We start from the raw sequence: 115,343 nt of genomic DNA, 5'->3' as shown, positions 1-115,343 counted from the left end.
CGCGCCGATCGCGTCTTTCGCACAATCGGAACAGCCGGTCACGCGCGCCAAGGTCGAGGCAGAAGTGCTGCAACTCGAACAGAATGGCTACAACCCGGCCGCCGCACTGGATGCCCAGTATCCCGCTGATATTCAGGCTGCCGAAACGCGTGTTGCCGCGCAGCACGCGACTGGCCAGCACACGTCGGGATATGGGTCGCCGATGGCCGGATCGTCGCAATCCGGTCCCGGCCAACATCCAATGGTGGTCAATCCAGACGGTCAGTGAAGAGTTGCCTTCGCTCACCGCGGCGATCGTCATCTTGACCGGCATTACCGGTGCGACCCTGAGCAACGTAGTCCTGGATGCCGTTGGTGTGCGGCGTAACGACGTGCGCGGCTTTGTGATGAGTGTTGCTTCCCACGCCATAAGTACCGCCCGGGCGTTTCGGATCAGTGAAGACGCCGGCGCATACTCGGGACTGGGAATGGCGATGAACGGCACTATGTCGGCGTTTGTCCGCCCGGTGCTTCTGCCCTTCCTCGGTGGCTGGTTGACTTGACCGTCACTGGCAACGCCGGTGATGCTGTGTCCGAGCGGACTCTTGCTTCCGACGCCGATAGCCGGCGGCCCTCGTGCCATCCGATTCGCGGTCTGTCGGAGGCCCCTGTAGGTGTCGTTCGCCCAATCACAAGCGGCCATTGGCCTCCAGCGCATGAGCGCTTATCTGCGACCGACATCTTTGCTCTTGACGCCTTGACGCAATTTGCCGTCGGATCTTGTCGACGCGCAACATGAGTCCCGCCGCGTAATAGATGTCGCAAAAGTCCTGCCAGGAAGGCGCAATGCGCTGAGAAACCGGCATGCACCCGCGACGCCAACTGCTATTCTTCATATGCGGCGACTCACGCCTCTCCGGCCGGCTCTGCGGGGTCGTCGGTAACCATTCCGCACGCACGCGGAAAGGGGGCTGTATGTCACATCCGGAACAACCTCGGCCCGCGCGACGCACACCGGGTCGACGGCAGTCGAGCGGACCCCTCTGGCTCTCCATCGGTATTTCGCTGGCTGGACTGTCCCTCACACCTGTGGCGTTCGCGGCGGGTAGCCTGCCGCAAGGCGGCCGTTACGTCGCCGGCACCGGCGCGATAGCGGGCGCGGGCAACAGCCTCGTGATCACGCAATCCGGTTCCACACGTGGTGTGATCGACTGGAACAGCTTCTCGATCGGCGGAAGCAATAGCGTGACGTTCAATAACGGCGGTGGTGCGACGCTGAACCGCGTGACGGGAGGCTCGCTCTCCGCGATCTTCGGCAAGCTCAGTGCCACGGGCAGCGTGTATCTGGTCAATCCGCAAGGTGTCGTCGTGGGTCCATCCGGCGTGGTGACGACGGGCGGACGCTTCGTCGCATCGACGCTGGACACGGACAACTGTGCGTTCATGAATGGCGGCGCGCTCACCCTGTCGGGGAACTCGGACGCGGTAGTCGTGAATCTCGGGAAAATCAGTTCCAGCGGCGGCGACGTGTTCCTGATCGCGCGGACCGTAATCAACGGCGGCACCGTCAATGCGCCTGACGGTACGGCGGAATTCGCGGCCGGGTCGAAGGTGCTGCTGCAGGACTCGTCGAGCGGCCAACAGGTATTCGTCCAGGCGGGCAGCGCGGGCAACGTGGTCGATTCGGGTACCACGCGCGCCGCGCAGATCAGCCTGCAAGCCGCGGACGGCAACGTTTATGCACTCGCGGGCGGCGGCGCGCGCATCCGTGCGACGGGCAGTGCGACTCGCGACGGGCATGTGTGGCTCGTGGCGGAGGACGGCACGGTGTCGCAACGAGGCGCAATCGTAGCGAAGAACCCGGACGGCAGTGGAGGCACGGTCGATACCGAGGCAGCGCAACTGTCGTTCCAGCGCGGCGCCGCCGTGCACGCCGGTCGATGGAACATCGCAACGCCATCGCTTACCGTGGATGCATCAGTGGCGCGTGCGCTCCAACGCAGCCTGAATGCGGGGAGCACCGTCGAACTCTCTACCACCGGCGCCAACGGTGCGGCCGGTGACCTGCTGATCGCATCCGATATCGACTGGCGCGGTGCGTCGGCGCTGACGCTCGCGGCTTACCACAACGTCGCGCTTTCTCCGGGCGCGACGATCCGCGACACAGGTTCTGGCAACCTTACGCTGCGCGCGGACGCGACGAGCATCGATAACGGCGGCAGCGTGACGAACGGCGGCACGATCGACTGGTCGAAGAGCACCGGGACGGTCAGCGCGCTATACGACATGAACGGCACCTACACGCCGGGGACACTGCTCGCCAACACGACCTGGACGGCGCCGTCCGACAGCGGACTGATCACTCAGATTACCGGCTACCAGCTCGTCAATTCACTTGCGGATCTGGAAAACATTTCGCTCGATCTCGCCAGCAACTATGCGCTCGGCAAGGACATCGACATCAGCACGCCACGTTGCTGCGGCACAGGCGTCTATGTGCCGATCGGAACTGGCGCCGCGCCGTTCGCCGGACAGTTCGACGGCTTGGGCCACACGATCTCGAATCTGAATGCGTGGCAGAGTGTTCCCGCCACGGGCGATCCGGCGAATCCCGAGGCAGCCAGTGGTCTATTCGGTGTGGTCGGCGCGACGGGCGTCGTTCGCAACGTCAGCGTGAGCGGCTTCGTGAGCATCAGCGGCTATGGCTCCTTCGGCATCCTGGCCGGCGTCAACGACGGCCAGATCGTGCGCGCCCAGACGAGTGGCAGCCTTTCCTTATCTGAACCTTTCGTTTCGATCGATGCGATGAGCGGCGGTCTGGTGGGCTCGAATTACGGCACGATCACACGCTCGTCCAGCGACGCGGCGATGGTGAGCGAGGGCGTGTTGGGCGGCCTCGTCGGATACAACTTCAGCACCGGCGTGATCCGGCAGTCGTACGAATCGCAAAGCCCGGACATCCCGCCGTCGTTTGGACCGGGCACCGTGAATTCCGCGGCTCACGGTCTGGGCGCCGGCGGTCTGGTCGGCACAAACGACGGTCTGATCACGCAGTCATATGCGACCGGCTCCGTTACGTATGCGCCCGACTACTGCGGTGGTGGTGGCGGCTTCCCCTGCTTTGGCACGGGGAGCGCGGCGCTCGTTCAAAGCAACACCGGCACGATCCAGCAATCTTTCGCAACCGGCACAGTCACCCAAATGGTCCTGGCCGGTCGTGGCCCCCCGCCGTTCGGCCTGGCGCTAAGCAACACCGGCACGATCGCCAACGACGTCTACTGGGACACGCAGACAACCGGGGCCACGGTCGGCGTGGGCACGGGTACTCCGGTGCCGATCGCGAATGGACTCACCACCGCGCAGATGAGCATGCCATCTAGTTTCGGCCCGACGTTCGACTTCAGCTCAACCGGCGTCTGGGCACTCCCGGCCGGCGCGACCCATCCGGTACTGCGTTGGCAACTCGGTCCTTGAGGGGAACGATCATCGCAGGGGAAAAACAACCGAAGGGCATGGCTTCACGGAGTGACCCGAGGTACGCAGAGGTAGCCTTGGCTGAGGCGCTTAAGTCCAAGGGCTTATGCGACCGTTGTATCGCTTCTGGACTGGAGCCACGCGCAGGCTAGCGCGGCTCTCGGTTAGCGGGTTCTCGCTAGTGCGCAGAACCGGTAGTCGGCCAATTACGGACGGTGGCCCGCATTTCCATGTGGACGCTCGAACGTCCTATCCACCTCAGATAACCGACCGTCGCGCATGAGCATGTTTGTGTGCGCAGCCCGAACTTCGGCCACCGTCAGTTCAGGCGCTTGCAGATGCGGAAAGTGGCCGAGTCTAGGGGGAACCGAAAGCTTCAGACCGTTACGGTTGGCGTACTCAACGCCCATTTCCTTCTTGATATAGATATCCTGCTCGCCCCACACCACCTTCACGGGGACCTTCAGCTTGGCCATATTGGCTTCGAAGTAGTCCTGGTCGCGGGTGAAGCACGAGTAGTAATGGAAAAACGCGTCTGCCGACGTGACATCACCGCCCCAACCTTTCGCCATATCGTCCTCGAACTCCTTGGGCAACGCGTAGCGCTCCTCCGCCGACATGCCGCGGAAGAATGTGTTTGCCAGGATTTCGTCACGGTTCTTGTTCATCGCGGCACGGACGGCGTCGGACGAAGGCTTTGACTTCAGGCCCTGCAGGCTATCGTACATGTACTGTGGGCGGTTGAATGGGGCAAAGTCACCCACAATGATCTCCCTGGCAATATCGGGTTGCTCCAATGCCGCCAGCAGCGCAGGCAAGCTCCGATATCGGTCGTATAGATCACCAGCTTCGAACTATCGATGCCTGCCGCCCGGACATAGTCTGCCAGCACTTGGGCGTAATCCTTCGGCGCGTAGGGCGAGGATGACGTCGGCACAATTCTGGATGCGGAAACGCCCACAGCTACGGCGGGAAATACTGTCGCCTTCATTACGAATTTGAACATGATAGTGACTCTCCGGTTTAGTGAGAATTTGCGCCAAGTAATTGCGCTTCGTCGTTTCCGAATTCCATGTGGCGCCGAAGCGGCGGCGCAGCAGCCCAGTGCGCTCCAGCGCTTTCTACTGGGGACAAGGCGACCATGATCGGGGTTTGCTGGCGTGGCCAGAAGTGGCAAGAAGGCTCCGCTACATCGCCCCCCGTCGTCACGCCCCTCCCTCTCGCCCAGGTCTTCCTTTGTATCCCAACGTATCTGCAAACAGACTGGATACGCGCGCTTACACACATCCAACTCCCGGACACAAACGCGATACGTTCAGGCGGTCAAATACGCCCGACGCGAGCCGAACGCCGGGCCGCGAACCGCACGTATGACTTCGTGAAGCTGTACGTCGCAGACTTCACTCGCAACGCAACACGCTGATCAAGGCAGGAGATCGATTCCATGTCGAAAGACACCCCACAATCCGCATCGCGTCGACACTTCGTCGGTGTGGCCGCCGCGGCGCTCGCCGCAGGCTCGCTGAGCCGCCTCGCATTCGCAGATACGAACCCGGAAGTTGGCAAAATCGTGGAACCCGCGAACGGCGACAGGTCCGCAATTCGTCCGTTCCACGTTCATGTTCCGGACTCTCAGCTCGCCGACATGCGGCGTCGCATCAAGGCCACGCGATGGCCGGATCGCGAGACGGTATCCGACGAATCGCAGGGTATTCAGCTCGCCACCATTCAGGGGCTCGCGCAATACTGGGCGACCGGCTATGACTGGCGCAAATGCGAGGCGCGGCTGAATTCGTATCCGCAGTTTGTCACCGAGATCGATGGACTCGATATCCATTTCATCCATGTGCGATCGAAGCACGACAACGCGATGCCATTGATCGTGACGCACGGCTGGCCCGGCTCGGTGATCGAACAGTTCAAGATCATCGATCCGCTCGTCAATCCGACTGCGTATGGTGCGCCGGCTTCGGACGCCTTTCATCTCGTGATTCCATCATTGCCCGGTTATGGTTTTTCAGCGAGACCAACCACAACGGGCTGGGGTCCGGAGCGCACCGCCCGCGCGTGGGTCACGTTGATGAAGCGGCTCGGATATCAGCGTTTTGCATCCCAGGGAGGCGATCTCGGCGGCATTGTGACGAACATCATGGCTAAACAGGCGCCGCCCGAACTGATGGGGATTCACGTGAACTTCCCTGCTTCCGTTCCCGCAGAGGTTCTGAAGTCGCTGGCCGCGGGCGACGCGATGCCTGCCGGCTTATCGGACGAGGAGCAGCACGCGTATGAACAGTTGAGCGCCAACTTCAAGAAGAAGCGCGGTTACGCGTTCGAAATGGGCACACGCCCGCAGACGCTGTACGGACTCGCCGACTCGCCGGTCGCGCTGGCGTCGTGGCTGCTCGATCATGGCGATGGCTACGGCCAGCCCGCTGCGGCGTTGAGCGCGGCAGTGCTCGGTCATCCCGTCAACGGTCATGCCGCAGGTGCGCTCACGCGCGACGACGTGCTCGACGACATCACACTCTATTGGCTCACCAATACGGGGGTTTCGGCGGCTCGCTTCTATTGGGAATCGCACGCGAACTTCTTCCTCGCGGCCGACGTCAATGTGCCCGCCGCTGTGAGCGCGTTTCCGGGAGAGAACTATCAGGCGCCGAAGAGTTGGACCGAAAAGGCATATCACAACCTGATTTACTTCAACAAGCCCGAAACTGGCGGGCACTTCGCCGCGTGGGAAGAACCGATGATTTTCGCGAACGAAGTGCGCACGGGGTTAAGGTCCTTGCGCGCCCAGGTTTGAAGCGCTCTGACGAATGCGCCGGCGGCTCAGCGGTCGCTAGCAGCATCGCCTCAATAGTCCGCTCGCCCTGCGGATGAAACCGCCGCGCCGGGAGTGCGCGGCGGTTCCAGGTTGTGGTGCCCAGCGTACCTCGTGCAGAACACGATCAGAAAGGCCACCATCCCTTACCGCCGCTGCGATCGTCATCGCTGTCCGGCCTGTCGTGGTCATGATCGTGATCGTGGGATTCCCGCTTGAAATCGAACAGATCGAACAGGTCACCGATCGCAGGCGCATTCACCGGCACGTATGGGTTATGGCTGCGTTGGATCGGATTTGGCAGGTTGTCACGACTACGACCGGTGATCGGCGGCAATCCCCAGTTGCGCTCAATGAATTTGACGAGTGAAGCGTGATCGGAGTAGCTGTGGGAAATGCGTCCTCCGGTCGAGTATTTCGATACTGCGATCATCGGGATGCGCGAACCATCGCCAAAATAGTCGATGGGTTGAACATAGCCTGAATCGTAGTAGCCGCCGCCCTCGTCGGTGGTGATCAGGATCGCCGTCGTGGCCCATAGCTTCGGGTCGCTCTTTACCGCATCGACCAGTTTCCTCACGAACGCCTCGTAAAGTCCAAACTTCGACGATGTCGGATGTCCATCAAGCAAGCCGCCCGGCTTTACAAACGATACAGCTGGCAGATTGCCCGCGCCGATGTCCGCATACAGATCCGGCAAATCTGCAAGATGCGTGTCCCGCACCTGCTGGTTCGTCATGATCGACGTCTCGTACAGGAACGGATTGCAGATGTTGCAGTAGACGCTTTTCGTCGGATCCTTGATGAAGCTCTGCCAGCCTTCCCCGTAATACTTCCAGGGGATGTTGCGATCAAGCAGAGTGTCCCCGATGGTGCGCACCGGTGACGGCGGGATCGTGAAAGGCGACTTCGACCTGTCGAGTACCGTGCCGTCGCCGTTATATCCAGGGTTGTAATTGTTCAGCAGGTAATAGTGCTTTGGCGCGCAGTTCGCCTTGGGGTCGTAGGGCAACGATTCGAGGTATTGAAGGATTGGGCCGACGCCCGGCTGGCCCGGGTCCGAACAGTTGCTATAGCTGCCGCCTGAGTAGCCATCCTGGGTGTACCAGTTGTTGGTGCCGGCCAACGGATCGGGATTTTCAATCTGATCCAAAGGTGGCGTTGCCGCGTTGCCGTTGCCGTCGGTGTAGTAGTACGCATCAGCGGCGCCGATCATGATGCTGTTGGCCCCCGTACCGCCCATCACCGGTTGGTGATAGTTGTCGCTCATCGCGTACTGCCGCGCCAGTTGCGTGAAGTACGGCATGTCGCCATTGTTCACGTTGTAAAAGCCGAGCGCATTCGAGCCTTCACCGGTGGTCTGATCGCTAAAAGGCGTCGGTCGCGGCTTACCGTTGCTGCCCGCGCCGATGGTAGTCTCGACCCACGCAAACAGGTCGCCCAGACAGCCACTCGGATTCTCGCGGCTCGCATGCGCGACGGCACAGTCCGCTTGCTGCCAGGCTTGATAGAAGCGGTGCACCGGACCACCCATGTACGCATCATAGAGCGGAGGCTGCAACAGGTACGGACCGTTCAGCAACGCATTGTAGTTGGCCACACGCGAATCCTCTGCATGCGCCGGCAGCCCTGTCGCGCCCGTCAACAGTTGATCGATGTCGGACGCTTCGAGCGCCGTCCCCTCGGCCTGCGCGGCCGCATCGTGAGTCGCGAATGGTGGCGGGCTCGCATCGCTCGCCGCAGTCGCCGCCCCGCCGGTGTTGGGCGCCGGCAGCGTCCCGTACGGCGTTTTATTCGACGGGGCCAGCGCGAATTTGGCCGGTCCAATCAGTTGCGCCTGATATTGCTGCGCCTTCGCGAAGTTTGGCCCAGGGGAGCCATCCGCATTGACGATGCCGCGCGACAGCAGGTTCCACACTGATTGGCCTTGCGCGGGTTGATAGGTGCCGAAAACGTGATCAAACGTTCGGTTTTCGCCGACAACAATGATCACATGCTTGATCGGCGTCAGTGTTGGGGACGTTCTATCGTTGCCTGCCGCAGATACGCCGGCGGGCAATGTAGCGAACGCTAACGCGGCCACTCCCGCGAATGCTGCGATCGAAAGTCGTACGCATGCCTTATTGCATCGTTGTGACACTTGGGGCCTCACCATTTGCCGTCTCCTTACCGTTGATTACAACGGTAAGACCTTAGGGCCGTTCCATGAAGCTGGAGAGTCGTTGGCATTACAGACGGCTGTCGTCGTGCGCGCGAACCCGTTGGACAAAGGTCCAGACGACCTTGCAACAAACACGGAGGGCGGAGTCTCTTCGATGCTTTCCGCCGTGTCCACGCCTTCGACGCACGACCCCTGACGCGTCACTAGTCGCGCCGGCAAGTTACGCGGCACCCACGACTGTCCCGAGTGCTTCCGAGAACCTGCCATCCCCGAATCACATCTCTGTCACATACTCTTTGTAGGATTCGGTTGTCCACTTATCTAGATAACCGCATATGAGCTTGTACGCTGTCAGTCGAGAGCAGGGCGAATCCTTGTATGCCCAGATCGCACGACAACTGGAACAGGAAATCGCCAATGTCTACGCACCTGGCGACTACCTGCCATCCGAGGGCGAGCTCGCGTCACGTTTTGGGGTGAACCGGCACACGCTCCGTCGTGCCATCGACGAGTTGGTCGAGGCCGGTCTGGTGGAGCGCCGCCATGGCCGCGGCATCCTCGTGCTCGATAACCAGATCGACTACCAGATCGGCAAAACCACCCGCTTTACCGAAACCCTGAACGCTCAGGGTTTGCTGGCCGGAAACCGCATCCTGCGCAAGCAGACCTTGCCTGCCAGTGTGCGCGTTGCCGAACGCCTGGCCATCCTGGAAGGCGAGCCCGTGCATTGGCTGGAAACGTTACGAAGCGTGGACGGCAAGCCGATGTGCCTCATTTCGCATTTCTTGCCAGCACAACCCTTCCCCGATCTGCTGGTCCGTTATCAAGGCGACTCCCTTCACGCTTTTCTGAATGCAGAGTATGGCTGCCAACTCCGTCGCGTCGATAGCGCCGTCACGGCAGTGCTACCCCAAGGTGACGATGCGCGAATCCTTGGCATGCCGCAAAACCGGCCAGTGTTGCGGGTCAAGAGCGTCAACGTGGATGAGCGCGACAACAAGCCGGTCGAGTATGTGATTACCCGGTTCCGCGCAGACCGCGTCCAGTTGCGCATTCCGCTGCTGTAAGGGGTCTGGGGTCATCCCTGAGCCAAAGGTCGCGGCCGTCGGGCCGCATGAATCGGCTAAGAAATCTAACTGCTTTATCAAGTTTCTAGAGCTATATGTATATTCAGAAGGACAACTCATGAACGCGATAGCGTCGCAGCCCGTTCGCGGGGACTGGATGCGCTACTGGACGAACGTGCCGGCACAGCGCATTCGCGAACTCGCGCGTCACCTCAGTGAGCAATTTCAGGTGGAAGACCTGGAAATCCCGCAATCCGGCCTCGCCTTGGTACCGCTCGCCGACGCTGCGATGGGCGAGACCTATTACCTCGGCGAGATTCCGGTCGCCAAGGCGCATGTGCGCCTGACCGACCCACAAGGCGGCACCGCCGAAGGCGCGGCGATCGTCATGGATGACCGCACGAGCCTGATTCGGGCACTCGCGATTCTAGACGCGGTAACGGCTGCCGCCTGGCCTGGACATGATGCGGCCGTGGAACTTCTTCGTGAAGGCAAACAGATCGTCGAAGCAACCGCGGCCGATCGCAAGAAGCTGCTGGCGGCAACGCGCGTGGACTTCGCGTTGCTCGCCGCGCAGGAGGACGATGATGAATGAGCTGCAGACGCATATCGTCTCGCATCCGGCCGACTGGACACCACTGGTTCAGCAGCGCGCATTTCGCCGCATCCTGGATGCGTTTTCCTATCCTGGCCGAGTCAGCGAACTCGAGACGCAGGCCACGCATGTACTGCCACTCGTGCTTGCGACGCTGGCCGACCCCGCAACCACGCTGGCCGATCCCTGCGAGATGCTCGGCGCGGCAGACCGTCAGCGCCTCGGCGCGAAGTCCACTAGTGCGGATCGGGCCCAATTCGTCGTGATGCCGGGCAGTCAACTACCCGCTGTAGAGCCTGCTTTCGGCACGCTCGACAGCCCGGAAAGCGGCGCAACACTCGTACTGGTGGTCGATGAGATCAAGCAAGGTGGCGAGCTCGTCCTCAGCGGTCCAGGCATTCAAAGCAGCGTTTCTCTGCACGTGTCGGGAGTCGACCCGCAGTGGTGGAAGTTGCGCCGGCAATGGAACAGCGGCTTCCCGCTTGGCGTCGATCTGGTACTGCTGGACGAGCGCAGCGTAGTCGCACTGCCCCGCACGACCAAAGTTGCCATCGAAGGAGGCCGGTAATGGGTTATGTGGCTATCAGGGGCGGCGGCCGGGCAATCGAGGGCGCAGAGCGTGTCGTCGACGCGTTGCGTACGACCGAGGGCGAGCACGGCACGCCGCTGACCCTGCAGACGATCGAACATCAGCTTCGTTCGCTGACCTCGCGAGTGGTTTCGGAAGGGGGGTTGTATCACCCGCGCCTCGCCGCGCTCGCTATCAAGCAGATGCAGGGCGATACGCTCGAGGCAGCGTTCGCACTGCGAGCCTATCGTTCGACCAAGCCTCGACTGCTCGAAGCGCCCGTACAACACACGGGCGAAATGCGCGTGATCCGCCGTATCTCCAGCGCGTTCAAGGACATTCCTGGCGGTCAGATGCTCGGTCCGACCAACGACTACGCGCTGCGCCTGATGCGCCTCGACCTCGCCAACGAATCACCCGAAGCGTTCCGCTCGGTTGCACGCACGTTTCTCGACTCGATCGACGAAAGCGATCTGCCCGACACCTTCCCGAAGGTCGTGGATGCACTGCGCGCCGAAGGACTGCTCCCGGCGCTCCAGCCGTCACGCACAGAGCCTTTCGATGTCACGCGCGATCCGCTGATCTTCCCGGTTCCGCGTTCCGCCGCCCTCGCGACGATGGCGCGCGCCGAAACCGGCTCGCTGCTCGCGATCGCTTACTCGAACATGCGCGGCTATGGCGATGTCCACCCGACTGTGGCCGAACTGCGTGTCGGCTATGTGCCGGTGCGGCTTCCCCATCCGGTCACGGGCGAACTCGTCGAGGCCGGCGAGGTGCTCATGACCGAGTGCGAGATGGTCGCGATGTACGAAGACGACGACGGCGGCGGCCCTCCCGTCTTCACCCTCGGCTATGGCGCGTGTTTCGGCCACAACGAAGTCAAGGCGATCTCGATGGCCGTGCTTGACCGTTCGCTGCAGAACGGCATGCGAAACGGTCCGACCAATCCGTCGGAGGACCCGGAGTTCGTGTTGCTGCATATCGACGGCGTGGATTCGATGGGTTTCGCGAGCCACTACAAGATGCCGCATTACGTCACGTTCCAGTCGGACATGGACCGGCTGCGCACGACCCAGCAAAAGGCTGCGGACAAGCAGACGGAACAGGATGCACAAGGAGTCGAGCTATGAACGACCTCTACGAACTGCCGCTCGACGAAGCAGGTTACAACTTTGGCTTTCTCGATGAATACGCGAAGCGCGAGATCCGCCGCGCGGTGATTAAAGCGATTTGCGTTCCCGGCTACCAGACGCCGTACGCCTCTCGTGAAATGCCGATGGGCCGTGGTTTCGGCACGGGCGGTCTGCAGCTCACGCTGTCCCTCGTCGGTCCGGACGACACGCTCAAGGTGATCGACCAGGGCTCCGACGACTCGGTCAATGCGGTCAATCTGCGTCACTTCGTCGAACTCACCTGCGAGGGTGTTCAGACTACCGAGCACACCAGTGAAGCCACGCTGATCCAGTCGCGCCACCGGATTCCCGAAATCGCGTTGACCGAAGAGCAGATTCTCGTCCTGCAGGTGCCGTATCCCGATCCGCTGGTCGTCGTGGAACCGTCCGAGGCGCGCCGCAAGACCATGCATGGCGAAGGTGACTACTCGCGTCTGCTGACCAAGCTGTACGAAGACATCGTGCAGTTCGATGAAATCACTATCTCGCATCGCTATCCGACGCGGATCAACGGTCACTACGTGATCGACCCGAGTCCGATTCCGCGCTACGACGTGCCGCAGCTGCATATGTCGGCCGCGCTCGTGCTGCTTGGTGCGGGACGCGAAAAGAAGATTTATGCGGTGCCGCCCTATACCCGCGCGGACCCGCTCGCGTTCGACGACGTGCCGTTCCGCACCGAGGACTTCCACGACGAGCACGGCAATCGCCGCGCCTGCGTGCGCTGCGGCTCGATCGACAGTTTTCTCGACGAGATCATCGGCGAGGACGGCGACAAGTCGTACCAATGTTCGGATTCGGACTACTGCAACGACTATCGCAACGGCCGCACTCAGCAGAAGGCCAACGCAACGAACGAAGGAACAGTCCAGTGAGCCCCATTCTTCAAGTGCGCGGCTTGACCAAGATTCACGGCACAGGGTGCGAGCGCTGCATCGAAAGCACCGGCCCGGAACAGGACACCAACATCTGCCCGCATTGCGGTTCGGTGGTGGCTGCCCACGACGTCAGCTTCGACCTGCGGCCCGGCGAGATTCTCGGGATCATGGGTGAGTCGGGGTCGGGCAAGTCGACCGTCGTCAAAACGTTGTACTTCGATGAAAAGCCAACCGCGGGCACCGCGCGCTTCTTCGATGAAGACAATGACTGCGACCTGTTCGCAGCGAATGCCGCAGCACAGCGCTGGCTGCGCAATCATCGCTTCGGCATGGTGTACCAGAACCCGCACCTCGGCTTGAACTTCAACGTGTCGGCCGGCGGCAACATCGCCGAGCGCCTGTTGATGAACGACGTGACGCTGTTCGGCGAGATCCGGGAACGCGCACGCGACCTGCTCTCGCGCACCGAGGTATTGCCCGAACGTATGGACGAGTCGCCGAAGAAGTTTTCGGGCGGCATGCAACAGCGCGTGCAGATCGCGAAGGCACTCGCGACCCGTCCGCCGCTGCTGTTCCTCGATGAAGTTACGACCGGCCTCGACCTGTCGGTGCAGGCGCGCATCCTCGATCTGATCCTCGAGATCCAGCAGGAACTCGGCACGGCGATGATCGCCGTCACGCACGATCTCGGCGTGATCCGCTTATTGGCGGGCCGCACGATCGTGATGAAGTACGGCCGCATCATCGAGTCGGGCCTGACCGACCAGATTCTCGAAGACCCGCAGCATGCGTACACGCAGCGGCTTGTGGCCTCCGCTCTCTGAGGTAAACCAATGTCCGCGATCCTGACCGTTAAAAATCTGAGCAAGCACTTTGCGCTGCACGATCAGCGCAAGACCATCCCGTCCTGCGCGAACGTCTCGTTTGCCGTCGAGCCGGGCCGCCTGTCCGCGCTGATCGGCCCGACCGGTGCCGGCAAATCGTCGGTGCTCAAATGCATCTACCGTACTTACCTCGCGAGCGCCGGAAGCCTGCTGTTCCGCACCGCAGCCGGTGAGGCGGTCGATCTCGCGCAGGCGTCCGAGCACGAAGTGCTCGCGCTGCGCAAAGACGAGATTGGCTTCGTCACGCAATTCCTGCACTGCCTGCCGCGCAAGGCCGCCGTCGATATCGTGGCCGAGCCGCTGCTCGTGCGCGGCACCGCGCGTGCCGAAGCGCGCGACAACGCGCGCGGAATGCTCGATGCGCTGAACGTGCCCGAGCGTCTTTGGGAAGTGCCCCCTGCGACCTTCTCGGGTGGTGAAAAGCAGCGCGTCAACCTGGCGCGGGGCCTCGTCGCTCGCCCGCGCCTGTTACTCCTCGACGAACCGACCGCAAGCCTCGATCCGCGCACCACCGACAAGGTTGTGGAGATCCTGCAAGGGATCAAGGCCGAAGGTGTGGCGATGCTCGCCATCTTCCACCACCTGGACCTGGTAGAGCGCCTTGCCGACCAGGTGATCGAACTGGCACCGCCGGTTGTCCACTCCCCTCTTTCGGAAGCGATCACGCAATGAGCCGCCAACTCCTGACGAACGCAACCGTCGTTCTCGCTGACGAAGTGCGTGAAAGACTCGCCGTACTCATCGAGGACGGCAAAATCGCGGCGCTCGACCCAGAACATACCGCCGGAGCGACCGTGGTCGACCTGCAGGAACATACGCTGATCCCAGGTATGATCGACCTGCACTGCGACTCGCTTGAAAAAGAGGTGGAGCCTCGTCCCGGCGTGTATTTCCCGATCGACTTCGCTTGCGCGCAGGCAGACAAGCGCAATGCGTCTGCGGGCATCACCACGGTATTTCATGCGCTGTCTTTCGCGAACCGCGAGTTCGGCGTACGCAACAACGAAACGGCAGCCGAGCTCGGCCGCTCGATCCACGCCTGGCAAGCGCATGCGCTAATCGATAACAGATTCCATGCACGCTTCGAGGTGACCGACGTCACCGCCCCTCCAGTTCTGTCGTCGCTGATGGACGAAGGCGTGATCGACCTGATCTCGTTCATGGATCACAGCCCGGGCCAGGGTCAGTTTCGCGACGTGGAGTCGTTCCGCAAATACCTTGCGAACGCCTACAAAGCCGACGATGCCACGCTCGACGAGATCATGAAGCAGAAGGCAGAGGCAGCCAGAGGCGCGATCGAACGCATGCAGCAGCTGGCTGCGCTGGCGCGCGCCAAGGGTGTCGCAATTGCAAGCCACGACGACGATTCGGCCGCCAAGGTCGACGTGGTACGCGATCTCGGTGCGACGATCTCGGAGTTCCCGATCAACCTCGAAACGGCTCAGGCCGCGCGCAGCAATGGCATTGCCACGCTGTTCGGCGCGCCGAACATTCTGCGCGGCAAGTCGCAGTCGGGCAACATGCGTGCGCTCGATGCCGTGCTGGCAGGCGTCGCTGACTGCCTGTGCGGCGACTACTCGCCTGCCTCGTTGCTGCCAGCCACGTTCAAGCTGCCCGAGGTCGCGGACGTTTCGCTCGCGCACGCCGTCGCGCTCGTGACGCGCAATCCCGCACGGGCAGCCGGGCTAAACGACCGCGGCGACATCGCGGTCGGACAGCGCGCCGATCTGGTCGCAGTCCAGCGGATAGGTGGGTTGCCGCATGCCGACCAAATGTGGTCTCGCGGCAAGCTCGTGCTCGGCGCGAGCCGCGTGCATCACTGAGGCCGCTTCCATGTCAGGCAATCTGATCTACGTAAGCGGTCCTTCCGGCAGCGGCAAGGATAGCCTGCTGCGCTATGCGCGCGAGCAGTTGTCCGGCCACGTGGGGATCTGCTTTGCTCATCGCTACATCACGCGCGCAGCGGACCCCGGTAGCGAGAATCACGTCGCGCTGAGTCCCGAAGAGTTCGCGGCGCGCAGCAGCGCGGACCTGTTCGCGCTGAACTGGGCGAGCAATGGACTGCAATACGGTATCGGGGCCGAGATCGACCATTGGCTGGATAAAGGGTTGACCGTCGTGATGAACGGGTCGCGCGAATATCTGCCGCATGCACGCACGCGCTACCCCCACCTCGTGCCGGTGGAAATTGCAGTGCCGCAAGCGGTACTGCGTGAACGCCTTCTGGCGCGCGGTCGCGAAACGGTCGAGCAGGTGGAGCAGCGCCTGCGGCGCAACCATTTGCTCGAGCAGCGTGCCGGCAAAGTGGAGATCATCCGCAACGACGGCGATCTCGGACAGGCGGGAGAGGCACTGGTTTCGCTGATTCTCCGCTGCGCGGAGCCATCATGATGCGCGTTACCTTCCTCGGCACCGGCGCGGCAGGCGGCGTACCGCTCTACGGCTGCAACTGCCCCGCATGTACACGAGCGCGAGCCTTACCCGCTTGCGTTCGTCGCCCCTGCAGCGCATTGATCGAAACGGACACGACCCGCGTTCTGCTCGACGCCGGACTGGTGGACCTATCCGAGCGTTTTCCCGCTGGAAGTTTCGACGCGATCGTACTCACGCACTTCCATCCAGACCACGTGCAAGGGTTGTTCCATCTGCGCTGGGGCATCGGGAAATCCATCCCCACATGGGCCCCGCCAGACAGCAACGGTTGCGCCGATCTGTATCGCAACCCGGGCCTGCTCGCATTTAATCAGGCAGAGAAATTCGGCACGTTCGATGTCGGTGACCTGCGTTTTACGGCGCTGCCGCTGATCCATTCCAAACCAACGTTCGGCTATGCAATCGAAGGGCCAGAGGGCGAACGCTTCGCCTATCTGACTGACACGATCGGGTTGCCGCCTTCCACGCTGGAGTGGCTGCAGAGATGGGAAGCACTTTCGCTGGCTCTCGACTGTTCTTTCCCGCCAACGGATCAGCCGACCAACCACAACGACTGGAATACCGCATGTGCGCTGGTCAAGCAGCTGAGGCCAGTACGTACATGGATGACGCATGCATCCCATACGTTCGATACGTGGCTACTTGAGCAATCAGAAAACGTCATGCCAGAAGGTGTTTTGATCGCGCGGGACGGCATGGCTCACGTGCTTCCCCTTGATTTTCGGACTGCCCAGACGTCCGAGGGGGCCGCCATGGCCAGGTAATCCGCGCGGCATGAATCGCATGTGTCTTCAAGATGTCACTTTACTTAGTACGACGAACATCGCAACGAATCAGGATAGGAACATATCGACATGACTTCCCGAACCACCATCAAGACCGACGCCTTAACCCGGCTCGATCACATGCCGTGGACCCGCTTCCACACCTTGCTGACGGTCGCGCTGGGAGTGGGCTGGACGCTCGACTCTTTTGAAACCAATATCATCGGTAGCGTGTTCGGCACGATCAAGGCGCTTTGGCACCTCGACGCGGCCCAAAGCTCACTGGCCGTAAGCGTGTGGGTGCTCGGCATTCTGGTCGGCGCGGTCGCGTTCGGCTACCTGGCGGATCGCTTCGGCCGCAAACGCCTGTTCCTGGCTACGCTCCTCTGGTATGCCGCGTTCAGCGTGGCAACCATCTTCGCGTGGGATTACCACTCCTTCCTCGTGTTCCGCGCGCTGACCGCGCTCGCCGTGGGCGGCGAATACTCAGCCGTGACGGCCACCATGGGTGAATTCATTCCGCGCCGTAATCGCGGACGTACCGACGCGCTGATCCTGTCGGGTTTTCCCCTCGGTGCCGTGCTGTCCGCCGTTGTTTCGTACTACGCGCTGAATCTCCTGCCGCCCGACATCGCGTGGCGCGTAGGTTTCGGCCTGGGTACCACGATGGCCCTGATTTTCTTCTGGATTCGCCGCGTGATTCCCGAATCGCCGCGCTGGCTTCTGCAGCAAGGGCGCGTGACCGAAGCTGAAGCAATCGTCGATGAAATTGCCGCGTATGCAAAGCGCGCCGGGATCAGCGCGGCTACCGAAGCGCAGAAGCGCTATCAGCCCACCGCGATCGTCCCCGCACACCCGACGTTCTGGCGCAATGTGGGTGAGCTGGTTGGCCGCTATCGCGGACCGTGCGGCCTTGCCAGTGCGCTGAACTTCTCGCAGGCAGTCGTGGTGTATGGCGTACTGTCGTTGATGGGGCTCGTCATTCTGCCGTACATGAAAGTGCCTGCTGCTGCGATGCCGATCTACTACATTTACGGCAACGTAGCGGCTTTGCTCGGCGGCTTGCTGGCATCGCGTGTGCTCGAGTCGTGGGGGCGTCGCTCGTCGCTGTTCACGAGCTACACGTTCACCGTGCTCGCTATCCTGGTGGTGTACTTTGCGCAAACGCTGCCTTCCATGGTGGTCGGCTACTGCCTGATCCAGTTTGGCGTCACGTGGGGTTACATCTCGGCTTACGTGGTTTCGTCTGAAATCCTGCCGACGCGGTTGCGCGCCTCGGGTTTGGGCGTGTCCGTTGCTTTCGGTCGAGTGGGCGCAATGATCACGCCGCTACTGCTGACCAGCGCCTTCAGCACGACGGGCACAACTTCCGCACCGTTGCTCGTGCTGCTGGCGCTTGCGCTGCCCGGTCCCGTTGCCGCCGCGATCTGGTGGGTCAAGGGACGCGAAACCCGGCATATTTCGCTGGAGGAAGGCAGCGATGATGCGTTGACGGAAGCCACACCGCAGCAAAATTACCGAACGCGCGAAGCATAGACGCGTGGAAAGTCAAAGGGCTGCAGAGAAATCTCTGCAGTCTTTTTTCATTCTGGTTTCGGAATGGCCACCGTCGAGTCGTGGATTCAACTGGTCGACTGCTTCACCTACCCACACAAATGACTCGCGAGGCGCCCCCGATGGAGATTGCTCGACCAGCGGCTCCCGGCCTTCGCGAGCGGGTCGATTTCCTTGATTGACGTTTCCCAACCCGCGCGGTGGCGTCATTGAAAAAGCCACACCTCTCGGCGATGGCACTGCCCCCTCGTCCGCGCTGAGTGGCATCACCTCGGGGAGCGCCTGCTTTCTGGGGAGCAACAGTTCCCTTATGGCAGTAACTCGACCTGGGGTGGCCGAGCAAATCCGTCGAATGTGCAGCCCGAGTGCACGGCATGCCCAAGGGCATCAGTACAGATTTCATTTGCAAATCCGTTTTGCAGCGCGCCGCGCGCCAGACCATATCTGTTTGCAAACATGGAATTGCGGGGAAACACGAATATTCATACAAAACAGTCACTTAGCGAGCTGCGTCGGGACGGGTATTGTTTGCACACATCCATCTATCGCGGTCTTTTTCAATCAACGAGCGCTGATCGGTGTCGGGTTTGATTTGCCATAAATTGTCACTTAGAATTTTCCGCAAGGCCTCCTTAGGAACCGATGACATGCCTTCGAACAACGGAAAACCGGTGTCGTCGTTCGTTCCTCGGGGAATGCCCGGCCTCTGGGTCGTCCTGTTCGTCATCTGGATGGTCGCGAATGCATCGCTCGCAGTCGAACCCGCTCTTGTCGGTCTCGTCATTACCTTCGTCGTCGCGCGTGTCTTCGTATCGTCGAGCGAAGCATGGCAGCGCCTACGTCTAACGCCAGCCGCGCCGTATCACTTCGCCGCGTATAGCGTGACTTTCATCGTCGAGCTCGTACGCGCCAATCTGAATGTGATGGCGCTGGTGTACTCGCCGCGTATCGACATCAAGCCCGGCATCGTCAAGGTTCGCACCCGCCTCCAAACACCGCTCGGCCGTCTCGCGCTCGCCAATTCGATTGCGCTCACGCCGGGCTCGCTCGTGATGGATATTCGGGACGACATACTTTTCATTCACTGGCTCGACGTGAAGACGACCGATATCGACGAAGCGACCAACGCACTCGTCACACCGTTCGAAAAGCATCTGGAGAAAGTCTTTGGCTGAGATCATGCTCCGGATCGCCGGCGTGCTGATCTTGTTCGCGATCCTGTTCGGCGTGATCCGTCTCGTGATCGGCAGAACCGTCGTCGACCGCATCGTCGCGATCGACGTGCTGACGGTCATCTCGCTGTCGCTGATCGCGCTGTATGCGCAGTTCTCCGGTCGTTTCGTCTATATCGACGTCGCGCTCGTGTACGCACTGCTCAGCTTTCTCGCGGTGCTCGCGATTGCGCGCTTTCTTGAAAGGGGGCTGTGAGCGATGCTCGAACTGCTCCTGCTGCTGATGTGCGCGAGCATCCTCGTGAGCGGGGTGCTGGCCGTCTGCCTGAAAAATCTGCTGGCCGCGATGGTGAGCTCCGGACTCGCGAGCCTGTTCGCGGCGGTCGCCTTCCTGCTGCTCGGCGCGCCGGACGTCGCGATGGCCGAAGCGGCGATCGGCTCGGGACTCACGACCTTCGTCTTTCTGTACGCGATCCGCAAAACCGGCTATCAGAAGGGCTAGCGCATGTTCGAACTGACCGGCAGCGTGTTCATCTTGTTGGGCGCCGTCTTTCTGTTCTCCGCCGGCCTCGGGCTGCTGCGCATGCCGGATGCGTATACGCGCATTCAGGCCGGCACCAAGGCGTCGACGCTCGGCAACATGCTCGTGCTGATCGGCCTCGCGTTCTACCACCCGAGCTGGACCTTCCGTCTGATCCTGCTGATCTACTTCGTGCTCGTGACCAACCCGCTGTCCTCGCATGCGTTATCGCGCGCCGCCTGGCTGATCCGCACGCCGATGACCCCGTCCACGATCACCGACGCGCTCGCCGACGAAGAAGCGCGCACCGCCGGGAAGGCCGAATCATGATGCGTCGCGTGCTCGCGCTGCTGACGGTGCTGCTGTTCGCGGTCGTGTTCTGGCGAATTGTCGGCGGCTATACGGAGTTGCAGGGGCTGCGCCCGCTCGCCTGGTACTACGTCGTCAGAGGGCCGCTCGAACTCGGCGCTCCGAACATCGTGACCGGCATCCTGATCACGTTTCGCGGCTTCGACACGCTCGGCGAAGTCGCGGTGCTGTTCATGGTCGCGGCGAGCGTCGGCGTGCTGCTGAAAGAGGAAAGCGCAACGTCCACCGCTGTGGCGGACGAAGCCGCGCTTGCGCGGCGGCCCGCCGGCGAGATCGTACATACCGGCAAACAGGTGCTGCTGCCGATGATCTTCACCTTCGGCGGCTACGTGATCGTCAACGGCCATCTGTCGGCGGGCGGCGGCTTCCAGGGCGGCGCGATCGTCGCATCCGCGGTGATGCTGATGCTGCTCGCGCGGCCCCGCTCGACGCTGAACCTCGCGCTGCTGAGCGTCGTCGAATCGCTCGCGGGCGTGCTCTACGTGTGCATCGGCATTCTGGGCCTCGTGCTCGCGGGCGGTTTTCTCGACGCGCGCTTTCTGCCGCGCGGCGAATTCGGCACGTTCTTCAGCGCCGGCGCGATCCCACTGATTTCCACGCTGCTCGGTGTCAAGGTCGGCGCGGAGCTCAGCGTCATCATCGACCGGTTCAGAAGCTGAACGAAAAGGAGAGCGCATGAGCACGGGCATCCCGGTTTCGAAGATCCTGCTGGTCACGGGGTTCTGCCTTTCCTTGATCGGCCTGTGGGGCATGCTGACCCAGCGCAACATCCTGCGCATCATCATCGGCTTCGCGGTGATCGACACGGGCCTGCACATCGTGATGGTCGCGACCGGCTACGTCACGGGCGGCACCGCGCCGATCATCGATGCGGCGCTCAGCAAATCCGCCGCCGCGCACCGCGCGATCGATCCGATTCCGTCGGCGCTCGTCGTCACCGCGATCGTGATAGGGCTATCGGTCACCGCCATCATGCTGTCGTTCGCAATCCGTCTTTACGCCGCGAAAAAGACGCTCTCCATCGACGCCTTCACCGAGTCGAAATGGTAGCCGCGCTGTTTCATCCGTTGCAGATCTTCATTCTCGGGCTCGGCGGCGGCTTCGTCATTCCGCTGCTGTATCGGCTCGGCAAGCCGTGGCTCACGCTCGGTTTCTTCATCGCGCTGTGCGGGATCGTGCTGGTCTCCGGCGTGTCGTTTTACGGCCTGCTCGACGGCGGCGACACGATCGAGGTGCTGACCGCGGGCGCGCTGCCGCCGGTGTCGATCAATCTGCGCTTCGGCCTGTGGGAAGGCCTTTTCACGTTCAGCGTCAACGTGGTCGCGCTGCTCGGCGCATTGCATCTGTGGGACCGTCTGCGCGGCAACTACGCGGCCTTGCTGCTGTACCTGATTCTGGTGATGGGCATCGACGGCATGGTGATGACCCGCGACCTGTTCAACCTGTTCGTGTTTCTCGAGATCGTGTCGATCGCGACATACGGCCTGTTCGGGCTCGAGCGCACACCCGCCGCGCTCGCCGCCGCGTTCAAGTACATCCTCTCGACCGTGATCGCGTCGACCCTGTTCCTGCTCGGCGCGGTGCTGCTTTACTACGTGAGCGGCACGCTGAACATCGACGAATTGCTGTCGCTGCGCGAGCAGATCGGCGGCCCGATCGGCACGGCCGCGATTCTGCTCGTGTTCGCGAGTCTAGTGATCGAACTGAAGCCGTTTCCGGCCAACGGCTGGGGGCTCGACGTCTACGAGACCGCGCCGAGCGGCGTCGCCGCGATGGTATCGGTCGGCGTATCGGCGGGCGTGTTCTTCGCGCTGCTGAAATTGCTGCCGCTATTCGATGGCCAACTCACGCTGCTCGCCGTGTCGGGCGGCGTGACGTTTCTGTTCTCGAACCTGCTCGCGATCAAGCAGACGAAACCGCAGCGCGTGCTCGGCTATTCGTCGATCGGGCAAATGGCGCTACTGATGCTGTCGCTAGCGTTGCTGCGCCAGGTCGGCGCGGACGCATCGATCCCGCTCGTCGTCGGCGGCCTCTTCATCAACCATCTGTTCGCGAAGGCGGGGCTGTTCTGGCTGACCGGCGCACTGCGGCGGCACGGCGACGACGCACGCGCGATCCTGTCGCGCAGCCCATTGCTGATAGGCCTGCTCGGCCTCTTCCTGGTCGCGATTGCGGGGCTGCCGCCGTTCCCCGGCTTCTGGGCGAAGTGGGAACTCGTGATGCGCCTGACCGCCGCCGGCAAGCCGTACTGGATCGTGCTGATCCTGACCGGCTCGCTGCTCGAAGCGGGTTATATGTTCCACTGGTTCGTGCGCGCGCTGGCGCCGTCCGACGTCGAGGCCAAAGCCCGGCCGAACCTCGCCGCGCTGCTGCCGCTGTTCGGCGTCGCCGTGCTGCTGATCGCGGCGGCCTATATGGCGGCCGTGTTCTCGGGCGTCGCGTCGGCGTGGATCTTCTCGCCGCTCACGGCAGGCGCGCTGTTCTATGCGGCCGATCGTCTGCCGGGGCGCGTGAAAGGCGTGCTCGCGGTGATCGCGATTGGACTGATCGGCAGTCTGCTTTGCGAGGGCGCGGGCCGTATCGCCGGCCTGTTCGCCTGGCTGCTGCTCGCGGGCAGCCTCGTGATCGCCGCGGCAAGTCTCTATCGCGACGATGTGCGCCCCGGCTTCTATCCGATGCTCGTCGTGCTGTCGCTGTCGATTCCGGCGCTGCTGCGCTCATCGACGTCGCTCGAATTCTTCTATAGCTGGGAAATCATCACGCTGTCGTCGTGCTTCCTGATCGCGAAGTGCCGGCGCGCGGGCCCGCATGTGCTGACCTTCCTGCTGTTTTCGTTGCTGGCGGCGTACTTCCTGCTGGCGGGTTTCGCCAACGTCGCGGCGATCGACGACACCATCGCACTATCGGCGCTGATCCATTCGGGGCCGGAAGCGAACCACGCGTTCGTGCTGCTCGCGGCCGGCTTCCTGATCAAGGCGGGTGCGATCGGCGTGCACGTATGGCTGCCGGGCGCCTACACCGAAGCGGAAGACGACGTGACCGCGATGCTGTCGGCGGTGGTCAGCAAGGTCGCGATGTTCGGCCTGCTGATCGGCACCTATCTGACAATACGCTCGGAGGTCGGCCTCGAACTCGCGCACGTGATGACATGGATCGGCATGCTGACGGCGCTGTTCGGCGCGCTGATGGCATTGCGGCAGAACGACTTCAAACGCATGCTCGCGCTGTCGAGCATGAGCCAGACCGGCTATATCGTCACCGCGATCGGCCTGATGAGCCATCTCGGCTGGGTCACCGCGCTGTACCTGGTCGCCAATCACATGTTCGTGAAGGGCATCCTGTTCCTCGCGCTCGCGGGTGTGATCTTGCGCACCGGCACGCGCAACTTCGCCGATGTGGGCGGCCTCGCGCGCGAGATGCCGCTGACGTTCGCAATGGTCGTGATCGCGCTCGTGTCGATGTCGGGCCTGCCGCCGCTGATGGGCTTCGGCGGCAAGTGGCTATTGCTGAGCGCGACGACCGACAAGGGCTGGTACGGGCTCGCCGTGTGCGGACTGCTCGCGACCTGCGCCGGTTTTCTGTACATGCTGCGCCTCTTGAACGGCGTCTTCCTCAAGCCGCGCCCGCCGCAGCGGCCGCAGGTGCGCGAAGCGCCGGTGATGCTGCTGGTGCCCCAGTTCCTGTTCGTGGTCGGTATCGCGATCCTGTCGTTCTTTCCGAAGGTGTTGCTCGAACCGATATCCGCCGCGATCGATCCACAGTTCGCGGCGACACTGGTATGGGGCGGCATGTCGCTCGAAAGCATCTACGGGTTCTGGAATCCGACACCGGTCGTGATCGTCGTGCTGATCGTCACCGCGATCGTATTCGGACTCGGTGCGCTGTACTACCGCAGCCGTCGCGGCAACGCGCGCAACGCCCCGGACTTTTACCACTTCTACCGGCCGATGCTGAGCCGCACGGTGCCGCCGGTCGCGCAGATTTTCTGGCGCGGCCTATCGCACTTCGCGCTCGCGGCGGCGGCACGGATACGACGCGTCTATACCGGCGACGGGCAGACCTACGCGCTCTACGTGCTGCTGTATTTTCTCGTGATCTATTTCGCGAGCACGGGATTGAGTTCAGCGGGGACACCATAACGGTGCGGGTGGTCCTGGCGCGGCGGCACGGAGCCGCCGCCGCGCATCAGGTGCCGCGCGATCTAGTCGTGCACCGCGTCGGCAAACTCGACGATCAGCGAACGAAATATTCTTCCGCCACCCAGCCGTCCTTGGTCAAGCGCACACCCTCGCGCAGTTGCATGGTGCCGGCGCCTTCGATCACGCGCGCCACCATCGGGAATACTCGCTGGAACTCGGAAGTCCTGGCAAAAGGCGCCGGGTCGATCTTATAGGTGTAGAGCACCGAGGTCCTGGTCTCGCCGTCGCGGGTCAGCGGCGGCTCCCGGCCCACCACCTTGTCCAGGCTCAGCGTGGCCACGCACAAGTCGGCGTCGTGCGTGACGCGCCTCGTAGCCGTTGCAACCACGACGGGCTTGTGCAGGAAGAACTTCTTCCCTTCATCGGTCAGTTCGTACTTGCGCCCCGGCGCCGACACCTTGGCGCCATCATTGTCCGTGCGCTCGACGGTCATGTCGGTGCCTTTGACCACACCGAGTTTTTCCAGCACAGGCAATTGGACGGCGTCGCGTGAGTTCGAAGTCTTATCCTGGTCGGCCACGTAAATCGGCCAGTCGTATTTCGCGAGGCACAGGTTGCCGCGCTCACCCAGGTAGCTGCTGATGGTCTTGGTGAAGTTCTCCATGCTGGGTTCGCTGAGGTTCTGTTTGCTTTGGCAAGCGCCGAGCAGCATCAACGTGAACAGGGAAACCGCAATACCCGCGCTACGCGCTGTAGTTGAAATTCGCTTCATCGTCAAAAACAATTGGTCCAAGGTTGAGGAATCAGTTTACGCAAGTGCCGCTGGTCGGCTGCGTTGCGGGCGGTTTGTAGCCGTCGCTCAGGATGTTCAGGAAGCAGATCAGGTCCTGCATATCGTGCTCGGTCATGATGGGCGTGCTGCCCTGCGCCCGCGGCTGTGTGCCACTGCCCAAGGTATTGCTGCCGCCGTCGCCGGTGCCCATCGGGATTTCCTCGTCGACATTGCCCTGGAAGGCCGCCGGCAGGTCGTTGAACTTTTGCACCGTGGCGCCCGACGCGTACTGCGGGAACAGCGCATAGCTCGGATTTGTGATGGGCGCGCCGGTGCCCCCGGTGGCTGGGTACCAGTATTCCGGGTTGGTGTCTCGCGTGTTGTAGAAATGCACGACCTGGACCAGCGAATGCAGGACCCCGTTATGGAAGAACGCGCCGCGGGTCGCCACGTTGCGCAGTGTGGGTACCTTGAACATGCCGCAGTAGGGATCGGGCGTCGCAATACCTGCCGTGCCCGGCTGATGGTCGGTCCTTAGCGGCCCGCACAGGCCCATGTCGTAGTAGGTCGGATCCTGGTTGGCCGGGATCGGCGACGGATTGTTCGGGATCGAAGTATCGTTGCGCGGCAGACCAATCGCCTGATAGGTAAAGTCCGTCATCAGGCCCTGGTTGCCGTCGAAGTTGGCTCCGGCATAGTGGCAGGCCGAGCAGTTGCCGATGGTGCCGCTGTTGAAGATCAACAGGCCGCGGGTTTCGGCCGCCGTCAAAGTTCCACCGATCTTGTTATGCACGTAGAGATCGTACTTGCTCGTGTACGGGTGGAAGCTGATGTCTTCATGTTCATAGGCCTCGATCGCTTTGCCGACATCGGCGAAGGCGGAGTCGGGGTTGCTGAACACATCGGCGCCGAAGGCCTGCTTGAACAGGTCCACGTAAGAGGCGTTCTGCACCGCCTGTACCACGGCCGTTTTCGAGGAGTTCATCTCGACCGGATTGAGGAGCGGCATTGCGACCTGGTCGGCCAGCGTTGCGGCGCGGCCATCCCACATGAAGCCGCCTCCGGGTGCGTTGGAGGTGACGTTATCCGGATTCGCCGCTACGTCGTTATAAGGCGGTGTCGCGTCCTTGTAGCGCAACGAGGGCACGGCGCGTGCGCCAGATTGCGTCGGATCGGAGCCCAGTTGCACGGACAGGCTGTTCGGCGGCCCATAGGCATAGGCAGGGTCATGGCAAGTCGCGCACGCCATGTTCTTGTTGCCGGACAGGTTCGAGTCGAAGAACAGTTTCTGACCGGCCTGAGCGGCAAGGCTCAATGTGCTCGCATCGGAAGAACTCGTGCTCCCCGTAGTCGCCCCTGACGTTGTATTCGGTGCTGAAGCGTCGCCGCTGCCGTTTCCGCAGGCGGCCAGGCTCAGCGTGATGGCCCCGCACGCGACCGCGCGAAAGACTGTCTTACGCATCGTATTGTTCTCTTGAACTTATAACGGACAGGGGAGCGGACGAAACCGCTCCCCTGTGCCGCGTTATCTACCGCCTGATCGGGTAGTTTTAAGCATCACCACACGCTTACTTCAGCGACCAGATGTTTTTCTGCGTTGCGTCCGGTCCCGTCTGCGTCGTCAGCGCGGTCGTGCTGATCAGGTTGCCGCTGTTGTCCTTGACGCCCGTAATGTCCGCCGGATTCAGCTTCTGCACGTGGCCAGCCGGGATCACGTAGGCGTGGTTGATCGGACGAACGGAGTCGAAGTGCGTATCGGCGCTGCCCGTGAACTCGGGAAGGTTCGCGATGTTCTGCAGAATGAACGCTTCCGTGTACTTCGCGCGGTTCACATACGAGGCATCGACCGCCGGATCGGCGACCTGGAACATGTCCTGCAGCGTGCGCACCAGCGAGAAGTGGCTGTACGCGTCGCTGTCGACGATGCCCTTGGCCGCCGTACCGACGTCTTGCTGGTTGGTGATAACGCCGAAGATCGAGTTGCCGTGGCCGATGTTGCCGCTTGCGTAGCCGCTCGGCGCCGTCGGCTTGGTCACAGCGCCGTTGCTGATCACCAGCGGTGCTGCACCGGAGGTCTTGCCACCTGCGTTCCAGCCACAGCAGGACGTGGACGAACCTTCACCTTCGTCGAACATCACGACGATCGCAACGCGCTTCTGCGGGTTCTTCCAGAGCGCCGAGTTCTTTATCGCGGTGACGACATTGTTCAGATAGATGTCGGCCCGCGTGATGCTGGCGTTCTGACCGTTGTTGCTGTTCGCGCCGCCGTTACAGGTCTCCGTGTCCGTACCGACACCGTGCATGTCGTCGCACTGGTCGGGCACGATGAAGTTGATGTTGCCGACGTCACCCTTGGCCAGGTCGAGGCTGAACTGGTCGTAGATCCACTTCGACGTGTCGTAGGTGCCACCGTTGGCGCTCGAGTACGGAGACGTGCTTTTCCAGTCGGCTTCGTTGTACTGCGTGCCGAAGATCGTGCGGTTGTCGGCGTAGAACTCCGGCAGGCTGCGCGCGTCCTGGAAAGCGATCGACGGACCGTGTTTGACCTTGTACAGACCGCCCGGCATCGGGTAGGCCTGGCTATCCTGGATAACCGTGCCGTCGATGGCGGTGCCGCTGTACGCCTTCGAGACGCTTTGCGCAACGCTGTCGGCGCGCACGTCCTGACCAGGGTTCATGGATTCGCTGTAGGTACGCGCGGTCAAACCGGCCTTCGACAGCAACGTGAACAGGTTGTCGCCGGGCACGTTGTGAACCGTACCGGAGGTCGGGTTGACGCTACAGGCAGCGCCGCTGGTCGTGCTGAAACCGGCGAGGTGGGCGCTGTCCTGCGGTGGAAGCACGCCGGTAGCCGGAAGCAGTTGACCGTCGGAAGAAGTGCCGCCGTTAAAGGCAACGTCCTTGATGGCATAGGCACCAGTGGCACCGCAGCCCCACCAGTTGTCGTCGGTAATGCCGTAGTCGTCGGCGCCGCCCATAGCCGTGTAGTTCGGCTCCGACGGATTACCGGTCGAGTAGTAGGTCGTCAGCTGGTTGTACGTGCTGAGCAGCTTGTTGATCGCCGGAGCCCGCGAGTTGTTGAGAATCGCGTCCGTCGACTTGTTCTCTTCGACGATGATGAAGACATTGTCGTAGGCCGGGATGCCCTCGATGTTGAAAGCGGCCTGCTGTGCCTGCGCGAACGTGATCCGCTGTTGGCTCTCGAGCGGCGTGACGATGTTCGCCGCGGTGGCGCTCGTCCCAACCAGACGGGGATCGCCGCCCTTGACAGCGAGGTTGTCCGGGTACATATCGCCACGATCGAGCTTCGTGGTGGCGTAGGTGTAGCGGTTGGTCAGTGCGTTGTCTTCGAACAGCACGGCGTACTGCTCGGCGCCGGACAGCGTGTTGACGTCGGCCAGGGCGTCGGTGCCGGAAACCGTCACCGCGGCGTTGTTGAACGACGGACCTGACAGACGGGTCGACAGATTAGCCTTCTCGGTCGCGTACTTGGTGCCGTTGGCTTCGACGAGGCGCTGCACTTCGCTCGACATTGGGCTGATCACGACTTTGCCGGCGCCCTGGTCGGCGATCTGGTCGGCCGAAGCGCGCAAGATCAGGTGGCTCGCCACCTTCGCGCCCGATGCCGTGTTGGTGGCCGAGGTCGTGATGTCGGCGACGAGCGGACCAGAGGCGGTCGTGGTCAACGAGAAATGGCCGTTGGCGTCGGTTTTCGCCGAGGCTTCGCCGTTGTCGAGCACACCGTTGCCATTGGCATCGACGAACACGGTGGCACCGGCGTAGTAGCCGGCCTTCAGGTTCGGGTTACCGGTCGCGCTGCCCGGGACGAAAGCAGCTGCGGCGACCACGCCCGAGTAGGTCGTGGCAGAGGGGCTGTCCGAATTTCCGCCGCAAGCTGCGAGCACGCAGGCAGCGGCAACGGAAGTTAGACAAAGCGCTGGACGCATTTTGTGATGCGATGACATTTGGAGGACCCTGTGTGAATTGTTTCGGCAACCGCTTCTTTTATCGGGGGCAAGACTCAGTAAAACGAGCGAATAATATGTAGGGTTTGTGTAAAAAGTATGTCTGCTCACGATAAGGATTAGCGTGGCAACCTGACTTGGTTCAGTTCACATCTTTTTTGAAAAGACGCAATGCACGGGGAAGCAGCACAAAGTACTCCCGATTCGCCTCGCGTGAGGCGAACCAATGCATACAGGTTTGAAAAAACGATGCCCTTTCAGGAAAGACGCCCTCGCAGGAAGAGGGACGACAGGCGCGATAAGAGTAACGAAAAGAAATATTTCGTTTTCTTACTATCGATGAATTAAGTTATCGACGAGTACAAATAAACAAATACCAGGACCAATAACGACGCCGGCTATTTAAGTGATGACTCACTTGCTCGTCGAATCGACCGTCATTTGCGAACCGCTATTTCGCGCGGGACGCTGCACGACACGAACGAGCCCGCTGCTGCCGCCGCCGCAGAAGAACAGATCCGCGCCGTTCGATTCGAGTCCGGAGATACCCGCGCCGGCAGGCATCTCGACGCTCTCGAGCACCTCGCCCGTGCGCGGATCGATATGCCGCAGATCGCTCTCGTCTCCTTCCCACGTGCCATGCCATAGCTCGCCGTCGACCCACGTAATGCCGGTCACGAAGCGATTCGATTCGATCGTGCGCAACACCGCGCCAGTGTCCGGATCGATCTGATAGATTTTCCGTTCGGGATACTGACCGACCCACAGCGAACCTTCGGCCCAAGTCAGCCCGGAGTGGCCGCCGTCGCCGGGCGCCGCGATCGTCGACAGCACACGGCCGCTCTGCGGATCGATCTTCTGGATGCGGCCATTCGCGATCTGGAACAGGTGCTCGCCGTCGAAGGCCGTGCCCGCGTCGGCGGGAACCGCGATCGAACGCAGCGTCTCGCCGCTAGCCGGATCGAACGCGTCGAGTCGTTCGCCGGTCGCGATCCACACCTGCCGGCCGTCGTAAGTGACTCCATGCACTTTATCGACGCCCGTAAAGGGCCCATATTCGCGGACGATTCTGGCGGCAGAGTGGTTCATGATGACCATCCTAATCACGAAGGGAACGGGGAAGGGAGTAACAGAGCCGTCGCGAATCCGGCGAGCGGCGGCGTCATCCAGCGGCGCGCGCGCCCCTCGCCCACCGGCTGCACCTTGCCGGCCTCGGCGAGCGAGTCGAGCGAGCGCTGCACGGTGCGCTGACTCGCGCCGAGCACGAGGGCAAGCGCGGAACTCGACCACGATTCGCCATCCGACAGAAACGCGAGCAGCGCCGCATGCTCGCCTTCGACTGGCGGCGCCAGCACGACGACCTCGCGCGCTTGCCGCGGGGCGAGCGCGAAGCCGCGCGTCGTCGCGCTGACGCTCGCGAGCGTGCCGAGCGCCGCGCGCAGCCGGCCGATCTCGACGCGCAGCCGCGCGCGATGCGATTCGTCGGCGCGTTTGGCGCGGAACGCGCGTGCGACGAGCGCGTCGCGCGGCACGTCGTCGGGCCATGCCTCGCCGAGCATGCGGGCAAGCGCGAACAACACTGGTCGGCTCGCCAGTGCAATCGCCGCGTTGGCGTCGCGGATCGCGTAGCGGCAAGCATCGACGATGAGCGGACCGCCTGCCTGGGTCGAGGTCAGCAGCTTCTCGATTTCATCGAGCAGGATCGGTTCTTCTTCGCCACGCGCGATCATGCGCGCCGCCGGCTCGCTCAGTGCGGCCGAAGCGCTTTCGACTTCCGCGATCAACGCCGGGATGCCGGCCTCGCGTGCCGCGCGTGCGGCCCGCGCCAGCGCGGCACGGGCGGCGCCGCTGCGCAAACGCCGCAGCGCGACCCCCGCGACCACCAGCTCATGCGCGGCACGCAACGCGGGCGGAAACGGCCGGGGATCGAGCGCGGCAAGCTTGCGCTCCGCTTCGTCGAGACGGCCGATCAGCAGCAGACGCCGCGCCGCCAGATACCGCGCATGCGCGGCATTGACGCGGTCGCCGTGCGCGTCGAGCGTGGCGGTCGCGGCATCGAGTGTTCTGGCGGGCCATGCGAGATCGCGCGACGCGAACGCGATCTCCGCTTCGGCGACCACGCAGCGCGCACGCGCGACCGCATGCTGCGCGCCGAACGCGCGCGCGGCGCCGCGCACCAGCGCCCTTGCGCGCACGAAATCGCCGAGCTGAGCCATCGCAATGCCGCGCAGCGCGAGCGCCGGCGCGTCGTCGCGCAACGCGACGCGGTCGAGCGCGCCGAGCGGATCGCCGGCCGCGAGCGCGCGCGCCGCCGCCGCAATCAGCGCGTCCACGGCGTGCGAGTCCGCGCGTAGCACGTCAATGCATCAAGCGAATCCCGCCACACTTGTCACTCCCACCCGATCGATGCCCGGTCCTAATCTAGCACGACCATCAACCGTCACCGACGCCTTCGGGCAAGAGCTCGCGCGGCGCGGCACGACCCACGGAGGAACCCACGATGACCACGCATCCGGTCGGAACACGCGAACAGTGGCTCGACGCGCGACGCGCGCTGCTCGACGCGGAAAAAGCCCACACGCGACACGGCGACGAGCTCGCGCGGCAACGCCAGGCGCTGCCGTGGGTGAAGGTCGATAAGGCCTACCGCTTCGATACCGACGAAGGCAGCGCGTCGCTCGCCGAGCTGTTCAGCGGACGTTCGCAGCTGCTCGTCTACCACTTCATGTTCGGACCCGACTATAAGGCGGGCTGCCCGTCGTGCTCGTCGATCGCGGACGGCTTCGGCGGCTTCGCCGTGCATCTCGCGCATCACGACGTGATGCTGATGGCGGTGTCGCGCGCGCCGCTCGAGAAGTTGCAGGCCTATAAGCGGCGCATGGGCTGGACGTTTCCATGGGCGTCGTCGGCAAGCGGCGATTTCAATTTCGACTTCAATGTCTCGTTCACCGAAGCACAGCAGCGCGCCGGCGACATCGAATACAACTACGCACGCAACAGTCACGCGATGGACGTGAGTCCCACGCCCGAACCCGTCGCGCAATTCGCGGCGACCTGCGGCACCGACGCGGCCACCTATTCGCGCGACCGGCCCGGCATGAGCGCGTTCGTGCTCGAAGACGGCGTCGTCTATCACACGTATTCGACCTACGCGCGCGGCGTCGATGCGCTGTGGGGCATGTACCAGTGGCTCGATCGCGCGCCGAAGGGACGCAACGAGACAGGCATCTGGTGGCGCCGTCACGACGAGTACGAGCGGTGATGGGCCCGCTCGTGCGCGCTGCCTGCATGAGCGGGCAGCACTTCTCCGCATGGCGCGCGATGCGCTCATCGCAGCGCGTGTTCGTCGGCGTCTGCGCGTTGGTGTTCATCGCGAGCGTCGCGGCGACACTGGCGCACAACGCGTCGATGTCGGCGATGGGCGCGCTGCCGATGCCCGGCGGCTGGTCAATGTCGACGCTGTGGATGCCGACTTGCGGGCGCACGTGGGCCCGCACCGCGGCGTCGTTCATCGGCATGTGGATCGTGATGATGGCGGCGATGATGCTGCCGTCGTTGATGCCGATGCTGCTGCGCTATCGCGACGCGGTCGGCGCGCGGGTGAGCGCGGGGCGACTGGCGCTGCTGACGGTGCTGGTGAGCAGCGCGTATGCCGTCGTATGGACTGCGCTCGGCGCGGCCGTGTTTGCGCTCGGTGCGTCGCTCGCGACGCTCGAGTTGCGGTGGCTAGCTCTCGCTCGTTCGGTGCCGTTGGCGGCCGGCGTGGTCGTCCTGCTCGCTGGCGCATTGCAGTTCAGCACGTGGAAAACGCGCCGCCTCGCCTGCTGTCGCGCGACACCGAGCCTCGCCGCCGACGCGGCAAGCGCGTGGCGCTACGGGCTGCGCATCGGGGTGGATTGTGCCGGTTGCTGCGCGGGGTTGACGGCGATCCTGCTGGTCGCCGGCATGACTGATTTGCGCTTGATGGCTGCCATGACGGCCGCCATCACCGCCGAGCGAGTGGCGCCGGACGGCGCAGGCGTCGCACGGGCGATCGGCGCCATAGCCATCGGAGTCGCTGGCTGGCTGCTTGTCCAAGCCGTGTCAGCCGGCTGATACACGCGCCCGATCCACCGTCGATCGCTTCGCAAATCGAGGCTCGACAGCCTTGCCGCCCCAATATTGTTTTAGTTATGGAAACAGTGAGTTCAGGAATTAGGTATTTACCCTAGTTCCGACTCCTCCTAGACTGTCATCACTGCTGCAAACAAACGGTTTCGCAGCCTAACAAGACAAAACCTGGAGGTAGTAAAAAATGAAATCGCTCGTTCAAGCTGTCGTTATCGCCGCTACCCTCGCTGCTCCGGTTGCTGTTTTCGCTCAATCGAACCAGCCGCTGACCCGCGCGCAAGTTCGTGAAGAGCTGGTTCAGATCGAAAAGGCCGGCTACAACCCTGCGCGTTCGAACCCGAACGAATATCCGTCGAACATTCAGGCTGCCGAAGCCCGCGTCGCGGCGCAAAACAGCGCGGTCGGCGGCGTGACCAGCGGTTCGTCGCAACAGGGCCGCGCAGCGCAGTAAGCCGCGTTCCCGGTTGGAAGGTTGCCGTTGATGTAGCTGTACCTGCCGGAGCGCTTTGCCATAGCGCTCTTGCAGCTTCCCCTGCTGGCCCGCCATCGCGATTGAATGCGATGGCGGGCCAGTTCCGTTTTGGGAAGCCCTGCTAGGGTCGCGTCAGACCGCGCCCGGGTTGATATACGCGGTCTTCACCGACGTATAGAACTCGCGGGCGTACGCGCCCTGCTCGCGCGGACCATAGCTCGATCCCTTCCTGCCGCCGAACGGCACGTGATAATCGACCCCCGCGGTCGCGGTGTTGACCATCACCATGCCCGCCTGCACATGGCGGCGGAAATGACTCGCGTACTTCAGCGACGTCGTGCAGATGCCGGCCGACAGACCGAACTCGGTGTCGTTAGCGACCGCGAGCGCTTCCTGGTAGTCCTTGACCTTGATCACCGACGCGACCGGCCCGAACACCTCTTCGCGGTTGATGCGCATCGCCGAGGTCGTCTCCGTGACCAGCGCCGGCGCGAGGAAGTTGCCCGGCGTCACGCCTTGGACGCGCTCGCCGCCGAACACCGTGCCACCCTCTTCGCGCGCGATCGCCAGATAGCGCTCGTCCTGCTGCAGTTGCTTGTCGTCGACGACTGGGCCGATCTGCGTGCCGTCCGCGAGCGCATCGCCGACCTTCAGCGCGCGCATGCGCGCCTTCATGCCGTCGATGAAGCGGTCGTAGATCCCCGCGGTGACGATCAGCCGGCTCGATGCCGTGCAACGCTGGCCCGTCGAGTAGAACGCGCCGTTGATGCAGGCTTCGACCGCGACATCGAGATCGGCGTCGTCGAGCACGACCATCGGATTCTTGCCGCCCATTTCGAGTTGGAATTTCTTGCCCGACTCGAAGCACTTCGCGCCGATCGCGCGGCCCGTCGAGACGGAACCGGTAAAGCTGATCGCATCCACGTGCGGCGACGACACCAGCGCCTCGCCGACCACCGAGCCGCGGCCCATCACGAGGTTGATCACGCCCGCCGGCGCGCCAGCCTCGGCGATGATCTTGACCAGCTCCCACGTGCTGCCCGGCACCAGATCGGCCGGCTTGATGACGACCGTATTGCCGTACGCGAGCGCCGGCGCGATCTTCCACGCCGGAATCGCGATCGGAAAGTTCCATGGCGTAATCAGGCCGACCACGCCAACCGGTTCGCGCGTCATTTCGACCGTCATGCCCGGCCGCACCGACGGCACGATTTCGCCGCCGACGCGCAGCGCTTCGCCCGCGAAAAACTTGAAGATCTGGCCGGCTCGGCCCACTTCTCCGATCGCCTCGGGCAGCGTCTTGCCCTCTTCACGCGCGAGCAGCTTGCCGAGCTCTGCCTTGCGCGCGAGGATCGCGCTGCCCGCTTGGTCGAGCACGTCGAAGCGCTGCTGCGGCGTGGACAGCGACCACGTCGCGAAAGCCTTGCGCGCGGCGCTGATCGCGCGGTGCGTCTGTTCGGCGTCGGCTTGCGCGAATTCGCCGATCACGTCGTCGAGATTCGACGGATTGACGTTGCGCGATACGCTCGCGCCGTCGACCCACTGTCCGTCGATGTAGTTTGCAAATTGACTCATGTCCTGATTCTCCTTTCGAAAATTGCAGCGACAATCCAGTTATTGAGCAACCAGCAGGCCACGAGCCGCGAGGTTGCGATAAAGCGCGCGCACGCCGAACGTCCACGGTTCGATTTCGGTGGACAGGCGCACCGTGTTGGTCAGCGCGCCGAGCTGCGGCGTCGAAATCGTCACGCGGTCGCCGAGGTGATGCGTGAACCCGGCGCCGGGCGCGTCGCGGTCCTTGATCGGCGAGAACATCGTGCCGAGGAACAGCATAAAGCCGTCCGGATACTGATGGTGACGGCCGCAGGTCTGCGCGACGAGGTCGGCCGGGTCGCGGCTGATCTCGCTCATATGGCTCACGCCGTCGAGCACGAACTCGTCGTCGGTGCCTTCGACGCGCAGCGACACGCTCGCGCTGCGCACCGAGTCGAGCGAGAAGGTGTCGTCGAACAGCCGCACGAACGGGCCGATCGCGCACGAGCCGTTGTTGTCCTTGCACTTGCCGAGCAACAGCGCCGAGCGCCCTTCGATGTCGCGCAGGTTCACGTCGTTACCCAGCGTCGCGCCGACGATGTTGCCGCGGCTATTCACCGCGAGCACGATCTCCGGCTCCGGGTTGTTCCAAACCGACGCGGCGAGCAGACCGACGTCCGCGCCGAAGCCGACCGCCGACATCGGCTGCGATTTCGAAAATACTTCGGCGTCCGGACCGATGCCGACTTCCATGTATTGCGACCACGCAGCGCGACGCTCGAGCTCGGCCTTCAGCTTCATCGCGGCCTCCGAGCCCGGCTTGATCTTCGACAGATCGGTGCCGATCGTCGATGCGATCGTCTCGCGCACTTCCTTCGCCTTCGCCGGATCGCCGCCGGCCTGCTCCTCGATCACGCGCTCGATCAGGCTCACCGCGAACGTGACGCCGCAGGCCTTGATCGCCTGCACGTCGCACGGCGCGAGCAGGCGCACGGCGGGGGTGCTCGCGCCCGGCAGGTTTGCGCCGATCAGTTGCGCGACCGGCCCGAGCGGCGCGCCCGGCGCGCTGCGCGCAAATTGCGCGGCATCGTCGCGTTCGAATAGATCGGCGGTGGTCGGCACGCTCGCGGTGATATCGAACACCTCGCCGCCGCGCACGACGACCACGCACGGTCCTTCATGCTGCTCGGTCTTGCGCCACACGCGGCCGATCAGCAGCGCGTCGTTCAGATCGCCGGGAAGAAAGCTGGAGGAGGAAGTTGCGGACATGGGATGGGCTCTTTCGAATAAGTGGAGAAACGGGCAAGGCCGGGCGTCGCATTGCGTGCGAAGTCCGGCCTTGTCACCTGCAGGTCAATGCGAATGCCGTGGATTGCCGCGCTCGGCAATCACCTTCAGATAAAGCGTCGCCGGTTCCAGACAGCCGCCGGTCGAAAGCTGGCCGACCGTCTTGCGGTACAGCTCCTGCCACGGCGTTTGGGCGGCCGGAATCTCGAACTTCACGGTTTCGCGGCGTCGCGCGAGTTCGGCTTCGTCGACCAGTACGTTGACGCTGCGCGAGTTCAGATCGACACGGATGCGGTCATTCGTGCGCAACAGCGCGAGGCCGCCGCCCACCGCCGCTTCCGGCGACATGTTCAGAATCGACGGGCTCGCGGACGTGCCGCTCTGCCGGCCGTCGCCCAGTGTGGGCAGCGACGTGATGCCCTGGCGCACGAGCGCCGCCGGCGGCGCCATGTTGACGACCTCGGCGCTGCCCGGATAGCCAACCGTGCCGGTGCCGCGAATCACGAGAATGCAATGCTCGTCGATTTCGAGGGTCGGGTCGTTGATGCGCGCGTGATAGTCCTCGGGGCCGTCGAACACGATCGCGCGTGCTTCGAAGGTGTTCTCCGCACCCGGCTCGCTCAGATAGGTCTTGCGGAACGCATCGCCGACCACCGACATCTTCATGATCGCGCTGTCGAAGAAGTTGCCCGACAGCACCATGAAGCCCGCGCCGTGCTTCAGCGGATCGTCGGTCGTCCTGATCACCTCGCGATCCGGCGTCGGCGCGGCGGCCGTGATTTCGCCCATCGTGCGGCCCGACACCGTCAGACATTCCTCGTGCACGAGGCCGGCTTTCGCGAGCTCGTGCATCACGGCCGGCACGCCACCCGCGCGATGGAAGCTCTCGCCGAGATACTCGCCCGCGGGCATGCAGTTGACGATCAGCGGCACCTGCTCGCCGACGCGCTGCCAGTCGTCGAGACTCAGCTCGACGCCCATGTGCCGCGCGATCGCGATCAGATGCGGCGGGCAGTTGGTCGACGCGCCGAGCGCCGATGCGACCACGATCGCGTTTTCGAACGCTTCTTTCGTCATGATCTTCGACGGCCGCACGTCCTCGCGCACGAGGTCGACGATGCGCTTGCCGGTCGCGTAGGCCATCTGGCCGCGCTCGCGATATGCGGCCGGAATGCTCGCGCAGCCGGGCAGCGACATGCCGAGCGCTTCGGCGAGGCTATTCATCGACAGCGCGGTGCCCATCGTGTTGCAGTGACCGATCGACGGCGACGATGCGGTGGTCAGCTCCATGAAGCCTTCGTAGTCGATCTCGCCGGCCGCGAGCAGATTGCGCGCATGCCAGATCACGGTGCCCGAGCCGACGCGCTTGCCGTCGTGCCAGCCGTCGAGCATCGGGCCGCCGGACAGCACGATCGCCGGCATGTCGACGGTGGCCGCGGCCATCAGGCACGCGGGCGTGGTCTTGTCGCAGCCGGTGGTCAGCACCACGCCGTCGAGCGGGAAGCCGTGCAGGATTTCGACGAGACCCAGATACGCGAGATTGCGGTCCAGCGCGGCGGTCGGCCGGCGGCTCTGCTCGGCGAGCGGATGCACCGGAAACTCCATCGGAATGCCGCCCGCGTCGCGAATGCCGGCTTTCGTGCGCGCCGCCAGTTCGATGTGATGCCGGTTGCAGGGCGCGAGATCGCTGCCCGTCTGCGCGATGCCGATGATCGGCCGGCCCGACTGCAGCTCTTCGCGCGTCAGACCGTAGTTCATGAATCGCTCGACGTACAGTGCCGTCATATCCGCATGCGAGGGATCGTCGAACCATTCCTGGCTGCGCAGTCGGCGCGGGGTGGATGCTGACATGATGCGTGTCTCTCTGTCTGGGTGAGGGTTGCTGATACGCGCTTATGCGTGCTCTGCGTGTTTCCGTGCGCGCGCCGTCTCGCGGCCAGGCGCGCTGTCTTCATTCGACGTGGCCCGCGTCAGCATCGTGCGCGGCACGAGCAGGATCAGCACGCAGCTGACCAGCAGACACGCACCGAGTGCGTAGGTGCCGTTGTTGATGTCGCCGGTCAGGTTTTTGGCCACGGCGGTGATCATCGAACCAGTAAATCCGGACAGATTGCCGATCGCGTTGATCATCGCGATGCCGGCCGCCGCCGCGGCGCCCGACAGCAACTGCCCCGGGAACGTCCAGTAAATCGGCATCAACGCGAGGATGCCAGCGGTGGCGATCGTCAGAAACGTGATCGCCCACACCACATGATGCGCCAAAGCCGCGCTCATGATCAGACCGACTCCGCCGATCAGCGCCGGAATCGCCGCATGCAGGCGCCGCTCGCCGGTCTTCTTCGAATGCGCGGCGTTCGCGAGCGTCGCGACGATCGCCACGCCGTACGGGATCGCGGTCAACAGGCCGATATGCAGCGGGTCCTGCACGCCGGTCGCCTTGATGATCGACGGCAGCCAGAACGCGAGGCCGTAGAAGCCGGTATTGAACGTGAGCAAGATCGCGACCAGCAGCCAGACGCGCGGATCGCGCACCGCCGAGCCGAAGAGCGCGGTCTTGTGCGCGCTCTCGCGCTGCAGATTCGCCGCGAGCAGGCTCTTTTCCTGCGGCGTGAGCCAGCGGGCGCGGTCGATGCCGTCGTCGAGCGAAAAGTACACGACGAACGCGGTCAGCAGCGACGGCACGCCCTCGATCAGCAGCATCCATTGCCAGCCCTGATAGCCGAGCAGGCCCGCCGTATGTTCCATCAGCCAGCCCGACACGACCCCGCCGAGCATCAGACTGACCGGCATCGCGATCAGAAAGCCGGACATCACGCGGCTTTGGCGCTGCGCGGGAAACCAGAAGTTCAGATACAGAATCACGCCGGGGAAGAAGCCGGCCTCGCAGAGCCCGAGCAGGAAGCGCAGGATGTAGAACATCGTCGCGGTTTCGACGTGCGCGATCTGCGCGAGCGGCGCGACGAACGCGAGCGCCATCGACACGAGCCCCCACGTGAACATGATGCGCGCGATCCAGAAACGCGCGCCGTAGCGATGCAGAAACACGTTGCTGGGCACTTCGAAGATGAAATAGCCCCAGAAAAACACGCTCGCGCCGATCGCGTACATCGTGTCGGACAGGCCGAGATCGTCGAGCATCTGCAGCTTCGCGAAGCCGACGTTCACGCGATCCAGATACGCAACCACATAGCACAGCAAAAGTATCGGCAGCAGCCGGCGCACGACCTTGCGATAGGTCCTTTCCTCGAACTCGTCGACGCGCGCGGTGGACGCGGCGATGGCGGACGGTACAGCGGTCATTCGTTTCTCCATCAGCGTGTTTTTGTCGGCAAATGCCGTTGCCGGCAAAGTTACCGGTAACATTTCTGGCTGTGGATGTTACGCCCGGCTTACCGTCCGGACAACCAAGGGATATCCCTGATCTGTCTGATTAAGGGGAGTTCGACGCGTTCGCGGCTTGCGAATTCAGCGACGCGCCCATTACGCGCTATCGCGCGCAATCACCGTGAAATCGATCTTCACCGCTTTCCTGCGATGCACGCCGCCGGCTTCGCGGTCAGCGAGCGCCGCGAGCAGCGTCTCGCCGGCGCGCAGGCCGATGCCGTACGCATCGACCGATACCGTCGTGATGCTCGGCTGACAGCACCACGACACCTCGAAGTTGCCGAAACCGGCAACCGCGATGTCGCCCGGCACCGACAGCCCGCGCCGATGGCACTCCATGATCGCGCCGAACGCCGACATGTCGCTCACGCACATCACGGCCTCGGTATCGGGCCACGTGTCCAGCAACGCGCTGATCGCCGGCGCGCCGTGGCTCATCGTGATCGGCGAATCGCCAAGCCGGATCACGCGCGGCTCGCCGAGGCCCAGCGCCTTGACTTCGGCGACGTAGCCGCGCATCCGGTCGTGCCCGCGCCGGTCGCGCTCGCTGGCGCCCGCGATAAAGCCGATCCGGCGATAACCGCGCTCGTGCAGATGGCGGACCATCGCGCGCGCCGCCGCCGAGTTCGAAAAGCCGACGACCGTATCGATCGGATCGCTGGGCAAATCCCACATTTCGACGACCGGGATACCGGCGCGCTGCAACAGCATGCGCGTCGCGTCGGTGTGCCGGCCGCCCGTCAAAGCGACGCAGCGAGGCTGGTGGCGCAGCATCGAGCGCACCAGCAGTTCTTCCTGTTCCAGCAGGTAGTCCGTATCGCCGAGCAGCAGTTGCAGACCATGCGGGTTCAGTGCGGCATTCAGGCCGCGCACGGTGTCGGAGAAGTTCGAGCTGGACAGCGACGGCACCAGCACCGCGACGAACTCCGAGCGTCCCGACGACAGCGCGCCCGCCGCCGCATCGGCGACGTAACCGAGTTCGTCGATGACCTTTTGCACGCGTTCGCGGGTCGCTTGCGACACGTTGCGGCCCGCGAGCACGCGCGACACGGTCATCTTCGAGACGCCCGCACGTTCGGCAACATCGGACATGCGGGGCGGGACTGGCGGCCTGGACGTCATGATAGGAATCGGGGCGAATGCGCGGAAGTCATGGAACGCACATGATAGCGGGCCGCTCCTTGCGGAGCGACCAGGCAACGTCAGGGTTGCGTATTGCGGCTTGTCCTGTCGCTGTGTTTTGTCGTCTTAACGCTCGAAGCCCACCGTGCAGCGAGCATGAACCTGTCCCGCCACTGGTGCTCGGAACGAGAACAGCCCGCCCGCCTGCGGCTGATGCTGGCGCTCGACGGCAGTCAGCCCCTTCCATGCGGTCGTCACATAGACGGTTTGCAGATCGTCGCCGCCGAACGCGAGTTTCGTCACGTTCGCGCACGGCAACGGCACCTGATCGACCAGTTCGCCCGCCGGTGAGTAACGCTCGATCCGCCAGCCGCCGAACAGCGCGATCCACACGAAGCCGTCGGCATCGACGGCCATGCCGTCGGGATGGCCGTCGCCCGAGATCGCGGCGAAGATGCGCTTGCCCGACAGCGTGCCGTCCGCGGCGACGTCGAACGCATAGACCACGCGCCGCATCGTGTCGTTGTGATACAGCGTGCGGCCGTCCGGGCTCATCGCCGGGCCGTTCGTGATCACGTAGTCATCGTCCTGCGCGATCGCCGCGCCTCGCTCGTTCACGCGATACAGCGTGCCGCTCGGCGCCTCTTCGGCATCGTCCATAGAGCCGAACCACAAGCGCCCTTGGGCATCGACGAAACCGTCGTTCAGGCGGTTGCCCGGCAGATGCGGTTCGACGTCGGCGAGCTTGCTGAACTCCCCGCTCGCCGGATCGAAGCGATGCAGGCCGCCTGGCAGCCCGCACACGAACGTGCCGTTAGCGAGCGGCGCCAGAAAACCGGGCTGGTCGGGCGCCTGCCACGTCCGCTGCTCGCCGGTCGCGACGGACAGCCGATGAATCCGGCGCCCCTTGATATCGACGAAATACACGGCGTTCTCGGCGGCCTGCCACAGCGGCCCTTCAGCCAGTTCGGCGCCGACCGCCCATACGCACACAGGTACCGGCATGCTCATTCTCCGTACCACCCTGCGTCGACGAAGTAATCACGGCCGGAGCAGCGCGACGCGTCGTCGGACGCGAGGAACAACGCCATGCGCGCGACGTGCTCGGGCTCGATGCGCAGTTGCAGACACTGACTCGCGACGACCTTCGCTTCGCTCTCCGCCGATTGCCACAGCTGCATCTGCCGCGGCGTCTTCACCGCGCCCGGAATGATGCAGTTCACGCGGATGCCCGCGCCGCCCAGATCGCGCGCGAGTCCACGCGTGAGCCCTTCGATGCCCGCCTTGGCCGTCATATAGATCGCGAGGTTCGGCAGCGCGAGATGCCAAGACACCGAGCCCAGATTCAGGATCACGCCGTGCCCCGCGCGACGCATGCCGTTCGCGGCGGCTTGCGCGCAGAAGAACTGGTGGCGCAGATTCACCGCGATACGGTCGTCCCAGTAGCTCGCGGTGAGATCGCCGATTTCGTGCCGGTCGTCGTTGCCGGCGTTGTTGACGAGCACGTCGATCGGACCTGCCGCTTCGACGATGGCCGCAAACGTGCTTTCGATTGCATCGACATTTTTCAGGTCGCAGCGGCGGAACAGCGGTTGATGCTTCGCGTGGCGAAGCGTTTCCTGCAGCGCGAGCGAATCGTGCTCGGCGACGTCGAGGAAGAACACGCGCGCGCCTTGCTGCGCGAAGGCCTCGACGATCGCGGCGCCGATCCCGCTGCCGCCGCCGGTTACGACGATGGTTTTGTCCGCCAGGCTTGGATAGGTTGCGTACGACATCAGATTTTCCACTTGAAACGAGTAGGACCACACACAGGGCGGCACTCGCCGCCCCGACCCGCCGCTTAGGCCACGATCTCGACTTCGCTCAGCATGCGCCAGTTGCGTTCGAGCGTTCTGGTCGCGGAGCCCGCGACCGCGACCGTGCCGCTCAGATGAATGTCGCGGCTCGAACTGCCGACGAGCAGATCGAAATCACCGGGCTCGACGATACGCTCGCCGCGCGCGTCGGTGAAGTTAAGCATATCGACCGGCAGCTTCACGCGCACACGCGCCGAGGCACCGGCCGCGAGCGGCACGCGCGCAAACGCTTTCAGCTCGCGCACCGGCCGCGCGACCGACGCGTGACGGTCACGCACGTAGATCTGCACGATCTCGGTGCCGTCGCGCGCACCGATGTTGTCGAGCGTGAAGCTCAGCTCGATCGTCCCGTCTTCGATCGGCACTTCGCTGTGCGCGAGCGCGAGATCGCCGTAACGGAACTGCGTATAGCCGAGACCGAAGCCGAACGGATAGCGGCAACCGAAATGGTATGCAATCGGCGTTCCAGCGCTTTTCAGACGATGGTTATACACGTACGGCACGGCGCCCGCGCTCTTCGGCACCGACAGCGGCAGGCGGCCGCTGAAGTTGGCGCGGCCCACCAGCAGATCGGCCAGCGCTTCGGCGCCGCGCTCCCCCGGCGCGAACGCCATGATCTGCGCGGCGATGCGATCTTCGAGGCCGCCGAGATTGTACGGGCGGCCGCCCGTCATGACGACGACCGTCGGCGTGCCGCTGTCGACCACCGCCTGCAGCAACGCCTGCTGCACGCCCGGCAGGTCGAGGCTGTCGGTATCGGACCCTTCGCCGACCGTGCCGGACTGGAACAGGCCCGCCAGATCGCCGACGAACACCAGCGCGACGCCCGCTTGCCGCGCGGCCTCGACCGCAGCCGCGATGCCGTCGGTGTCCTTGCTGATCAGCTCGTCGCAATGCGCGTCGCCGGTCAGATCGAGCGACACGTCGCCCGGGAACACCGGCGCGCCCGCGCGGCGTTCCTTGATGATGTCGCAGCCCTGCGCGTGAATCACGCGCTCATTGCCGAGCAACGCGCGCAGCGAACGCAGCGGCGTCGCGATCGAAGCAGTGGACTGCTCGCCGCTGTTGATCAGATGCACCGGGAAGCTATAGCCGGCGAGCAGCGCGAGCGGATCGTCGGCGGTCGGGCCGATCACCGCGATTTTGTCGGCGCCGTTCGCGTCGAGCGGCAGCACGTCGCCCTGATTGCGCAGCAGCACCGCCGATTCGAGCGCGACCTGATACGCGGTATCGCCCGCGGCCGCGCTCTTCACGTCGACACGTTCGGGATCGACGTACGGATTCTCGAACAGGCCGAGCTGGAATTTCACGCGCAGCACGCGCGAGACGGCGGTGTCGATCGTCGCTTCGGTGATCTCGTTGCGCTCCAGCGCCTCCTTCAGATGAACCGCGCACTCGTGGCCCGGCAGCTCGACGTCGAGGCCGGAGTTGAACGCGAGAGCCGCGGCCGAAGCGCTGTCGCGCGCCACCGCATGATGGCTGTAAAGCAGATCCACGCCCGCGTAATCCGCGACGACGAGACCGTCGAAGCCCCACTTCTCACGCAGCGTGTCGTGCAGCAGCGTGCGATCGCCATGGCAAGGCACGCCATCGACGTCGTGATACGCGGGCATCACCGAGCCCGCGTTCGCGAGCTTCACGGCCATTTCGAACGGCAGCATGAACACGTCGTTGAGCTCGCGCGGACCGACATGCACCGGCGCATGATTGCGGCCGCCTTCGCTCGCCGAATGACCGACGAAATGCTTGAGCGTCGCGAGCAAATCGCGCTGTTCGCCTTGCAAGCCTTTCACGTAATGGCACGCGAGCACGCCGACCAGATACGGGTCTTCGCCGAGCGTCTCCTCGGTGCGGCCCCAGCGCGGATCGCGCGACACGTCGAGCACCGGCGCGAGCCCCTGGTGACAGCCGATCGAACGCGCCTGCTCGCCGATGATCGTGCCGACTTCGCCGACCAGTCGCGGATTCCAAGTCGCTGCATAGTTCAACGGGGACGGGAACAGCGTCGCGTCCTTGATCATGAGGCCGACGAGGCACTCCTCGTGCGCCATCACCGGAATGCCAAGGCGCGTGTCTTCGACCATCCTGCGCTGCAGTTCGTTGAGCGCGCGCACGCCCTCCTTCGGTTCGACCGTATGCGTGCCGAGCGGACGCGTGATCTGGCCGAGGCCATATTGCAAGATTTCGTCGACCGTGATCTGGTTGGCACTCTGCGCGAAATCGATGCTACGCGCCTTGTGATTGCCATCGGCTGACAGCACCAGCCACGCGGCATGAAGCTGCGCAATCTTTTCGTCGAGTGTCATGCGCGCGAGCAGATCGGCCACGCGCTCTTCCACGGCTGCGGCGGGACTGCGGTAAAGCGGCATCTCACTTTGGCGAAGCAACATCGAAAACTCCTTTTATTTATCCTGGTGTACGAAGCGCTTGAAGCGCCGACAAATCCGTTGTTCCTGACAAGCGTGCGGCAGGGCGTTGCTTCGGCCCGGAGCCATCCGGTTCCATTTCAGATAACTTTCCGTACTTCGCAGTCCTGCTAATCGACCGAACGCGGCCGCGACTCTAGATTCGCGGTGTTTGATCGGCTGCGGGTCGTTCGGTGCGTCTAGCGACGCGGTTCAGTGGGACCGCGCTTGCCTGCTTCGCGCAGCGAAGCGCGGTCACAAGCGGATCAGTGCAGACGCGGCAGCGCGAAATCCTTGTCGTCGAATACGTGGCACGCGTGCGGTGCGAACGCCAACTCGACGCGTTCGTCGTGGTTCACGCCACCGTCGCCGGGCAGTTTGGCGATCATCGCGTTGCCGTCTCGCACGCCACCGTCCACGTGCACGTAGCTGTGCTCGCCCATCCGCTCGACCAGACGCACGGCGCAGCGAATCGACTGCACGCCCGGCTGCGCCGACGGCAGGGCGAGATGCTCCGGCCGGATGCCGAGCGTGACCTGCGAGCCGACGCGCTGCTTGCGGCCGTCGACCTCGGCGCGCACGCGCTCGCCGGTGGTCAGTTCGACATGAATGCCCTTTTCGTCGACCGCGAGGACCGTGGCCGGCATGAAGTTCATCTTCGGCGAACCGATGAAGCCCGCGACGAAGCGGCTCTTCGGCCGGTGATACAGATCGAGCGGCGCGCCGATCTGCGCGATGCTGCCGTGTTTTTCCATGTCCGCGCCGGCGTGCAGCAGCACGATCTTGTCGGCGAGCGCCATTGCTTCGATCTGGTCGTGCGTGACGTACACCGCGCTCGCGCGGTTGAACTCGCGATGCAAACGGGCGATTTCAGTACGCGTTTGCACGCGCAGCGCGGCGTCGAGATTCGACAGTGGCTCGTCGAACAGGAACACGCCCGGCTCGCGCACGATCGCGCGGCCGATCGCCACGCGCTGGCGCTGGCCGCCGGACAGCGCAGCGGGGCGGCGCTCGAGATAGCTGTCGAGTTGCAGTGCGGCAGCGGCGCTGCGCACTTTCTTGTCGATGATGGCCTTGTCGATTTTCGCCTGACGCAGACCGAACGCCATGTTCTCGTACACGCTCATATGCGGATACAGCGCGTAGTTCTGGAACACCATCGCTACCTGGCGCTTCGCGGGTTCGACGTTGTTCATCAGTTCACCGTCGATGCGCAGTTCGCCGTCGGTGATCGATTCGAGGCCGGCAATCATGCGCAGCAGCGTGGACTTGCCGCAGCCAGACGGCCCGAGGAATACGCAGAATTCATCCTTGCCGACTTCGAGGTTGGCGTCGCGGATCACCGAGTTACCGCTCGTATAGGACTTCTGTACGTTAGTGAGAGAGATGCTTGCCATGTCGTTTTTGCGAAGTTCGGTGTGCGGGCCACTGCGGCCCACACGATTCGAGGTGGTGTGCGATGCGGATCAGCCCTTGAGCGAGCCAGCCATCATCCCCTTGATCACGCGCTCCTGACCGAACGCATAGGCAACGATCAGCGGCAACGAGGTGAGCACGAGGACGGACAGCATCGAAGGAATGTTCGACGCGTATTGCCCCATGAAGTCCCAGATCGCGAGCGGCAGCGTGCGGTGCTCGGCCGTCGACGTGAGCATGTACGCGAAGATGAACTCGTTCCACAGGCCAATGCCGTTGAAGATTGTCACAGTGGCGAGCCCCGGTGCCGAAAGCGGGAAGAAAATCCGCCAGAAGATGCGAAACGGACTGCAGCCGTCGAGCTGCGCCGCTTCTTCGAGCTCGCGCGGAATCTGGCGCATGAACTCGGTCAGGATGAAGATCGACACCGGCAGACTGAGCGCGACATACGGGCCGAGCAGCGCGAACGCGGTGTCGTAGAGGCCGAGGTTGCGCGTGAGCAGATAGATCGGCACGAGCGTCGCATGCAGCGGCACGATCATGCCGGCGACCACCAGTCCGAACAGCGTCTTGTTCAGCGAGAAGCGCATGCGCGCAAACACGTAGGCCGCCATCGCACTGATGATGACGATCAGCAGCACCGACACGCCCACCGTGAACACGCTGTTACGGAAATAAGTGAAGAACGGCCCCTGCAGCACAGCCGCGTAATTGCCCCAGTACAGGTGGCTCGGGGGCGCCCACACGGACGTCGCGAAAGTCTCCTCCTGGCTCTTCAGGCTCGACGCGACCATGCAGAGAAACGGAATCGTCGTGACGGCCAGCCAGATCAGTGCCAGCAGAGGAATCCCGACGCGGGGGAAGCGTAGTTTCTTGTTCATGGTTCAGACCTCGGTTGCATAACGGCGGGTGAAGTACATCGACACCGCCGCCACCGTGATGACGATAAGGAACATCGCCGAGCCGATGGTGCTGCCGTAGCCGAGTTGGAACGAACTAAACACCGTGCGATACATGTAGGTGGCCATCACCTCGGACGAGCCTTCGGGGCCGCCACCGGTCATGACGAAGACGAGATCGAAGTAACGCAGCGAGCCGAGCACGGACAGCAGCACTGCCGTGCGCACCGTGCCTTGCAGGTGCGGCAGCTTGATACGCCAGAAAATGGTCCACTCGGATGCGCCGTCGAGCAGCGCAGCCTCGTTGACTTCCGCCGGCATCGACGAGAGCCCGGCGAGGAACAGAATCATGTAGAAAGGCGCGTTCTGCCAGATGATCACGGCAATCGTCGCGCCCAGCGAAAAATGCGGGTCGCCCAGCCAGTCCTTCGCGAGGCCATCGAGCCCGAATGCCTGCAGCGCGACGTTGACCGGACCGAAATTCGGATCGTAGATTTGCTTGAACAGCACGCCGATCGCGACGCTCGACATCAACAGAGGAAGGAAATACAGAACCTTCAGCAAGCGCGAGCCACGGCCGGCCTTTTCCAGCAGCACGGCGAGCGCGAGCGCGATCGGAAGCTGGATGACGATCGATGCGACAGCAAGAATCACGTTGTTCCGCAGCGATTGCCAGAACACCATGTCGTGCGCGAGCCGCTCCCAGTTCGCGAGCCCGATATAACGGGCAGTGTTGCCGAGGCCGTTCCAGTCGAGCAGCGACAGCCGCAGGCTGGAGACGAGCGGATAGAGCAGGAACACGGCCAGCAGCAGCAGCGACGGTGCAAGAAACACCACCGTGACGAGCGTTTGCGATGAGAATCTCAGCCGGCGTTCGGGAGTAGCGGAAAGTGCGATATTCACGGGCTTGTATGCCGACCGGCACCTTGCGGTGCCGGTCGGACTTTTCTTTAAGACTGGAGAAGATCAACCGCCCTTCTTCAAAGCGGCTTCCATTTGCTGCGCAGCAGCTTCAGGCGTCACCGACAGGCCGAACAGCGCCTGCGTCGTGTCCTTGTGCATTTCACCGAGAGCCGGCGGCAGTGCCTGGTCGTACCAGAGCTGCACGCTCGGAGCCGCGGCAAGCAGCTTCTGCAGACGCTGCGTGAACGGATCGTCGATCTTGACGTTATTGACCGGCGGGAGCTTGTGGTCATCCGATGCGCGAGCCTGCATCGCCTGTTCGTCGGTCAGCGACTGGATCAGCTTGAACGCTGCGTCCGGCGTCTTGCACTCGGCCGAGATGCTCAGGAAGCCATCGCCGACGGTGCCGATCAGGTCACGCGGATCACCCTTGCCACCCGGCACGCTCGGGAACGGGAAGAAGTCGAGATCCTTCGAGAACGTCGGATTTTCGTTGGCGATCGTCGAAGCTTCCCAGGCGCCCATCAGCTCCATGGCAGCCTTGCCTGTGTACAGCAGACGGCGCGAAGCACCCGAGTCGTAATCAAGACCGTTGATGCCCGGTGCGAACGCGCCAGCCTTCACGAGTTCCTGAATGCGCTTGCCGGCTTCGACGAAGGCCGGATCTTCGAAGCCCTTGCCCTTGCCTTCGATCGCATCCTTCACGACTTGCGGACCACCGATACGGTCGACGAGGTACATGTAGTACATCGATCCGGTCCACTTGTTCTTGTTCGCGAGCGAGAACGCTGCGACGTTGTGCGACTTCAGCACCTCGACGACGTGCATCAGTTCATCCCACGTCTTCGGCGGCGAGATGCCGTACTTCTTGAAAACTTCCTTGTTGTAGAAAATCACCGCGGCCGCTGCGTTTTCGGCAGCAACACCGTAGGTCTTGCCGTCGAATGTAGTGACATCCCACGACGATTGCATGAAGCGGTTGCGATACGCCGGGTCCTTGGTCAGGTACGGCGTCAGGTCGGCGATCTGGCCGGACTTCACGTACTCGTGCAGGCCGCCGCCGCCCCAGTTCTCGAACACGCACGGCGGCTGGTTCGCGCCGAAAGCGACCTTCAGCTTCGTCTTGTACGCTTCGTTCAGCACATGCGAATTCTCGACCTTGTAGCCCGGAACCGCCTTTTCGAATCGATCCGACGCGTCGCGAATGATCTTGCTCGACGACGCATTGGTCTGCTGGTCCCATACCGTGATCGTCTTGGAGTCCGCCGCTAGGGCGTTCGAAACAACTGCTGACAACGAAAACAGCAGCGCCGTCGCGCCGACAATGGACCGCGCTTTAAACAACGCCGGGTACGCCATGTGTGTGTCCCCTCTTCTGGATTTTTAAGAAACTGCCGAAACGTTAACGTTAGCCTTAACGTTAGTGAATGTTAGGTCGACGCGGGAAGTAAGGCTATGCGGGATTTTACCTGGTCTCGGCGGGCTGCGACGCAACACCTGTATAAGATTGATTGATTGCGGGAAAGCGGAAATATATCGGGTTCTGCTAGAATAGCGACTACATAAACGGTATCGCTAACGCGATTAGCGAGTCGACCCATCCAATGACCTCTCGCACAGCTCCGACCCGCATGGCAAGACAAACCCCCACGCTTGAGCACGTCGCCAAGCTTGCCGGGGTGTCCCAGATGACCGCATCGCGCGCTCTGAACGGCCGTCCTGGCGTGTCGCGCGAAACCCGTGACGAAGTACTGAGAATCGCGTCGGACATCGGTTACGTCGTCAACCGCACCGCGCAGAAACTGTCGGGTGGCCGCAATGGCATCATCGGCATCATCACGCCGACGCTCGACACGCAATTCTCCAGCGAACTGATTCTCGGCGCGGGCCGCGCGGCGCGTGGCGCGGGCTGCGAGATGCTGGTCTACACGGTGTTCGACGAAGATCGTCATACGCATCACGACCTGCTCGGACTGATCCAGCAATTCTCCGACGGCATCCTCGCGATTCTTCCGCGCGAGTCGCTGTGCCTCGAGGCGCTCGCCACCGCGAAGGTGCCGGTCGTCGTCGTCGATCAGCGCGGCACGCTGACGGGCTTCCCGTCGGTGTCGGTCGACAACTACGGCGGCGCCTGTCTCGCGGTCGAACACCTGGCGGAGCTCGGTCACAAGCGCATCGCGTTTCTGGCGGGCGACGAAACGATCGAAGGTGTGCGCGACCGGCAACGCGGCTATCACGACACGCTGGCTCGTCTCGGCCTGCCGCGTGAAGACTCGCTGGTCGCCGCGGGCGACCTGTCGCAAATGATGGCGTTCGACGTCACGTTCGATCTGCTGAACCTCGCCGAGCCCCCCACCGCGATCTTCACGGCCAACGACCAGAGCGCGTTCGGCGTAATCGCCGCAATTCGCGAAGCCGGCCTGCGCGTGCCGGACGACATCTCGGTGATCGGCTTCGACGACATCCCGATGTCCGAGCAGTTTCACCCGGCGCTCACCACGATCCGTCAACCGTTCCAGCAAATGGCGCGCTCGGCGGTCAACACGCTGCTCGCGCAAATCGCCGGGATCGACGCCGCTTCGCAGCGCATCACGCTGCCGGCGGAACTGGTGGTGCGCGATTCCACCGGCCCTGTCCGCACCAAGCAGCGCCGCGGCCGTCACCAGATCGTTTCGACGTAAGTCGACGCGCGCACCTTCGCATCCGAAGTCACGAGCGCGCCGCCATGCGTGCGCGCGGTCGCGACGATCAGGCGTTGATGCAAGCTGAGCGAAGGCGGCAGCGTGGCCGCGCGAAACGCGATCTCGGTGTCGACCGGAATCATCCGCACGCCGTCTAGCGACAGAAACGTCGACATCCAGCTGCGCGCGTCCATCGACAGCCCGAGACTGCCGACCTTCACGAACTCCGCGATTTCGAACGCGCTGATCGCCGAGATCAGGATCTCGCCGCCGGCGAGCTCCCGATCGATCGCATCGTGCGCGGCCTGGCTCAGCGCTTTCTGCCTGCCGAGCCAGCACACGAGCGCAAGCGTGTCGAGCGTGATCATTACTCTTCCTGGTCGGCGGTGACCGGTTGCAACGCATGCTTCAGATTGAAATGCGTAATCGACGCGCGCAGCAGCTCGAGCGGATTTTCCTGTTTGCTGCGATACGGCCGAATTTCGATGGTGGGTTGCCCGCGGTCGGTGACGACCACGGTTTCGCCCAATGCCTCGACCTGACGGAACAGCTCGCAGGCCCGGGACTTGAAGATGGCTTTAGATACTCGCTTTTCCATGACGCTCTCCACCCAGCAAAATTCCAACGGTTATTTTTTGTGTCGGGCCGACGCGCGCGCATGCGAACGCCCGCGATGCGCGGCCCGACATTCTTTATCAACCTTGCTCTCAGGCACTTCTTCCCAACCTACTCCCAGGAGCTCCCTCGAACTCCCGTCCAACTCGCGGCGACGATTGCCGTAACCGCGCAACCCGGCTCGGATTTCAAGGTCTGCTCCGTGTTTTAGCTGTTTTAGCTCTTCGAATAGATGTAAACAGCCGGAACGTTACCCTTAACGTTAGCGGATGTTAATGGCCCCTACTCGCCGCCGCCATGCGGAGTTAACCTAAGCTCGGAACCACTATCCGGAACCACCCGACCCGACCCTCAAAGCCAGGCCCAGCAAGGATGAAAGCTCTGCGCAAGGCATAGACAGCAAAGCATAATATTTGATGCAGACCAACTAACGACATCCCTGCTTTTGCCTCACTCTTCGTCGTCCGATGCAGGTGGCCTCGATGAAGGCTCCGCATCGAAATGTACGATCCACGCATGCAGCGATTCGCGCGGCTTCTTCAACCTTCCTCGCTGCTGCGGCGCTCGTTCGATAGCCGATTGCCCGCGGTCCGCGGCAGCCGCCGCTTCACCAGGCGTCTGCGCATACCGCTGCCCGGACGGGCCGCTAGCCGCGGCCTCGCCGTCTTCCTTCGCTACATTTTTCTCCATCGCGCTATCCGCCATCGGTGTGCTGGTGCTCGCTCGTCGGCATCGGCCTGTCAAACGACCGCGCCTACGTCCTCGCCGACTTTGGGTCGCGAGAGACTCACCGCGGCGCCGTTCGCATCGAACAGCGTGACCGACGACGACGCCACCTTGATCCCGACGCGGGCGCCGACCGCATGCTGCGCGTCCTTCTTGTCGAGCTTCAGCGTGATCGCGTGCGCCATGCCATCGAGTCGCGCATGCAGCAGCGACACGTCGCCGAGATGCTCAACCAGTTCGACACGCGCGGCGAGACCGTCGTCGAGCGAGCCGATGTCCAGATGCTCGGCGCGCACCCCGAGCGTCAGCTCGCCGCTCAGCGACTGCGCCGACCGGCCGGGCAGCACGATGCGCTGGCTCGCGCCGGCGAGCGCCACGACGGTTTGCGTATCGCTTTGCGACACCAGCGTCGCGGCCAGCATGTTCATCTGCGGCGAACCGATGAAGCCGCCGACGAAGCGGTTCGCCGGCTGCTCATACAGTTCGAGCGGCGCGCCGGTCTGCTCGATGTGGCCTTTGTTGAACACGACGATCTGCTGGCCGAGCGTCATCGCCTCGACCTGATCGTGCGTGACGTAGATCATCGTCGTGCCGAGTTCGCGATGCAGCTTCGCGAGTTCGATACGCATCTGCACGCGCAGCGCCGCATCGAGATTCGACAGCGGTTCGTCGAACAGGAACACGCGCGGCTTGCGCACGATCGCCCGTCCGATCGCGACGCGCTGGCGCTGGCCGCCCGACAGCGCCTTCGGTTTGCGCTCGAGCAGATGGGTGATCTGCAGGATCTCGGCAGCACGGCCCACCGCCTCGCGTACTTCATTTTTCGACTTGCCCGACAGCTTCAGCGAAAAGCCCATGTTTTCCGCGACCGTCATGTGCGGGTAGAGCGCGTAGCTCTGGAACACCATCGAGATACCGCGGTCCGTAGGCTGCAGATCGTTGACGCGTACGCCGTCGATCAGAATGTCGCCGCCCGTTATCGACTCGAGCCCCGCGATCATGCGCAGCATCGTCGACTTGCCGCAGCCCGACGGTCCCACGAAGACCGTGAACTGGCCGTCCGGGATATGCAGATCGATGCCCTGAATCACCTGCGGTCCTTCGCCATACGTCTTCGAGACGTTGCGCAATACGAGTTCGCCCATTTGATGCCTCCTCCTCCTCAGTCCTTGTACTTGCAGACCCCGCGTGACGCTATCCCACTGCCCCACTACTGTCGCGCCACGCGAGGTTCGGTGCGCCCGCCGCCGGGCGTGCGCGTCAGCGCACGGCTGCGACGCCGGCGTGTTGCGCGATCACGTCGCGATACCAGAACGCGCTGTCCTTCAGCGTGCGCTCCTGGCTCGCATAGTCGACGTAGACCATGCCGAAGCGCTTGTCGTAGCCCGACGCCCATTCGAAGTTGTCCATCAGGCTCCATGCGAAATAGCCGGCCACGTCGACGCCCTGTTTCACCGCGTCCGACAACGCGGCCAGATGCAGGTCATAGAAGCGCACGCGCTCGGCGTCATGCACGCGACCGTTAGCCAGCACGTCCTTCGCCGCGCAGCCGTTCTCGGTGATGTAGATCGGCGGCAGCTTGTAGTCGGCGTTGATGCGCGTCAGCAATTCGGTGAGGCCTTGCGGATAGATTTCCCAATCCATGTCCGTGAAGCCGAGCACGCCCGGCGGACGCTTCTCGCCCGATGCGCTCGCGAAGATGCGCGTGTAGTAGTTGACGCCGAGGAAGTCCATCGGCGTGCCGATCACATCGAAATCGCCGCTCTGGATCGCCTCTTGCGGACCGTTCGCGCCATACCATTCCAGCGCCTCGGCCGGATACTCGCCCTTGAACAGCGGGTCCATGTACCAGCGCACGAACTTCGCGTATTCGAGCGACGCGGCGGCGTGGTCTTCAGGCGAATCCGTCGCGCCGTGCGCCGGCGACTGATTCAGGACGATGCCGAGCGGCGCCTTCACGCCATCGGCGCGCAACGCCTGCAACGCGAGACCGTGCGACAACAGCAGATGGTGCGCGACGTGCGCGGCTTTCTTCAGATCGGCATTGCCCGGCGCGAAATAGCCGGTCGCGTTGCCGAGCCATGCGGTGCACCACGGCTCGTTGTGCGTCGCGATCGATGCAACGCGATCGCCGAGCACGCTGCCGATCTTGCGCGCGTAGTCCGCGAAGCGATAAGCGGTGTCACGGCTTTCCCAACCGTTTTGCGTATGTTGCAGCGACAATGGCAGGTCCCAGTGATACAGCGTCGCGAACGGCTGGATATCGCGCTCGAGCAAACCGTCGACGAGACGATCGTAAAACGCGAGACCTTTGTCGTTGAATGCGCCGCGTCCAGTCGGCTGCACGCGCGGCCACGCGATCGAAAAGCGGTAAGCATTGACGCCGAGTTCGGCCAGCAGATCGAGGTCTTCCTCGAGGAGGTGATAGTGATCGCACGCGACATCCCCGTTCTCGCCGTTCACAACCTTGCCCGGCACTTTGCAGAACGCGTCCCAGATCGACGGGCCACGGCCGTCCTCATGCGCTGCGCCTTCGATCTGGTAGGAACTGGTGGCCACGCCCCAGACGAAGTCTTCGTTGAATCGATACGTCGACATAAATGTTGTTGTCCCGAATGGTCATGCCCGCCAGGGCGTGAAGATGAAAGGAAAAATCTCAGGCCTTGACCGCGCCGGTCGTCAGACCGTCGATCAAACGCCGCGAGGTGAACGCAAACAGCACGAGCAACGGCAGCACCGCGACCGCGGAACCCGCCATCACCGCGCCCCAATCCGAATTGGTCGGGCTTTGCAGAATGCGCAGCGCGAGCGGCAGCGTGTACATCGACGGCGAACGCAGCACGACCAGCGCCGACAGAAAGTTGTTCCATGCCTGAATGAAGCTGATCAGCCCGAGCGTGCCCAGCGCCGGTCCCAGCAGCGGCATCACGATGCTCCAGTAGATGCGGAATTCACCGCAGCCATCGATGCGCGCCGCCTCGATCAGCTCGGATGGGATCGCCGATGCGACGTACTGGCGCATCAGGAACACGCCGAGCGCGGCGGCCGCGCCTGGCACATACAGCGCGCGCGGCTGATCGATCCAGCCGAGCAGGTTCATCGTCATGAAGGTCGGAATCATGCTGAGGAACGGCGGCACCAGCATCGCGGTCAGCGCGATCGCGAACAGCGTCTTCTTGAAGCGGAACTCGTACATCGCGAACGCGTAGCCGGCCATCGACGTGACGAGCAGCGTCAGCACGGTTTGCATCGCGGCCGTATAGAAGCTCCAGCCGAGATTGCGCCAGAACGGAATGTGCCGCATCAGCGAGGCCATGTTGTCGAGAAACGCGCTGCCGAACCACAGCGGGGGCGGCATCGAGAAAATCTCGGAGCTGGTGTGCGTCGCGAACACAAACATGAAGTAGAACGGCGAGAACATCAGCAGCCCGCCGGCCACCACGATCGCATAGCCGATATAGCGGCCCTTGTTGTTCGACGATTTCATCGCTGTGTCTCCTCGTTCATGCCGCTGCGCTGAAAGATCCGCGTGTTCAACCACATCAACGCACCAATCGAGATGAACAGCAGCCATGCGATCGAACTCGCGGTGCCGAAATCACCGTCGTGGAATGCGGTGCGATACATATAGACGGCCGTGGTCAGGCCGGACTGGCTGGTACCCATGCCTTCGTTCGGCAGCAAGATGAACGGCTCTTCGAACAGTTGCAGCCCGCCGATGATCGACAGCGTGACCGCGAAGAAAATCATCGGCTTGATCAGCGGAATCGTGATGCGGGTGAACTGTTGCCAGCCGTTCGCGCCGTCGATGCGTGCGGCCTCGTACAGGTCTTTCGGAATGGTTTGCAGCGCCGACAGGTACAGCACCGTGTTCCAGCCGACATAGCGCCAGAAGATCACCACCGACACCGCCGGCTTGACGTTCTTCGGGTTATAAAGCCACTCGATCGGATGCGCGGGTACGATCCAGTGCAGGCCGGGCAGCTTGCCGAGCTCGGCGATCGCGAGATTGATCATGCCGAAGTCGGTCGAATACAGCGACGAGAAGATCAGTGCGATCGCAACGCTCGACGTGATGAACGGCAGGAAGTACAGGCCGACCATCAGGTTGCGCCAGCGGCGAAACGCGGTTTGCAGAAAGAACGCCAGCGGCAGCGCCACCAGATGCTGCGGCACGCCGGACATGATCGCCATCGACGCGGTGTTGTACAGCGACTTCCAGTACCACGGGTCGGTCAGCGTGAACGTGAAGTTCGACAGACCCACCCACTTCATGCTCGCGAGCCCTGCCGTCGCGTCCCAGCTCTGGAACGACAGGTACAGCGAAAACAGCAGCGGGAACGCCATGAACAGCGCGAACAGCAGGAAAAACGGGCCGAGAAACAGGTAGGGTGCGACCTTCACCGGATCGAGCCGCGAAGTTTTGCGCGGCGCGGCGAACGGCGTGGGCGAGCTCAGCACATCGCTCACGCGTGCATCGCGGGCGACCTCTTCGGTCGTGGGCAGCGGAGTGTTCATCAATAGTTCCGTCCAGTCGGGCGTGGGGTGGGTCGATGACCGGCCACGCTGTTTGCAGCAGACTTGCAGCGCACCGCGAGACACTTCGGCCGCGGCACGCAGCGTGCCGCGACCTTGCATCAATACCGCTTAACGGCGGACCCGATGGGCGATCTGGTCCTGCGCTTCCTGCAGCGCGGTATGCACGTCTGCGCCATCGTCGACGACCTTGTCGAGCGCCGAGTGCACCGCTTCCTCGGCGACCTGGTCGAACTTGCTGCGCTGGATCGCCGGGATGTGCGATGCCGCATCACGCCAGATCAGACGCGCCTTCTCGTCGCCGAGGAACGCGACCGGCTCGGCGAAGAACGAATCGGTCTGCGCGGAGAGCAGCGACGGGAATGCGTCGATCGAACGGAACGAGGCGAGCTGCGTTTCCTTGCGGGTCGTCAGGAACTTGATGAATTCCCACGACATCGGCTTTTGCGTCGCTTTCACCGGAATCGACCAGAACGTGCCACCGAACGATGCGTACGCGTTATTCGGCAGATTGGCCGCGCGCCACAGGCCCTTCGTGTCCGGTGCGATCCACGACGACAGGTGGCCGCCGAGCCATGCGCCCATCATTTGCGTCGCGACGGTGCCGCGCTTGAAGCTCTCGGCCCATTCGTTCGACCACGGCGTGATCTTCGCGTCGAGACCGAGCTCGCGCGCTTTCTTCGCGAGTTCGAACGCCTTCACGAAACGCGGCGACGTGACGATCGGATTGCCGGCCTTGTCGAAGTACACGCCGTCGCCTTCCTTCAGGTCGGCGCGAATGTAGATGTCCTCGATATCACGCGACGATGCCATCAGGTACGCACCCGTCGCCTTCTTGATCTTCACGCCGGCTGCGAGATACGAGTCCCACGACTTCGTCAGATCGGCTTCGGTCACGCCCGCCTTGTCGAGAATGTCCTTGCGATAGAACAGCGTGCCCGGACCGATATCGGCCGGCATGCCGACGATCGAGCCGTCCTGCGTGGTCGCCTGCGCGAACGTGTAGTTGATGAACTGGCTCTTGTACTGGCCCGCGCTATACGGCGCCTTCGACAGATCTTCGAGACCGCCGCCCGCCGCAAAGCGGCCGATGAAGCCGACCTCGACCGCCATCACGTCGGGCAGATTCGAGCTCGTCGCGAGAGCGGTGGTCATCGCGTTGTGGTGATCGGCGATCTGGAGCGACGACACCTTGACGTCGACGTCCGGATGCAGCTTCTTCCACTCCGGCAGCGCGTCCTTGATTTCCTGATCCAGCTTCGGAAAGACCGCGACGTTCAACGTGGTGTTGGCGTGCGCGCCGACTGCGGCCAGGCTGAGCAGAACGGCGGCGGCAGAGCCTGAAAAGCGGAATTTCATTACTCGTCTCCTAAAAAAACCTGTTTGAACTGCATTTGATGAATACCCGGTTGCTGCGACCTACTTCCCCTGTTGTCTTTGTTGCTGCTTTGCTTGGTGCTGCTTTGCTTGGTGCTGCTTTGCTTGGTGCCGAATGTGCTGCTGAATCTCTGCTTGACTGGATACCTGAAAGCGCTTTCACGCCGAGGCGAAAAAAAGCCGCTACACATGCGTATCCCCCTGCTCTACCGGCGGGGTGATTCGCCGCGTGGTTTCACGCGTCACGAGCGTGAGCGGGATCGGGCTGAGCGCGATCGACTGCTTGCGGATCATTTGCACGATGCCCTGCGCGGCGAGTCGGCCGATTTCATAAGTCGGCTGGCGAACCGTCGTCAAAGGCGGCGTCATGTACGACGAAGTCGGCAGGTCGTCGAAGCCGACCAGCGACACGTCGTCCGGCACCCGCACGCCGCGGCGGAACATCGCGAGGCGCGCGCCGTACGCGGTCTGATCGTTTGCGCAGAACACCGCGCTGAACGATGGATGGCGCGCCATTAGGCGCTCCATCGCGGCGACGCCACCCGTTTCGAGGTAATCGCCCTGCTCGACGAGGTCGGCATCGAAGCCGATGCCCGCTTCCTCGAGTGCGGTCCGGTAGCCGACAAGGCGCTCGATCGCATCCTCGTGACTGGCCGGACCGGCGATGAACGCGATCTCGCGATGGCCTTGCTCGATCAGATGATGGGTCGCGTCGCGCGCGCCCTGCATGTTGTCGATCGGCAGGCCCGCGAGCGTTGCGCTGTTGTGCACCGAGCGGCCCAATACGAGCATCGGTGCGTGCCGCGAGTAGTCGGTCAACGTCGACTCATCGAGTTGCGCGTGCAGCAGGATGATTCCGTCGACGCGCCGCGCGATGAACTGTTCGAGGCGCGCCTTTTCGTCGGCGATGTTCCAGCGGCTGCTCACGAAGATCGGCGTAAAGCCCGGCTCGGAAAGCGACTCTTCGATACCGCGCAGCCACTCGGCGTAAAACGGGCTCGATACGGCCTGTGTCAACACGCCGATCGTTTCGGTCCGGCCGCTCGCGAGACCGCGCGCGAGCACGTTCGGCCGATAGTTGAAACGCGCGATTGCCTCCTCCACCGCCTGCTGCTTGGCGGGAAGCACGCGCGCAGAACCGTTCAGGATCCGCGATACGGTGCTCGGAGAAACGCCGGCCGCGCGCGCGATGGCCTCGAGCGTCACGTTGGGCGCAACGGGTACGTTGGGTACCTTGGGCGCGCCGGGGTTGTCGTTTGAGCCGTCGTCGGTCATGAGTTCTGCCTGAATCCTGTGAGGAAAGCGCTTTCAGATATGAAGAAACGCAGTCCGTCCGATGATGAAATCGAAAAAGCAGCCGATGCGACGAGGGTGGAGGAGGCGTCGCACCGGCCTCTCTATGAAAGAGAAAGAAACAGTCCTTGAAACAAAGAGATCACTACGATTGCTGATCAGGCAACCTCAACTCAGAACGAATGCATGATCCCGGCGAAGACACCAGTCTGGCTTTGACCATAGTTCGGGTTGCTGTTCGACGACGTGCCCGTCACCGGATTGAAGTTGTTGTTGCCATACGGCCCGTTGCCGAGGTTCAGGTTCGACGTCGAGCTGTTGTGCACATAGCCCGCTTCCGTGTACAGGAACGTGCGCTTCGACAGCGCGTACGTGCCGGCGAGCGTGAACAGCGTCGCGTTGCCGTTGCCGTTGTTCGCGTTCGCGTGGTAGACCGCGGCCGTCAACAGCGTGGGCGCCGTGACCTGCCATGCGGCCCCGAACCACTCGTGGTTCACACTGGTCGGCGCGCTGACGCCGAGCGGCTGCGACGCATTGGTCACGCCGACGCTCGCGTTGGTTGCGTCAGGCGCGCTCAGGTGCTGGTAGCCAGCGTACAGCTTGACCGGACCGAGCACGTACGTACCGCCCGCGAGAACGTAGCGCGAAGCGGAGTACACGTTATTGAACGTGCCGTTGGCGCCGCGCACTTCGTCGTAGATCACCCGGAAGTCGCCCGAGCCCCACGTGTAGATACCCTCAACCGCATTCGTACGACCCTGGCCGGTCGGCACGCCCGCCGCGTTGACCGGCGCCGAGTTCCAGCTCGTGTTGTTGGTCAGCGAATACTGGCCCTTCAGCACGAGGCCGCCGAACAGCACCGGCGAGTTGTACTCCGCGCCGTTGCTGGTGCTCGTCCAGTTACGGCCGCGCACCAGGGTCGAGATCGCGTAGCGCTGCATCACCTGCGGGTCGGTGCCCCAGCTGTCTTGCGCCAGTTCGCCGGCGCCGAGGTTACCGATCTTGAACAGACCCCAGCTGTCGTTGGTAAAGCCCACCGTTGCGTGGCGGCCGAACAGGTTGCCCGCCGATGCACCAGTCATCGTATTGAGCTGACCCTCCAACTGGAAGATCGTCTTCGTGCCGCCGCCGATGTCTTCGGAACCGATGAGGCCAAACCACGAGCAACCCCAATCGCCGCTTTGGGCTGACCACTGGTGGCCGCCCGGAAGGCCGGTTTCAAACTGGATGCCGTTGTCGATACGGCCGTACAGGGTGACGCTGCTCTGCGCATGAGCCACCGTCGTCGCGGCTGCCATCACAGCCACAGCAATAAGCTTCTTCTTCATTTAGATATCCTATATATATTTTGGCGTCTCCAAGCCGCACAGGACGCACGCGTTCTCACACGTTTCCCCTCTTGCCGAAATGTTCGCTTCGTATTCGCATCACATTTCGAGGCGATTATAGGGATGACCTTGCGTCGCGCATCGAACTAACGGCTCAGGGAAAACGCTGTTATCGATAACAGTTGCGCGCCGCCCGATCCCGCAGTAGCACCCTGCTTTGTGACCATTACGTGATGGTCACAAGCGTCGGAACTCCGTTTGAATTCACGAATCGAGACGATGCGCAAACCCGTCTCGCGCGTCGCTCAGCGCTCGCTTAACAAGGAAAGCGCACTCGAATGCAAGAAAAATCTCGCGCTTGTTGTTGCGAAGATGCAACGACCCGCCTCGCGTGCATTGACGGTTTGCGCTTGACGAACCGGCGTCGGAGCAGTCAGCAGCGGCGGACATTACCGACTATCATCAATGCATACGATGCCGGGCAACGAGCCGGGCTCAGCCGCATAGCAGGCTGAGTGCGGGATTGTCAGCGCATCCGTCTGGCTCTCGCGCTCCGTCACGAACGCTCCAACCAGCTCCCATCCCTCGGCTCTCGCTGTTCCCCGCCACGCCGCGCCTGCGGCGTCCCGCTCGAACGCGCTGCCCTTGCGAACTTTTCTGCGGGCGACGGCTTGACCGCCCAACGCCCCCAACTGGCCAAACCTCGACGCGCAATCGCGATAACAGCGACGCAAGCAGTGAAAGAGGGTTTTGTCCAATGCACTTCCGAGGCCTCGCATTGAGTCGGATCGGAAGATTTGCCGGCGGATTTTGCCGGCACACCTTGGTGCTAATAAGGAGGTATCGTGAAAACAACCCTTGTTTCTACGCTCGCGTTGCTGGTTTCAGGCGCAATCGCGCCGGTTGCCTATGCCCAGGATTCGCAAGCCACCGACCAACAACTCGCTCATAGCGTGCGGGTTGCGGAGGCGCACAGCGGCGTCGGGATGTCACATGTGTTTGTCTTTGCCCACTCCGGGCAAATCATGCTGCTCGGATTTGTGCCCGAACGGGAGCATGTCGCGCGTGCCGAACGGGCTGCGATGTCGGTGCCCGGTGTCACCTCGGTGGACAACCGGCTCACGCCCGACGGTGGCTCGTTGAACGGGCATTGAGATCGAACTGAATCGCGGTGCGCGGACGACGATTGAAGCAGACGCCGCGCGTTAAAGGGATTCGGTTTTCCTGTTCCGCCAGTTGGATTGGATGACTGGCGCCCTGTTTCGCACGGTCAGCCGCGCGGCCGGTTTGTGCACCCCTACCTGAAAGCGCTTTCATCCCGCGCCGGGTCAAACCCGGTCGACTCGACGCTCATCCACCATTCGTCATCTCGTTGATCTGTCGGGTAAATCCCTCATAGCGGGGACGCGGCACGCTGCTTAACATCCTCACTGTTACCGATAACGTTACAAGCAGTTAGAAAAACAGCCGAACCGGCATTTCCTCACAGGAGACCAGGAGTGCGTCCTCTAAGGACCTCGATGCGCATGCTCTGCGCAGCCGCCACCATTTGTACGCTCACATGGACCGCAAGCTGCGCGCTCGACAAGGCGGCCGTCGCTCATGACGGCCCGCCGCTCGCCGCGGCGCCCGCCGAAACGCTGCCGCCTCTGCGCAGTGTGATGGCCGCGCACTTCAAGGTCGGCGCGGCGATCGAACCTGATTCGATCGACAGCCCCGCCGACGCGACGCTGATCGCCGCTCAGTTCTCGAGCCTGACCGCCGAGAACAAGATGAAGCCGGGCACGATCGGCGTCGCGGAAGGCAAGTACAACTTCGAGCCGGCCGACAGGATCGTCGCGTTCGCTCGGGCGCACGGCATTGCAGTGCGCGGCCATACGCTCGTGTGGCACTTCAAGGCCGGCGGCTGGACCGAGGCGCCGGACTGGTTCTTCGCCGGCGATCCGAAAGATCCGCACTATCGCGACATCGTCGCGAAGCGGCTCGATCGATATATAACCGACGTCGTCACACACTTCCGAGGCAAGGTTTATGCGTGGGACGTGGTCAACGAAGTGATCAGCGATGATCCGCATCAGGTCTATCGCGAAGACAGTCCGTGGTATCGCGCTCTCGGCAAGGACTACATCGCGACCGCGTTCCGCGCGGCGCGCGCGGCGGACCCGGACGTGAAGCTCTATATCAACGAGTACAACACCGACGATCCGCTCAAGCGCGCAAAGCTGGTCGCCGTGATCCGCGACTTGCGAGCGCAGGGGGTGCCGATCGACGGTGTCGGGCATCAGATGCACATCAGCGTGAACTGGCCGCCACTACCGAATATCAAGCAGGCATTCGACGACGTCGCCGCGCTAGGCCTCGAAAACCAGGTAACCGAGCTCGACGTAAGCCTCTATGCCGATCCGGGAGAATGCTGGAGCAATCCGCATGCGTGTCTGCCAGACGTCGGCCATCCGGTTCCGAACGACATCATGCGTGCGCAGGCCGAGCGTTATCGCGCGGTGTTCGCCCTATTCGAGCAGGAGCCAAGCATCAAGGCGGTGACGTTCTGGGGCTACTCGGACAAGCACACGTGGCTGACGTCGGCGCCGGTGCCGCGCAACAACCTGCCGCTGCCGTTCGATGCGAACCTGAAGCCGAAAGCGGCGCTGTGGACGATCGTCGATTCGTCGTATCAGCCGTAACGTCGCTGCTCGCGCGGAAAAGCGGATGGCGATCCACACCTCAAGGCTCGTCCGAGCCGGCCTCCTCGAGCGCGTTCAGGTCTGCCGCGAAATCGTCGGGTGGACCGCCCGCCGTTTCGTGCGTGCGCGGCGGTGACTTGGCCACCGGCGGCGGCATTTTGCCGATGCCTTCGTCGATCCGCTGCAGCAGATACGGGAAGAACGGATTCGACGCGATTCGGAACATCGAATCGAGCGTCAGAATCAGCGTGCCGCGTTCACCGCGCGGCGCGAGCGTGCCGAGGTTCTCGTTGAAGTTCTCCGAATCGTCCGGCGCGATGCCGTACAGTGCGTCGGTGATCGGGAAAGGAATCGCGACGTGCGACAACGAGAAAATATCCTGTGGATAATCGATGTCCAGCGGCTTCACGCGTTTTTGCACTTCTCCCGCATAAACGCTGCGCTCGACGGTATGCGCCGAATCCGGCGACACGTTGGCGATCACTGTCGTGCGATAGTTCTGCGGACCGATGCGCAGCAGTCGCGAGAGCGCCGTGTACGACGCGTTGCGTAGGAAGGTCCTGAAACGCACGCTGCGGTTCACGTCGAACAGCACGACTTCGCTGCCGTTCTCAGGCAGCTTGTCGTAGAGCAACGACATCACCGCGGGCGTGCTGACCGTGAAATCCGTCACCGACTGGAACGTCAGAATAGGCGGCAACGAATCGAGCCGGTTCTCGCGCTCGAGGCGCGCAATCTGTTCCTGAATCACGCTCGTGAGGAGATAGGACTGCCGCGCGCCATTTACAGGAAACGAGTTGTACTTGAACGGGTTGAACTCCGGCACGATGCCGAGCCACGCGGCGCGCGCGAAGGCCGGCAGCACCGCGGGCAATCCGGCGAGACCGGCAAAGCGCGCGTAGCGCGTAACGCCGATCATTGGCGAGATCAGCACGACGCGCGTCGGACGCGCGAGCGCGGGATTCTCGATCGCGTCGAGCGCATATTGCAGCGCGAGCGCGCCGCCGTTTGAAAACCCGACCAGCTCGATCGGCTTGTCCGGCCCCACGCGACGTCGCGCTTCGCGTACCGCGAGCCGCGTGGCCGCGGTCCAGTCCTTCCAGTGCACGTCGGTGAGCCCCGCCGGCACTGTGCCATGTCCCGGCAAGCGGATGCCGATCGCGACAAAACCGCGATCGCGATATCGACGCGCGATATGCCGCATGCTGTACGGCGCATCCGTCATGCCGTGCAGCAGCACGACCGCACCTACGGGTGGGCCCGACGGTTCGAGAATGTACGAGCGATTCCAGTTTTCGGCGAAATGCCACGGAAAGATCGGCGAGCCTTCGTAATAACGGTTCGCCGGAATGCGCTCGGACGGCCGGATCTTATCGACGACATTGACGCGCACGTCTTCGAAAATCCGGTTTTCCGCCTTGATGTACGCGTTCCAGTCGGCGGTGTCCATTTCTTCGACGGTCATTTCGCGCGGCACATAGGTGTGCCATACCGACAGCTCTGGCCCGCGCTGCGAATACCACGCGCGTAGTCCCAATGCGAGCACCGCCAGCAGCACTAGAACCCATGCACTTATCTTTATTACCTTCAGCGACGTGCGCAGCATTCGTGTTCTCTTGATGAGATGAAGGTTGCACCGCGCGCAGGCTGCTCTCTGCGCGGCGTGCGCATGCCGTCATCGCGACGGCTTCCGGTGTGGATATCCTAAGGGCTTTTAATCAGCGGTTCAAACTTTGTCGTCCGAGCGCGCGGCGCGGCATCGACGAAGACTGTGTATGACCGGATGATTGGCACGGCATGCCGGAGAGGCAAGATATGCCCGGCGCGAATGATTGCAAGAAGAGTCCTTCAGCGACGCTTCCGAGCTCGCTTCGCCCGACGCCTATGTGCTGCCCATCAAGGCCACATCATCGGGCCGTGCGCGTCAATAACGAAAAACCGGGACGCAATCCGTGTCGCGCCCCGGCTTGCCTGCTCGGTGGCAATGACTAACGGCCGCGGATATTGCCGGCCACGCCGCCCGCCGCGCCGCCGATGATCGCGCCGGTCCACGCGTCGCCGCCAGAGATCGCCGCGATGCCCGCACCGGCGCCCGCGCCGAGTGCCGCGCCGCCTAGCGTTCCCTGCGTCCGCGGGCTCATGTCCGTGCAACCGATCATCGCAGCTAGCGCGCCAATACTGACGATCCACCCAAGTCGTTTCATGATCGTTCTCCTTATTGATTTTTCTTCAGGCCGGGCACGACCATCTGGAACCATAGGGTCTCGATCACCGGGTGCTGGATCATCGTGGGATTGGCCGCGTAGTAGCTGTCGAGGCCTTGACGCACGCTGTCGAGTGTCTGGCCTTGCATGCCCTTGCCGAAGCGCTGCGCGATGTCATTGCTGTTCGCCGTGTTGCCGGCATAGGCGCGCTCGATGTCGATCACATTCGAGATACCGATCAGATACGCTTTCTTCTGCTCGTCGGTCGACTGCATCCATTGCTGGCCCGTGACGATTGGAATGTTTTCCGCACGCGCGACGTTGCCCATCATTGCCAGCGACAGAAAAGTCACGGATAACAGCGTTCGCCATTGTGGTTTGCTTACCATCACATACTCCAGGGAAGTTATGTTCTCCAGCGGCCGGCCGGCGACCGCATCCGGCGGTGTCGATCGCGTTATTTGGAAGAGTGGTCCGAGGGTCTCGTCGATTCTCCTTTTCAGGTTCATCGGTCGGCGTGGTTCGCCGGTTCAGGTTCTATTAGCGTTGAGTCGTATCAGCGAATAGACACCTTGATGGCAGAAAATCTCGTGACGGATTGGAGTGATTTGCACGCATGCTGTGGGCGCGCAACGATCGGAATTGCGTGGGCATCGCCGCGTAACACACGCTATAGAGTCTACAGCCTTTTCTGCAATTTCCAAGCTCATTTCCACTCGAGGCACGCCGCGTGAAATTTGTGTCAATTTCATTCGACGAGCGAAAGCAGTGCGATGCAATGCGCGTCAACATTCATCGGTTATCCTGCGCTCGATTGGGCGCTGGGGATATTGCTAGCGATTTTTATCGATGGCTATTCAGTGTTCTATCCACGCAATCCGAACACGGTTTCTTCTTCCTTTCGTGAATGTTTGTCTTCCTGATTGGATCGCATTAATTGAAAACGATGTGAATCTGTCGATTTACGTTCGAGACGCTTGTTCTGGCATTACATGCGATTTTCTATTGATGCGTTCGCCGGACGGGCTCCGGTCGATCACACCTTGCCTGCGGCGGTTGGCTGCGCAGCAGCGAAGGGGCTGGCGGTGCGCGGTTGACCGTTAGTTGCGTGATGGCTAGCGTGAAGGGGACAGCGTTTCAAATGATTCTGCGCTCACGATTAACAGTCTTTAGCTTGTATTTACGAAATACAGGGTATAGACTGTATCCGCAATTTACAGGTTTTGACCTGTTACGCCGCCGCCGAACCGGAGATCCATCGTGGACTACGCGATCAAGACACTGAGCCAGCTCAGACCGATCCTGCAGGGCTTCAGGAAGGCCGCCGGGCTCACTCAAACCGCGATGGCCGCCCATCTCGGCGTCACCCAACAGACCTACGCGCAACTCGAAGCGAATCCCTCGGCCGTCAGCGTCGAACGGCTCTTCCGGGTGTTACGGGTTTTGCAGGTCGATCTGAAGCTCACGCCGAGCGGATCGACGCAAAGCGTGGCCGTGGAAGACGCGCCGCCGGCCGCAGCAAAAGGCACCGCCATACGCGCCACGCGCGCGCAAGCTGCGGCGCAGCGCGCGGCGACGACATCGCCCGGCGAGGCCAGCGACCGCGCCGCAGCCCAGGCATCGGGCACCAACGCCAAAGCGGCCAAATCCGCCAGCACCGCCCAAAAGCCCAAAGCGGTCAAGCCCGCCAAGGCAACCAAAGCGGCCAGCACGAGCAAGAAACGGGAGGACTGGTAAGCATGGCGCGCAGCACACCGAACCGTCTGAACCTATGGATGAACGGCCTGCGGGTCGGCGCCTGGGAAACGGCACGCAGCGCCGAACGTCTGACCTATGCCGACGAATGGATTGACGATCCGCAAGGACGCCCGCTATCGCTGTCGCTGCCGTTCACACCAGGCAATCAGCCGTATCGCGGCCAGATCGTCGCCGACTATTTCGACAATCTGCTGCCCGACAGTGAACCGATCCGGCGCCGCATCGCCGCGCGCTACCGGACCGGCAGCACCGCGCCGTTTGCGTTGCTCACCACACTCGGACGCGACTGCGTCGGCGCTCTGCAACTGCTGCCGCCGGACGAAGAGCCGAGCGACCTGACGAGCATCCACGGCCGCGAACTCAGCGACAGCGACATCGCGGCGCTGCTGCGCGGCACGACGACGGCGGCGCCGCTCGGGCAGCACGATCCGCTCGAAGACCTGCGTCTGTCGATCGCCGGTGCGCAGGAAAAAACCGCGCTGCTCCGTCATCACAACCGCTGGCTGCTGCCCGAAGGCAGCACGCCGACCACGCACATCTTCAAGCTGCCGCTCGGGCTCGTCGGCAACATGCGCGCCGATATGCGCACGTCGGTGGAAAACGAATGGCTGTGCTCGCGGATCGTCGCGGCTTACGGCCTCCCGGTCGCGCGTTGCGAAATCGCGCGATTCGACGAACAGAAGGTATTGATCGTCGAGCGCTTCGATCGCCGTTTGTCGAGCGACGCCACGTGGATCGTGCGTTTGCCGCAAGAGGACATGTGCCAGGCCACTGGTACGTCGGCGCTGCACAAGTACGAGTCCGACGGCGGACCGGGCATCGAGGCGATCATGGAGATACTCGCGGGCTCCGCCCGCGCGACGACGGACCGCCGCAACTTCTTCGCGACGCAGTTGGTTTTCTGGCTGCTCGCCGCGACCGATGGCCACGCGAAGAACTTCAGCATCGCGCATCTGCCCGGCAATCGCTACGAAGCCACGCCGCTCTACGACGTGCTGTCCGCGCATCCGATCATCGGCAGCGGTGCGGGACGTCTCGCGGCGCAAAAAGTGAAACTGGCGATGGCGGTTCGCGGCAAGAACGTCCACTACCTGCTCAATCAGATCCAGCGCCGGCATTGGGTCGCAGAAGGACAGCTCGTGGGCTTTTCCGCCACCGATGTCGATGCGCTGATCGATCAGTTGAGCGCGCAAACGGAGACGGTGATCGATACCGTCTCGTCGCGACTGCCCCCCGAATTTCCGCTGGACGTGGCCGATGCCGTCTTTGACGGCATGCGCCGGTTCAACCGAAAGCTTGCGCAGTAAAGCTCCGCCATCGCCTAACCAGCGCGGCGCCACGGCAACTCACGCACGCCGCGCCGCCGCTGCATCGGTCTTCGCCGATGCACGCCACTGCACACTCAGCAGATGCTCGCGCATGCATTGCGCGGCCGCGTCCGCATCGCGCGCTTTCAGCGCATTGACGATCACCTGATGCTGTTGTGCGAAAAACTGCCGCGTCTCCTGCGCGGACGTTTTCTCGCGAACCTCCGGCTTCACCCGCATGCCGTTGATCACCTCCATCAAAGCGATCAACGCGGGATTACGCGTGGCATGTCCGATCAGCAAATGAAAGCGATGATCCCATTGCTGCCACTCTTCGTCGTTTTTCGCGGCGGCATTTTTGCGTGCGCATTTCTCCAGTTCCTGCAGATCGTCGCCACTCGCTTTCGTAGCGGCCAGCGCGGCCAGCGCCGGCTCGAACAACAGCCGCATTTCCGCGATATCCGCGGGACTTGTACCGGCGCGCAAGCCGCGCAGCGTCGGCGCAAACTTCAGCGGCCGCGCGCCCAGATAGGTGCCGCGGCCGACGCCGCGCCAAACGCGCCCCGACGCCTCGAGTGAAGCGAGCGCCGCGCGCAACTCGCGGCGGCTCACGTCCAGTTCTTCGGCGAGCTTTCGTTCGGGCGGCAGCGCGTCACCGTCCTTCAACTGATGGTCGGCGATGTAGTCGAGCAGCACAGCCAGTACCGGTTTTTCCATGTCATTCCGTGAACCAATTTGTATTGGTCTCAACGATACCAGAATCGCAGCGACTTGACACGGCTGCAACCGATGATTTTTGATTCGCTATACTAGCTCGCAATTCGCGGGTTAACACCGGGTGCAACCCGGCTTCGTTAGACTTACGCTTTCATTTTCTCCAGTGGAACCATTAAAAATTGGTTCGACCGTTCGGAGCCGTCGTCGCCAAGGAGTCGCGCATGTCGTTTACAACCCGTCCAGAACTGATCGGCACCTTCGGCATGGTGGCCTCGACGCACTGGCTCGCGAGCGCATCGGCGATGGCGGTCCTCGAAAAAGGCGGCAATGCGTTCGACGCCGCCGCTGCCGCCGGCTTCGTCCTGCAGATCGTCGAGCCGCATCTGAACGGTCCGGGTGGCGAACTGCCGGTGGTGTTCTACAGTGCGCGCGAAGAACGCGTGCGCGTGCTGTGCGGACAGGGCGTGACGCCCGCGCGTATGACCATCGAGCGGATGCGCAAGATGGGGCTCGACGTGGTGCCGGGCACGGGCCTGCTGCCCGCGGTCGTGCCGGGCGCGTTCGGCGCGTGGATGGCGCTGCTGCGCGACTATGGCCAGTTGCCGCTCGAAGACGTGCTGAGCTATGCGATCGGCTACGCGGAAAGCGGCTATCCGGTTCTGCCGCGCATGGCATCGTCGATTCTCGCGATTCAGGAGTTCTTTCGCACCGAATGGACGACCTCCGCCGAGCAATGGCTGCGCAACGGCGAGGCGCCGATGCCGAACCAGTTGTTCGCGAATCCCGCGATCGCCGAAACCTACAAGCGCATCCTGCGCGAGGCGAACACACGCAGCGATCGCGCCGAGCAGTGCGAACGCGCGCGCGATGCCTTCTATCGCGGCTTCGTCGCCGACGCGATCGACCAGTACTTCCGTTCGACCGCCGTGCTCGACACCTCGGGCCTGCGCAACAGCGGCCTGCTCGATGCGGGCGATCTCGCGCGCTGGGAGCCGACCTACGAAGACCCGGTGTCGTACGACTACGCCGGCATGCGCGTGCACAAAACCGGCCCGTGGGGCCAGGGCCCGATGTTCCTGCAGCAGCTCGCGCTGCTGAAGGGCTTCGATCTCAGCGCGCTGGACCCCCTCGGACCCGATTTCGTGCACACGGTGATCGAGTGCTCGAAGCTCGCATTCGCCGATCGCGAAGTGTTCTACGGCGACCCAGCGTTTTCCCATGTGCCGATAGACGTGCTGCTCAGCGACCCATACAACGACGAGCGGCGTCGCCTCATCGATCCGCGCCGCGCGTCGTTCGAATTCCGTCCCGGGCTGCTCGGCGACAGCGAGCAACGCGCCGCGCGCATCGTCGCGAACGCCGGTCGCGAGCAGGCCGGCGGCTTCGGTCAGGGTGAGCCGACCTTCGCTCCACTACCCGAATTGCGCGGCGACACCGTGCATCTCGACGTGGTCGACCGCTGGGGCAACATGGTGTCGGCTACGCCGTCGGGCGGCTGGCTGCAGGCATCGCCGGTGGTGCCGGGTCTCGGCTTCAACGTGACTACTCGCGCGCAGATGTTCTGGATGGAAGAAGGCCTGCTTTCATCACTCGGCCCGGGCCGCCGCCCGCGCACCACGCTGTCGCCGACCCTCGTCACGCGCGACGGCAAGCCGTACGCCGCCTTCGGCACGCCGGGTGGCGACCAGCAGGATCAGTGGTCGCTGCAACTGTTCCTCAAGCACGTGCATGGCGGGATGAACTTCCAGGCCGCCGCCGACGCGCCGTCGTTCCAGACCGCGCACTTCCCCGGCTCGTTCTATCCGCGCGCGATGCAGCTCGGCAAGATGTCCGCCGAGTCGCGCTTTCCGGACAGCACGCTCGCCGAACTGCGCGCGCGCGGCCACGATCTCACCGTCACGGAGCCGTGGGCGCTCGGCCGGGTCTGCGCGGTCGCGATCCGCAACGGTTTGATGCGAGGCGCGGCCACGCCGCGTCAGATGCAGGCTTACGCGATCGGCCGATAAGCGGCCCGAAGCAGCCATCAGCACAGAACGCGCGGCCTCGTCGCGCGATTTCCTCGGGAGAAGTTGCCGTGTCCGCCGTCGCTGCCCGTCTTGAAAGACTTCCGATATCGAGCTTTCACCGCAGACTGCTGCTGATCGGCGGGCTCGGGTACATGTTCGACGGACTAGATTCGTCGTCGCTCGCGTTTCTGCTGCCGGTCGTCAGCAAGCTGTGGCAATTGACCAGCGCGCAGACCGGCCTGGTCGCGAGCAGCACCTATATCGGCTATTTTTTCGGCGCGTTCCTCTCGGGTGTGCTCGCCGACGTGATCGGCCGACGCCGCATCATGATGAGCGCGCTCGCCATCTATTGCGTCGCGTCGCTCGCGAGCGCAACCGCGCAGGACTGGCACACGTTCTTCGCATTGCGCGTCGTCGCGGGTTTCGGTTCGGGCGCGGAGACCGTCGTGATCGCGCCGTTTCTCGCCGAGTTCGTGCCGCGCCGCTATCGCGGCATTTTCTGCGGCGCGCTAGTCGGCTTCATGTCGTTCGGCTATCTGACCTCGTCGATTCTCGGCTTCGCGGTGGTGCGCAACTTCGCCGACGGCTGGCGCTATCTGGCGGTGCTCACGTCGCTGCCGGTCGTGATGCTGCTGTGGTGGCGCCGCACGCTGCCCGAATCGCCGCGCTGGCTCGAAAGCCAGGGCCGTGCGGCCGAGGCGAACGGCATCGTCGGCCGCATCGAGGCGGCGTTCGTCGAGCGCGGCATTGCGCTTGCTCCCGTGAGCGTGGCCAACGCGCTTCACGCGGTGCCCACGCCGGCCTCGACGCCGAAGCGCGGCAACGCGTGGCGCAACGTGCTCGCGCTGTGGTCGCCGCGACTCGCGCGCACGACCACGGTCAGCTGGCTGATGTGGTTCTCGGTTGCGTTCGCGTACTACTCGTTCTTCTCGTGGATCCCGAGCCTGCTGGTCAAGGAAGGACTGACGATGACGAAGAGCTTCGGCTATTCGATCGCGATCTATGGCGCGCAGATTCCCGGCTACTTCTCGGCCGCGTGGCTCAACGAGAAAATCGGGCGCAAGGCGGTGGTCGCTTCCTACATGCTGCTCGGCGGGATCGCTGCGATCACGCTAGCGTTTTCTCACACCGGCATACAGATCATGACCGCGGGCATCGCGCTGTCGTTCTTCATGAACGGCGCATTCGCCGGCGTCTATGCTTATACGCCGGAAGTGTTTCCGACCGCGGTGCGCACCACGGGCACGGGTTCGTCGTCATCGTTCGGCCGCATCGGCTCGGTCAGCGCGCCGATTCTCGTCGGCCTCGTTTATCCGCTGTTCGGCTTTCTCGGTGTGTTCGCGATGACCACGACGGTGCTGGTGATCGGCGCATGCGTGGTGTTCTTCCTCGGCATCGAAACCCGCAACCGCTCGCTCGAAGATATCGAAGCGAGCGAGCTCGAACCGGCTCGCGACGCGCGAGGCCAGTTGAACTCCACCCGCATGCACGGCTGAATCGCACTGCGACTCTTCCCATTTCCCGATCCAAACGCGATGCAAACGATGCAAGGCAACCTGACCGAATCCGCACCGCACGATACACAGATGCTGGATATCGCGGACCTCGAACGCCTCGCGCTGGCGATGCGCGTGAAAGGCCAACCACTTGAGCTGTTCCGCGTGGTTCACGCGGTGGCGGCAAAGGCGATAGGCCTGAGCCTGATTACGATCATGTCCTACGATGCGCAGCGACACGAGGTCGAACGGGTCTACACGAACATGCCGGACGTCTATCCACTGGGCGGCCGCAAAAGGAAGCAAGGCACCGCGTGGGCGCGGCAGATACTCCAGGAGCTGAAGCCATTTCGCGCCGCCACGTCGCAAGGCATTCGCGAGGCCTTCGACGATCACGCAGTGATGACAGGGATGGGTCTCGGCTCGATCCTGAACATCCCTATCGCCTATGACGGCGTGTGCATCGGTACGATGAACCTGACGCACGAGGAAGGCTGGTACACCAGCCGCCATGAAAGCATGGGCCTGCTGATCGGCGCCTTCCTTGCCCCCGCTCTCATCAAACAGAGTACGCAATCCCCCGCTTGCGTCGCGCGTTCATGAAAACACCATCCGATCTGCAACACTATCAAGCCGTGCCCCATCCGGCCGTCTCGCAAGGCCGCTGGGTGCTGGTCTTCGTGCTCGGCTACCTCGCGCTGATCGCCGATGGCGCCGACGTGATGATGTATGGCCTGACCCTGTCGCGAATCAAGGACGACTTCGGGCTGACCAACGTCGAAGCGGGCGCGCTCGGTAGTCTGACCTTGCTCGGCATGGCGATCGGCGGTATTGCCGGCGGTTGGGCGAGCGATCGTCTGGGCCGCGTGCGCGTCGTCGCGTGGGCGCTCGCGCTGTTCTCACTCGGCGCGGGGATGCTCGGGTTCACGCACAGCTTCATCGAATTCGCGGCGGTGCGCTTCATCAGTTCGCTCGGCATTGGCTGCATGGTGCTGGTCACCACGCTGGTGGCCGAATACGTGCCGACCGAGCGGCGCTCGCTGGTGCTCGGCATGCTGCAAACCGGCATTTCGGCCGGATATATCGTCGTGATCGCGCTCATCAGCTGGATCCTGCCGCAGTACGGCTGGCGCACGCTGTACTACGTGTCGGCCGTGCCGGTGCTGCTCGCGTTCGCGATCAAGTTCGCGGTTCCCGAACCGGCCGCATGGCTCGCGAGCCGGGCCGCCGACCGCGCGAACGAGACGCGACTCGTCGACAATCGCTACGCGCAGATTTTCCGCGACCGCCAGGCACGCACGATGTTCATCCTGTGGACCTTCGCGTCGATCTTCGTGCTGTCCGGCTTTTACGGTCTGAACAACTGGCTGCCGACGTACCTCGAGAAAGAACTGCACATCAAGTTCAGTTCGCTGACCGGCTATATGATCGGCACGTACGTGGTCGCCTTCATCGGTAAGATCTTCGCGGGCTGGCTCGGTGATCGCTGGAGCCGGCGTGGCGTGTACGTGCTCGGCTGCATCGGCGCGGCGCTCTTTCTGCCGGTGATCATTTTCTGGCACACGCGCGACAACATTTCCACGCTGATGCTTTTCTTCGGCTTTCTGTACGGCGTGCCGCTCGGCACGATCGGCACGTTCATGTCCGAGAGTTTCGCGACGTCGGTGCGGGGCACCGCGGTGGGCGGCTCGTATAACCTCGGGCGCTTCTGTTCGGGGGCGGCGCCGATCGTCATTGGTTTTATCGCGACGCAGTTCTCGATCGGACTCGGCTTTCTCGTGGTCGGCGCGGTGTTCTTTTTGAGCGGCGTGACTGCATTGTTCGTTCCTGACCGGCTATACGATACGCAACAGTGAATCTATAGCGACCATGACGAGATGATGTCGTGTCAAAGAAATGCCCAGGACCCGGCGCTAAATCCTGGTCGCCGGATTACCTGGGCACCAGGATGAAGCATTACTCGTTTCCGGCGACGATGTTGGAGATGGTCCAGTTATTCGTCGTTACGAGCACATAATCGCCATTGACGCCTAGCCATTTATGCCCGCGCGGCGGCGCATTGAGGCCGTGTCCGCGCCAGTCGTCCATCATGAAATTGTAATGACGGTATTCGGCCGGCACACGTTGGCCTTTATGCCAGTCACGATGCGGAATCGACGGCATTACCTGCTGACGGCCCGTACCGGCCATCTGGCCGCCCTCGTCCTGCGGCTGCGGTCCAGCCGCAATCGCGAACGCCGACACCCCGGCAAACGACAAGGCGACGAGTTGCGCAACAAAGCGATTATTCATGTTCGAACCTCCGTGCAGTGGAAGAAACCTCCGGGCATTCACGTGATTGACGTGAAAAGTAATCGTCCAGCTACTCGCAGATTCATTAACTCGAACTTCATTGCAGCGATCGCTGGTCTATCGAACGTAATCCTTGCAAATCGCGAGATGCCAAATTCGATATTTCAGGCCTGCCTCTAAGTCGTTAAAAAGTATAGTAAAAGGAAGTTCGACTTCAAGCCGGACCGCCTGGCGGCGGCGCACGCGCGCGCCGCTGTCGCTCGCTCGCCACTTCAGCGAGCGGGGCGGCATTCGCCACTCACCGTCAAATCGATCCGCGTGGCTGATCAATAGTCGACCGCATCGCGAATGATCGGGCAGGTCATGCAGTGACCGCCGCCACGTCCACGGCCCAGCTCCGCACCGACGATCGTAATCACCTCGATGCCCTGCTTGCGCAAGAGCGTGTTCGTGTACGTGTTGCGGTCGTATGCATAGACGACGCCCGGCGCCGCGCACACGAGGTTCGCACCGCTATCCCACTGCGTGCGCTCGCGCTGATAGTCGCTGCCGCCCGCCTCGACTACGCGCAGATGCTTGAGCCCGAGCGCCTCGGCGACGACATCGGTGAACGGCTTGTTTTCGGCGTGCAATTCGACGCCGCTCGGATGACTGCTCGGCCGATACGAATAGGTGCGCGTCTTCGCCATGAAGTCCGGGGCCACCAGCACGCAATCGCGATCGGCGAACGTGAACACGGTATCGAGGTGCATCGCCGCGCGAATCTTCGGCATCGCCGCGACGATCACGCGCTCGGCCGCGCCCTTCTTGAACAGCGTTGCCGCCAGTTGACTGATGGCCTGACGCGAAGTGCGCTCGCTCATGCCGATCAGCACGACGCCCTTGCCGATCGGCATCACGTCGCCGCCTTCCAGCGTGGCGAGACCGTGATCCTGGGTCGGATCGCCCCACCACACGTTGACCTTGCCCGCGAAGTCGGGGTGGAACTTGTAGATCGCCGTGGTCAGGATCGTCTCTTCGTGACGGGCCGGCCAGTACAGCGCATTCAGCGTGACGCCGCCGTAGATCCAGCAGGTCGTGTCGCGCGTGTACAGCGTGTTCGGCAACGGCGGCAGCAGATATTCGGTACCGCCCGCCGCTTCCTTCGCAACCTCCAGCGCCTTGCCGCCGTGCGCTTCCGGGAAGTCGTGCGTGGATAGCCCGCCAATCAGCGTTTCGGCCAGCTTGCGATTGTCGAGCCCTTCCAGATAGCTTCTCAATTCATCGATAAAGCCGAGGCCGACCTGGTTCGGCACCACCTGGTTGTCCAGAATCCACTTCTTGCCTTCGTGCACCGCGACCGTTTCGGAGAGAAGATTGTGCATCTCCACCACTTCGACGCCACGGTCGCGCATCTTCGTGACGAAGTCGAAGTGGTCGCGCTTCGCGTTCTCGACCCACAGTACGTCGTCGAACAGCAGTTCATCGCAATTGCTCGGGGTAAGACGCTGATGCGCGAGCCCCGGTGCGCAGACCATCACTTTGCGCAGCTGCCCGACTTCGGAGTAGACGCCCAATTCACCCGCTTTCGCGTCCGTGTTCGCCATGATGACCTCCTGAATATCAGTGGTGACCCACTCTGTTCAATCTGATGTCGTTAGATTGTGATCCTTCCGGTTACGAGGGCGTAAATGCCGATGATCGCGCCAATGACGATGACGGTAAAGATGAACCAATCGGAAATGATGAAAACGTTCTTGCTCTGCTCTCGTCGCGCCCAAAAATAAAGAGCTGTGCCGGGCGCGTACAGCACCGCGGCAAGCAGAATGAATTTCAGGCCGCCCGCGAAGATCATGAATGCGGTATAGATCACGGCGATCGCGGCCATGATCAGGTCGCGCCGGCGCTCGTCGGCGCGAAGGTCGTAACCGTCGCCGCGATTCGCGTTCATGCATCCGAACACCGCGACGAGCAGGTACGGAATCAACGACATCGCGCTCGTCAGATTCAACATCAGCGCGAATGCATCGCGCGAGAAGTACGTGCTGATGACGAGCAACTGCACCACGATGTTGGTCAGCCACAATGCATTAGCCGGCGTCTTGTTGACGTTTTCCTTGCCGAAGATCGCAGGCATGTCTTCGGTCCTCGCCGCCGAGAACAACACTTCGGCGCAGATCAACGACCAGGCCAGATAAGCGCCGAGCACCGAAATCAGCAGACCTATGCTGACGAAAACGGCGCCCCAGTGACCGACCACCGCTTCGAGCACCGCAGACATCGACGGCTGCCGCATCGCCGCAATGTCCACGCGCTCGAGCACCGCATAAGGCAGCATCGTCACGAGCACCATCAGCGAGGTGACGACGACGAAGCCGAATATCGTCGATTGCCCGACGTCGGAGCGCTTCTTTGCATAACGGGAATAAACGCTCGCCCCTTCGATGCCGATAAACACGAACACGGTGACCAGCATCGTGGCCCGCACCTGCTCGAAGATATTGCCTTCGAGACCGCCGCCGTAGAGGTTGGCCTGGAACAGGTCCATCCGAAAGCCGAACAACAGGATCAGAATGAACACCAGAATCGGAATGATCTTGGCGACCGTAACAATACTGTTGATGAAGGCCGCCTGCTGCACGCCTTTCAGGATCATGTAATGAAATAGCCAGATGCCGATCGAAGCAACGACGATCGCGACGACCGTATTACCCTCGCCGAACACCGGAAAAAATGCGCCGAGTGTCGACTTGATCAGCACCCAGTAAGAAACATTGCCGATACAACTGCTGATCCAGTAGCCAAATGCGGAAAGAAAGCCCGGATAGTCGCCAAAGCCCGCTCTCGCATACGCAAACACGCCGGCGTCCAGTTCTGGCTTTCTTTCCGCCAGCGTCTGAAACACGCGCGCCAGCATATACATGCCGGTGCCCGCAATCAGCCATGCGATCAGGGCGCCCAGCGGACCGGTGGCGTCGGCGAAGGTACGCGGTAGGGAAAATATCCCGGCTCCGACCATGCCGCCCACGACCATCCCGGTGAGTTGCATTTTTGAAAGCTTTTGTGGAGTGGACGCCATTCGGATTCCTTTTTAGTGACCCAACACGGATCTTTAATCAGATTCGAACGAAACGTGTCTCTCGGCCAATCTTGCTGTCGATCAGCCGCGTTACTCTGCAACCACCACACGAAAAGAATGGTCTGTCCGCTGACGTTTGTCAATTTATCGCCGCTCGCATGGATAAGTCGCATTCAATATCGATGATTTAACAATGATGCGACGTGTCGCATCACCAACGCGGTTTTCTCGAATGATGGGGAATCGCTGAAGCGAGCTGAAAATGTGGTCGCTCAGAACTACTGATAAGCGGCCGAGCGACAGCTCGGAATGACGCGCGAACGTCATCAATGGTCCAAACCTGATGACGCTTTCGCAGTGGCGGGTTTCGGGTCCAACTATGATTCGCGCAACTTCCTCAACGTCAGCCGCGCTTCGAGGCCGCCGCCAACGCGGTTGTGCAGCGTGAGCGTCGCGTCCATCGCGAGCGCGAGTTGCCGCGCGATCGCGAGCCCCAGCCCCGTGCCGCCCGTTTGACGATTGCGCGAATCTTCGAGTCGCACGAAAGGCTCGAACACCGTCTCAAGCGACTCGGCCGGAATGCCGGGACCGCGATCGAGCACCGACACGGTCGCCTCGCCATCGTGCAACGCGCCGATCTCGATCTGCGCGGCGCCGGCGTACCTCAGCGCGTTATCGACCAGATTGCCGACGATGCGCTTCAACGCCTGTGGACGCAACCTCAGCGACTGGCCGAACTGGCCCTGCAGCGACACTTGCTGACCGGCGTCCACGTAATCGCAGACAAGGCTATCGAACAGTGCATCGGGATCGATGCGGCGCGGCACTTCGGTCGTGCCGTGCATCGTGCGCGCATAGGTGACCCCTTCCTTGACCAGCGCCTCCATTTCCTGCAGGTCCTGGCGCAGCTTCGCGGCTTCGCTGTCGTCGTCCATCGTGTCGACGCGTAGACGCATGCGCGTGATCGGCGTCTGCAGATCGTGCGAAATCGCCGCGAGAATCTGCATGCGCTCGGTCATGTACGTGGCGATCCGATCCTGCATCGCGTTGAACGCGCGCGCGGCGCGCGCCACTTCGGACGGACCGGCTTCGGGCAGACGCTCGGCCTTCAGGTCGGGGCCGAGCGTGTCGGCCGCGACGGCGAGCTGATTGAGCGGGCGCGTCGCGAGCCGCACCGCCAGCCAGCAGCAGGCGCCGAGCACGAGCAATTGCAGCGTCAGCACGAGCGGCAGCCAGCGCGACAACGGTGCGCCGGGCATCGGCCGCAGGTCGATGGTGAGCGGCGTGCCGTCGCTCAGTTTCAGGTGCACCTGCAGACGCTCGCGATCGCCTGGCACCGCGTTGACGGTCAACGGATATCGCGTGCCGATGCCGTCGCCGATCGATTGCGCGACGCGCGCCGACAGGCTTGCGTCGACCGGTGCGCCGGCCACGCCCTCGCCGAGCACGAACTCGTAGCTGCGCCGCGCAAGCCGCGGCAGCCACTGGGCGCGCTCGTCGGGCGGCAGATGGTCGAGCAGCGCGACCGAGCTCGCCACTTCGCGCTCGATGTAGCCCATCATGATGTTGGTCATCGTCTGGTCGCGCTCGGTCATCGTGAGCCAGAACGACAAAGCCTGCGCGAGCGCGAGCCCGACGAACAGAATCACCGCGAGCCGCGCGAACAGCGTGCGCGGCCAGTGCGGCCAGCGCAGCAACGACGGTGACGCAGAAACGTTCATTGCGGATCTCCGATCGCGGTGACCGCTGCCGAAAACACATAGCCCTCGCTGCGCAGCGTCTTGATGTAGCGCGGCTCGCGCGCGCCGTCGCGCAGGCGCTGACGCAGGCGGCTCACCATCAGATCGATCGAGCGGTCGAACGGATCGGCCTGGCGTCCCTGGGTCAGGTTCAGCAGCTGGTCGCGCGTGAGCACGCGCTGTGGGTGATCGAGAAACACGCGCAACAGACGGTACTCCGCGCCGCTCAACGCCACTTCGGTGCCGTCCGCGTCGAGCAGATGGCGCGCGGTCGTGTCGAGCCGCCAGTCGCCGAAGCACAGCATCGGCGCCGACTCCGTCACTTCCATGCCGGGCGGCAGCATGCGCGCGCGGCGCAGCACCGAGCGGATTCGCGCGAGCAGCTCGCGTGCGGCGAACGGTTTGGTCAGGTAATCGTCGGCGCCCATTTCGAGCCCGACGATCCGGTCCGCTTCCTCGCTGCGCGCCGTCAGCATCAGAATCGGCACCGCGCGGAACTTGCCCGCGCGCAGCTCGCGGCACAGCACGAGGCCGTCTTCGCCGGGCAGCATCAGGTCGAGCACGATCAGGTCGGGCGCGCCGTTCTCGAGCGCGGCGCGCATCTGGCGGCCATTGGCCGCGAGCGTGACGCGCACGCCGTTTTTCTCGAGGTATCCCGCGAGCAGTTCGCGGATACCGCGATCGTCGTCGACGATCAGTACGTGGTCGGAGGTTTCCATCGACGGATTATCTGCCGCGGCGTTTGAGTTGCACGCCGCTCGATTGGATCAGTGAACACTGCAACGGATGCGCAAGTTCCGCCGCGAAGCCGCCCACGACGAACACGGCGATGGCAAACAGGCGTTTCATGCGTCCTCCAGCACGGAAAGACTCGCGCCGTCGGCCACGCTGGCTTCGAGCACATAAGGATCGACCCCGTCGAGGCAGCCGATATTGACGCGCCATTGCAGCGGATCTCTGCGCGTCTGATGAAAAGGATAGATGCCGCAATGCTTGCAGAAGTAGTGTTTCGCGACCTTCGTGTTGAACTGGTACAGCGTCAGCGAATCCTCGCCACTCAGAATCTTCAGTTGACTCGCGGGAAAGGGCGGCGTCATCAGCGCGCCCTTGCGGCGGCACAGGCTGCAGTTACAGCGGCCGGCAGGAACGATTTCGGCGCGAACTTCGAACTTGACGGCCCCGCAGTGACAGGACCCTTGCAGCAACTCGGCGCTCATGGTGATCTCCGTGATTTGACGATGCCTGCTTTTATAGCCTGGTTCATCAGTCGAATTATGTCGTAATGTATCCGGCCGCCGAGACGATACATTACATTGCAATAAGCCGTGGCAATTGGCGCAAGGCGAAACAGCGAAGTTTAAGCGCGCGCGAATTAGCGTTTAAGCGGCACGCGCAAAACGGACAATGCGGGTTGATTCATTGCCGCCGCATTGTCGCGCTCACCCTGCAAAGATACTCCGCTTATCCAAGATTATGTGAGCGCCTCGGCGGGGCGGACCAGCCGGCCTCCTTACACGCTGTTTTTGACCTCGGCGTGACCAACCGGCTTTCTCTGTCCCGCTTGACTGGCCGGCATTGCCAGGCACAGTCGCGCGGCGCCTCGAATACGCTTGACTTTTAATCACTAGCCACTTCCAATACCAATGGTGCAGTGCGATGCTTCACCTCTGGAACACGCCTCACGTCATTCGGTAATTCAAAGCATTGGCCAGCGGTTCATTCGTCCGCCGCGCATGCGGCGTCAGCTCGAAATGGAGCACTCCTCATCACGGGAGTCGTCTTGGCTGCAAGAAAAAACCAACCCTCTCGCCGCGAACCCGCCCTTATCGATCTCGCATTGCAGGGTGGCGGTTCGCACGGTGCTTTTACATGGGGCGTCCTCGACCGTTTGCTCGAAGAGTCGTGGCTGCAGATCGAAGGGATATCGGGTACGTCGGCTGGCGCGATGAACGCCGCGGTGCTGGTAAGCGGCTACCAGGTGGGCGGCGCGTCCGGCGCGCGCGCCGCGCTCGAAGCGTTCTGGCGGCGAGTATTCGAAGCGTCGGTGTACAGCCCGTTTCGCCGCAGCCCCTTCGACGTATTAATGGGCCGCTGGACGCTCGACTACTCGCCGTTCTTCATCGCGATGGACCTTGCGGCGCGGCTGTTTTCTCCGTACGACCTGAACCCGCGCGGCGTCCATCCGCTGGCGAAGATTCTCCAGGACTCGATCGATTTCGGGCATCTGCGCGACGCGCCGATCAAGCTGTTCATCACAGCGACGCGCGTGCGCACGGGCCAGGCACGTGTGTTTCGCAATGGCGACCTGACGCCCGACGTGCTGCTCGCCTCCGGCTGCCTGCCCACGCTGTTCCAGGCCGTGCAGATCGACGGTGAATACTACTGGGACGGCGGCTACGCCGGGAATCCGACCATCACGCCGCTGGTACGCGAATGCACGTCGAGCGATACGCTGCTGATTCAGGTCAATCCCGTCGTGCGGGATGAAACACCACGCACCGCGCGCGACATCATCAGCCGCCTGAACGAAGTCGCCTTCAACGCGCCGCTGCTGAAAGAGCTGCGCATGATCGCGCTGCTGCGGCGCGCCGCGGACGCCGGCAGCGACGAAGGCCGCCATTGGGCGGCGATGCGGATCCATCGGATCTCGAGCGAGCTGATGACCGAACTCGGCTACTCGTCGAAACTGAACGCCGAGTGGAGCTTTCTGACGATGCTGCGCGACGAAGGCCGACGCGCCGCGGACGCGTTCCTCATCGAGCACGCCGATTCGATCGGCGTGCGCTCCTCGCTGGATCTCGACGCGTTGCTCGACGGAGTCTGACCATGGAAGTCATCACCGTGTCCCCGCTCGCGATCGGTCTTGGACTCTTTGGCATGCTCGCGAGTCTCGCGCTGCTGATCGCCTTCGCATACCGCGGCTGGACCGTGCTGCTGCTCGCGCCGTTCGCCGCGATGCTGGCCGCCGCGATTTCGGGCGAACCGATTCTCGCGCACTGGACCCAGACCTTCATGCTCAGCGCCGCGCGCTTTCTCGCGCAGTTCTTTCCGTTGTTCCTGCTCGGCGCGCTATTCGGCAAGCTGATGGAAGACAGCGGCTCGGTGAAGGCGATCGCCAGTTACATGACGGAGAAGCTTGGCGCGCATCGGGCGATTCTCGCCGTCGTGATCGGTGGCGCACTCGTCACCTATGGCGGTGTCAGCCTCTTCGTCGCGTTCTTCGTGCTCGCGCCGATGGCCACCGCCCTATTCCAGGCCGCCAATATCCCGCGCCGTCTGATGCCGGCCGCGATCGCGCTCGGCACGCAGACGTTCACGATGTCCGCGCTGCCGGGCACACCGGCGATCCAGAACGCAATCCCGATGCCGTTCTTTGGTACGACGCCGTTTGCGGCGCCCGGGCTCGGCATCGTCGCGAGTATCGTGATGGTGGCGTTCGGGCTGTGGTGGTTGTCCTTGCAGCAATCGCGCGCGAAGGCGGCCAACGAAGGATTCGACGGACTAAACGCGGCGGTGAAATCCACCGGGGCGCCGGCCAGCGACAACCTCGTGCGCGAACGCGCGAGCGTCTCGCAGAGTTTCGATCCGGAGGAAGCGAAACGCGGGCACGTCAGCGAGGATCTGCCGTCGTTCGGCGTCGCGCTCGCGCCGCTCGTGCTCGTCGTGCTGACGAACTTCGTGATGAACGTGATCGTGCTGCCGCGCATCGACGCGGACTATCTGGCCGAAGTCCGTTGGGGTGAGACGTCGCTTTCGGCAGTCGCCGGAGTGTGGGGCGTGTGCGTAGCGCTCGTCGTCGCGATCGTGGTGCTCGTGCTGCTCAATCGGCGCCGCCTGCCGGCGCTGCGCGAGACGATGGACGCGGGCGCGAATGCATCGGTGCTGCCTGTGCTCAACGTCGGCAGTCTGGTCGGCTATGGCGCGGTGATTGCCGCGTTGCCCGCGTTCGCGCTCGTGCGCGAGTGGGTGCTCGGCGTCGGCGGTGGTCCGCTAGTATCGCTCGCGGTCGCCACGAACCTGCTCGCGGGATTGACTGGTTCGGCTTCAGGCGGTCTCACGATCGCGCTCGACGCGCTCGGCGGCACCTATCTTCAACTGGCCGCGCAACACGGCATCGACCCGGCGCTGCTGCATCGGGTCGCCGTGATGTCCTCCGGGACACTCGACAGCCTGCCGCACAACGGCGCGGTCGTGACGCTGCTTGCGGTATGCGGCTCGAACCATCGTGAGAGCTATCGCGACATCGTGATGGTCGCGATTCTCGGCGCGTTGCTCGCGCTGGTTGTGGTGATCGTGCTGGGCTCGCTGGTTGGCACGTTCTAAAGTATCGAGGGGTCTTGCGCTGACGTTGCTGTTCGTCAGTGCAAGGCCCCGTTCTTGTTGCTGCTCGGCCGAGTCTGGATTGCTTGCCTGCTGACTACCCGCTCACTTCACGCTGCCGCGCGCGCCGCATTCATCCGGCCGAACACGAACTGCCCCAGATACCAGACCAGCTCCGTATTCGCGAGGATCGCATCTTCGGTGACCGTCGACGGTTCGAGCTTCATCCGACGCAGCATCAGCTTGCCTTCGCGCGATGTCGTCCACGCATGCATCAGCTCCTTGCGCGTCTTCGCATCGGCGGCGTTGAAATGATCGCGGCCCTTGCGCGAATCCTCGTTCATGCGCGCACGCACTTCTTCTTCACGCGTCGCGATGCTGTTCGCCAGGGTCGTTCTCGTTTCGGTCTTGGCTGCCTGTTCCTGCGCCTCGTCCGCGAGCAGTTTGGCTTGCACGTCGACCATCGTGCGCTCGGCGTCGGAGATCTTCCAGTTGTCGCGTAGCGCGCGCATCAGATAGCCCGCGGGACTCTTCTTGACCTGGCCGCGCTTGATTCTGAAACGCGTGTATTCGACGGCCTGCTGAATGCGTTCGTCGGTCCACAGTTCGCGGTTCTCCGAAATCTCGCTGAACTGCTTGGTCGACAGCCCGAACTCGTCGGTGAGAATCTTGTACAGATGGCTCGCGTCGGCGAGGCTCGCGAGTACCGCGTCGGCTGTGTCCTTACGCTTGAGCAGGAAGCGGATGCGGTCGATTTTCTTCGACGTGGTGGATTCAGTCCGCGTCTCGTAGGACATCTCGACGTCCGACACTTCGTTGATCTCGCGCACCGCCGGTTCGAGCCAATCGCGCTTGAAGTATTTGAAGATGGCGGCGTTCGCGCCCATTTTGCCGGGCCAGTTGCGCATTTCCTCGAGCTGGATCCAGTCGGTGCGTCCTGCGGGAACGTTGGGCAAAACCTTGTCGTAGATCGCGCGCGCGAGACTGCGCGTGAACGCGGTGGAAATGCGCAAGCTCAGCCAGTGAGATTTCTGCGGATCGCGGATATGCGGCACGAGCCGTGGATGGACGTCGAAACGCATGCGCCCGCGATGAAAGCCGACCATACCGATCAGTTGGACCTGCACCCACAGGTCGTCTTCACTGGGATCGCGGTCCGCGGGCGTATTCGTCACGCGGACTTTCGCGTTCTGAGCTTCGTCGGCGATCGTGCGCAAATGCTTCAGGTTGCGGCTATCGTAGCGCATCAGCCACTTGAAGTAGTTGAGTTCGACGTCGTACTGATCGCGTTGCTCGGGCTCCTGCGCGACGATGAAGTACGCGGCATCGAGAAAACGCCGCGCCGGCAGTCCCATGTTGACGATCTCGGTGAAGAAATCGTTGCGCTGATAACCGATCTCGCGATTGGCCTCGTTGATGCGCAATCCCTGATCGAACATGTCTTCGAACAGCGCGAGCGCCATCTGGCGTGACGTCGCTTTCGACTTGCCCTCTTCCGGATTGTCCGCGGCCATGTTCTTCATCCACTTTTTAGCTCCCGGGACTGTAAGCATGCGGTGGTGAGCTGTCAACACACAGAACCTCACCATCACAACGACGGCGGCGGTGGCCGCTTTTTCGCCCATTCCGCGATTTGGCACACAGAACCTCACCATCTACACAAGGAACCTCACCTTGCCAGAGGGACTTCCGCACGGCGAAGCCTTATGAGACGGCCCATCGGACCTTCATTTCCTGCAGATGCACAACCCACCTCACCTTCGGAATTCGACGCACGGTCAAACACATGGAACCGCACCTTGGTGGGGAATCGGTCTCACCTTGCTGCACAGCCAACCGCACCTCTCAGCACAGCCAACCTCACTTTCGACACAAGACACCTCACCTTTTCAGACCTAAGTCGTTGAATGAATTGAATTTCGATTTGGTATGTAGGTTTGTGGGTTTGTTCTCGGTTTAAAAAAACCTACTAACTGGGAATCACACAGCAAGTTGACGTGAAGATTGCGCAATGCAGCATGGTGAGGTCGATTGTGCGATGCCTGGGAGCTTATGGACGGGTGCGTCCTCAAGGTGAGGTTGGTTGTGCTTTCACGGTGATCTGCAAGGATTGGTGACGTGCTGGGGCACGGGTTGGCCGCCTGTCGCCGGCGAAAATCAGCGGTGCTAGGTGAGGTTGATTGTGCTTTTGCGCTGCAAGCGGACGGAGCGCTCGCCGGAAGGTGGCGACAAACTGGTAATGGTGAGGTCCGTTGTGCTGCAATTCGCCGGATGGGGCGTCGCGGAAATGAGAAAGTGCACAAATGACCTCACCCGGTGCTTAAGTTTTGAGCAAGTTCGCCGAGTCGGCTGGCCCTATTACGAGGGAAGGTGAGGTCATTTGTGCCCTCGAGCACGCGGTGTTTCTGGGCCTGTTTCGTTTCGACGACAGTTCCGCCACCGAAAACGCTGTGAAAACATAGAAATTTTCAGAAAATCTACATTAAAACAGTAATTTAAAAAGCTATTTTCAAGTATTTCCTGTATTCTGAGGTTTCTGGAATTTTATGGATAAACCTCAGAATGGTCAGAACGAGCCAACTTCCTGCCGTAGACCGAACCGTTCACTTTGAGCAGATCAGTGAGTTCGCAGAAAAAGTCACCATTTTCACTAATGAGCTGCGTGACACGATTCTGGCTCCACGTCCTCGAAAAACGGCTCCCGTTTTCAAGACCGGCGAGATTGCCGAGATGTGCAACATCTCGCACTCGCAGGTTCAGTATCTCGCAACAAAAGGCGACGGAGAACTGCCTTCGGGCACGGCGGCCGGCACGGGCCGTACCCGGACCTTCACGCTGGAAGAAGCGCGGATCTGGGTACAAAAGATTTCCGACATCTACCAGACTCCACTGGTCACTCGTCTGAAGGAACCAGACGGGAAGATCATTATCACCGCGCAGCTCAAAGGTGGTTCCGCCAAGACGACTACGACGATGTGCCTTGCCCAAGGGCTGTCGCTACGGGGGCGGAAAGTGTTGGTGGTCGATCTCGATCCGCAGGCGTCGCTCTCGGAACTGTGCGGACTGTACGCGGAAAAAGACGTGTCGCCTGAAGATACGGTGTTGCCGTATGTCTACGACCAGGACATCGAGGGCGGCCTCGAGGGGCGGATTCAGTCGACGTACTGGGATGGCATCGACGTGATTCCCGCGCATACGGAACTGATCGGAGCAGAGTTCCATCTGCCAGCGATGCAAAAGATTCGGCCAGGTTTTCGTTTCTGGACCGTGCTTCGTCAAGGGCTCGAGCCGCTGCGCAAGAAGTACGACTACATTCTGATGGATACGTCGCCGTCGCTGTCGTACCTCAATCTGAACGCGCTGATGGCCGCGGATGCCATGGTGATGCCGATGGTGCCGGAAAACCTGGACTTCATCAGCTCACTATCGTTCTGGCGACTCTTCTCAGACGTGTCCAAAAGCTTCATCAAATTCGAGAAGGAAAAGAAATACGACTTTGTGTCGCTGGTGTTGTCGCGGGTCGATTATGGGCGGAATTCGTCGGCGCCGATCGTACGTGCTTGGGCGCAAAGCGCGTACGAAAACTGGTTGCATTCGATCGAGGTACCGGCGAGCTCGGTGATGAGCACCGGGGCGTTGGCGTTCTCGACCGTCTTCGACATTAGCAGCAATCACAGCGCGGCCAAGTCGCTGCAACGCGTGCGGCAGCCTCTCGTCGATTACTGTCGCTGGATCGATGAGATCTATTCGGAAAAATGGAGGAACGCGCAATGAGCAATATGCGAGAACAGTTGCTGGCCAAGACGTCCGGCATTCGCAAAACTTCGTCGATCAATGAGGACGAGGTGAAGCGCAGCAACCGCACGCAAACGGCGCCCGGCCTTGCCGGCGCGCTGGCCGTTGCGCAGCTTCGCGTGCAAGAATTGGAATCGACCGGCGTCGCATCGCAACTGCCGGTTGCGGGGATCTTGCCGAACCCGTGGCAGCCGCGCCGCGTGTTCAACGAAGCAAAGTTGGCCGAGCTTGCGGAGTCGATCCGGGAAGTTGGGCTGATGCAGCCGATCGTGGTCCGTCGTGTCGCCGACGACTATCAGATCGTCGCTGGTGAACGACGTTGGCGTGCGCACAAGATGCTGGGGCAGGACACAATCAAGGCAGTCGTCGCGGATTGCTCCGACTCGGATATGGCCGTGCTGGCGATGGTCGAAAACATCAGCCGCGACGACCTTACTGACTATGAAATCGGCGTTGCGATCCGTCGATCGGAAACGGAGTTTCCGAATCGCAAGCGACTGGCGGAAGCGATGGGCTTGTCTCGGGCGGGTCTGTACCAGTTCTTATCGTTCGATAATCTGCCGGACTTCATCAAGAAAGATCTCGATATTCAACCGCGACTATTGGGCGGGACTGCTGCGCAAGCAATCGGGACGGCCATCAAAAAGCACGGCGAGGATGGGGTTAGAGCGGCTCGTGAAATTTGGCCGCTGTTGGTGAGAGGCGAAATGGATCAAGGCAAGGTCGCGGCGGCAATCACTGCCTTGGCGACCCGGCAGACGACGTCGGCTGGTACCAGCGGACGCAGCATCGAGAAGTTTTTCGCGGGGCGAGAGCACGCTGGAAGCATCACGAAGGATGTCAGCAATTTCACGATCAAGATCAAGACCGGGGTGATCACAGAGGCGCAAGAAGTTCAGATACGACAGTTGATCGGACAGATGTTTCAGTCGCAGCCGAAAACGAGTTGATTTGATGTGTGGTTCGTAGTGTAGAAAGGCCCGCCAAGTGCGGGCTTTTTTTCGGCCAGCCAAAATGGTGCGAGCTTAGAGAGTGTCTAGAGTCTAGACACTCTCTAAGCTGCCACGCATCAGCGTCCACCCGAGTGTCTAGACTCTAGACATTCTTGCCAGGGGAAACCGACGTCGATATCAGAGCGCCGCCCCCGTGCGGACGAACATTCATTGCGCCTTCGGCGGTTCACGGGGAGACTCGCGTAGTAGTGCCTTCGCGGGGCAATCTTGCAAAGCCTGATTGCTGGTCAGCTGCTGAACATGATCGAGCTCGCCATTGGCTCGGAATTTATGAGGGCAATCCGTGAGCTGGCTTCCACCGACTCGCTGAGGGGTCATATTGTCGGAGGCACAGCTATCTCTCGTTTGAAAGAGAATGTGCTCCGTCAAGCCATCCACGGTCATTCTCAGCCTCGCGCTACGATCCGGCTATTTGTCCGCGTGCCTCCGCTTGTCCATCGACGGCTCGCTCTTGCTAACGAGAAAAATCGCTGCCCTTGAGATCGACTCGCCGCTCGCCAAACGGACGCCACAGGGTTGCCGGCAAACAGGTGAGATATCGCGGGATACGCCGACAATGCTTTCCATTAAGCGTCGAGTTCATGATGGCGCTCCTGGCCGCAGCGCATTGGTGAATGTCGTCGACGCGTTTCACGGTCGCTCCGATGTTCGAAAGCACCTATGGCCACGGACACACGGCGCCCGCACCAACGGTTATCGACCATACAGTCGGCGGCATTTCTGCCGGCAAATCCGTCCCATACGATTTTGCGATGGAATCCGGATGGACTGACGCGCAAAGAAAGGCCGTGCATTTGGCTTGCCCTCAGCGGACAGACGGCATACGTCAAGGTGCGGCGGGAGCCAGCCCCGCTATTACTCAAATACCGCGCTAGGGATGTCCGCATTTGGTAGCGCGATCCCTCTAGACTTAAGCAGATCAAACCTACCGTGAGCCGTGTTCGCATTTGATTCGAGCGGCGCAAGCTTGCCCTGGAATCATGTCCCATTGCAGATCCTGCCAGTCGCCCGACGGCCAGAAGTCAATCACCAACACCTCCCAACCGCTACGCGTTTGACGGTTCGTGCGTTAAGCAAAACTCTGCCCGTTGTTAGTGACAAGACACGTTCGGATAAGTAATCGCGGTCGACAAGTCTGCGGATCGACTCGCGCCCTCACGGGATCTCCGGCTCGTCGTTTTCGAAGGCATGCATCGCGACCGCGCCGATCATCGTTTGGCTCAGCACTTGAGCAATGAGCTAATCGACTGCAACGGATGGTTTCCGTCTGGTCTCGTTGTCGGGGCTACTCGGTGAGCCGCCGCCAGACCACCCGGTCAGCGCGAAATCAAAATCGCAGCGGTCGGCTTATCGGCAATAAACCCGCTGGACGATGGCTGGCGGGATGAGCGGGGCAACCGGGCAAGTCATCGTGGACGGAAAGAGCCGTCGACCGGCTCGCTCTGTGACACTGATTGGCGAGACGTTGCGCATCACCTGATCCCCAACGCGAGCCACTATTTATCTCCGAGCGCTTCACCAACTTGAGCTTCAACGCATACCCCAGTCGTTCATGGACAATCTAAATAAGATACGGTGCCAGAGCATGCGGGCAACTTCTACGAACTTAATATCGAAAAAGGACCGAGTATTAGCCAATCCAAGCGCGAACCGTCGATTCTGCAGCCGATCTCGCCAACGGGGGTCTCGTGAAACATTGGGAAATGTCTTTCATATATCATAACTCCTTGTTTTAAAAGGTCTTTTTCAACTGATAGAAGCATTGTTTCACGCCGATCAATCAAATTGGTGCACGATACCCCGCCACTTCCATCCATCGCGGACCAGACGCAGGAATCCACCCACGCGACTCAATGATCCGTAACATTCAATACGTAATTTGTAGCGAATGAATTGGAGGGGCTCGCGCTGACCATTCGAACGTTTCGCTGACTTGATCGATCTCGCCAAGCCCACGCCGTCGCGAAAAAACACCCGGCTGCTCCGCCGTCACTTCGCCGACCCCCCCTCCTCGCAAACCCGCCCACGTTGATCGATCTGCTCGAGATCCTCATGCAAGATCCGCCGGATCTCTAGGATCGCCCGCGGCGTCTGCTGCACGCGGTGCCCGGCAATGATCGCCTTCTCCGATAGCTCGCCCGCGAGATGCGCGCTGCGATAAGGAACGACGCCATCGTCGGAATCTTCGAGCGGCCCGCTTTCGCGGCACAACGCGATGATCGAACGGAAGCAAAAGTGAGGGCCGATCGGCAACTGTGAAGTCGCGCGGATCAACGGATCGATTTCGCCCGACTGTTCGATGCTGTTCGGCGCGTGGAAAGTCTGGCCCTGCGCTTCGATGTTCGTCGCCGTCCCCATCACTTCCTTGATCTCGTTTAGCAGGGCAAGCGGCAGACGTACGAGGTTGGCCGTCGAGCGCGACAGCCGGTTGCTCGCGAACGGTGTGCCTTGGTGGGGTGCCGCGATAAATATGGCGCGCTCGACGTGCGGCATCGGTGTGAAATTCAGTAGCCGATCGAGCCGCCCGTCCTCACGATCTGTTCGAGCGTGCCCTGGATGAACCAGATCAACGTGGTGACGTTCGGCGACGGCATCTCGCTGAAATAGCGCGACGCCGGCTTCGGCCGTCCCGCGGTCGGTGATGACACACCGCTATCGGCTTCGGCATTGCCATCTCCTTCACCATCGGCATCGCCAGCCGCGTCGGCGTCCCGGCGAACGACAGCCGCGACGCCGGGATGACTTCGCGCGGTTCGCGCACGCCTTCGGGGCGCCGGGTCCGGTCCGGCTGAGGTCAAGATGAATGGACCAGCCTGCGATGTATTGCGTGCCCGGCACGTCCTTGCCGGCATCGGTCGCGAGCGCGCCGCGCAGAAACAGCGCGCACAAGCTCTTGCACCGCGTAGTTGTAATTGTCACGGACCTGGGTCTGACCATCTTCGAATGCACGGTCGCCAGCAGTGCGTTCACCGAGGAATAGAAACGCATACGCGAATCGCGCGGCCCTGAGCCACAGATCGAATCGCGCGTCGCTCCATTCGCAGGCGTTGGCCGGTGTGTTCGTGATGGCCATCTGACGGTATTGATGCAATCCAGCGGCTCGCGTTGGCAGGTGTTTCCATCAGACGCCAGGTCGACAGAATATCGCCGCGGCGCCTCGCGATGGAGGATCCGGTGGACTCTACGCCCGGCAAATCGCTGGTGCGACCCATGCCGTTCGCCATAATGCGTATTGGCTCCAATGAAAAAGAATCCCGATTCAACTAATCACGGCTGCTCCTTCGGCGAACAAATTCCTCGAGACCTACAGCGTTCTTTCCGAGCGCACCATGGAATAAATCTGTATGCCCGACGTAAGTCGCGAATCGATTGACGGCTAGCGCATGGATCGGCCATGATGCCCGTGACGAACTGCGAAAGGGGACAATGACGCACGCGTGACACGGGCAGTCCACCCGTGAACTGCGCGAAGTCATGAACGACTGTTGATCGTGCTGGAATCGCCGTCCATTCCATACAGGGCGGACTAGTGAATTTGCTCAGTGTTTCTTCGGTGTGGCGAAGCAGGTTGGCAGTTACACAGGATGCCTGATAAACGGAGCCTGAATGACGACGCATAACATTGCCGGTCCGACAGAAGGGATGCGGACCACTATGAATTCACGAGCAACCTGTAGAGCATCGTAATCGCCGGCCCGCGAGCTACGTTGCCGCCGGGTGTGCGACATGGGTTGCGCCAGCAGTCAGCCGAGGACGTCATGACCGCAAACCGCTCCGATGCACCGCGGCCTCACCGATCAGCCAGCGTCGCATTGACCGGCGTATCGTCGTGCGCGTTGGCCTGTGCGCTCGTCGTATCACTGTCGGGCTGCCCACGGCAGACCGAAACAAAGAGCGGCGAAACGAGGCCAGCCGTGCAGCTCAGCAGGGTCGAACCGGCCGACGCCTCCGCGATTCGCATATTTACCGGGCGAGTCGAGCAGACCAGCATCTCACCGCTCGCCTTCGAAGTATCGGGCCGCGTCGTGCAGATCGCGGTGCTCGAGGGCGCATCCGTGAAACGCGGGCAGCTGATCGCGCGTATCGATGAAGAGCCCTACAAGCTGCAACTGCAACGCGCGAACGCGCAGTATCAGCAACTGAGCGACAACCTGAAGCGTCAGGCGGTGCTGCGCAAGGACGGGATTCTGTCACAGGCTGCTTATGAGCAGCTGTCGGCTGCCGCGGACGCCGCACGCGCAGCACGCGACATGGCGAGCCGCGACTTGCGCAATAGCCGGCTCGTCGCGCCATTCGACGGCCGGATCGCGCGCCGCAACATCGAGATCCAGCAGGTCGTGCAGGCTGGCGCACCCGCTTTCAATCTGGAAAACATCGGCCGTGTCGATGTTGGCGTCGATCTGCCTCAGAGCATTGCCGAGCGGCTGTTCGTCGACAAGACGCTGAGAGCCGAGGCGTGGCTGCCCGAGCGGCCGCAGAACCGCTTCCCGCTAGTGTTCCGCGAACGGACCACGCAGACCTCGCCGACTTCGGCCGCCTACCGGCTCGTGTTCTCGATCGAGGGACCGCATAGCGCCATGCTGTTACCCGGCATGGCGTTACGGGTACAGATTTCCGACACGGCCCGGCAAGTCGCGCAAAACGACAATCAAGGCTACTTCGCGATTCCGATCGCGGCGGTGTCGATCGGCGCGGACGGTCAGCGCAGTCTGTGGCGCTACGATGCGGCGTCCGGCCGTGTGCATGCGGTGCCGGTCAGCGTGCGCGAAATTCGCAATGACGATGCGGTGGTCGCAGGTGCGGTCGCGGAGGGCGACCGGGTGGTGGCAGGCGGCTCGCAGTTCATGAAAGAGGGAATGGCGGTCCGTCCAATGGATGCGCCTCAATGAACCTCGCGCGCCCCCTGATCGAAAAGCCGTTGATCGCATGGGTTCTGACGCTGATCTCGCTGTTGGGCGGCCTTTTTGCGTACTACAACATCGGGCGGCTCGAAGACCCGAAGTTCACGATCAAGACTTCGGTCGTCGTGACGCTGTATCCGGGCGCGAGCGCGCACGAGGTCGAGCAGGAGGTGACGGACCGCCTCGAAAGCGCGATCCAGCAGATGCCGCAGGTCGAGAAGCTGACCTCGCGTTCCATGCCGGGCTACTCTGAAATCCGCGTCCAGATTCGCGACCAGTACACGTCGGCGCAATTGCCGCAAGTGTGGGACGAATTGCGCAACTCTGTGTCGGATGCGCAGGTACGGCTGCCGCCGGGGGCGGGCCCGACACTCGTGCTCGACCGCTTCGGCGACGTCTACGGGATGTTCTACGCGCTGACCGGCGAGGGCTATACGCAGGCGCAACTGTATGCGTACGCGCGCGAACTGCGCCGCCAGTTGCTGACGCTCGACGACGTGTCCGACATCGTGATCGCCGGTCAGCAGCAGGAGCAAATCTCAGTCGACGTCGACCAGTCGCAACTGATCGCCAACAATCTTTCCACCGACGACCTCGCGCAGACGCTGTTCCTGCAGAACGAGGTGCGGCCCGCGGGCCGCGAGCGCGTCGGCGACTTGTCGTTGCGGATTGCGCCGACCGGCTCGCTCGATTCACTGCAGGCTCTCCGCTCGCTGCCCGTCAACAATACGCCCGGCCCGCTTCTGCTCGGCGACATTGCTCGCGTGAGCCATGGCTACGCGACGATTCCGAACCAGGTCATTCACTACAACGGTGAGCCCGCGGTCACGATCGGCATCAGCGCGCGACCGCGCGTCAACGTGGTGAGGGTCGGCGAGCGGATCACGGCGAAACTCGCCGAACTCGAGCGCGACCGCCCGATCGGCATCAAGCTGTACTCGCTTTACGATCAGCCGCAGGTCGTCGATGAGAGCGTGCGCGGTTTCATCTTCGACGTGTTCCTGTCCGTGTCGATCGTCGGTGTCGCGCTCGGCATCGGGCTTGGGTGGCGTGCGGGGATCGTGCTCGGCGTCGAGTTGTTCCTGTCGATTCTCGGCACGCTGCTCGTCATGTACGCGGCGGGGATCGAGTTGCAGCGCATTTCGCTCGGTGCGCTGATCATCGTGATGGGCATGCTGACCGATAACAGCATCGTGGTGGTCGAGGGCATGCTCGTGAGGGTGCAGCGAGGCAAGTCGCATCTCGAGGCGGCGACCGAGATTCTCAAACAAAGCCAATGGATTCTGCTTGCGTCGACCATCGTGGGGATTCTGGCTTTTTCGGGCATCGGTCTGTCGCCGGATGCGGTCGGCGAATTCTGTGCGTCGCTGTTCGCCGTCGCTGCGATTTCGCTGCTATTTAGCTGGGTGATCGCCATCGCGCTGACGCCGCTGTTCGGCACGTATCTTTTCAAGCCCGCGGACATCATCGATGAAGACCCGTTCAAGGCGAAGCTGTACAAGCGTTATGGCGAGTTGTTGTCATGGGTCACCCGACGGCGCGTGCTCGTGGTGGTCGGCCTCGTCGCGCTGACGGTACTCGCCGGCTGGGCGTTCCGTTTTGTCGAGCAGAGCTTCTTCCCCGCGTCGACGACGCCGATCTTCTATGTCGATATGCGCTTGCCGCGCGGCGCCGATATTCGCGCGGTCGTCGAAAAGAGTCGCGAAGTCGAGAAGGTGCTGCTCGAGCATGCGGATGTCAGCAACGTGCAGACGTATATCGGCTCCGGCGCGACGCGCTTCTTCCTTGTCTACGATCCGGAGACGCGCGATCCGTCGTACGCGCAGTTCATCGTCGGCGCGAAGGACCTGCGCCTGATCGACGTCATGCTTCCGGACATCGAAGCGGATCTCAAGAAGCGCTTCCCCGAGCAGCACTGGACGGTGACGCGGCCGAACTTCGGCCCCGGCGGAGGCGCGGCAATTCAGGCGCGCTTCTCCGGTCCCGATCCGGCCGTGCTGCGTCGCTTGTCGCAGGAAGCGCAGAACGTGCTGAAGGCCGACGGCCGCATCATCGCGATCCGCGACGACTGGGAGAACCCGATCAGCATGGTGCGGCCGGAATTCGACGAGTCGCGCGCGCGCTCGCTCGGTGTGACGCGCCGGCAGGTCACCGACACCATGGCTTATGCAACCGAGGGCCTGCGCGCGGGCATCTATCGCGAAGGCGATCAGTTGCTGCCGATCGTGCTGCTCTCGCCCGACTACACGCGCGGCGTCGCGGGTCTGCAGGACTTGCAGGTGTTCAGCGCCGGTCTGCGCCGTTACGTGCCGCTCGGCGACGTGGTCGACGGCTTCACGGTCGGGACCGAGGAAGGTCAGATCGCGCGCGAGGACCGGATTCGCACGATCACCGTATCGGCGAACCCTATCTATGGGCAGAACAGTGTCGACGCCTTCAACCGCATTCGCTCGGGCATCGAGGACATCAAGCTGCCTTCGGGCTATCGCTTCGAATGGGGCGGCGAGCACGAATCGTCGACGCGCGCGCAGCAAAGCCTGTTCCGGCAACTGCCGCTCGGTTTCATCGCGATGGCGCTGCTCGTGCTGATGATGTTCGGACGCCTGAAGCCCGCGCTCGTCGTGCTGCTCGTCGTGCCGATGTCGATCTGCGGCGTGACGATCGGTCTGCTGCTGTTCCGTGGCGCGTTCGGCTTCATGGCGTTGCTCGGTCTATTGAGCCTGATCGGCATGCTGATCAAGAACGGCGTCGTGCTCGTCGAAGAAATGGATGCGCAGATCGCCGCCGGCGTACCGCGCATGCAGGCGGTGACCCACGGTGCGATGAGCCGCTTGCGTCCGGTGATGCTGTCGGCCGGCACGACGGCGCTCGGCATGGCGCCCCTGTTGTGGGACCCGTTCTTCAAGGACATGGCGATTACGATCATGTCGGGCCTTGCTTTCGCCACCGTACTGACGATGGTCGCCGTGCCGGCGCTGTACTCGATGCTGTTCTCGATCAAGCAGGCGGAATGGGAACCGGGCCGACACCCGGAAGCAAAATGATCCGCGCGCGCCACTGTCTTCTCGCCGTCGCGGCGCTGCTGCTCGAAGCAGGTTGTTCGGGTTCGTTGCAGCTGGAAAAGCCCGCCGCGTTTCCGCCGCAGTATTCGGAGGCCCAACCGGACGCGGCGACCCCGATGTCCGCGCAGGATCTCGCCGCATGGTGGACCCAGTACGACGATCCGACGCTGAACAAACTGATCGAACTCGCGCTCGCGCACAACTTCGACATCGCCACCGCTTACGCGCGCGTCGATCAGGTGCAGGCCGGGATTCGGTTGGCTCGCTCGCAGCTGTTGCCATCGCTCGGTGCGAGCGTGAGCGGCGCAAGGTTTCACGGCGGCGAGACGCAGCTCGAGTTCGCGCAGTTCCTCGGCATCACCAATACCGATGCGCAGTTCTTCCGAGTAGGCCTGCAGGCGCAATGGGAGATCGATCTGTTCGGCCAGGGACGCTCGCGGCTCTCGGCGGCACGGGAGCAGGTACGCGCGGCCGCGGGCGATGCGGAAGCGGTGCGCCTGAGCGTGGTGTCGGGTGTCGCGGATCTGTACGTCACGTATCGGGGCCTGTTGCGTCAGCGCACGATCCTGTTGCAAAGCCGCGCGATCGCGGACGACTTCGTCGACATCGCCGAAAAGAGCTTTACCGCGGGCCTCGTGATGAGTACCGACATCGAAGCGGCGCGCGCTGGCCGTGCGCAGGTCGATGCGCGTCTGCAGGACTTGGAGAACGGCATCGCCCAGGCGCGGCTGAATTTGCAGAATCTGTGCGGCGTGCAGCCAGCGGAATTCGCGGGAATCCTCGATGAAAGCGACACGCTGATGACCGCGCTGCCGCATATCGAGCCCGGCCAACCCGTCGATCTGCTGATGCGGCGCCCGGATCTGATCGCGGCGCAGGCCCGCGTGAATGCGGCGGTCAGACAGTCGGATGTCGCGCGACTCAACTACTGGCCGACCATATCGCTAAGCGGCATGCTCGCGCGCAACGGTTGGGAGTTCGCAGGTCAAAACCTCGGGACCAGCACATTTTGGCTATTCGGCGCGGCGATGGCGATGCCGCTGATCGACTTCGGCGCGCGGCGCTCGCAGGTGGAGTCGTCGGATGCGCAGGCGCAGCAGGCGATGTTCAACTACGAAAAGACCGCGCTCGGCGCATTCTATGACGTCGAGCGTGCGCTGGCGCGTTTGAACCGGCAGGACGAGTTGTTCAACGCGCGCAATGAAGAAGTCGCGCGTCGTACCACGCAGCTGAACCAGGTGCGACGTCGCTACGAGCTCGGCGATACCGGCCGTGTCGATATCGATCAGGTGCGGGTTGCGCTGCTCGAAAGCCAGTCGTCGCAGGCGAGGGAAGAGGTCGGCAAACTGCAGGCACAGTTCGCGCTGTTCAGAGCGATGGGGGGCGGCTGGTTGGCCAATCCGCCAGTCGCTGCGAATCCACAAACGCCGACGGGGCCCGCGGCCGCCGCCGGGAACGCACCGGCGCCGGCGTCACAATGAGCGACGACGAGGCACCGCAAACGCACGAAACATTCGCAAGGCCGTTGGCTTCAGTCGGGAGGACTAACAGGAGATGCGCAACGTACGCGTACCTGCTCCGCGTAAGTCCCTTTCTGGAAGAAATCAGCTTCTCTGAAGGGTGAACGATGGCAACCCTGGTCGAGACGAAACTGTCGTTACCCGCATTGACCGCGATGGTCGTCGGCTCAATGGTGGGCGCAGGGATTTTCTCGTTGCCGCGCAACTTCGCACGCGCGACCGGACCGTTCGGAGCCGTCATTGCATGGTGCGTGGCGGGCATCGGCATGTATGCACTGGCGCGCGTGTTCCAGGCGCTCGCACAGCGCCGGCCCGAACTCGATGCCGGCGTGTTCGCCTATGCGCGAGCGGGCTTTGGCGATTACGCGGGCTTTCTATCCGCATTCGGCTACTGGATGGCCGGCTGCTTCGGCAACGTGTCGTACTGGGTGCTGATCAAATCGACGCTCGGCGCTTTCGTCCCCGTCTTCGGCGAGGGCAATACGGCGACCGCGATCATCGTGTCGTCGGTGGGCATCTGGCTGTTTCATCTGGTGATGCTGCGCGGTGTCCAGCAGGCCACGATGATCAACACGATCGTGACGGTCGCGAAAGTGATTCCGATCGTGCTGTTCATCGTGATACTGATCGCGCTGTTTCGCGCCGACATGTTTCATGCAAATCTGCGGGAAGGCAACGATCAGCTCGGCAACGGCCTGTTCTCGCAGGTTCGCGCGACGATGCTCGTCACCGTCTTCGTGTTCGTCGGTATCGAAGGTGCGAGCGTGTACTCGCGCTACGCGAAAAAGCGCTCGGACGTCGGCGCCGCGACGATCACCGGCTTCGTCGCCGTGCTGTGTCTGCTGGTGCTCGTGACTCTGCTGCCTTACGCGAGCTTGCCGCGCGCCGATCTCGCGGTGATGCGCCAGCCGTCGATGGCCGCGGTACTCGGCGCGCTGCTCGGCCCATTCGGCGTCGTGTTCATCAGCGCCGGTCTGATCATTTCGATCCTTGGCGCATACCTCGCATGGTCGCTGATCTGTGCCGAGGTGCTGTTCGCCGCTGCGCGTCTCGAGACGATGCCGCGCATCTTCGCGCGACAAAACGAGCGCAAGCTGCCGGTCGCGGCGATCTGGCTCACGAGCACCGTGGTGCAGTGTTTCGTCGTCAGCACGTACTGGTCGACCGATGCGTTTGCGCTGATGCTCAATCTGACGAGCTCGATGGCGCTGATTCCGTATTTCCTCGTGGCTGCGTACGGCATCAAGGCTGCGCGCTGCGATAGTGGACAGAATGGCGGCACCTTGAGCGGTGCGTTGCGCACCGAGTATTTCGTCGCGATGTTCGCGACGTTCTATACGGCCTTTCTGCTGTTCGCGGGCGGCCTGAAGTTCCTGATGCTATCGGCACTGCTTTATGCGCCCGGTACGGTGCTGTATGTATTGGCCAAACGCGAGCGCGGCATGCGGGTGTTTTCGAAAGTCGAGTGGGTCATCTTTGCCGTCGCGACCTGCGGCGCAATTGCCGCGCTGATCGGCCTCGCGACCGGCACGATCGTCATCTGAGCGGTCGATCATCGTAGTCGCGCGAGCGCGGCTCGATCGGAACGTGTTCGCGGGAGAGCGATCGCAGCATGGACAAGCGCGTCAGACTTTCAGCGCCGGGCCTGATGGCGATGGTGATCGGCTCGATGGTCGGGGTGGGCGTCTTTTCGTTGCCGCAGGCGCTCGGCAAATATACCGGCGTCGTCGGGTCGTTGATCAGCTGGACCATCACCGGCTCCGGCATGCTGATACTCGCGCTGATCTTTCAACGGCTCGCATGGCGCAAGGCCGAGCTCGACGTCGGCGTCTATACATATGCGCGCGTCGGGTTCGGACGCTATACGGGATTTCTGTCGGCGTTCGGCTACTGGTGCGCCAGCTGTCTGGGCAACGTGGCCTATCTCGTGCTGATCAAGTCCGCGCTCGCGATCGTCGTGCCCTCGTTCGGCGCCGGCAATACGTTTAGCGCGATCGTCAGTTCCTCGCTAATGATCTGGGTGTTTCACTATCTGATTCTGCGCGGCGTGAAGGGCTCGTCGATTGCGAATGCGTCTATGACGGTCGCCAAGTTGCTTGCGCTCGGACTGTTCGCGGTGCTCGTGCTGTCGAGCGTCGAATGGCGGGTGTTCGTCGCGAATCTATGGACCGGTCCCGAGCCGTCGGCGACCGGTCTTTTCGATGAGGTGCGCAAGACGATGTTGGGGACGGTCTTCGTGTTTCTCGGCGTCGAAGGCGCGAGCGTTTATTCACGGCACGCGCGCGAACGGCGCGACGTCGGCGTCGCGACTGTGCTCGGCTTTCTCTGCGTGCTTGCGTTGATGGTCATGGTCACGTTGTTGTCGTATGGCGTATTGCCGCTCGAGCAGCTGGGTACGCTAAAAAATCCGTCGATGGCTGGCGTGCTGAGCGCCGCGGTCGGTGCCTGGGGCGCGGTCGTGGTCAAGCTCGGCCTGTTGATATCGGTACTTGGCTCCTATCTCGCATGGACGCTGATCGCCGCCGAAATTCTGCACGCGGCGGGCAAGAGCCGTACGATGCCCGCGTTTCTCGGCCGAGAAAACCGCAACCACGTACCGGTCGCCGCGCTATGGATGACGAGCCTCGTGATCCAGGCGTTTCTGATCGTGACGCTGTTTTCTAAAGAAGCGTTCACGCTGGCCAAGGAGTTCACGACATCGATGAGCCTGATTCCATATCTGTTCGTCGCCGGCTATGGATTGAAGCTCGCCGCGAGCGGCGAATCGTATGCGGGGCAGCCGTGGTCACGGCGCATCGATTTCATGCTTGCGCTGATGGGCTGCGTCTATGCGCTCTTTCTCGTGTACGCGGGCGGCCTGCATTATCTGTTGATGTCGACCGTGCTTTACACGGCGGCGACTGCATGGTTCTACATCGCCGAGCGTCGCAAGGGAAAACGGCCTGTGTTTACGGTGCTGGAACGCTGGCTGTTCATCGTGGTTCTGCTTACCGCGCTGGTCGCGTTCGCCGATCTCGTGCGCAATCATTTCGGGGCTTGAGCATTTCAGTGCCGCTCGCAGGTGAGGACGGTGCTCAGGAGATAACTTGCCGCGCACGCGCCGCGGGGCTCACATCAGCGCGGCCTCGCGAATGCAGCGAATGAAATAGTCGGCCGGGCGCGTGTGAATCGCGCCTTCGCGCTGCATCAGATGCAATCTCGCAGTGCGCGACGTTTCAACGAAATCCAGCCTTTTCATATGCCCCGTCGAGTTCACGAGTTCGAGCGTGTGCGAAGCCCAGGCCATCACCGCGTCGATGCTGAGTGCGAGACTGTACATCAGCGATTGCGACGTGCAGCGAGTGATCCGACTCGGCACCGGCAGGCCCTGACGGTTGAACAGATCGGCGACGAATTGCGGATAGTCGTCGGTAGTGTCGGAGTGGACCCATTCGACATCGCACAGATCGGCGAGCGAACTGGCCTTCGCGAGCGCACCGTTCGCGCGCACTGCGAACGCCAAAGGATAAGACAGCAGTTCCGAACATTCGATCGACGAATCGGCGGACGATTCGGTCGCCGCGGCGAGCGCGAAATCGAGCGAACCCTGGCGCAACCGATCCTGTAGTTTCGTCGCGTGAAACTCGAGAAATTCGACTGTGATGTGCGGCATATCCAGGCGAAACCGTGCATAAGCATCGGGCAGCAGCGTAAGTGCCGCGAGCGGCGTCACACCGATCGTCACGCGGCCTTCCTGCGCGCCTCGCTCCATCGCCATCTGCTGCTCGGCGCGCCCGAGTTCCCCGACGATCAACCGCGCATGCCGCAACAGAGATTCCCCGGTGCGCGTAAGAGCGACGCCATTGACGCTACGGCCGAATAACGACATGCCGATATCGGTTTCCAGTTCCCGAATGGCTTTGGTAACGGCTGGCTGACTGACGAATAGCGCCCGCGAGGCGCCGACGATCGTGCCATGATCCGCGACGGCGACCAGTGCGCGCAATTGATGAAGCCTAATTGCCATTAACCTTATTACCTCAGGGTAAATACTATAACTAACGGTTATTGGCATAAAACTTTATCATGTTTTTATTCGCCGCCGCTCTCGTAGACTGCCTCTCAATTCGCGCTGAGCTTGATCCAGCGCGTGTCACACGGGTCTGTCAGAGGAGACGGCGTTGTCCCATAACATCAATATCGATCCCACAATTCGCGAGCAGGCGGCCGAATTCGTCGAATTGCGCCGGCGCATTCATGCACATCCGGAACTGGGATTCGAAGAAGTCGAAACGAGCCGACTCGTCGCCGAGAAACTCAAGGAATGGGGTTATCAGGTTACTGAAGGCATCGGTGGTACGGGGGTGGTCGGCCGTCTGAAACTCGGCGACGGCACGCGCGCGATCGGCATTCGCGCGGACATGGACGCGCTGCCGATCATCGAGGACACCGGTCTGCCGTATGCGAGCCGGGCGCACGGCAAGATGCATGCATGCGGGCACGACGGACACACGGCGATCCTGCTGGCGGCCGCGCATTACTTTGCACAAACGCGGCGCTTCGACGGCACGTTGAACCTGATCTTCCAGCCGGCCGAAGAGGGGCAGGGCGGCGCCGTGCGGATGATGGAAGAGGGTCTGTTCGAGCGCTTTCCGTGCGACGCGGTCTACGCGCTGCACAACGCACCGGGCGTGCCGGTCGGCATGTTCATCGTGCAGCAGGGCGCGATGGCGGCATCGGCCGATCTGGTGACGGTCACACTGACCGGCAAGGGCATGCACGCCGCGATGCCGCATCTGAGCCGCGATCCCGTGGTGGCTGCCGCGAGCATCGTGATGGCACTGCAGACCATCGTCGCGCGCAACGTGCCGCCGGCCGATGCCGCGGTGCTGACCGTCGGTGCGATCCAGGCCGGCACCGCGCACAACGTCGTGCCCAACACGGCGACGATCCTGCTGACCGTGCGCACGCTCAGCAACGAGGTCCAGCAACTGATCGAAACGCGCTTGCGCGAGATCGTCGAGAGCCAGGCGGCCAGCTTCGGCGTCAGTGCGCACATCGACTATCAGCGGGTCACGCGCGTGCTGATGAACACCGCTCAGGAGACCGCGCGCGCTCGCGAAGCGGTTGCCGCGGTGGTCGGCGCACAGAACATCCTGCCGCTGCCGCCGGGCATGATGGGCGGTGAGGACTTCTCGTGGATGCTGGAGAAAGTGCCGGGCTGCTACGTCGCGCTCGGCAACGGTCACGAAGGTCACGGCAGCTGCATGATCCACAACCCCGGCTACGACTTCAACGATCAGGCGCTGCCGATCGGCGTCGCCTACTGGGCCGCGCTCGTCGAGCAATACCTCTCAGCCTGAACTTCGCCAATTCGCGTTTCGCCGATCCGGCGTGCCGCCGGGCCGGTGGCCAGACTACGTCCATATCGGGGATTCACATGAAATATAAAAAGACCGTTTGCGCCGCGACCGTGGCGCTGATGTCTCAGGCGGCCTGGGCCGACTCGTACCTGCAGCAATGGCTGTCCGCGTGGCCGTCGATGGAAAGCGCGATCCAGCAGAACGGCGTTCAGCTGTACGGCGCCGTCGACATGGGTCTGAACTTCCAGAGCGTCAGCGGCACCTCGAAGTGGCAAACGCAGAGCGGCGGCGTTCATACGTCGCAATTCGGGTTGTTTGGCCGCGAAGATCTCGGCGGCGGCCTGAAGGCGGAATTCAACCTCGAAAACGGCTTCATGGCGAACAATGGCGCGTTCGGCACCAGCAACACGCTGTTCGACCGCGCCGCATGGGTCGGGCTGAACTCGGCGACATGGGGTGTGGTGCGCCTCGGCTTGCAACCGACCGCGAACCTGCCGGAAGTCATCGACCCATTCGGCGAAGTGACGACGAACTCGGTTGTCGCGTGGCTCGCCGGCGGTGCGGTGCAGACGCCGAAGGGCGTCGGCTACAACGCGGACCTCGGGCCGGGTTCGAGCCAGGTGCTGGTGCGCGCGAGCAACGCGATGACATGGACCACGCCGCGGGTGATGGGCTTCGGCGCGACGTTCCTGTATGCGTTCAACAACCAGGCCGGCGTGTCGCCGAATGCGTCGAACCAGGGCGTGGTCGCGTCGTGGACGAACGGCACGTGGTACCTGTCGGGTGCCTACAACCGCGTGTGGAGCTCGCCGGTCGAAACCTCGGCGGGCAAGCAAACCGTGCGCAACGATATCTACGGGGTATCTGCGATCTACGACGTCGGCAGCTACGTGCTATCGGCCGCGTTCGCGCAGGTGGCGCCGAAGCTCGCGGGCAACGGCATCGCGCGCTCGTACATCGTCGGCGCGACAGTGCCGTGGGGACGTCACGCGGTGCGCGCGTCGGTGGTCTATCGCGAAACATCGGGAGTGCGTGACAGTGCTGGCGATCCGGCGAAGGACTCGGCGCTCGGCGCGATGCTCGGCTACGACTACTCGCTGTCGAAGCGCACGTCGCTGTATGCGCGCGCGGGCTTCATCCGCAACTACGGGATTTCGAGTGTGATTCTGAACAGCAATCCGCTGCCGCTGCAAACGGGGACCGCGTCGCCTGAACTGGGCACGACGCCGATGACGGCGTCGCTCGGCATCTATCACCTGTTCTGAATCGAGACACGGCGGGTCGTCGCGGGCGATCGATCGGATCATCTACAGCGTCGGCGTGACGCTGTTCGGCGGCTTCGCGCCGTTCGTGGTGACGTGATTGATCGGCGTGACGGGCAGTGCCTATGCGCCGGTCTGGTATATGAGCGCGTGCATACTCGTCAGTCTCGCCGCGCTGACCGTATTCGACGAGCGCATTACCGATTAACGGCCGGAGTCGTCGTCGATGTCATCCGGCCATAGACGACAGGAGAACAAAATGAACGCACGGAAATGGGTGAAGCTGGTTGGCGCGAGCGCGGTCGTGTTCGCTTGCCTGAATACGCACGCGCAGCCGCAAGCGGGTGGGTCGGTTCCGACGGCGCAAGCGGAGGCGGCTTCCTCGCCAACCGAGGGCGAGATCAAGGCAGCCAACCGGCAACTCGTGCGGGACGTACGCCGCGCATTCAGAAACGCGCGAAGTCAGGGGCTGCGGGCCAGCAACATTACAGTGCGCGCGAATAACGGCGTCGTGACGTTGACGGGCAGCGCGCAGACTGCGGACCAGGTCGATCTCGCGACCAACATTGCGAAAGGCGTACCCGGTGTTCAGTCGGTGACGAGCCGCGTCGCGGTGCGCAAGGAATTCAGCACACGGGGCAGCAACTAGCGAGGAATCGCGACGGGTCCGACTGGGGCTAGATGTTGACTCGAAGCACGACGTTGCTCGTTGCCCAGTCATTGCTGCTTCTTGTGGAACGCTCAACGTACTTGCCGCTCGCAAGCGTGTCTGGAGAACACCTTGAGCCAATCACTCCTTGTACCTATGACGCATATAGGAATTCTCCGATTTTTTTCCTGTTAGCGCCCCGTACAATTCGGCTAAGTTGAAGGCGGGAGTCTTTTAAATTCTCGCCGCTGAGCGGGGCGCGTTGCGCTATCCCGTCTTCATGATGGTCCATGTCAGGTTGCACGCGAAAAATTACTTTGTTTCTACCAAAAGCGCACCCGACCTGCTCAGCGATTTCAATTGATTCAAAAAAAACAGTGGCTCAAAAACCTTCGACGAGTGGCATGGGCGAGATATCCCCGTGCCCTTCCCGTCATGTAACGGCGTGAAATGACATCGTACTTTGGTAACAAAGCATGCAGGTGTGTCGGCACGAGAAAAGTATTCACCAGCGTGGTATGGAGTGCGAGTGAACAAAATCAGAGTGGCTATTGCCGACGATCATCCATTCATTCTCCTCGGCGTCGAGCATCTTCTCCAGCGTTGTCCGGATATCCAGGTCTGTTTCAAAAGCGAAACGATTGGCCAGCTTCTCCAGCTGTTGGTTGAAGTGCCAGTCGATGTGCTCGTGTGCGACTACGAATTCGAAGGCGATCCGTATGCCGATGGTCTCAATCTTCTTGACCGCATCCGGCGTGTCGCTCCAACCTTACGAGTAGTTTTTCTGAGTACGCACTCTTCCACGCACATCATTTCGGCTGCGCTCAATGCGGGGGCGGCCGGCTTTGTCGGTAAGGGGCCGGAGGGCTTTGTCAGCCTTACCGCTGCCATTCGTGCCGCCAAAAATAAGAGCGTCTTTCTGCCTGATTCCATTGCGAACAAGATGTTGCGCGCAACGGCGCGCGCAGCGGAAGGCGGATCTTCTCTCAATTTGCTATCTAAAAATGAGTCGACAGTCGTGCGAATGATCTGCGACGGCATGTCGATCGCCACAATTGCCGAGCGGCTCAATCGCAGTCCCAAGACCGTCAGCAATCAGAAGAACGCTGGCATGAAGAAGCTGGGTGCCAGAAACGACGTAGAACTCGTCACGATCGTGCGCGAGTGGTCCTGCTCGTAGCTATTGCCGCGATCCTCAGGCGGATTCTGTCGTTCTCGTAGCGCCTTTCCCTACCGTATGGCGGTCCTGACATCGACTCAGTTCGAGGAATCGACACGCCGTTTGTCGGCTGTCCCATATGGTATTTCATTTTGGGTATCGGCCCATTAACACGGGTCTTCTTCAATGACATCATTCCTCTGCCTTGACGATCGCTGGGGAGCTCCGGCTTCACAAGGGTGTGTAGTTTTGAAATAGCAATAAAGAGGAATCTCATGAAAAAACAAGTGACGCAACTCATGATCGCGGTGGCCGGCCTGTCCGTCGCGCCGATGGTTTTCGCTCAAGCCGCACCGGGCACAGGTCAGGTAACGTTCAACGGCGAACTGATCGACGACACCTGCGTGATTAACGCTGGTGACGACGACAAGACGGTCACGCTGCCTACCCTGTCTACCCAGTCGCTGGTTGCAGCTGGCCAAACCGCCGGCTCCAGGATGTTCGAAATTTCGGTGTCGCAGTGCCCGGCAACGCTGAGCAATGTCGCGGCGCATTTCGAGACCACGAACATGGACCCGGCTACGCGTAATGCCATCAATCAGGCAAGCACTTCGCCGGCTTCCAATGTCGAAGTGCAATTGCTTGACAGTGATGGCAATACACCAATTCTTCTGGGTAGCACGGGTTCGTTCGTTCCTGTCGCGAGCAACGGCACCGCAACGATGAACTACGGCGGCCGGTACTACGCAACGAACAAAACCACGGCCGGTAACGTGACGGCTGTTGTTCGCTACACGTTGGCATATCAGTAAGCCAGTCCAAGCCGAATGGCATCGGGTTGCGCTTCTTCTCTGAAGGCAACCCGAAGTGACATTCCGCTTATCGGTCGCGTGGAGGAGCGAGTGTCTTCAATGAAATTCTCTAGATATCTGGCTGCGGCCATAGCGTGCAGTGTCGCGTCGTTTGCTGCACAAGCTGCTATCACCATTACCGGTACGCGAGTTATTTATCCGGCGCAAAACCGTGAAGTCAACGTTCGTTTGAACAATGTTGAGAGCCGCCCGGTCCTGGTCCAAGCGTGGCTGGACGACGGCGATGCGGCAGCTGCGCCGAATGAAATCAAGGTGCCGTTTACGTTGTTGCCAGCCGTATTTCGAGTTGAACCTCACCGAGGTCAGGCTTTGCGCATCATGTTCGCGGGCGGCGACCTGCCGGTTGACCGTGAAACAGTCTATTGGTTGAACGTTCTGGAAATTCCGCCGAAGCCTAAGGACGCTGATGACCGGAACATGATTCAGCTCGCGTTCCGTACGCGTATCAAGATGTTTTACCGGCCCACATCGTTGCTCGATGACCCAACGGCGGGGCGAGCACAACTGAAGTGGCATGTCGAGTCGGATGACAAAGGTCAGAGGGTCGTTCGTCTCGACAACCCATCGCCCTACTACATTTCCGTCGGCATGGCGGAAGTAGAGACGGCAGGCAAGAAAGTCGCTCTTTTGCCCACTATGGCACCTCCGTTCGGGCACGTTGATCTCCATCCACAAGAAGGAAAGCTGGATATCAAAGCTCCTGCCACGGTTTCCTACACAGTTCTGAACGACTTCGGCACAGCGATCAAGGACTCGGCGGTGGTGGTAGGAGTGCAAAGCGCGGAAGCGCAAAAGAATCAATAATTGGAATACGGTATGTCGGGCGTGCGGAATAGTAAGACGGCGGTTGCAACAGTATTCACTAATGTCCCTTTCCGATTCCACCCACTGGCGTGGGCGGCAATCGTAGCGTCGGGCTGGGTCTTTTCCGCGAATTCCGCGGTCGCCGCATGTGCGCCGGATTCGGGCGGGGCGACGCCGCCCAGTGACTGCTCGGCGTCCGAGCTGCCGCAGCAGGCAGTTGGTGCCAACGTAGAAGCTGCGCATACAGATGCGTCATCTGACTTGCCGACATCGAATGCGCCGTCAGTGGAAGCTCCGCAAGAAGTCGAGTTCAATCCCGCGTTCTTCACGGGCAACGTCGCCGATCTGTCGCGCTATACGCGAGGTAATCCTGTTGCTCCGGGTGTTTATCCGGTCGAACTGCTCGTCAATGGTAAGAAGCGTGGACGCTTCGATGTCGTTTTTCAGGCGGTGCCGGACTCGGATATCGCCAGGCCCTGCTTCACGATACCCGGCCTGGACCGGGCTGGCGTAGATACCGAACGCGTGATCCAACGGCTAACGGAAACCGGAAAGGGCGACGCCGACGATACAGATGCGTCATCGCAATGCGTGCCGCTGGCCGAAGCCATACCAGGATCGCTGGCATCGTTCAACACCGCCGATCTCCAACTCGATCTGTCGATTCCACAGATCGAACTGCGCAAGGAGGCTGCCGGTTATGTCGATCCATCCCGTTGGGACAACGGGATCAACGCAGGCTTCGTGCAATACAGTCTCGCCAGCTATACGACTCACCAGAACAATGGGAGCGGAGACTTCAGCAGTGCCTACCTCGGTCTGCAAAGCGGATTCAACGTGAACGGCTGGCGTTTCCGGCAGTGGGCCACGGCAAGCTTGCAGAACCGGAGTCCCGACGCGCATTGGCAAAGTGTCGCGCTGTTCGCGCAGCACGATGTCACGGCGCTTAAGAGTCAATTGACGATCGGCGACAGCTCGACGAGCGGTGACGTCTTCGACTCGTTCAACGTGCGTGGCGTCCAGCTTTCGAGCGACGACCGCATGTTGCCGGATTCCATGCGCTCCTACGCACCGGTTGTGCGTGGGGTGGCCGATACCAATGCACGCATCATCGTCCGTCAGAACAACGTCATCGTGGCGGAGACCAGCGTACCGCCGGGACCATTTGAATTGAGCGACCTGCCGGCTACCGGCTATGGCGGCGATCTTCAGGTCACTATTGCAGAATCCGACGGCCGCCAGCGGACTTTTCTGGTTCCGTTCGCGTCAGTCCCGCAGTTGTTGCGGCCAGGTGTTTCACGTTTCAATCTGACAACCGGTGTCTATCGCGATACCGTGCTGGATAGCCATCCGTGGGTGGCGCAGGCGGTTTATCAGCGCGGCCTGACAAACCTGTGGACCGGCTACACCGGTGCACAGTTTGCGGAAGGTTACTGGGCAGGGCTGGTCGGTGTCGCGCTCAATACGCCGCTCGGCGCATTCGCGTTTGACGTAACGGCGGCCGGAACGAATATTCCCGGCGTGTCGGGTGGTCGTCCCGGCTACAGTACCCGGATCAGCTACAGCAAGCTTCTTCCGGGGCCGAACACGAATTTTTCGGTTGCGGCCTACCGCTACTCGACCGCACGCTTCTATAGCCTGCGTGACGCGATGTACGCGCGATATGGCTCGCGAGACATCACGGGTCAGTATGACTACCGCACGCGCAGCCGTCTGCAACTGAACGTCAACCAACCGATCGGCGAGTCTAGTTCTTTTTATATCGCCGGCAGTTCGCAGAACTACTGGGGTGCGTCGAAGGGCTACGATCTGCAATATCAGGTTGGCTTCAACAGCGCGTACAAACGGGTGTCCTACTCGCTGTATGCGCAACGCACGCGCCTGCAAAACTCGAAGATCAGCACGCAAGTGGGCTTGAACCTGACGATTCCGCTCGGTAAGGTCGACTCGAACGAGCATCGTATGTTCGACTATCTGACCACCAACGTTGCGCGCAGCTCGAACGGGGACAGCACGATCCAGGCCACTGCGTCGGGCAACACGACCGGAGCCACGCCGATCAACTACGGTGTCAACGCATCGAGGATCGTCGCGGGTGACAATCGAACCGTTTCCGCAGGCGGTTACGCGATGTATCGCGCGCCGTTCGGTACGTACAACCTCAATGCATCGATCAGCAATCAGACCCGTCAAGCCGCATTCAACGCCGACGGCGCGGTCGTCATTCACAGCGGCGGCGTCACGCTGAGCCCGCCACTCGGTCAGGCGTTCGCGCTCGTCGAAGCGAAAGGCGCAGAGGGTGGCCGGATTATCAATGGCCAGGGCGCGCGAATCGACGGCCACGGCTATGCGGTGGTGTCTTCGTTGACGCCATACCGGGTCAACACGGTCGCGCTGGATCCGAGCGACGTGCCGCTCGACGTTGAACTGGGCAACACGAGTGAAGAAGTCGTCCCGCGCGCGAATTCGCTGGTGAAGGTGAAAATTGCGACGACGCAGGGCACAGCTATCTTCGCGGAGGTCATGGATCGGGAAGGCAAAGCCATGCCGATGGGCGCCGAGTTGTTCGATGAATCCGAGAAATCGGTGGGCATCGTCGGGCAGGGCGGTCTCGCGTATCTGCGCGGCCTCGAGCACGAAGGCAAACTGCTGGTGCGCTGGGGCAACCGCGCAGCGGAGCAGTGCGTGATGCCGTACACGGTGCCTGCCGACAACAAAGCGGACAGCAGCCCTCATGCGGGAATCGTTGCGCGCATCAAACTGAGCTGTGATCCAGCGCTTGTCTGGTCTGCGCCGGCAAAGCCCGCCGCGCGGCGTTCAGCGGGCGCGGCGCTTGTCAGTTCGCTTCGCTGAAGGCGAAGGCCGATGCCCGGTCAGCGCCAGCGCTGCGGCTCAGATGATTCCGCCGACAGTGGAGGTCAGAAAATGAAAAATATTTGCAGATACTTTCGAATTGCCGGACCAACTGCCGGGTTGATCGCGAGTGCGCTGTTGGGATCAGTTTGCGTATATGCGCAAGGATCGCCTTCGGTCACGCTCAACTTTAGTGGCACCTACAACGCGACGACGTGTTCGCTGGTCAGTTCGCCCGACATGACGGTCACATTGCCGAGGCTTTCGACGCAATCGCTGCCGAGAGCCGGAGTGGCGGATGGCTCAAAGGTCTTCACCATCACGATCCGATGCCCAAGCGGCGAGACGGGTGCACGCGTGTATTTCGAGAGCGGTTCGTCGACCGATCCCAATACGGGAAATCTGGACCTGCAAAACGCGGGCGGCACGACATCGGCAAAGAATGTACAGGTCATGCTGGCGAATGCGGACGGATCGCGGATCAAGGTCGGCGACCGATCCACGATGAAGGTCATTCCGATCACGTCCACGGATCCGACGCCAGTGGATTTCATTGCCACCTACTACGCAACGGGTCGAGCCACGGCTGGCACTGTGAGTACATTCGTCACCTATGTCGTCGAAATGCCCTGAGGGTGCCGGCGCGCATACGTTTATATGATGTTTGATTCAACGGTCGCGCTGATGCGAGCGACAGCGTTGCATGCGGCACTGCTGTCCGACGGCGCGCAAATGCCGGCTGTTCCTTTTTGGCGCGCGCGTTGTAGCACGTTGATCGAAACGCTACAGCAGCAAATGCAGGATCGAAACTTTCCGCCAACGGATATCCAGGAAGTCAGCCTCGCACAGTGCGTTCTGCTGGATGAGATGACGTTGCATGCATTGGCTTCCAACCAGCACGAAGAATGGTTGCGTGACCCGTTGCAGAGGCGTTTTCATGGCGTGCGCGATGGCACTGCATTGGTTTGGGAACGGATCGAAACGGTGGTGGATGGCGGCGGCCGAGATCTCGCCGGACTCGAGTTCTACAGCATGTTGCTGGGGCTGGGCTTCGACGGCGGACGCAGAGACGCGAACGCATATCTGGAGCGTGCGAGGTCGGAGTTGAACTGGCATAGATGTGATACGGCGGTGTTGTCCACACCCGACGCACCGAAAACCGCCATGACACCGTCCAATTCGATTCGGCCGGCGGACATACCACGCATCGCACTTTCGCGCAGGACCGCCGGCGTGCTCATTGCTGGCGCGATTGCCGTCGCGTCACTATGGACGGCGCTGGACGTTAGCCTGGACGTTGCGATAAGTGATCTACCTGAGTCATCGTCCCCGCAGAGTACGCAATGATTTTCGCAAACAGCTACCGAGCGGCGCTGATCTGGGTCGCTGTCTCCGTTGCCGGCCTGATCTGGCTGTGTTTGCCGCTTGCTCTTCAACCGTCGTGGCCCGTTGTGCTTAGCCTTGTTCTGCTGACGGCGGTGGGCACGGCGGTATTGCCAACTTGCGGGCGATCGAAGCCGACCCACGAGGACCAGAACGTTCAGACCGGGAACATACGCGAGTTATCGATCGTTCTTGTCGCCGGGCCACATGCCGGTGCGTTGTTTGCACGCGATGGCCACGCAGCCACCCCGCGCCGAAGCGTTGATGCCGTGTGGTTTCATGTCACGTCCCCCGGGGAGCTGTCCAGCGTGTTGGCCACGGTGATGGAGTCGTATCAACGTCCGCCGGATGCTGTGTTGATGCCCGTTGTTCCCGACGCTGAGTGCGACGACGCGGTGATTCGCCGCGAATTTACCCGCTGGAAGCATGAAATCGCCGCAAGCACCGCTCCCCGGGCGTTCGTATTACCTTGCTATCTCGCGATCTACGCTTATCTCGGCGCGAATCGCGACCGCGCAGTGGAACCGGTCTGGTTCGGCGATGCAATCAGTTTGTCGACAACGCCACTCGCGACCGCAACCGCTTGGCAACATGCGCAAGCACTCAGGCAACAGCTGGACCAGGCATGGCTCGCGGTCGCACAGCCGCAACGTGCCTCCCGTGCCGGCTTGGGACACGCAGTGTTCGACTGGCTTGAAGATGCGGCGCTGTTGTCGATACTTTCGTCGCTCGCGAACACCGCGCCGCTGTCGCTCCGTGGCTTGCTGTTGGCCGATATCGGACACCCGCCGATGCGTCCCGGCGCCTGGTCGCGATGGCTAACCGGCAAAACCACGCTGCGGCCGCCGCTGATGACGCCGAAGGCGCAGCCGCAGCCGCTGTCGCTACCCTTACTCAGGACCATTGTGCGGAACGAGAGCTTCCGGGTCTCGAAGAGCGAGCGGGGCGGACCGTACTCCGCAATGCTGCACGCAGTGGCTGCGTCGGCCGTCGTCCTGATGGTATCGATTGGTGTGTCAGCATGGTCGAACAGCAGATTGGTCGCGCGAGTCGCCGACGACCTCGAGGTGTACACGCATATACCCACAGCCCGTGCGGACGCGAAGCGTGAGCGATTCGAATCGTTGCGCAGGCATTCCGCCGAGCTGGCTCGCTATGCGAGCAACGGTGTGCCGACGGGACTCGGCTGGGGACTGTATCGGGGCAAGCGGTTGCAAGTCGCGCTTGAACGCGTGACCGCCACATCGCATTCCCCATCGATTCCCGCGCATTCGCCGCCGTTCGCTGTGACGATCGACAATTTCCTGTTGTTCGACAGCGGCAAGACGACGCTGAAGCCAGGTGCAGAGCCGAGACTCAAAGGCGTTCTCGATCTGATTCGCGCCAATCCCGACAAGCGGATCCTGATCGCGGGTCACACGGACAACATGGGTCCCAGCGTCGCGAATCAGAAGCTGTCCGAGGCACGCGCACAGGCCATCCGCGATTGGTTCGTCAACACTGCTTCCTTGCCCGTGACACGTTTCGCCATTCAGGGCTATGGCGACACGCGGCCGATTGCCAGCAATGAAAATACTCAGGGCCGCGAGAAGAATCGTCGTGCCGAAATTACCCTTATTCCCGATTCAGGCGCCCAATAAAAGTGCTCGTCGCGGGTATCCGTCCAGGTGGCTGCATTCGTGGCACGTCAAACCCCTCATTTGTTCTTGCAATCCAGACCGAATTTTGGGCAACCGCCTATATCGTCACGCTGCTTCGAGACATAACATCACCGGATAGCGCATTTCCTAAGGAACGGGTGAGAAATAACTTCTCGAAGTGACCCTGGCCGGTGCAAAGCGACGCTGGTAAGATGCGGTCATTCTGGAGGACAGACGATGCAGGCTGGTTACCGGGCTGAGATTGAAACGCGGATGA

At 62.2% G+C, this 115,343-nt stretch carries 98 protein-coding genes (1 of these 98 running past the window's edge); 54 read left to right on the top strand and 44 right to left on the bottom strand.

Annotated elements, in window-relative coordinates:
- The 3 genes from AB3X96_RS27050 to AB3X96_RS27040 form a co-directional block, all read left to right on the top strand.
- Positions 1-268: the 3' portion of a DUF4148 domain-containing protein gene (locus AB3X96_RS27050; protein WP_368592135.1), read on the top strand. It extends 44 nt beyond the left edge of the window; the window shows 268 of its 312 coding nt (coding positions 45-312); its start codon lies beyond the left edge, outside the window; it ends in the stop codon at positions 266-268.
- 4 nt (positions 269-272) lie between these two features.
- Complete coding sequence (locus tag AB3X96_RS27045) at positions 273-542, top strand: LrgB family protein (RefSeq protein WP_368592134.1); 270 nt, start codon at positions 273-275, stop codon at positions 540-542.
- Positions 543-954: 412 nt separating this feature from the next.
- A complete protein-coding gene (locus tag AB3X96_RS27040) occupies positions 955-3,453 on the top strand; it encodes a filamentous hemagglutinin N-terminal domain-containing protein (RefSeq protein WP_368592133.1) in 2,499 nt (832 codons plus the stop codon).
- Positions 3,454-3,659: 206 nt separating this feature from the next.
- Here the strand turns inward: AB3X96_RS27040 and AB3X96_RS27035 are convergent, their stop codons facing one another.
- Positions 3,660-4,271, bottom strand: a complete 612-nt coding sequence (locus tag AB3X96_RS27035; RefSeq protein ID WP_368592132.1) for an alpha/beta fold hydrolase — start codon at positions 4,269-4,271, stop codon at positions 3,660-3,662.
- A gap of 626 nt (positions 4,272-4,897) precedes the next feature.
- On the opposite strand from AB3X96_RS27035, the gene AB3X96_RS27030 reads away from it, so the two are divergent.
- A complete protein-coding gene (locus AB3X96_RS27030) occupies positions 4,898-6,256 on the top strand; it encodes an alpha/beta fold hydrolase (protein ID WP_368592131.1) in 1,359 nt (452 codons plus the stop codon).
- 145 nt (positions 6,257-6,401) lie between these two features.
- On the opposite strand, the gene AB3X96_RS27025 is transcribed toward AB3X96_RS27030, so the two are convergent.
- Positions 6,402-8,429 (bottom strand): alkaline phosphatase family protein, encoded by a 2,028-nt coding sequence (locus AB3X96_RS27025; protein ID WP_368592130.1) that lies wholly within the window; start codon positions 8,427-8,429, stop codon positions 6,402-6,404.
- A 341-nt stretch (positions 8,430-8,770) separates the two neighbouring features.
- Between AB3X96_RS27025 and phnF the strand changes: the two genes are divergently transcribed.
- The 18 genes from phnF to AB3X96_RS26935 all read left to right on the top strand — a co-directional run bounded on the left by phnF (position 8,771) and on the right by AB3X96_RS26935 (position 24,550).
- Positions 8,771-9,502 (top strand): phosphonate metabolism transcriptional regulator PhnF, encoded by a 732-nt coding sequence (gene phnF, locus AB3X96_RS27020; protein WP_176111618.1) that lies wholly within the window; start codon positions 8,771-8,773, stop codon positions 9,500-9,502.
- Between the two features lie 118 nt (positions 9,503-9,620).
- Positions 9,621-10,097, top strand: a complete 477-nt coding sequence (gene phnG, locus AB3X96_RS27015) for a phosphonate C-P lyase system protein PhnG (RefSeq protein WP_368592129.1) — start codon at positions 9,621-9,623, stop codon at positions 10,095-10,097.
- A complete protein-coding gene (gene phnH / locus AB3X96_RS27010; protein ID WP_368592128.1) occupies positions 10,090-10,665 on the top strand; it encodes a phosphonate C-P lyase system protein PhnH in 576 nt (191 codons plus the stop codon). Before phnG ends, phnH begins: the two co-directional genes overlap by 8 nt.
- Positions 10,665-11,795, top strand: a complete 1,131-nt coding sequence (locus AB3X96_RS27005; protein ID WP_368592127.1) for a carbon-phosphorus lyase complex subunit PhnI — start codon at positions 10,665-10,667, stop codon at positions 11,793-11,795. Before phnH ends, AB3X96_RS27005 begins: the two co-directional genes overlap by 1 nt.
- Positions 11,792-12,712, top strand: coding sequence for an alpha-D-ribose 1-methylphosphonate 5-phosphate C-P-lyase PhnJ (locus tag AB3X96_RS27000; RefSeq protein ID WP_368592126.1), 921 nt, complete (start codon positions 11,792-11,794; stop codon positions 12,710-12,712). Before AB3X96_RS27005 ends, AB3X96_RS27000 begins: the two co-directional genes overlap by 4 nt.
- Positions 12,709-13,539: an ATP-binding cassette domain-containing protein gene (locus AB3X96_RS26995; protein ID WP_176121569.1), complete on the top strand. Its 831-nt coding sequence runs from the start codon at positions 12,709-12,711 to the stop codon at positions 13,537-13,539. Before AB3X96_RS27000 ends, AB3X96_RS26995 begins: the two co-directional genes overlap by 4 nt.
- A 9-nt stretch (positions 13,540-13,548) precedes the next feature.
- Positions 13,549-14,271 (top strand): phosphonate C-P lyase system protein PhnL, encoded by a 723-nt coding sequence (phnL, locus tag AB3X96_RS26990; RefSeq protein WP_368592125.1) that lies wholly within the window; start codon positions 13,549-13,551, stop codon positions 14,269-14,271.
- A complete protein-coding gene (locus AB3X96_RS26985; protein ID WP_368592124.1) occupies positions 14,268-15,422 on the top strand; it encodes an alpha-D-ribose 1-methylphosphonate 5-triphosphate diphosphatase in 1,155 nt (384 codons plus the stop codon). The genes phnL and AB3X96_RS26985 overlap by 4 nt, the downstream gene beginning before the upstream one ends.
- Positions 15,423-15,432: 10 nt before the next feature.
- A complete protein-coding gene (gene phnN / locus AB3X96_RS26980; protein ID WP_368592123.1) occupies positions 15,433-15,990 on the top strand; it encodes a phosphonate metabolism protein/1,5-bisphosphokinase (PRPP-forming) PhnN in 558 nt (185 codons plus the stop codon).
- Positions 15,990-16,796, top strand: a complete 807-nt coding sequence (phnP, locus tag AB3X96_RS26975; RefSeq protein WP_368592245.1) for a phosphonate metabolism protein PhnP — start codon at positions 15,990-15,992, stop codon at positions 16,794-16,796. Before phnN ends, phnP begins: the two co-directional genes overlap by 1 nt.
- Before the next feature lie 90 nt (positions 16,797-16,886).
- A complete protein-coding gene (locus AB3X96_RS26970; protein ID WP_368592122.1) occupies positions 16,887-18,332 on the top strand; it encodes an MFS transporter in 1,446 nt (481 codons plus the stop codon).
- Positions 18,333-18,997: 665 nt separating this feature from the next.
- Entirely contained in the window at positions 18,998-19,525 is a 528-nt protein-coding gene (locus AB3X96_RS26965; RefSeq protein ID WP_368592121.1) for a Na+/H+ antiporter subunit E, read from the top strand.
- Entirely contained in the window at positions 19,518-19,778 is a 261-nt protein-coding gene (locus AB3X96_RS26960) for a monovalent cation/H+ antiporter complex subunit F (protein ID WP_176111605.1), read from the top strand. The genes AB3X96_RS26965 and AB3X96_RS26960 overlap by 8 nt, the downstream gene beginning before the upstream one ends.
- Before the next feature lie 3 nt (positions 19,779-19,781).
- The gene (locus AB3X96_RS26955) at positions 19,782-20,024 is read left to right on the top strand and encodes a hydrogenase subunit MbhD domain-containing protein (protein WP_368592120.1); all 243 of its coding nucleotides are present in this window, start codon (positions 19,782-19,784) and stop codon (positions 20,022-20,024) included.
- Positions 20,025-20,027: 3 nt separating this feature from the next.
- Positions 20,028-20,372: a monovalent cation/H(+) antiporter subunit G gene (gene mnhG, locus AB3X96_RS26950; protein WP_368592119.1), complete on the top strand. Its 345-nt coding sequence runs from the start codon at positions 20,028-20,030 to the stop codon at positions 20,370-20,372.
- Positions 20,369-21,070 (top strand): Na(+)/H(+) antiporter subunit B, encoded by a 702-nt coding sequence (locus tag AB3X96_RS26945; RefSeq protein ID WP_368592118.1) that lies wholly within the window; start codon positions 20,369-20,371, stop codon positions 21,068-21,070. Before mnhG ends, AB3X96_RS26945 begins: the two co-directional genes overlap by 4 nt.
- Before the next feature lie 16 nt (positions 21,071-21,086).
- Positions 21,087-21,461, top strand: coding sequence for a sodium:proton antiporter (locus tag AB3X96_RS26940; RefSeq protein ID WP_368592117.1), 375 nt, complete (start codon positions 21,087-21,089; stop codon positions 21,459-21,461).
- Positions 21,455-24,550 carry a complex I subunit 5 family protein gene (locus AB3X96_RS26935; RefSeq protein WP_368592116.1) on the top strand — a complete coding sequence of 1,032 codons (3,096 nt, stop codon included), beginning with the start codon at positions 21,455-21,457 and terminating at the stop codon, positions 24,548-24,550. Before AB3X96_RS26940 ends, AB3X96_RS26935 begins: the two co-directional genes overlap by 7 nt.
- 94 nt (positions 24,551-24,644) lie before the next feature.
- On the opposite strand, the gene AB3X96_RS26930 is transcribed toward AB3X96_RS26935, so the two are convergent.
- The 5 genes from AB3X96_RS26930 to AB3X96_RS26910 form a co-directional block, all read right to left on the bottom strand.
- On the bottom strand, positions 24,645-25,262 hold the full coding sequence (locus tag AB3X96_RS26930) for a hypothetical protein (protein WP_368592244.1): 618 nt from the start codon (positions 25,260-25,262) through the stop codon (positions 24,645-24,647).
- Between the two features lie 91 nt (positions 25,263-25,353).
- A complete protein-coding gene (locus AB3X96_RS26925; RefSeq protein WP_368592115.1) occupies positions 25,354-26,784 on the bottom strand; it encodes a cytochrome-c peroxidase in 1,431 nt (476 codons plus the stop codon).
- Positions 26,785-26,890: 106 nt separating this feature from the next.
- Entirely contained in the window at positions 26,891-29,287 is a 2,397-nt protein-coding gene (locus AB3X96_RS26920; RefSeq protein WP_368592114.1) for an alkaline phosphatase family protein, read from the bottom strand.
- Positions 29,288-29,701: 414 nt separating this feature from the next.
- Positions 29,702-30,376, bottom strand: a complete 675-nt coding sequence (locus tag AB3X96_RS26915) for a glutamine cyclotransferase (RefSeq protein ID WP_368592113.1) — start codon at positions 30,374-30,376, stop codon at positions 29,702-29,704.
- A gap of 14 nt (positions 30,377-30,390) precedes the next feature.
- Positions 30,391-31,620, bottom strand: coding sequence for a helix-turn-helix domain-containing protein (locus AB3X96_RS26910; RefSeq protein WP_368592112.1), 1,230 nt, complete (start codon positions 31,618-31,620; stop codon positions 30,391-30,393).
- Between the two features lie 167 nt (positions 31,621-31,787).
- On the opposite strand from AB3X96_RS26910, the gene AB3X96_RS26905 reads away from it, so the two are divergent.
- From AB3X96_RS26905 to AB3X96_RS26895, 3 genes are all read left to right on the top strand, one after another.
- A complete protein-coding gene (locus AB3X96_RS26905) occupies positions 31,788-32,549 on the top strand; it encodes a DUF899 domain-containing protein (protein WP_176378561.1) in 762 nt (253 codons plus the stop codon).
- Positions 32,549-33,382 carry a DUF2182 domain-containing protein gene (locus AB3X96_RS26900; RefSeq protein ID WP_368592111.1) on the top strand — a complete coding sequence of 278 codons (834 nt, stop codon included), beginning with the start codon at positions 32,549-32,551 and terminating at the stop codon, positions 33,380-33,382. Before AB3X96_RS26905 ends, AB3X96_RS26900 begins: the two co-directional genes overlap by 1 nt.
- A 199-nt stretch (positions 33,383-33,581) precedes the next feature.
- Positions 33,582-33,848, top strand: coding sequence for a DUF4148 domain-containing protein (locus AB3X96_RS26895; RefSeq protein WP_176111596.1), 267 nt, complete (start codon positions 33,582-33,584; stop codon positions 33,846-33,848).
- A gap of 153 nt (positions 33,849-34,001) precedes the next feature.
- Here the strand turns inward: AB3X96_RS26895 and AB3X96_RS26890 are convergent, their stop codons facing one another.
- From AB3X96_RS26890 to AB3X96_RS26835, 12 genes are all read right to left on the bottom strand, one after another.
- On the bottom strand, positions 34,002-35,444 hold the full coding sequence (locus AB3X96_RS26890; protein WP_368592110.1) for an aldehyde dehydrogenase family protein: 1,443 nt from the start codon (positions 35,442-35,444) through the stop codon (positions 34,002-34,004).
- Between the two features lie 39 nt (positions 35,445-35,483).
- The gene (locus AB3X96_RS26885; protein WP_368592109.1) at positions 35,484-36,671 is read right to left on the bottom strand and encodes a fumarylacetoacetate hydrolase family protein; all 1,188 of its coding nucleotides are present in this window, start codon (positions 36,669-36,671) and stop codon (positions 35,484-35,486) included.
- Positions 36,672-36,755: 84 nt separating this feature from the next.
- Positions 36,756-38,540: an IlvD/Edd family dehydratase gene (locus AB3X96_RS26880; protein ID WP_368592108.1), complete on the bottom strand. Its 1,785-nt coding sequence runs from the start codon at positions 38,538-38,540 to the stop codon at positions 36,756-36,758.
- Positions 38,541-38,582: 42 nt separating this feature from the next.
- Positions 38,583-39,989, bottom strand: coding sequence for an MFS transporter (locus AB3X96_RS26875; RefSeq protein ID WP_368592107.1), 1,407 nt, complete (start codon positions 39,987-39,989; stop codon positions 38,583-38,585).
- 180 nt (positions 39,990-40,169) lie between these two features.
- Positions 40,170-41,165 carry a LacI family DNA-binding transcriptional regulator gene (locus AB3X96_RS26870; protein ID WP_368592106.1) on the bottom strand — a complete coding sequence of 332 codons (996 nt, stop codon included), beginning with the start codon at positions 41,163-41,165 and terminating at the stop codon, positions 40,170-40,172.
- A gap of 156 nt (positions 41,166-41,321) precedes the next feature.
- Entirely contained in the window at positions 41,322-42,206 is an 885-nt protein-coding gene (locus tag AB3X96_RS26865; protein WP_368592105.1) for an SMP-30/gluconolactonase/LRE family protein, read from the bottom strand.
- Positions 42,203-42,970, bottom strand: coding sequence for an SDR family NAD(P)-dependent oxidoreductase (locus AB3X96_RS26860; protein ID WP_368592104.1), 768 nt, complete (start codon positions 42,968-42,970; stop codon positions 42,203-42,205). Before AB3X96_RS26860 ends, AB3X96_RS26865 begins: the two co-directional genes overlap by 4 nt.
- Positions 42,971-43,035: 65 nt before the next feature.
- Positions 43,036-45,441, bottom strand: a complete 2,406-nt coding sequence (locus AB3X96_RS26855) for a glycoside hydrolase family 3 N-terminal domain-containing protein (protein ID WP_368592103.1) — start codon at positions 45,439-45,441, stop codon at positions 43,036-43,038.
- Between the two features lie 281 nt (positions 45,442-45,722).
- Positions 45,723-46,853, bottom strand: coding sequence for an ABC transporter ATP-binding protein (locus AB3X96_RS26850; RefSeq protein WP_368592102.1), 1,131 nt, complete (start codon positions 46,851-46,853; stop codon positions 45,723-45,725).
- A gap of 69 nt (positions 46,854-46,922) precedes the next feature.
- Positions 46,923-47,753: a carbohydrate ABC transporter permease gene (locus AB3X96_RS26845; RefSeq protein ID WP_368592101.1), complete on the bottom strand. Its 831-nt coding sequence runs from the start codon at positions 47,751-47,753 to the stop codon at positions 46,923-46,925.
- 3 nt (positions 47,754-47,756) lie between these two features.
- Positions 47,757-48,674, bottom strand: coding sequence for a sugar ABC transporter permease (locus AB3X96_RS26840; RefSeq protein WP_312883693.1), 918 nt, complete (start codon positions 48,672-48,674; stop codon positions 47,757-47,759).
- Positions 48,675-48,737: 63 nt separating this feature from the next.
- Complete coding sequence (locus AB3X96_RS26835) at positions 48,738-49,970, bottom strand: extracellular solute-binding protein (RefSeq protein WP_368592100.1); 1,233 nt, start codon at positions 49,968-49,970, stop codon at positions 48,738-48,740.
- Positions 49,971-50,278: 308 nt separating this feature from the next.
- Here AB3X96_RS26835 and AB3X96_RS26830 point away from each other — a divergent pair, with 308 nt between their 5' ends.
- The gene (locus AB3X96_RS26830; protein WP_309234952.1) at positions 50,279-51,355 is read left to right on the top strand and encodes a LacI family DNA-binding transcriptional regulator; all 1,077 of its coding nucleotides are present in this window, start codon (positions 50,279-50,281) and stop codon (positions 51,353-51,355) included.
- Here the strand turns inward: AB3X96_RS26830 and AB3X96_RS26825 are convergent.
- From AB3X96_RS26825 to AB3X96_RS26780, 10 genes are all read right to left on the bottom strand, one after another.
- Positions 51,334-51,723, bottom strand: coding sequence for a type II toxin-antitoxin system VapC family toxin (locus AB3X96_RS26825; protein WP_018433686.1), 390 nt, complete (start codon positions 51,721-51,723; stop codon positions 51,334-51,336). The two genes, AB3X96_RS26830 and AB3X96_RS26825, sit on opposite strands and share 22 nt — an antisense overlap.
- Positions 51,723-51,953 (bottom strand): type II toxin-antitoxin system Phd/YefM family antitoxin, encoded by a 231-nt coding sequence (locus AB3X96_RS26820; protein ID WP_013093946.1) that lies wholly within the window; start codon positions 51,951-51,953, stop codon positions 51,723-51,725. The genes AB3X96_RS26825 and AB3X96_RS26820 overlap by 1 nt, the downstream gene beginning before the upstream one ends.
- Positions 51,954-52,420: 467 nt before the next feature.
- On the bottom strand, positions 52,421-52,660 hold the full coding sequence (locus AB3X96_RS26815; protein ID WP_368592099.1) for a hypothetical protein: 240 nt from the start codon (positions 52,658-52,660) through the stop codon (positions 52,421-52,423).
- 50 nt (positions 52,661-52,710) lie between these two features.
- On the bottom strand, positions 52,711-53,841 hold the full coding sequence (locus AB3X96_RS26810) for an ABC transporter ATP-binding protein (protein WP_368592098.1): 1,131 nt from the start codon (positions 53,839-53,841) through the stop codon (positions 52,711-52,713).
- A 115-nt stretch (positions 53,842-53,956) separates the two neighbouring features.
- Positions 53,957-55,294: a GH1 family beta-glucosidase gene (locus tag AB3X96_RS26805; protein ID WP_368592097.1), complete on the bottom strand. Its 1,338-nt coding sequence runs from the start codon at positions 55,292-55,294 to the stop codon at positions 53,957-53,959.
- A 58-nt stretch (positions 55,295-55,352) separates the two neighbouring features.
- Positions 55,353-56,183, bottom strand: coding sequence for a carbohydrate ABC transporter permease (locus AB3X96_RS26800; protein WP_018433683.1), 831 nt, complete (start codon positions 56,181-56,183; stop codon positions 55,353-55,355).
- Entirely contained in the window at positions 56,180-57,214 is a 1,035-nt protein-coding gene (locus tag AB3X96_RS26795) for a carbohydrate ABC transporter permease (RefSeq protein WP_368592096.1), read from the bottom strand. Before AB3X96_RS26795 ends, AB3X96_RS26800 begins: the two co-directional genes overlap by 4 nt.
- 129 nt (positions 57,215-57,343) lie before the next feature.
- Entirely contained in the window at positions 57,344-58,591 is a 1,248-nt protein-coding gene (locus tag AB3X96_RS26790) for an ABC transporter substrate-binding protein (protein ID WP_176121537.1), read from the bottom strand.
- A 201-nt stretch (positions 58,592-58,792) separates the two neighbouring features.
- Positions 58,793-59,884, bottom strand: coding sequence for a LacI family DNA-binding transcriptional regulator (locus AB3X96_RS26785; protein WP_368592095.1), 1,092 nt, complete (start codon positions 59,882-59,884; stop codon positions 58,793-58,795).
- Positions 59,885-60,075: 191 nt separating this feature from the next.
- The gene (locus AB3X96_RS26780) at positions 60,076-61,230 is read right to left on the bottom strand and encodes a porin (protein ID WP_176111578.1); all 1,155 of its coding nucleotides are present in this window, start codon (positions 61,228-61,230) and stop codon (positions 60,076-60,078) included.
- Positions 61,231-62,075: 845 nt separating this feature from the next.
- Here AB3X96_RS26780 and AB3X96_RS26775 point away from each other — a divergent pair.
- Together AB3X96_RS26775 and AB3X96_RS26770 are read left to right on the top strand one after the other, a co-directional pair.
- Positions 62,076-62,384, top strand: a complete 309-nt coding sequence (locus AB3X96_RS26775; RefSeq protein ID WP_368592094.1) for a BON domain-containing protein — start codon at positions 62,076-62,078, stop codon at positions 62,382-62,384.
- Between the two features lie 366 nt (positions 62,385-62,750).
- A complete protein-coding gene (locus tag AB3X96_RS26770; RefSeq protein WP_368592093.1) occupies positions 62,751-63,914 on the top strand; it encodes an endo-1,4-beta-xylanase in 1,164 nt (387 codons plus the stop codon).
- Positions 63,915-63,954: 40 nt separating this feature from the next.
- On the opposite strand, the gene AB3X96_RS26765 is transcribed toward AB3X96_RS26770, so the two are convergent.
- The 3 genes from AB3X96_RS26765 to AB3X96_RS26755 form a co-directional block, all read right to left on the bottom strand.
- Positions 63,955-65,520 (bottom strand): alpha/beta hydrolase, encoded by a 1,566-nt coding sequence (locus AB3X96_RS26765; protein WP_368592092.1) that lies wholly within the window; start codon positions 65,518-65,520, stop codon positions 63,955-63,957.
- A 382-nt stretch (positions 65,521-65,902) separates the two neighbouring features.
- Positions 65,903-66,118, bottom strand: a complete 216-nt coding sequence (locus AB3X96_RS26760; protein WP_368592091.1) for a hypothetical protein — start codon at positions 66,116-66,118, stop codon at positions 65,903-65,905.
- 11 nt (positions 66,119-66,129) lie between these two features.
- Positions 66,130-66,507 (bottom strand): hypothetical protein, encoded by a 378-nt coding sequence (locus AB3X96_RS26755; RefSeq protein WP_368592090.1) that lies wholly within the window; start codon positions 66,505-66,507, stop codon positions 66,130-66,132.
- An 871-nt stretch (positions 66,508-67,378) separates the two neighbouring features.
- Between AB3X96_RS26755 and AB3X96_RS26750 the strand changes: the two genes are divergently transcribed.
- Both AB3X96_RS26750 and AB3X96_RS26745 read left to right on the top strand, forming a co-directional pair.
- Positions 67,379-67,855 carry a helix-turn-helix transcriptional regulator gene (locus AB3X96_RS26750; protein ID WP_368592089.1) on the top strand — a complete coding sequence of 159 codons (477 nt, stop codon included), beginning with the start codon at positions 67,379-67,381 and terminating at the stop codon, positions 67,853-67,855.
- A gap of 2 nt (positions 67,856-67,857) precedes the next feature.
- Positions 67,858-69,183, top strand: a complete 1,326-nt coding sequence (locus tag AB3X96_RS26745; protein WP_368592088.1) for a type II toxin-antitoxin system HipA family toxin — start codon at positions 67,858-67,860, stop codon at positions 69,181-69,183.
- Positions 69,184-69,222: 39 nt separating this feature from the next.
- Here the strand turns inward: AB3X96_RS26745 and AB3X96_RS26740 are convergent, their stop codons facing one another.
- Entirely contained in the window at positions 69,223-69,900 is a 678-nt protein-coding gene (locus AB3X96_RS26740) for a FadR/GntR family transcriptional regulator (protein ID WP_368592087.1), read from the bottom strand.
- A gap of 221 nt (positions 69,901-70,121) precedes the next feature.
- On the opposite strand from AB3X96_RS26740, the gene AB3X96_RS26735 reads away from it, so the two are divergent.
- From AB3X96_RS26735 to AB3X96_RS26720, 4 genes are all read left to right on the top strand, one after another.
- The gene (locus tag AB3X96_RS26735) at positions 70,122-71,906 is read left to right on the top strand and encodes a gamma-glutamyltransferase family protein (protein ID WP_368592086.1); all 1,785 of its coding nucleotides are present in this window, start codon (positions 70,122-70,124) and stop codon (positions 71,904-71,906) included.
- A gap of 68 nt (positions 71,907-71,974) precedes the next feature.
- Complete coding sequence (locus AB3X96_RS26730; protein WP_368592085.1) at positions 71,975-73,402, top strand: MFS transporter; 1,428 nt, start codon at positions 71,975-71,977, stop codon at positions 73,400-73,402.
- Positions 73,403-73,441: 39 nt separating this feature from the next.
- Complete coding sequence (locus AB3X96_RS26725) at positions 73,442-74,005, top strand: GAF domain-containing protein (protein ID WP_368592084.1); 564 nt, start codon at positions 73,442-73,444, stop codon at positions 74,003-74,005.
- Positions 74,002-75,258 (top strand): MFS transporter, encoded by a 1,257-nt coding sequence (locus tag AB3X96_RS26720; RefSeq protein ID WP_368592083.1) that lies wholly within the window; start codon positions 74,002-74,004, stop codon positions 75,256-75,258. Before AB3X96_RS26725 ends, AB3X96_RS26720 begins: the two co-directional genes overlap by 4 nt.
- A gap of 100 nt (positions 75,259-75,358) precedes the next feature.
- On the opposite strand, the gene AB3X96_RS26715 is transcribed toward AB3X96_RS26720, so the two are convergent.
- The 7 genes from AB3X96_RS26715 to AB3X96_RS26685 form a co-directional block, all read right to left on the bottom strand.
- Positions 75,359-75,694, bottom strand: coding sequence for an RcnB family protein (locus AB3X96_RS26715; protein ID WP_368592082.1), 336 nt, complete (start codon positions 75,692-75,694; stop codon positions 75,359-75,361).
- A gap of 326 nt (positions 75,695-76,020) precedes the next feature.
- Positions 76,021-77,280: an arginine deiminase gene (gene arcA / locus AB3X96_RS26710; RefSeq protein ID WP_176111563.1), complete on the bottom strand. Its 1,260-nt coding sequence runs from the start codon at positions 77,278-77,280 to the stop codon at positions 76,021-76,023.
- A 50-nt stretch (positions 77,281-77,330) separates the two neighbouring features.
- Entirely contained in the window at positions 77,331-78,752 is a 1,422-nt protein-coding gene (locus tag AB3X96_RS26705; protein WP_368592081.1) for a basic amino acid/polyamine antiporter, read from the bottom strand.
- Between the two features lie 377 nt (positions 78,753-79,129).
- Positions 79,130-80,473: an ATP-binding protein gene (locus tag AB3X96_RS26700; protein ID WP_368592080.1), complete on the bottom strand. Its 1,344-nt coding sequence runs from the start codon at positions 80,471-80,473 to the stop codon at positions 79,130-79,132.
- Positions 80,470-81,210: a response regulator gene (locus tag AB3X96_RS26695; RefSeq protein ID WP_176111560.1), complete on the bottom strand. Its 741-nt coding sequence runs from the start codon at positions 81,208-81,210 to the stop codon at positions 80,470-80,472. The genes AB3X96_RS26700 and AB3X96_RS26695 overlap by 4 nt, the downstream gene beginning before the upstream one ends.
- Positions 81,211-81,217: 7 nt before the next feature.
- A complete protein-coding gene (locus AB3X96_RS26690) occupies positions 81,218-81,340 on the bottom strand; it encodes a hypothetical protein (RefSeq protein ID WP_255208695.1) in 123 nt (40 codons plus the stop codon).
- Positions 81,337-81,708 carry a GFA family protein gene (locus tag AB3X96_RS26685; protein WP_368592079.1) on the bottom strand — a complete coding sequence of 124 codons (372 nt, stop codon included), beginning with the start codon at positions 81,706-81,708 and terminating at the stop codon, positions 81,337-81,339. Before AB3X96_RS26685 ends, AB3X96_RS26690 begins: the two co-directional genes overlap by 4 nt.
- A gap of 563 nt (positions 81,709-82,271) precedes the next feature.
- On the opposite strand from AB3X96_RS26685, the gene AB3X96_RS26680 reads away from it, so the two are divergent.
- Entirely contained in the window at positions 82,272-83,315 is a 1,044-nt protein-coding gene (locus AB3X96_RS26680; protein WP_368592078.1) for a patatin-like phospholipase family protein, read from the top strand.
- Between the two features lie 2 nt (positions 83,316-83,317).
- On the top strand, positions 83,318-84,814 hold the full coding sequence (locus AB3X96_RS26675) for a GntP family permease (RefSeq protein WP_176111557.1): 1,497 nt from the start codon (positions 83,318-83,320) through the stop codon (positions 84,812-84,814).
- A 107-nt stretch (positions 84,815-84,921) separates the two neighbouring features.
- Here the strand turns inward: AB3X96_RS26675 and AB3X96_RS26670 are convergent, their stop codons facing one another.
- Positions 84,922-86,325 carry a replication initiation protein gene (locus AB3X96_RS26670; RefSeq protein ID WP_368592243.1) on the bottom strand — a complete coding sequence of 468 codons (1,404 nt, stop codon included), beginning with the start codon at positions 86,323-86,325 and terminating at the stop codon, positions 84,922-84,924.
- 1,048 nt (positions 86,326-87,373) lie between these two features.
- Between AB3X96_RS26670 and AB3X96_RS26665 the strand changes: the two genes are divergently transcribed.
- The gene (locus AB3X96_RS26665) at positions 87,374-88,585 is read left to right on the top strand and encodes a ParA family protein (protein WP_176378527.1); all 1,212 of its coding nucleotides are present in this window, start codon (positions 87,374-87,376) and stop codon (positions 88,583-88,585) included.
- Positions 88,582-89,556: a ParB/RepB/Spo0J family partition protein gene (locus AB3X96_RS26660; RefSeq protein ID WP_368592077.1), complete on the top strand. Its 975-nt coding sequence runs from the start codon at positions 88,582-88,584 to the stop codon at positions 89,554-89,556. Before AB3X96_RS26665 ends, AB3X96_RS26660 begins: the two co-directional genes overlap by 4 nt.
- A 2,052-nt stretch (positions 89,557-91,608) precedes the next feature.
- Here AB3X96_RS26660 and AB3X96_RS26655 read toward each other — a convergent pair.
- Together AB3X96_RS26655 and AB3X96_RS26650 are read right to left on the bottom strand one after the other, a co-directional pair.
- Positions 91,609-92,112 (bottom strand): hypothetical protein, encoded by a 504-nt coding sequence (locus tag AB3X96_RS26655; protein WP_368592076.1) that lies wholly within the window; start codon positions 92,110-92,112, stop codon positions 91,609-91,611.
- Positions 92,113-92,123: 11 nt separating this feature from the next.
- Entirely contained in the window at positions 92,124-92,267 is a 144-nt protein-coding gene (locus AB3X96_RS26650; protein WP_368592075.1) for a hypothetical protein, read from the bottom strand.
- A 155-nt stretch (positions 92,268-92,422) separates the two neighbouring features.
- Here AB3X96_RS26650 and AB3X96_RS26645 point away from each other — a divergent pair, with 155 nt between their 5' ends.
- The 6 genes from AB3X96_RS26645 (at position 92,423) to AB3X96_RS26620 (ending at position 102,142) form a co-directional block, all read left to right on the top strand.
- The gene (locus AB3X96_RS26645; protein WP_368592074.1) at positions 92,423-92,599 is read left to right on the top strand and encodes a hypothetical protein; all 177 of its coding nucleotides are present in this window, start codon (positions 92,423-92,425) and stop codon (positions 92,597-92,599) included.
- A 934-nt stretch (positions 92,600-93,533) separates the two neighbouring features.
- On the top strand, positions 93,534-94,508 hold the full coding sequence (locus AB3X96_RS26640; protein WP_368592073.1) for an efflux RND transporter periplasmic adaptor subunit: 975 nt from the start codon (positions 93,534-93,536) through the stop codon (positions 94,506-94,508).
- The gene (locus tag AB3X96_RS26635; RefSeq protein ID WP_368592072.1) at positions 94,505-97,564 is read left to right on the top strand and encodes an efflux RND transporter permease subunit; all 3,060 of its coding nucleotides are present in this window, start codon (positions 94,505-94,507) and stop codon (positions 97,562-97,564) included. The genes AB3X96_RS26640 and AB3X96_RS26635 overlap by 4 nt, the downstream gene beginning before the upstream one ends.
- Positions 97,561-99,063, top strand: a complete 1,503-nt coding sequence (locus AB3X96_RS26630) for an efflux transporter outer membrane subunit (protein WP_368592071.1) — start codon at positions 97,561-97,563, stop codon at positions 99,061-99,063. Before AB3X96_RS26635 ends, AB3X96_RS26630 begins: the two co-directional genes overlap by 4 nt.
- 146 nt (positions 99,064-99,209) lie before the next feature.
- On the top strand, positions 99,210-100,646 hold the full coding sequence (locus AB3X96_RS26625) for a basic amino acid/polyamine antiporter (protein ID WP_368592070.1): 1,437 nt from the start codon (positions 99,210-99,212) through the stop codon (positions 100,644-100,646).
- 68 nt (positions 100,647-100,714) lie between these two features.
- Entirely contained in the window at positions 100,715-102,142 is a 1,428-nt protein-coding gene (locus AB3X96_RS26620) for a basic amino acid/polyamine antiporter (RefSeq protein ID WP_368592069.1), read from the top strand.
- 69 nt (positions 102,143-102,211) lie between these two features.
- Here the strand turns inward: AB3X96_RS26620 and AB3X96_RS26615 are convergent, their stop codons facing one another.
- Positions 102,212-103,108: a LysR substrate-binding domain-containing protein gene (locus tag AB3X96_RS26615; protein ID WP_368592068.1), complete on the bottom strand. Its 897-nt coding sequence runs from the start codon at positions 103,106-103,108 to the stop codon at positions 102,212-102,214.
- Between the two features lie 154 nt (positions 103,109-103,262).
- On the opposite strand from AB3X96_RS26615, the gene AB3X96_RS26610 reads away from it, so the two are divergent.
- From AB3X96_RS26610 to AB3X96_RS26565, 10 genes are all read left to right on the top strand, one after another.
- On the top strand, positions 103,263-104,444 hold the full coding sequence (locus AB3X96_RS26610; RefSeq protein WP_368592067.1) for a M20 aminoacylase family protein: 1,182 nt from the start codon (positions 103,263-103,265) through the stop codon (positions 104,442-104,444).
- Between the two features lie 77 nt (positions 104,445-104,521).
- Positions 104,522-105,709 (top strand): porin, encoded by a 1,188-nt coding sequence (locus AB3X96_RS26605; protein WP_368592066.1) that lies wholly within the window; start codon positions 104,522-104,524, stop codon positions 105,707-105,709.
- 256 nt (positions 105,710-105,965) lie between these two features.
- Positions 105,966-106,355, top strand: a complete 390-nt coding sequence (locus AB3X96_RS26600; RefSeq protein WP_368592065.1) for a BON domain-containing protein — start codon at positions 105,966-105,968, stop codon at positions 106,353-106,355.
- 529 nt (positions 106,356-106,884) lie between these two features.
- Positions 106,885-107,535: a response regulator transcription factor gene (locus tag AB3X96_RS26595; protein ID WP_176111542.1), complete on the top strand. Its 651-nt coding sequence runs from the start codon at positions 106,885-106,887 to the stop codon at positions 107,533-107,535.
- Positions 107,536-107,789: 254 nt separating this feature from the next.
- Positions 107,790-108,326: a fimbrial protein gene (locus AB3X96_RS26590; protein ID WP_368592064.1), complete on the top strand. Its 537-nt coding sequence runs from the start codon at positions 107,790-107,792 to the stop codon at positions 108,324-108,326.
- A gap of 99 nt (positions 108,327-108,425) precedes the next feature.
- Positions 108,426-109,190, top strand: a complete 765-nt coding sequence (locus AB3X96_RS26585; protein WP_368592063.1) for a fimbria/pilus periplasmic chaperone — start codon at positions 108,426-108,428, stop codon at positions 109,188-109,190.
- 285 nt (positions 109,191-109,475) lie between these two features.
- Positions 109,476-112,043 (top strand): fimbria/pilus outer membrane usher protein, encoded by a 2,568-nt coding sequence (locus AB3X96_RS26580; RefSeq protein WP_368592062.1) that lies wholly within the window; start codon positions 109,476-109,478, stop codon positions 112,041-112,043.
- 12 nt (positions 112,044-112,055) lie between these two features.
- Positions 112,056-112,676 carry a fimbrial protein gene (locus AB3X96_RS26575; protein ID WP_368592061.1) on the top strand — a complete coding sequence of 207 codons (621 nt, stop codon included), beginning with the start codon at positions 112,056-112,058 and terminating at the stop codon, positions 112,674-112,676.
- Positions 112,677-112,700: 24 nt separating this feature from the next.
- Complete coding sequence (locus tag AB3X96_RS26570) at positions 112,701-113,390, top strand: DotU family type IV/VI secretion system protein (RefSeq protein ID WP_368592060.1); 690 nt, start codon at positions 112,701-112,703, stop codon at positions 113,388-113,390.
- A gap of 131 nt (positions 113,391-113,521) precedes the next feature.
- The gene (locus AB3X96_RS26565; protein WP_368592059.1) at positions 113,522-115,066 is read left to right on the top strand and encodes an OmpA family protein; all 1,545 of its coding nucleotides are present in this window, start codon (positions 113,522-113,524) and stop codon (positions 115,064-115,066) included.
- Positions 115,067-115,343: the final 277 nt, after the last annotated feature.

The organism is Paraburkholderia sp. BR13439, assembly GCF_040948805.1.
In the GTDB taxonomy this organism is placed as follows: Bacteria; Pseudomonadota; Gammaproteobacteria; order Burkholderiales; family Burkholderiaceae; genus Paraburkholderia; species Paraburkholderia youngii.
This window is presented reverse-complemented; position numbering and strand designations above follow the sequence as displayed.

Bases quoted from the DNA above. Each gene is read 5' to 3' on its own strand.
- AB3X96_RS27040 (WP_368592133.1), top strand. From the start codon at position 955: ATGTCACATCCGGAACAACCTCGGCCCGCGCGACGCACACCGGGTCGA.
- AB3X96_RS27030 (WP_368592131.1), top strand. From the start codon at position 4,898: ATGTCGAAAGACACCCCACAATCCGCATCGCGTCGACACTTCGTCGGT.
- AB3X96_RS27025 (WP_368592130.1), bottom strand. From the start codon at position 8,429: ATGGTGAGGCCCCAAGTGTCACAACGATGCAATAAGGCATGCGTACGA.
- phnF (WP_176111618.1), top strand. From the start codon at position 8,771: ATGAGCTTGTACGCTGTCAGTCGAGAGCAGGGCGAATCCTTGTATGCC.
- phnG (WP_368592129.1), top strand. From the start codon at position 9,621: ATGAACGCGATAGCGTCGCAGCCCGTTCGCGGGGACTGGATGCGCTAC.
- phnH (WP_368592128.1), top strand. From the start codon at position 10,090: ATGAATGAGCTGCAGACGCATATCGTCTCGCATCCGGCCGACTGGACA.
- AB3X96_RS27005 (WP_368592127.1), top strand. From the start codon at position 10,665: ATGGGTTATGTGGCTATCAGGGGCGGCGGCCGGGCAATCGAGGGCGCA.
- AB3X96_RS27000 (WP_368592126.1), top strand. From the start codon at position 11,792: ATGAACGACCTCTACGAACTGCCGCTCGACGAAGCAGGTTACAACTTT.
- phnL (WP_368592125.1), top strand. From the start codon at position 13,549: ATGTCCGCGATCCTGACCGTTAAAAATCTGAGCAAGCACTTTGCGCTG.
- AB3X96_RS26985 (WP_368592124.1), top strand. From the start codon at position 14,268: ATGAGCCGCCAACTCCTGACGAACGCAACCGTCGTTCTCGCTGACGAA.
- phnN (WP_368592123.1), top strand. From the start codon at position 15,433: ATGTCAGGCAATCTGATCTACGTAAGCGGTCCTTCCGGCAGCGGCAAG.
- phnP (WP_368592245.1), top strand. From the start codon at position 15,990: ATGCGCGTTACCTTCCTCGGCACCGGCGCGGCAGGCGGCGTACCGCTC.
- AB3X96_RS26970 (WP_368592122.1), top strand. From the start codon at position 16,887: ATGACTTCCCGAACCACCATCAAGACCGACGCCTTAACCCGGCTCGAT.
- AB3X96_RS26965 (WP_368592121.1), top strand. From the start codon at position 18,998: ATGCCTTCGAACAACGGAAAACCGGTGTCGTCGTTCGTTCCTCGGGGA.
- AB3X96_RS26955 (WP_368592120.1), top strand. From the start codon at position 19,782: ATGCTCGAACTGCTCCTGCTGCTGATGTGCGCGAGCATCCTCGTGAGC.
- mnhG (WP_368592119.1), top strand. From the start codon at position 20,028: ATGTTCGAACTGACCGGCAGCGTGTTCATCTTGTTGGGCGCCGTCTTT.
- AB3X96_RS26945 (WP_368592118.1), top strand. From the start codon at position 20,369: ATGATGCGTCGCGTGCTCGCGCTGCTGACGGTGCTGCTGTTCGCGGTC.
- AB3X96_RS26940 (WP_368592117.1), top strand. From the start codon at position 21,087: ATGAGCACGGGCATCCCGGTTTCGAAGATCCTGCTGGTCACGGGGTTC.
- AB3X96_RS26935 (WP_368592116.1), top strand. From the start codon at position 21,455: ATGGTAGCCGCGCTGTTTCATCCGTTGCAGATCTTCATTCTCGGGCTC.
- AB3X96_RS26930 (WP_368592244.1), bottom strand. From the start codon at position 25,262: ATGCTGCTCGGCGCTTGCCAAAGCAAACAGAACCTCAGCGAACCCAGC.
- AB3X96_RS26925 (WP_368592115.1), bottom strand. From the start codon at position 26,784: ATGCGTAAGACAGTCTTTCGCGCGGTCGCGTGCGGGGCCATCACGCTG.
- AB3X96_RS26920 (WP_368592114.1), bottom strand. From the start codon at position 29,287: ATGTCATCGCATCACAAAATGCGTCCAGCGCTTTGTCTAACTTCCGTT.
- AB3X96_RS26915 (WP_368592113.1), bottom strand. From the start codon at position 30,376: ATGAACCACTCTGCCGCCAGAATCGTCCGCGAATATGGGCCCTTTACG.
- AB3X96_RS26905 (WP_176378561.1), top strand. From the start codon at position 31,788: ATGACCACGCATCCGGTCGGAACACGCGAACAGTGGCTCGACGCGCGA.
- AB3X96_RS26900 (WP_368592111.1), top strand. From the start codon at position 32,549: ATGGGCCCGCTCGTGCGCGCTGCCTGCATGAGCGGGCAGCACTTCTCC.
- AB3X96_RS26895 (WP_176111596.1), top strand. From the start codon at position 33,582: ATGAAATCGCTCGTTCAAGCTGTCGTTATCGCCGCTACCCTCGCTGCT.
- AB3X96_RS26890 (WP_368592110.1), bottom strand. From the start codon at position 35,444: ATGAGTCAATTTGCAAACTACATCGACGGACAGTGGGTCGACGGCGCG.
- AB3X96_RS26885 (WP_368592109.1), bottom strand. From the start codon at position 36,671: ATGTCCGCAACTTCCTCCTCCAGCTTTCTTCCCGGCGATCTGAACGAC.
- AB3X96_RS26880 (WP_368592108.1), bottom strand. From the start codon at position 38,540: ATGTCAGCATCCACCCCGCGCCGACTGCGCAGCCAGGAATGGTTCGAC.
- AB3X96_RS26875 (WP_368592107.1), bottom strand. From the start codon at position 39,989: ATGACCGCTGTACCGTCCGCCATCGCCGCGTCCACCGCGCGCGTCGAC.
- AB3X96_RS26870 (WP_368592106.1), bottom strand. From the start codon at position 41,165: ATGTCCGATGTTGCCGAACGTGCGGGCGTCTCGAAGATGACCGTGTCG.
- AB3X96_RS26865 (WP_368592105.1), bottom strand. From the start codon at position 42,206: ATGAGCATGCCGGTACCTGTGTGCGTATGGGCGGTCGGCGCCGAACTG.
- AB3X96_RS26860 (WP_368592104.1), bottom strand. From the start codon at position 42,970: ATGTCGTACGCAACCTATCCAAGCCTGGCGGACAAAACCATCGTCGTA.
- AB3X96_RS26855 (WP_368592103.1), bottom strand. From the start codon at position 45,441: ATGTTGCTTCGCCAAAGTGAGATGCCGCTTTACCGCAGTCCCGCCGCA.
- AB3X96_RS26850 (WP_368592102.1), bottom strand. From the start codon at position 46,853: ATGGCAAGCATCTCTCTCACTAACGTACAGAAGTCCTATACGAGCGGT.
- AB3X96_RS26845 (WP_368592101.1), bottom strand. From the start codon at position 47,753: ATGAACAAGAAACTACGCTTCCCCCGCGTCGGGATTCCTCTGCTGGCA.
- AB3X96_RS26830 (WP_309234952.1), top strand. From the start codon at position 50,279: ATGACCTCTCGCACAGCTCCGACCCGCATGGCAAGACAAACCCCCACG.
- AB3X96_RS26825 (WP_018433686.1), bottom strand. From the start codon at position 51,723: ATGATCACGCTCGACACGCTTGCGCTCGTGTGCTGGCTCGGCAGGCAG.
- AB3X96_RS26820 (WP_013093946.1), bottom strand. From the start codon at position 51,953: ATGGAAAAGCGAGTATCTAAAGCCATCTTCAAGTCCCGGGCCTGCGAG.
- AB3X96_RS26815 (WP_368592099.1), bottom strand. From the start codon at position 52,660: ATGGAGAAAAATGTAGCGAAGGAAGACGGCGAGGCCGCGGCTAGCGGC.
- AB3X96_RS26810 (WP_368592098.1), bottom strand. From the start codon at position 53,841: ATGGGCGAACTCGTATTGCGCAACGTCTCGAAGACGTATGGCGAAGGA.
- AB3X96_RS26805 (WP_368592097.1), bottom strand. From the start codon at position 55,294: ATGTCGACGTATCGATTCAACGAAGACTTCGTCTGGGGCGTGGCCACC.
- AB3X96_RS26800 (WP_018433683.1), bottom strand. From the start codon at position 56,183: ATGAAATCGTCGAACAACAAGGGCCGCTATATCGGCTATGCGATCGTG.
- AB3X96_RS26795 (WP_368592096.1), bottom strand. From the start codon at position 57,214: ATGAACACTCCGCTGCCCACGACCGAAGAGGTCGCCCGCGATGCACGC.
- AB3X96_RS26790 (WP_176121537.1), bottom strand. From the start codon at position 58,591: ATGAAATTCCGCTTTTCAGGCTCTGCCGCCGCCGTTCTGCTCAGCCTG.
- AB3X96_RS26785 (WP_368592095.1), bottom strand. From the start codon at position 59,884: ATGACCGACGACGGCTCAAACGACAACCCCGGCGCGCCCAAGGTACCC.
- AB3X96_RS26780 (WP_176111578.1), bottom strand. From the start codon at position 61,230: ATGAAGAAGAAGCTTATTGCTGTGGCTGTGATGGCAGCCGCGACGACG.
- AB3X96_RS26770 (WP_368592093.1), top strand. From the start codon at position 62,751: ATGCGCATGCTCTGCGCAGCCGCCACCATTTGTACGCTCACATGGACC.
- AB3X96_RS26765 (WP_368592092.1), bottom strand. From the start codon at position 65,520: ATGCTGCGCACGTCGCTGAAGGTAATAAAGATAAGTGCATGGGTTCTA.
- AB3X96_RS26760 (WP_368592091.1), bottom strand. From the start codon at position 66,118: ATGAAACGACTTGGGTGGATCGTCAGTATTGGCGCGCTAGCTGCGATG.
- AB3X96_RS26755 (WP_368592090.1), bottom strand. From the start codon at position 66,507: ATGGTAAGCAAACCACAATGGCGAACGCTGTTATCCGTGACTTTTCTG.
- AB3X96_RS26745 (WP_368592088.1), top strand. From the start codon at position 67,858: ATGGCGCGCAGCACACCGAACCGTCTGAACCTATGGATGAACGGCCTG.
- AB3X96_RS26740 (WP_368592087.1), bottom strand. From the start codon at position 69,900: ATGGAAAAACCGGTACTGGCTGTGCTGCTCGACTACATCGCCGACCAT.
- AB3X96_RS26735 (WP_368592086.1), top strand. From the start codon at position 70,122: ATGTCGTTTACAACCCGTCCAGAACTGATCGGCACCTTCGGCATGGTG.
- AB3X96_RS26725 (WP_368592084.1), top strand. From the start codon at position 73,442: ATGCAAACGATGCAAGGCAACCTGACCGAATCCGCACCGCACGATACA.
- AB3X96_RS26720 (WP_368592083.1), top strand. From the start codon at position 74,002: ATGAAAACACCATCCGATCTGCAACACTATCAAGCCGTGCCCCATCCG.
- AB3X96_RS26715 (WP_368592082.1), bottom strand. From the start codon at position 75,694: ATGAATAATCGCTTTGTTGCGCAACTCGTCGCCTTGTCGTTTGCCGGG.
- arcA (WP_176111563.1), bottom strand. From the start codon at position 77,280: ATGGCGAACACGGACGCGAAAGCGGGTGAATTGGGCGTCTACTCCGAA.
- AB3X96_RS26705 (WP_368592081.1), bottom strand. From the start codon at position 78,752: ATGGCGTCCACTCCACAAAAGCTTTCAAAAATGCAACTCACCGGGATG.
- AB3X96_RS26700 (WP_368592080.1), bottom strand. From the start codon at position 80,473: ATGAACGTTTCTGCGTCACCGTCGTTGCTGCGCTGGCCGCACTGGCCG.
- AB3X96_RS26695 (WP_176111560.1), bottom strand. From the start codon at position 81,210: ATGGAAACCTCCGACCACGTACTGATCGTCGACGACGATCGCGGTATC.
- AB3X96_RS26690 (WP_255208695.1), bottom strand. From the start codon at position 81,340: ATGAAACGCCTGTTTGCCATCGCCGTGTTCGTCGTGGGCGGCTTCGCG.
- AB3X96_RS26685 (WP_368592079.1), bottom strand. From the start codon at position 81,708: ATGAGCGCCGAGTTGCTGCAAGGGTCCTGTCACTGCGGGGCCGTCAAG.
- AB3X96_RS26675 (WP_176111557.1), top strand. From the start codon at position 83,318: ATGGAAGTCATCACCGTGTCCCCGCTCGCGATCGGTCTTGGACTCTTT.
- AB3X96_RS26670 (WP_368592243.1), bottom strand. From the start codon at position 86,325: ATGGCCGCGGACAATCCGGAAGAGGGCAAGTCGAAAGCGACGTCACGC.
- AB3X96_RS26665 (WP_176378527.1), top strand. From the start codon at position 87,374: ATGGTCAGAACGAGCCAACTTCCTGCCGTAGACCGAACCGTTCACTTT.
- AB3X96_RS26660 (WP_368592077.1), top strand. From the start codon at position 88,582: ATGAGCAATATGCGAGAACAGTTGCTGGCCAAGACGTCCGGCATTCGC.
- AB3X96_RS26655 (WP_368592076.1), bottom strand. From the start codon at position 92,112: ATGCCGCACGTCGAGCGCGCCATATTTATCGCGGCACCCCACCAAGGC.
- AB3X96_RS26645 (WP_368592074.1), top strand. From the start codon at position 92,423: ATGGACCAGCCTGCGATGTATTGCGTGCCCGGCACGTCCTTGCCGGCA.
- AB3X96_RS26635 (WP_368592072.1), top strand. From the start codon at position 94,505: ATGAACCTCGCGCGCCCCCTGATCGAAAAGCCGTTGATCGCATGGGTT.
- AB3X96_RS26630 (WP_368592071.1), top strand. From the start codon at position 97,561: ATGATCCGCGCGCGCCACTGTCTTCTCGCCGTCGCGGCGCTGCTGCTC.
- AB3X96_RS26625 (WP_368592070.1), top strand. From the start codon at position 99,210: ATGGCAACCCTGGTCGAGACGAAACTGTCGTTACCCGCATTGACCGCG.
- AB3X96_RS26620 (WP_368592069.1), top strand. From the start codon at position 100,715: ATGGACAAGCGCGTCAGACTTTCAGCGCCGGGCCTGATGGCGATGGTG.
- AB3X96_RS26615 (WP_368592068.1), bottom strand. From the start codon at position 103,108: ATGGCAATTAGGCTTCATCAATTGCGCGCACTGGTCGCCGTCGCGGAT.
- AB3X96_RS26605 (WP_368592066.1), top strand. From the start codon at position 104,522: ATGAAATATAAAAAGACCGTTTGCGCCGCGACCGTGGCGCTGATGTCT.
- AB3X96_RS26600 (WP_368592065.1), top strand. From the start codon at position 105,966: ATGAACGCACGGAAATGGGTGAAGCTGGTTGGCGCGAGCGCGGTCGTG.
- AB3X96_RS26590 (WP_368592064.1), top strand. From the start codon at position 107,790: ATGAAAAAACAAGTGACGCAACTCATGATCGCGGTGGCCGGCCTGTCC.
- AB3X96_RS26585 (WP_368592063.1), top strand. From the start codon at position 108,426: ATGAAATTCTCTAGATATCTGGCTGCGGCCATAGCGTGCAGTGTCGCG.
- AB3X96_RS26575 (WP_368592061.1), top strand. From the start codon at position 112,056: ATGCCCGGTCAGCGCCAGCGCTGCGGCTCAGATGATTCCGCCGACAGT.
- AB3X96_RS26570 (WP_368592060.1), top strand. From the start codon at position 112,701: ATGATGTTTGATTCAACGGTCGCGCTGATGCGAGCGACAGCGTTGCAT.